The sequence below is a fragment of the Roseobacter sp. N2S genome (assembly GCF_031454055.1).
GTDB lineage: Bacteria > Pseudomonadota > Alphaproteobacteria > Rhodobacterales > Rhodobacteraceae > Amylibacter.
Genome location: NZ_JAVDQB010000005.1, coordinates 57,672 through 173,014 on the forward strand (window position 1 = coordinate 57,672; position 115,343 = coordinate 173,014).

The 115,343-nt window shown below is 55.5% G+C and carries 109 protein-coding genes (2 of these 109 cut by a window edge); 66 read left to right on the top strand and 43 right to left on the bottom strand.

Features of this window, described 5'->3' with window-relative positions:
• From GGE09_RS13110 to GGE09_RS13135, 6 genes are all read right to left on the bottom strand, one after another.
• Window positions 1–148, bottom strand: the start of a protein-coding gene (locus GGE09_RS13110) for an acyl-CoA dehydrogenase family protein (protein WP_309746593.1). 998 nt of this gene lie to the left of the window's left edge; the window shows 148 of its 1,146 coding nt (coding positions 1–148); its start codon is at window positions 146–148; its stop codon lies beyond the left edge, outside the window.
• Complete coding sequence (locus GGE09_RS13115) at window positions 145–2,142, bottom strand: biotin carboxylase N-terminal domain-containing protein (protein WP_309746594.1); 1,998 nt, start codon at window positions 2,140–2,142, stop codon at window positions 145–147. Before GGE09_RS13115 ends, GGE09_RS13110 begins: the two co-directional genes overlap by 4 nt.
• On the bottom strand, window positions 2,139–2,942 hold the full coding sequence (locus GGE09_RS13120) for an enoyl-CoA hydratase-related protein (protein ID WP_309746595.1): 804 nt from the start codon (window positions 2,940–2,942) through the stop codon (window positions 2,139–2,141). Before GGE09_RS13120 ends, GGE09_RS13115 begins: the two co-directional genes overlap by 4 nt.
• A 17-nt stretch (window positions 2,943–2,959) precedes the next feature.
• Window positions 2,960–4,561, bottom strand: coding sequence for a carboxyl transferase domain-containing protein (locus tag GGE09_RS13125; RefSeq protein ID WP_309746596.1), 1,602 nt, complete (start codon window positions 4,559–4,561; stop codon window positions 2,960–2,962).
• The gene (locus GGE09_RS13130) at window positions 4,561–5,190 is read right to left on the bottom strand and encodes a TetR/AcrR family transcriptional regulator (RefSeq protein ID WP_309746597.1); all 630 of its coding nucleotides are present in this window, start codon (window positions 5,188–5,190) and stop codon (window positions 4,561–4,563) included. Before GGE09_RS13130 ends, GGE09_RS13125 begins: the two co-directional genes overlap by 1 nt.
• Window positions 5,191–5,286: 96 nt before the next feature.
• A complete protein-coding gene (locus GGE09_RS13135) occupies window positions 5,287–6,057 on the bottom strand; it encodes an IclR family transcriptional regulator (RefSeq protein ID WP_309746598.1) in 771 nt (256 codons plus the stop codon).
• A 201-nt stretch (window positions 6,058–6,258) separates the two neighbouring features.
• Between GGE09_RS13135 and GGE09_RS13140 the strand changes: the two genes are divergently transcribed.
• From GGE09_RS13140 to kynU, 8 genes are all read left to right on the top strand, one after another.
• The gene (locus GGE09_RS13140) at window positions 6,259–7,752 is read left to right on the top strand and encodes an ABC transporter substrate-binding protein (protein WP_309746835.1); all 1,494 of its coding nucleotides are present in this window, start codon (window positions 6,259–6,261) and stop codon (window positions 7,750–7,752) included.
• Window positions 7,753–7,868: 116 nt separating this feature from the next.
• Entirely contained in the window at window positions 7,869–8,786 is a 918-nt protein-coding gene (locus tag GGE09_RS13145) for an ABC transporter permease (protein WP_309746599.1), read from the top strand.
• Window position 8,787: 1 nt separating this feature from the next.
• The gene (locus tag GGE09_RS13150) at window positions 8,788–9,699 is read left to right on the top strand and encodes an ABC transporter permease (RefSeq protein ID WP_309746600.1); all 912 of its coding nucleotides are present in this window, start codon (window positions 8,788–8,790) and stop codon (window positions 9,697–9,699) included.
• 4 nt (window positions 9,700–9,703) lie between these two features.
• Complete coding sequence (locus tag GGE09_RS13155; RefSeq protein ID WP_309746601.1) at window positions 9,704–10,699, top strand: ABC transporter ATP-binding protein; 996 nt, start codon at window positions 9,704–9,706, stop codon at window positions 10,697–10,699.
• The gene (locus tag GGE09_RS13160; RefSeq protein WP_309746602.1) at window positions 10,696–11,715 is read left to right on the top strand and encodes an ABC transporter ATP-binding protein; all 1,020 of its coding nucleotides are present in this window, start codon (window positions 10,696–10,698) and stop codon (window positions 11,713–11,715) included. Before GGE09_RS13155 ends, GGE09_RS13160 begins: the two co-directional genes overlap by 4 nt.
• Complete coding sequence (locus tag GGE09_RS13165) at window positions 11,712–13,292, top strand: gamma-glutamyltransferase (protein WP_309746603.1); 1,581 nt, start codon at window positions 11,712–11,714, stop codon at window positions 13,290–13,292. Before GGE09_RS13160 ends, GGE09_RS13165 begins: the two co-directional genes overlap by 4 nt.
• Window positions 13,289–14,692: a M20 family metallopeptidase gene (locus GGE09_RS13170; protein WP_309746604.1), complete on the top strand. Its 1,404-nt coding sequence runs from the start codon at window positions 13,289–13,291 to the stop codon at window positions 14,690–14,692. Before GGE09_RS13165 ends, GGE09_RS13170 begins: the two co-directional genes overlap by 4 nt.
• A 165-nt stretch (window positions 14,693–14,857) precedes the next feature.
• Window positions 14,858–16,108, top strand: coding sequence for a kynureninase (gene kynU / locus GGE09_RS13175; protein ID WP_309746605.1), 1,251 nt, complete (start codon window positions 14,858–14,860; stop codon window positions 16,106–16,108).
• Window positions 16,109–16,144: 36 nt separating this feature from the next.
• Here kynU and GGE09_RS13180 read toward each other — a convergent pair whose 3' ends face one another.
• The 6 genes from GGE09_RS13180 to GGE09_RS13205 all read right to left on the bottom strand — a co-directional run bounded on the left by GGE09_RS13180 (window position 16,145) and on the right by GGE09_RS13205 (window position 23,648).
• Window positions 16,145–16,852, bottom strand: coding sequence for a GntR family transcriptional regulator (locus tag GGE09_RS13180; RefSeq protein ID WP_309746606.1), 708 nt, complete (start codon window positions 16,850–16,852; stop codon window positions 16,145–16,147).
• A 78-nt stretch (window positions 16,853–16,930) separates the two neighbouring features.
• Complete coding sequence (locus GGE09_RS13185; RefSeq protein WP_309746607.1) at window positions 16,931–18,052, bottom strand: CaiB/BaiF CoA-transferase family protein; 1,122 nt, start codon at window positions 18,050–18,052, stop codon at window positions 16,931–16,933.
• A 140-nt stretch (window positions 18,053–18,192) separates the two neighbouring features.
• The gene (locus GGE09_RS13190; RefSeq protein ID WP_309746608.1) at window positions 18,193–19,128 is read right to left on the bottom strand and encodes a LysR substrate-binding domain-containing protein; all 936 of its coding nucleotides are present in this window, start codon (window positions 19,126–19,128) and stop codon (window positions 18,193–18,195) included.
• 296 nt (window positions 19,129–19,424) lie between these two features.
• Window positions 19,425–20,582 (bottom strand): acyl-CoA dehydrogenase family protein, encoded by a 1,158-nt coding sequence (locus tag GGE09_RS13195; RefSeq protein WP_309746609.1) that lies wholly within the window; start codon window positions 20,580–20,582, stop codon window positions 19,425–19,427.
• A 277-nt stretch (window positions 20,583–20,859) separates the two neighbouring features.
• On the bottom strand, window positions 20,860–21,987 hold the full coding sequence (locus tag GGE09_RS13200) for a zinc-dependent alcohol dehydrogenase family protein (RefSeq protein WP_309746610.1): 1,128 nt from the start codon (window positions 21,985–21,987) through the stop codon (window positions 20,860–20,862).
• A gap of 419 nt (window positions 21,988–22,406) precedes the next feature.
• Window positions 22,407–23,648 carry an MFS transporter gene (locus GGE09_RS13205; protein WP_309746611.1) on the bottom strand — a complete coding sequence of 414 codons (1,242 nt, stop codon included), beginning with the start codon at window positions 23,646–23,648 and terminating at the stop codon, window positions 22,407–22,409.
• 137 nt (window positions 23,649–23,785) lie between these two features.
• On the opposite strand from GGE09_RS13205, the gene GGE09_RS13210 reads away from it, so the two are divergent.
• The 6 genes from GGE09_RS13210 to GGE09_RS13235 all read left to right on the top strand — a co-directional run bounded on the left by GGE09_RS13210 (window position 23,786) and on the right by GGE09_RS13235 (window position 28,457).
• Window positions 23,786–24,625 (top strand): transporter substrate-binding domain-containing protein, encoded by an 840-nt coding sequence (locus tag GGE09_RS13210; RefSeq protein WP_309746612.1) that lies wholly within the window; start codon window positions 23,786–23,788, stop codon window positions 24,623–24,625.
• Between the two features lie 62 nt (window positions 24,626–24,687).
• On the top strand, window positions 24,688–25,368 hold the full coding sequence (locus GGE09_RS13215) for an amino acid ABC transporter permease (protein ID WP_309746613.1): 681 nt from the start codon (window positions 24,688–24,690) through the stop codon (window positions 25,366–25,368).
• An 8-nt stretch (window positions 25,369–25,376) separates the two neighbouring features.
• Entirely contained in the window at window positions 25,377–26,042 is a 666-nt protein-coding gene (locus GGE09_RS13220) for an amino acid ABC transporter permease (RefSeq protein ID WP_309746614.1), read from the top strand.
• Window positions 26,043–26,045: 3 nt separating this feature from the next.
• On the top strand, window positions 26,046–26,831 hold the full coding sequence (locus GGE09_RS13225; RefSeq protein ID WP_309746615.1) for an amino acid ABC transporter ATP-binding protein: 786 nt from the start codon (window positions 26,046–26,048) through the stop codon (window positions 26,829–26,831).
• 1 nt (window position 26,832) lies between these two features.
• The gene (locus GGE09_RS13230; RefSeq protein WP_309746616.1) at window positions 26,833–27,780 is read left to right on the top strand and encodes an aminotransferase class IV; all 948 of its coding nucleotides are present in this window, start codon (window positions 26,833–26,835) and stop codon (window positions 27,778–27,780) included.
• On the top strand, window positions 27,777–28,457 hold the full coding sequence (locus GGE09_RS13235) for a GntR family transcriptional regulator (RefSeq protein ID WP_309746617.1): 681 nt from the start codon (window positions 27,777–27,779) through the stop codon (window positions 28,455–28,457). The genes GGE09_RS13230 and GGE09_RS13235 overlap by 4 nt, the downstream gene beginning before the upstream one ends.
• Before the next feature lie 57 nt (window positions 28,458–28,514).
• On the opposite strand, the gene GGE09_RS13240 is transcribed toward GGE09_RS13235, so the two are convergent.
• Window positions 28,515–29,417, bottom strand: a complete 903-nt coding sequence (locus tag GGE09_RS13240) for a LysR family transcriptional regulator (RefSeq protein ID WP_309746618.1) — start codon at window positions 29,415–29,417, stop codon at window positions 28,515–28,517.
• 288 nt (window positions 29,418–29,705) lie between these two features.
• On the opposite strand from GGE09_RS13240, the gene GGE09_RS13245 reads away from it, so the two are divergent.
• On the top strand, window positions 29,706–31,301 hold the full coding sequence (locus GGE09_RS13245; RefSeq protein ID WP_309746619.1) for a xanthine/uracil/vitamin C permease: 1,596 nt from the start codon (window positions 29,706–29,708) through the stop codon (window positions 31,299–31,301).
• A 58-nt stretch (window positions 31,302–31,359) separates the two neighbouring features.
• Window positions 31,360–32,649, top strand: a complete 1,290-nt coding sequence (gene guaD, locus GGE09_RS13250) for a guanine deaminase (protein WP_309746620.1) — start codon at window positions 31,360–31,362, stop codon at window positions 32,647–32,649.
• A 46-nt stretch (window positions 32,650–32,695) separates the two neighbouring features.
• Here guaD and GGE09_RS13255 read toward each other — a convergent pair whose 3' ends face one another.
• From GGE09_RS13255 to GGE09_RS13290, 8 genes are all read right to left on the bottom strand, one after another.
• A complete protein-coding gene (locus tag GGE09_RS13255) occupies window positions 32,696–34,048 on the bottom strand; it encodes a PepSY domain-containing protein (protein WP_309746621.1) in 1,353 nt (450 codons plus the stop codon).
• 70 nt (window positions 34,049–34,118) lie between these two features.
• Window positions 34,119–34,568: a DUF2946 family protein gene (locus GGE09_RS13260; RefSeq protein ID WP_405048553.1), complete on the bottom strand. Its 450-nt coding sequence runs from the start codon at window positions 34,566–34,568 to the stop codon at window positions 34,119–34,121.
• A gap of 47 nt (window positions 34,569–34,615) precedes the next feature.
• Window positions 34,616–35,212: an SCO family protein gene (locus tag GGE09_RS13265; RefSeq protein ID WP_309746623.1), complete on the bottom strand. Its 597-nt coding sequence runs from the start codon at window positions 35,210–35,212 to the stop codon at window positions 34,616–34,618.
• Between the two features lie 13 nt (window positions 35,213–35,225).
• Window positions 35,226–36,215 carry a DUF1775 domain-containing protein gene (locus GGE09_RS13270; protein WP_309746624.1) on the bottom strand — a complete coding sequence of 330 codons (990 nt, stop codon included), beginning with the start codon at window positions 36,213–36,215 and terminating at the stop codon, window positions 35,226–35,228.
• A gap of 111 nt (window positions 36,216–36,326) precedes the next feature.
• Window positions 36,327–36,680, bottom strand: a complete 354-nt coding sequence (locus GGE09_RS13275) for a hypothetical protein (protein ID WP_309746625.1) — start codon at window positions 36,678–36,680, stop codon at window positions 36,327–36,329.
• 86 nt (window positions 36,681–36,766) lie between these two features.
• The gene (locus GGE09_RS13280) at window positions 36,767–37,393 is read right to left on the bottom strand and encodes a methyltransferase domain-containing protein (protein ID WP_309746626.1); all 627 of its coding nucleotides are present in this window, start codon (window positions 37,391–37,393) and stop codon (window positions 36,767–36,769) included.
• Between the two features lie 4 nt (window positions 37,394–37,397).
• Window positions 37,398–38,159, bottom strand: coding sequence for a CDP-diacylglycerol--serine O-phosphatidyltransferase (gene pssA, locus GGE09_RS13285; RefSeq protein WP_309746627.1), 762 nt, complete (start codon window positions 38,157–38,159; stop codon window positions 37,398–37,400).
• Between the two features lie 3 nt (window positions 38,160–38,162).
• Complete coding sequence (locus GGE09_RS13290) at window positions 38,163–38,855, bottom strand: phosphatidylserine decarboxylase (RefSeq protein ID WP_309746628.1); 693 nt, start codon at window positions 38,853–38,855, stop codon at window positions 38,163–38,165.
• Between the two features lie 183 nt (window positions 38,856–39,038).
• Here GGE09_RS13290 and GGE09_RS13295 point away from each other — a divergent pair, with 183 nt between their 5' ends.
• The 5 genes from GGE09_RS13295 to GGE09_RS13315 all read left to right on the top strand — a co-directional run bounded on the left by GGE09_RS13295 (window position 39,039) and on the right by GGE09_RS13315 (window position 45,274).
• Window positions 39,039–39,593: a HutD family protein gene (locus GGE09_RS13295; RefSeq protein WP_309746629.1), complete on the top strand. Its 555-nt coding sequence runs from the start codon at window positions 39,039–39,041 to the stop codon at window positions 39,591–39,593.
• A 118-nt stretch (window positions 39,594–39,711) separates the two neighbouring features.
• Window positions 39,712–40,923 carry an imidazolonepropionase gene (hutI, locus tag GGE09_RS13300; protein WP_309746630.1) on the top strand — a complete coding sequence of 404 codons (1,212 nt, stop codon included), beginning with the start codon at window positions 39,712–39,714 and terminating at the stop codon, window positions 40,921–40,923.
• Window positions 40,920–42,458, top strand: coding sequence for a histidine ammonia-lyase (gene hutH / locus GGE09_RS13305; protein WP_309746631.1), 1,539 nt, complete (start codon window positions 40,920–40,922; stop codon window positions 42,456–42,458). Before hutI ends, hutH begins: the two co-directional genes overlap by 4 nt.
• A gap of 57 nt (window positions 42,459–42,515) precedes the next feature.
• Window positions 42,516–44,183, top strand: a complete 1,668-nt coding sequence (hutU, locus tag GGE09_RS13310; RefSeq protein WP_309746632.1) for a urocanate hydratase — start codon at window positions 42,516–42,518, stop codon at window positions 44,181–44,183.
• A gap of 125 nt (window positions 44,184–44,308) precedes the next feature.
• Entirely contained in the window at window positions 44,309–45,274 is a 966-nt protein-coding gene (locus tag GGE09_RS13315; protein ID WP_309746633.1) for a magnesium transporter CorA family protein, read from the top strand.
• 37 nt (window positions 45,275–45,311) lie between these two features.
• Here GGE09_RS13315 and GGE09_RS13320 read toward each other — a convergent pair whose 3' ends face one another.
• From GGE09_RS13320 to GGE09_RS13335, 4 genes are all read right to left on the bottom strand, one after another.
• Window positions 45,312–46,001: a GntR family transcriptional regulator gene (locus GGE09_RS13320; protein WP_309746634.1), complete on the bottom strand. Its 690-nt coding sequence runs from the start codon at window positions 45,999–46,001 to the stop codon at window positions 45,312–45,314.
• Between the two features lie 207 nt (window positions 46,002–46,208).
• On the bottom strand, window positions 46,209–47,018 hold the full coding sequence (locus tag GGE09_RS13325; RefSeq protein WP_309746635.1) for a carbohydrate ABC transporter permease: 810 nt from the start codon (window positions 47,016–47,018) through the stop codon (window positions 46,209–46,211).
• Window positions 47,015–47,881: a sugar ABC transporter permease gene (locus GGE09_RS13330; protein WP_309746636.1), complete on the bottom strand. Its 867-nt coding sequence runs from the start codon at window positions 47,879–47,881 to the stop codon at window positions 47,015–47,017. The genes GGE09_RS13325 and GGE09_RS13330 overlap by 4 nt, the downstream gene beginning before the upstream one ends.
• Complete coding sequence (locus GGE09_RS13335; protein WP_309746836.1) at window positions 47,878–48,675, bottom strand: DeoR/GlpR family DNA-binding transcription regulator; 798 nt, start codon at window positions 48,673–48,675, stop codon at window positions 47,878–47,880. Before GGE09_RS13335 ends, GGE09_RS13330 begins: the two co-directional genes overlap by 4 nt.
• Before the next feature lie 270 nt (window positions 48,676–48,945).
• Between GGE09_RS13335 and glpD the strand changes: the two genes are divergently transcribed.
• The 9 genes from glpD to GGE09_RS13380 all read left to right on the top strand — a co-directional run bounded on the left by glpD (window position 48,946) and on the right by GGE09_RS13380 (window position 59,320).
• The gene (glpD, locus tag GGE09_RS13340) at window positions 48,946–50,547 is read left to right on the top strand and encodes a glycerol-3-phosphate dehydrogenase (protein WP_309746637.1); all 1,602 of its coding nucleotides are present in this window, start codon (window positions 48,946–48,948) and stop codon (window positions 50,545–50,547) included.
• A gap of 20 nt (window positions 50,548–50,567) precedes the next feature.
• Window positions 50,568–51,653 carry an ABC transporter ATP-binding protein gene (locus GGE09_RS13345; RefSeq protein ID WP_309746638.1) on the top strand — a complete coding sequence of 362 codons (1,086 nt, stop codon included), beginning with the start codon at window positions 50,568–50,570 and terminating at the stop codon, window positions 51,651–51,653.
• 10 nt (window positions 51,654–51,663) lie between these two features.
• A complete protein-coding gene (locus tag GGE09_RS13350; protein ID WP_309746639.1) occupies window positions 51,664–52,749 on the top strand; it encodes an ABC transporter ATP-binding protein in 1,086 nt (361 codons plus the stop codon).
• Window positions 52,746–53,618 (top strand): sugar ABC transporter permease, encoded by an 873-nt coding sequence (locus GGE09_RS13355; RefSeq protein WP_309746640.1) that lies wholly within the window; start codon window positions 52,746–52,748, stop codon window positions 53,616–53,618. The genes GGE09_RS13350 and GGE09_RS13355 overlap by 4 nt, the downstream gene beginning before the upstream one ends.
• A complete protein-coding gene (locus GGE09_RS13360) occupies window positions 53,618–54,451 on the top strand; it encodes a carbohydrate ABC transporter permease (protein WP_309746641.1) in 834 nt (277 codons plus the stop codon). Before GGE09_RS13355 ends, GGE09_RS13360 begins: the two co-directional genes overlap by 1 nt.
• A 21-nt stretch (window positions 54,452–54,472) precedes the next feature.
• Entirely contained in the window at window positions 54,473–54,745 is a 273-nt protein-coding gene (locus tag GGE09_RS13365) for a DUF2160 domain-containing protein (protein ID WP_309746642.1), read from the top strand.
• Window positions 54,746–54,812: 67 nt separating this feature from the next.
• Entirely contained in the window at window positions 54,813–56,534 is a 1,722-nt protein-coding gene (locus GGE09_RS13370) for an ABC transporter substrate-binding protein (RefSeq protein WP_309746643.1), read from the top strand.
• A gap of 132 nt (window positions 56,535–56,666) precedes the next feature.
• Window positions 56,667–58,154 carry a glycerol kinase GlpK gene (glpK, locus tag GGE09_RS13375; RefSeq protein ID WP_309746644.1) on the top strand — a complete coding sequence of 496 codons (1,488 nt, stop codon included), beginning with the start codon at window positions 56,667–56,669 and terminating at the stop codon, window positions 58,152–58,154.
• Window positions 58,155–58,162: 8 nt separating this feature from the next.
• Entirely contained in the window at window positions 58,163–59,320 is a 1,158-nt protein-coding gene (locus GGE09_RS13380; RefSeq protein ID WP_309746837.1) for an iron-containing alcohol dehydrogenase, read from the top strand.
• A 27-nt stretch (window positions 59,321–59,347) separates the two neighbouring features.
• Here GGE09_RS13380 and glnT read toward each other — a convergent pair whose 3' ends face one another.
• The 6 genes from glnT to GGE09_RS13410 form a co-directional block, all read right to left on the bottom strand.
• On the bottom strand, window positions 59,348–60,655 hold the full coding sequence (glnT, locus tag GGE09_RS13385; RefSeq protein WP_309746645.1) for a type III glutamate--ammonia ligase: 1,308 nt from the start codon (window positions 60,653–60,655) through the stop codon (window positions 59,348–59,350).
• A 66-nt stretch (window positions 60,656–60,721) separates the two neighbouring features.
• Window positions 60,722–62,053, bottom strand: a complete 1,332-nt coding sequence (locus GGE09_RS13390) for an FMN-binding glutamate synthase family protein (protein WP_309746646.1) — start codon at window positions 62,051–62,053, stop codon at window positions 60,722–60,724.
• A gap of 9 nt (window positions 62,054–62,062) precedes the next feature.
• A complete protein-coding gene (locus tag GGE09_RS13395; protein ID WP_309746647.1) occupies window positions 62,063–62,746 on the bottom strand; it encodes a GXGXG domain-containing protein in 684 nt (227 codons plus the stop codon).
• A gap of 1 nt (window position 62,747) precedes the next feature.
• Complete coding sequence (locus GGE09_RS13400; RefSeq protein WP_309746648.1) at window positions 62,748–63,635, bottom strand: glutamine amidotransferase family protein; 888 nt, start codon at window positions 63,633–63,635, stop codon at window positions 62,748–62,750.
• Window positions 63,636–63,826: 191 nt separating this feature from the next.
• Complete coding sequence (locus GGE09_RS13405) at window positions 63,827–64,477, bottom strand: XRE family transcriptional regulator (RefSeq protein ID WP_309746649.1); 651 nt, start codon at window positions 64,475–64,477, stop codon at window positions 63,827–63,829.
• 255 nt (window positions 64,478–64,732) lie between these two features.
• Window positions 64,733–65,431 carry a DnaA N-terminal domain-containing protein gene (locus tag GGE09_RS13410; RefSeq protein ID WP_309746650.1) on the bottom strand — a complete coding sequence of 233 codons (699 nt, stop codon included), beginning with the start codon at window positions 65,429–65,431 and terminating at the stop codon, window positions 64,733–64,735.
• A 395-nt stretch (window positions 65,432–65,826) separates the two neighbouring features.
• On the opposite strand from GGE09_RS13410, the gene GGE09_RS13415 reads away from it, so the two are divergent.
• Together GGE09_RS13415 and GGE09_RS13420 are read left to right on the top strand one after the other, a co-directional pair.
• On the top strand, window positions 65,827–67,134 hold the full coding sequence (locus tag GGE09_RS13415) for an AAA family ATPase (RefSeq protein ID WP_309746651.1): 1,308 nt from the start codon (window positions 65,827–65,829) through the stop codon (window positions 67,132–67,134).
• The gene (locus GGE09_RS13420) at window positions 67,134–68,186 is read left to right on the top strand and encodes a ParB N-terminal domain-containing protein (RefSeq protein WP_309746652.1); all 1,053 of its coding nucleotides are present in this window, start codon (window positions 67,134–67,136) and stop codon (window positions 68,184–68,186) included. Before GGE09_RS13415 ends, GGE09_RS13420 begins: the two co-directional genes overlap by 1 nt.
• 45 nt (window positions 68,187–68,231) lie before the next feature.
• Here the strand turns inward: GGE09_RS13420 and GGE09_RS13425 are convergent, their stop codons facing one another.
• Window positions 68,232–68,930: an FCD domain-containing protein gene (locus GGE09_RS13425; RefSeq protein WP_309746653.1), complete on the bottom strand. Its 699-nt coding sequence runs from the start codon at window positions 68,928–68,930 to the stop codon at window positions 68,232–68,234.
• A gap of 144 nt (window positions 68,931–69,074) precedes the next feature.
• On the opposite strand from GGE09_RS13425, the gene GGE09_RS13430 reads away from it, so the two are divergent.
• The 9 genes from GGE09_RS13430 to GGE09_RS13470 are packed head-to-tail and all read left to right on the top strand — an operon-like array spanning window position 69,075 to window position 77,505.
• A complete protein-coding gene (locus GGE09_RS13430) occupies window positions 69,075–69,635 on the top strand; it encodes a TRAP transporter small permease subunit (protein WP_309746654.1) in 561 nt (186 codons plus the stop codon).
• On the top strand, window positions 69,632–70,903 hold the full coding sequence (locus GGE09_RS13435) for a TRAP transporter large permease (RefSeq protein ID WP_309746655.1): 1,272 nt from the start codon (window positions 69,632–69,634) through the stop codon (window positions 70,901–70,903). The genes GGE09_RS13430 and GGE09_RS13435 overlap by 4 nt, the downstream gene beginning before the upstream one ends.
• A complete protein-coding gene (locus tag GGE09_RS13440; RefSeq protein WP_309746656.1) occupies window positions 70,903–71,844 on the top strand; it encodes a 3-hydroxyacyl-CoA dehydrogenase NAD-binding domain-containing protein in 942 nt (313 codons plus the stop codon). The genes GGE09_RS13435 and GGE09_RS13440 overlap by 1 nt, the downstream gene beginning before the upstream one ends.
• Window positions 71,841–72,803, top strand: coding sequence for a TRAP transporter substrate-binding protein (locus GGE09_RS13445; RefSeq protein WP_309746657.1), 963 nt, complete (start codon window positions 71,841–71,843; stop codon window positions 72,801–72,803). The genes GGE09_RS13440 and GGE09_RS13445 overlap by 4 nt, the downstream gene beginning before the upstream one ends.
• Before the next feature lie 49 nt (window positions 72,804–72,852).
• Entirely contained in the window at window positions 72,853–73,710 is an 858-nt protein-coding gene (locus GGE09_RS13450) for a VOC family protein (RefSeq protein WP_309746658.1), read from the top strand.
• Window positions 73,707–74,564 carry a VOC family protein gene (locus tag GGE09_RS13455; RefSeq protein WP_309746659.1) on the top strand — a complete coding sequence of 286 codons (858 nt, stop codon included), beginning with the start codon at window positions 73,707–73,709 and terminating at the stop codon, window positions 74,562–74,564. The genes GGE09_RS13450 and GGE09_RS13455 overlap by 4 nt, the downstream gene beginning before the upstream one ends.
• 5 nt (window positions 74,565–74,569) lie before the next feature.
• On the top strand, window positions 74,570–75,247 hold the full coding sequence (locus tag GGE09_RS13460) for a class II aldolase/adducin family protein (protein ID WP_309746660.1): 678 nt from the start codon (window positions 74,570–74,572) through the stop codon (window positions 75,245–75,247).
• An 11-nt stretch (window positions 75,248–75,258) separates the two neighbouring features.
• Entirely contained in the window at window positions 75,259–76,713 is a 1,455-nt protein-coding gene (locus tag GGE09_RS13465) for a 2-hydroxymuconic semialdehyde dehydrogenase (protein WP_309746661.1), read from the top strand.
• 9 nt (window positions 76,714–76,722) lie between these two features.
• A complete protein-coding gene (locus GGE09_RS13470; RefSeq protein WP_309746662.1) occupies window positions 76,723–77,505 on the top strand; it encodes a 2-oxo-hepta-3-ene-1,7-dioic acid hydratase in 783 nt (260 codons plus the stop codon).
• 55 nt (window positions 77,506–77,560) lie between these two features.
• Here GGE09_RS13470 and GGE09_RS13475 read toward each other — a convergent pair whose 3' ends face one another.
• On the bottom strand, window positions 77,561–78,136 hold the full coding sequence (locus GGE09_RS13475; RefSeq protein ID WP_309746663.1) for a MarR family winged helix-turn-helix transcriptional regulator: 576 nt from the start codon (window positions 78,134–78,136) through the stop codon (window positions 77,561–77,563).
• Window positions 78,137–78,262: 126 nt separating this feature from the next.
• Here GGE09_RS13475 and GGE09_RS13480 point away from each other — a divergent pair, with 126 nt between their 5' ends.
• Window positions 78,263–79,777: an MDR family MFS transporter gene (locus tag GGE09_RS13480; protein ID WP_309746664.1), complete on the top strand. Its 1,515-nt coding sequence runs from the start codon at window positions 78,263–78,265 to the stop codon at window positions 79,775–79,777.
• A 21-nt stretch (window positions 79,778–79,798) separates the two neighbouring features.
• On the opposite strand, the gene GGE09_RS13485 is transcribed toward GGE09_RS13480, so the two are convergent.
• Entirely contained in the window at window positions 79,799–80,230 is a 432-nt protein-coding gene (locus GGE09_RS13485; RefSeq protein WP_309746666.1) for a MarR family transcriptional regulator, read from the bottom strand.
• Between the two features lie 217 nt (window positions 80,231–80,447).
• On the opposite strand from GGE09_RS13485, the gene GGE09_RS13490 reads away from it, so the two are divergent.
• From GGE09_RS13490 to GGE09_RS13525, 8 genes are all read left to right on the top strand, one after another.
• Window positions 80,448–81,488: a substrate-binding domain-containing protein gene (locus GGE09_RS13490; protein WP_309746667.1), complete on the top strand. Its 1,041-nt coding sequence runs from the start codon at window positions 80,448–80,450 to the stop codon at window positions 81,486–81,488.
• Window positions 81,489–81,610: 122 nt separating this feature from the next.
• Entirely contained in the window at window positions 81,611–83,206 is a 1,596-nt protein-coding gene (locus GGE09_RS13495) for a flotillin domain-containing protein (RefSeq protein ID WP_309746668.1), read from the top strand.
• 37 nt (window positions 83,207–83,243) lie between these two features.
• Window positions 83,244–84,464 carry an ABC transporter substrate-binding protein gene (locus GGE09_RS13500; RefSeq protein WP_309746669.1) on the top strand — a complete coding sequence of 407 codons (1,221 nt, stop codon included), beginning with the start codon at window positions 83,244–83,246 and terminating at the stop codon, window positions 84,462–84,464.
• A gap of 93 nt (window positions 84,465–84,557) precedes the next feature.
• On the top strand, window positions 84,558–85,424 hold the full coding sequence (locus GGE09_RS13505) for an ABC transporter permease subunit (RefSeq protein WP_309746670.1): 867 nt from the start codon (window positions 84,558–84,560) through the stop codon (window positions 85,422–85,424).
• A complete protein-coding gene (locus tag GGE09_RS13510; RefSeq protein ID WP_309746671.1) occupies window positions 85,424–86,491 on the top strand; it encodes a branched-chain amino acid ABC transporter permease in 1,068 nt (355 codons plus the stop codon). Before GGE09_RS13505 ends, GGE09_RS13510 begins: the two co-directional genes overlap by 1 nt.
• On the top strand, window positions 86,484–87,200 hold the full coding sequence (locus tag GGE09_RS13515; protein ID WP_309746672.1) for an ABC transporter ATP-binding protein: 717 nt from the start codon (window positions 86,484–86,486) through the stop codon (window positions 87,198–87,200). Before GGE09_RS13510 ends, GGE09_RS13515 begins: the two co-directional genes overlap by 8 nt.
• On the top strand, window positions 87,201–89,555 hold the full coding sequence (locus GGE09_RS13520) for an amidase (RefSeq protein WP_309746673.1): 2,355 nt from the start codon (window positions 87,201–87,203) through the stop codon (window positions 89,553–89,555).
• 14 nt (window positions 89,556–89,569) lie between these two features.
• Window positions 89,570–91,336 carry an AMP-binding protein gene (locus GGE09_RS13525; RefSeq protein WP_309746674.1) on the top strand — a complete coding sequence of 589 codons (1,767 nt, stop codon included), beginning with the start codon at window positions 89,570–89,572 and terminating at the stop codon, window positions 91,334–91,336.
• 9 nt (window positions 91,337–91,345) lie between these two features.
• Here the strand turns inward: GGE09_RS13525 and GGE09_RS13530 are convergent, their stop codons facing one another.
• Both GGE09_RS13530 and GGE09_RS13535 read right to left on the bottom strand, forming a co-directional pair.
• Window positions 91,346–92,779 (bottom strand): FAD-binding oxidoreductase, encoded by a 1,434-nt coding sequence (locus tag GGE09_RS13530; protein WP_309746675.1) that lies wholly within the window; start codon window positions 92,777–92,779, stop codon window positions 91,346–91,348.
• 99 nt (window positions 92,780–92,878) lie between these two features.
• Window positions 92,879–93,772, bottom strand: a complete 894-nt coding sequence (locus GGE09_RS13535) for a LysR family transcriptional regulator (RefSeq protein ID WP_309746676.1) — start codon at window positions 93,770–93,772, stop codon at window positions 92,879–92,881.
• 134 nt (window positions 93,773–93,906) lie between these two features.
• Here GGE09_RS13535 and comD point away from each other — a divergent pair, with 134 nt between their 5' ends.
• From comD to GGE09_RS13570, 7 genes are read left to right on the top strand one after another with little or no spacing between them, the layout of a single operon-like run.
• On the top strand, window positions 93,907–94,413 hold the full coding sequence (gene comD, locus GGE09_RS13540; protein ID WP_309746677.1) for a sulfopyruvate decarboxylase subunit alpha: 507 nt from the start codon (window positions 93,907–93,909) through the stop codon (window positions 94,411–94,413).
• The gene (gene comE, locus GGE09_RS13545; protein ID WP_309746678.1) at window positions 94,410–94,973 is read left to right on the top strand and encodes a sulfopyruvate decarboxylase subunit beta; all 564 of its coding nucleotides are present in this window, start codon (window positions 94,410–94,412) and stop codon (window positions 94,971–94,973) included. The genes comD and comE overlap by 4 nt, the downstream gene beginning before the upstream one ends.
• Window positions 94,974–95,018: 45 nt before the next feature.
• Window positions 95,019–95,972, top strand: coding sequence for a tripartite tricarboxylate transporter substrate binding protein (locus tag GGE09_RS13550; RefSeq protein WP_309746679.1), 954 nt, complete (start codon window positions 95,019–95,021; stop codon window positions 95,970–95,972).
• 29 nt (window positions 95,973–96,001) lie between these two features.
• A complete protein-coding gene (locus tag GGE09_RS13555; RefSeq protein ID WP_309746680.1) occupies window positions 96,002–97,507 on the top strand; it encodes a tripartite tricarboxylate transporter permease in 1,506 nt (501 codons plus the stop codon).
• Window positions 97,504–97,962, top strand: coding sequence for a tripartite tricarboxylate transporter TctB family protein (locus GGE09_RS13560; RefSeq protein WP_309746681.1), 459 nt, complete (start codon window positions 97,504–97,506; stop codon window positions 97,960–97,962). Before GGE09_RS13555 ends, GGE09_RS13560 begins: the two co-directional genes overlap by 4 nt.
• A 27-nt stretch (window positions 97,963–97,989) precedes the next feature.
• Window positions 97,990–99,105, top strand: a complete 1,116-nt coding sequence (locus GGE09_RS13565) for an alpha-hydroxy acid oxidase (RefSeq protein WP_309746682.1) — start codon at window positions 97,990–97,992, stop codon at window positions 99,103–99,105.
• 28 nt (window positions 99,106–99,133) lie between these two features.
• On the top strand, window positions 99,134–100,060 hold the full coding sequence (locus tag GGE09_RS13570) for a 2-dehydropantoate 2-reductase (RefSeq protein ID WP_309746683.1): 927 nt from the start codon (window positions 99,134–99,136) through the stop codon (window positions 100,058–100,060).
• 12 nt (window positions 100,061–100,072) lie between these two features.
• Here GGE09_RS13570 and GGE09_RS13575 read toward each other — a convergent pair whose 3' ends face one another.
• A complete protein-coding gene (locus tag GGE09_RS13575) occupies window positions 100,073–101,524 on the bottom strand; it encodes an NAD-dependent succinate-semialdehyde dehydrogenase (protein ID WP_405048555.1) in 1,452 nt (483 codons plus the stop codon).
• Between the two features lie 173 nt (window positions 101,525–101,697).
• Window positions 101,698–102,174 carry an Lrp/AsnC family transcriptional regulator gene (locus tag GGE09_RS13580; RefSeq protein ID WP_309746838.1) on the bottom strand — a complete coding sequence of 159 codons (477 nt, stop codon included), beginning with the start codon at window positions 102,172–102,174 and terminating at the stop codon, window positions 101,698–101,700.
• Window positions 102,175–102,248: 74 nt separating this feature from the next.
• Here GGE09_RS13580 and GGE09_RS13585 point away from each other — a divergent pair, with 74 nt between their 5' ends.
• The 9 genes from GGE09_RS13585 to GGE09_RS13625 all read left to right on the top strand — a co-directional run bounded on the left by GGE09_RS13585 (window position 102,249) and on the right by GGE09_RS13625 (window position 111,077).
• Complete coding sequence (locus tag GGE09_RS13585; protein ID WP_309746685.1) at window positions 102,249–103,616, top strand: PLP-dependent aminotransferase family protein; 1,368 nt, start codon at window positions 102,249–102,251, stop codon at window positions 103,614–103,616.
• A 148-nt stretch (window positions 103,617–103,764) separates the two neighbouring features.
• Window positions 103,765–104,781, top strand: coding sequence for a TRAP transporter substrate-binding protein DctP (gene dctP / locus GGE09_RS13590; protein WP_309746686.1), 1,017 nt, complete (start codon window positions 103,765–103,767; stop codon window positions 104,779–104,781).
• A 73-nt stretch (window positions 104,782–104,854) separates the two neighbouring features.
• Window positions 104,855–105,502: a TRAP transporter small permease gene (locus GGE09_RS13595; protein WP_309746687.1), complete on the top strand. Its 648-nt coding sequence runs from the start codon at window positions 104,855–104,857 to the stop codon at window positions 105,500–105,502.
• Window positions 105,503–105,505: 3 nt separating this feature from the next.
• Window positions 105,506–106,792, top strand: a complete 1,287-nt coding sequence (locus GGE09_RS13600) for a TRAP transporter large permease (RefSeq protein ID WP_309746688.1) — start codon at window positions 105,506–105,508, stop codon at window positions 106,790–106,792.
• A gap of 19 nt (window positions 106,793–106,811) precedes the next feature.
• Window positions 106,812–107,252, top strand: a complete 441-nt coding sequence (locus GGE09_RS13605; RefSeq protein WP_309746689.1) for a universal stress protein — start codon at window positions 106,812–106,814, stop codon at window positions 107,250–107,252.
• Between the two features lie 164 nt (window positions 107,253–107,416).
• Window positions 107,417–108,598, top strand: coding sequence for an ectoine hydrolase DoeA (gene doeA, locus GGE09_RS13610; RefSeq protein WP_309746690.1), 1,182 nt, complete (start codon window positions 107,417–107,419; stop codon window positions 108,596–108,598).
• A gap of 75 nt (window positions 108,599–108,673) precedes the next feature.
• Window positions 108,674–109,606 carry a DUF1403 family protein gene (locus tag GGE09_RS13615; protein WP_309746691.1) on the top strand — a complete coding sequence of 311 codons (933 nt, stop codon included), beginning with the start codon at window positions 108,674–108,676 and terminating at the stop codon, window positions 109,604–109,606.
• Window positions 109,606–110,223 (top strand): SMC-Scp complex subunit ScpB, encoded by a 618-nt coding sequence (locus tag GGE09_RS13620; RefSeq protein WP_309746692.1) that lies wholly within the window; start codon window positions 109,606–109,608, stop codon window positions 110,221–110,223. The genes GGE09_RS13615 and GGE09_RS13620 overlap by 1 nt, the downstream gene beginning before the upstream one ends.
• A 68-nt stretch (window positions 110,224–110,291) precedes the next feature.
• Window positions 110,292–111,077: an alpha/beta hydrolase gene (locus GGE09_RS13625; protein WP_309746693.1), complete on the top strand. Its 786-nt coding sequence runs from the start codon at window positions 110,292–110,294 to the stop codon at window positions 111,075–111,077.
• An 85-nt stretch (window positions 111,078–111,162) separates the two neighbouring features.
• Here GGE09_RS13625 and GGE09_RS13630 read toward each other — a convergent pair whose 3' ends face one another.
• The 5 genes in view from GGE09_RS13630 to GGE09_RS13650 are tightly spaced (at most 37 nt apart) and all read right to left on the bottom strand, a layout consistent with a single transcriptional unit that may run on beyond the window.
• A complete protein-coding gene (locus GGE09_RS13630; protein ID WP_309746695.1) occupies window positions 111,163–112,440 on the bottom strand; it encodes a TRAP transporter large permease in 1,278 nt (425 codons plus the stop codon).
• Window positions 112,437–113,042, bottom strand: coding sequence for a TRAP transporter small permease (locus GGE09_RS13635; RefSeq protein WP_309746696.1), 606 nt, complete (start codon window positions 113,040–113,042; stop codon window positions 112,437–112,439). The genes GGE09_RS13630 and GGE09_RS13635 overlap by 4 nt, the downstream gene beginning before the upstream one ends.
• A 7-nt stretch (window positions 113,043–113,049) precedes the next feature.
• Window positions 113,050–114,054, bottom strand: coding sequence for a TRAP transporter substrate-binding protein DctP (dctP, locus tag GGE09_RS13640; RefSeq protein WP_309746697.1), 1,005 nt, complete (start codon window positions 114,052–114,054; stop codon window positions 113,050–113,052).
• Window positions 114,055–114,091: 37 nt separating this feature from the next.
• Complete coding sequence (locus tag GGE09_RS13645; protein ID WP_309746698.1) at window positions 114,092–115,039, bottom strand: hydroxymethylglutaryl-CoA lyase; 948 nt, start codon at window positions 115,037–115,039, stop codon at window positions 114,092–114,094.
• Window positions 115,036–115,343 carry the 3' end of a CaiB/BaiF CoA-transferase family protein gene (locus GGE09_RS13650; RefSeq protein WP_309746699.1) on the bottom strand. Its footprint extends 874 nt past the window's final position, so 308 of the gene's 1,182 nt are visible here — the last part of the coding sequence; the start codon falls outside the window, past its right edge — the gene reads right to left on this strand; the stop codon is at window positions 115,036–115,038. The genes GGE09_RS13645 and GGE09_RS13650 overlap by 4 nt, the downstream gene beginning before the upstream one ends.

A 115,343-nucleotide genomic window follows, 5' to 3' on the forward strand; every position in this document is an offset into this window, starting at 1 on the left:
GCCCACCCATTTTGGCAAAAACGTCGCGTGGAACTTTGCCCGCGTCCTCCCAAGCTTCACCATTGGGTGTGATTTCGGTTTCCACAAAGCGGCGGATTTGGTCGCGCAGCAGGGTCAGGTCTTCATCAAAATAGGGGGAATGGGTCATAGGGTTTCCTCGGCTTTCGGGTCAATTTCCAACAGTACAGCGCCTGCATTCAGGCTGTCTCCGGCATCAAAATGGATGTGGCTGACAATGCCATTGCAAGGCGCTGTCAGGGTTTGCATAAGTTTCATGGCTTCGATCACGGCAACGGGTGCGCCCGCTGTGATCGGGTCGCCGATCTGAACCAGCATTTCGGACAGGCGCCCGGGCATCGGGGCAAGGACCTGATTGCCTACGTTTTTCTGCGCCCCGCTTTGCGCATTGATTTCAGCTTGGGTCAGAACCGCAAAAACCTGTCGCCCACCCTGCCCGTGCAGCGTCACGGCGCTGCCAGTCACTGACGCAGTTACAGTGTGGCGCAGATTACTGCTCTCATAACACAGGGTATTTTCAGCAAAATTCGCATGCTCCACCGTGATGACCGGATGATCTGGCTGCGTGATTTCAAAGCGGCCAGCGCGCCCCGCAATATGGATGTCACCCTTTTCAAGCTGATAGATCGCAGCCCCCAACCGCCCCGCAGGTTCGGTAATGCGCCACGCGCCAAGGGCCGTCCACGGGTTTTGATCCACTGGTTTCGTATCATTCAGAAACCGCGCCAAAACCGCCTCGGCCCTTTGCTGCGGTGTGGGGATCGCGGCCTGCCATCCGTCCGGATATGTGTCAGCCAAGGTTGCAGTTCCATGAGTGGCGCTTGCAAAATCAGGCAAGGCCAGCAAATCGCGCAGAAAGGCAATGTTGGTCCCCAGCCCTGCGATATGAAACCCCTGCAAGCCGCGATCCAACAATCGTAAGGCCGAGGATCTGTCCGGCGCATTGGCAATTAGTTTAGCCAGCATAGAGTCGTAATAATGGCTAACCGTGCTGCCCATAGCGACACCGCTATCAATCCGCAGCCCCGGCAATTCTGGCGTGTTATAGGCTGTTATCTGACCGATTTCGGGGCGATATCCCTGCGACGGGTCTTCTGCTGCAATACGGGCCTCGATCGCCCAGCCGTTACATGGGATGTCGTTTTGCGCAAAGGGCAGCCGCTCTCCGTTTGCGATGCGCAATTGCCATTGGGCGATGTCGATGCCCGTCACGGCCTCGGTCACGGGGTGTTCCACCTGCAAGCGTGTGTTCATTTCCAGAAAGTAGAAATCTCCGCTTTCTGCATCAAAAAGATATTCAATCGTGCCCGCGCTGTCATAGCCGATGCGGGCTGACAATCGCACAGCACTATCCAAAAGTGCGCCGCGGATTTCAGGCACAAGGTTCGGAGCGGGTGCCTCTTCGATAAGTTTCTGGTGGTTGCGCTGAAGCGAGCAATCCCGTTCAAACAAATGGCGCACCGTGCCGTGACGGTCAGCCAGAATTTGCACTTCAATGTGGCGTGCGGTGCCCACATAGCGTTCCAGCAGGACTTTGCTGTCGCCAAAAGCAGCTTCTGCTTCCGCCCGCGCTGCGGCCAGTTCGGCTGCAAAATGGCTAAGATCCGTGACAAGCCGCATCCCGCGCCCGCCACCCCCTGCGCTGGCCTTAATCAACAGCGGTGTGCCAATTTTCCGTGCTTCAGCCAATAAAACCAACTCTGACTGATCAACACCGTAATAGCCTGGTACAACTGGAACATCTGCGGCGACAGCAGCGGCTTTGGCGGCGATTTTTGACCCCATCAAATCGATATTTTTCGGCGAGGGCCCGACAAACACCAATCCCGCATTAGCGCAAGCCTGTGCGAAAGCCGCATTTTCCGCCAGAAACCCGTAGCCCGGGTGGATTGCACCCGCCCCCGCCTGTTGTGCCGCGGCGATTATTTTTGCACCATTCAGATAGCTTTGCGCTGCCTCGGACGGACCAATGTAAACCGCACTGTCAGCCGCTGCCACATGGGGGGCTGTGCGATCTGCGTCGGAATAAATTGCAACGCTGCGCAACCCCAATCCTTTGCACGCAGCAATCAGGCGGCAGGCAATTTCACCGCGATTGGCGATCAGGACAGTGTCAAAACTCATCGCTTCGACCTCCACGGTGGGGTAGTTTTGCCAAGGAAGGCGGCAATGCCCGCAGCGCCTTCGTCTGTTTCCCACGCATCCGCCAGCCGATCCCCTGTATAAAGCAGATTATCCGCAATCGAATGGGTGGACACATAGGCGATCAGCTCTTTGGTCATGGCCACAGCACCGGGCGCGGCTTGCAGGTGGTTTTCAACGATTTCGTCAATCCGTCCGTCCAGATCGGCAGGGTCAACCGTCTCGGTTAAAAGGCCGATCTTTGCGGCGTGATTGGCATCAAACAGCGCGCCTGACAGCATCACAGCCCGCGCATTCGCCTCGCCCATGCGTTTGATAACAAAGGGGGAAATATTGGCAGGGATCAATCCAAGGCGCACTTCGGTCAGCCCAAAACGGGCACTGGTGACGCCCACGGTATAATCACATACGGAAATCATCCCCGTGCCACCCCCATAAGCCGCGCCGTTGATCCGCCCGATCAGCGGTTTTGGCAGGCTGTTCAAGTCACCCAGCATACGGGCCAGCTCTCGGCTGCCTTTACTGCGTGTCTGGCGATCCGACGCCGCCATGGATTTGAACCAGTTGAAATCCCCGCCCGAACAAAACGCGCCTGCCCCTGCGCCGGTTAACACGACAATCCGAACCCCGTCGTCTGCCCCCAGAACCGCCGCCGCGTGGCGCAGGTCAGCGATCATCACGTCGTTTAAGGCGTTGTGTTTTTCTGGCCGGTTCAGGGTCAACCGCGCCACACCGCGATCATCCGTGGTGACGGAAATAGTCTCTAAGGTAAGCTGTGTCATAGGGGTATTTCCTTGGGCTACATACGAAAGACAGGAGCGTGGTGATCGGTTTTTTCCGGCGTTGTAGCGATCAACCACAGGCAAAGGCCCAGAACGTCGCGGGTCTGCGTCGGTTCGATGATCCCGTCATCCCACAGGCGCGATGTGGCGTAATAAGGATCGGATTGCTCCGTATATTGCGCCCGCACACGGGTTTCGATTTCATCCAGTTCAGCCTGGCTCGGGGGTGCGGCCTTTAGATTGGTGCGGCGCAATTCCAGCATCACATTGCTGGCAATATCGGCTGACATGGTGGCCAGAACCGCGCTTGGCCATGCGAACATAAAGTCGGGCCAAAAGCCCCGCCCGCACATACCATAGTTGCCTGCCCCATAAGACCCGCCAACAATCACCGACAGTTTCGGCACCCGCGCCACGGATTGGGCATAGACCATTTTGGCGCTGTTTTTGGCGATCCCGCCCCGTTCTGCGTCGACCCCCACCATAAAGCCTGGCACATTATGCAGGAACAACAGCGGAATGTTACGCTGGTCGCACATAGAAATGAAATGCGCCCCTTTGAGCGATGATTCAGACAACAAAGCCCCGTTATTTCCCAAGATTCCGATCGGCAACCCGTGGATGTAAGCCGTGCCACAGACCAGCGTTTCCCCCCACTCAGGTTTGAATTCACTAAAGGCGCTGTCATCGACCATACGCGCGATAAGTTCGCGCACGTCATAGGGCATTTTGGTGTCAGCACTGACGATACCGTTAATTTCTGACGGGTCCAAGCGGGGCGGGGCAATCTGGGCCGGCGTGATTTCAATGCGCTTCATATTGGCTTCACCCATCAATTTTCGGGCCAGCGCCAAGCCTTCATCTTCATCCGCAACCGCGTGGTCACAAACCCCTGAAACGCGGGTGTGCATGTCTGTACCGCCCAGCGTTTCTCCGTCGATTTCCTCGTTGATGGCCATTTTCACAATGGAAGGACCACCCAAATGGATGCGTGCGTTGCCCTGAACCATAATCACCTGATCGGACAGCGCAGGGATATAGGCCCCCCCCGCCGTGCAGCCGCCAAACACCACGGAAATCTGCGGCAAGCCGGAAGCAGACATGCGGCACTGACGGTGGAAGGTGTTGCCAAAGTGATCGCGATCGGGAAACACCCGATCCTGTTCAGGCAAATAGGCCCCGCCGCAATCCACCAGATATAGACAGGGCAGTCGGTATTGCGCTGCTAGTTCCTGCGCGCGGATGTGTTTTTTCACGGTTTCATGGAAAAAACTGCCGCCCTTTACGGTGGCATCATTGGCGATGAACATGACCGGATTGCCCTGTACCATGCCAATGCCCGTACAAATCCCCGCAGCTGGCACATCATTGCCGTATTGTCCCCAAGCCGCCAAAGGCGAAAGTTCCAGAAAGGCCGTGCCCGGATCAACCACGCGGTCGATCCGGTCGCGCACCAGATGTTTGCCCCGTTCCAAATGGCGCAGGCGCAGGCGTTCTGGGCCGCCTGTTGTAGCTGCTGCGATCCGTTCCCGCAGGGTTTCCAGAATTTCAGCGCTATGACGGCTGTTCTGGTCAAACGTAGGGGAGCGGGGGTCAATTTTGGTGGCGAACTGGCGCATCAGCGTGCTCCGTTTTGGGCCAACAGGCCGTTTAGCAGAATGTCGGCGTAGTCATCCGCAAGCGCATCCACCCCGCCTTTTGCAGGATCAAACCATTCCAGCGTTGCGTTCAACGCGCCGATCAACATCAATCGAATGCGGCTGATTTGGATGTCACCGCGCAGACCGCCCTCGGCCTGTAGCGCGCTCAAAAGTCCGTCTAAATAGGTTTCATAACTGCGCCGCGCGGATAGGTTGGCATCACGCACGGCCTCGGGGACTTGCCCGAATATCCGCACATTGGCCGAAGTATAATCTCCGTGTTCCAGCAAGCTGCGCAGATGGCCGCGCAGGGCTGCGTGGATCACGGTCGCCGCAGGGGCGGTGTCTGGCAAAGCATCTACGGCGGCAATTACCTCGGTATGAACTGCAAGGATTCCCGCGTTCAGGATTTCGGTCACGATCTCGTCTTTTGAGGCAAAGTGGTAATAGATGCTGCCAGCCTTGATCCCAGCCCCCTGCGCAACTGCACGCAAAGAAACGCCGCTGTATCCGTGCTGGCGAAACAGCAGCGCAGCGGCGTTCAGGATGCCCTGACGTCCGACCTCGGATTTTTCGGAATTTACAGACTCTGCTGCGCGATCTGTCATAAATACGTGTCCATTTTGCCTACCTAACATTTGTTAGGTAATTCAAACACGCCTGTCAACAGCCCTGCGCTAAGGTTTTAAAATGGAAAGAACCTGTTAACGCGAGACTGGGCCCATAGCGTTGGCAGTATCCAGAAGCAGAGGTACAATCTTTTTCTGGATGTCTTCTTCGCTCCATTGAAAAGACGAAACCGAACACTGAATCGCAGCGTGGGATATGCCGTCAGGGCCGGGAATCGGCGCAGCCACCCCGATTTCGTTCAGAATCATCTGGTTGCGCGAAATGGCAAACCCGTCGAGCCGTGCCTTTTCCACACTGCGCCCGATGTCTTCGCGATCAAGTGTGGTGCTGGGGGTAAACCTGCGCAGGCTCCATTCTGCTACGGCCTGTTCGCGCACGTCATCAGGCCGCGTCGCCAGCATCGCCCGCCCTGATGACGTGCTAAGAACAGGCAACCGCCGCCCGATCACTGTGGCCGCGAAATAGGTCCGCTGGCAGGGCAAACGGCTGACATAAATGATGTGATCCCCTGAAATTTCCGCCAGATTGATGGTCTCTCCCAGTTCTTGGGACAGGTCGATCAGCTTGGGCATCGCCACGGGAATCAGCGGATCGGACCAATAGTAGGAATAGGCCAGATTCAACCAGGCATGCGACGGCCTAAACCGCCGCGTGGCCGGGTCTTTGTCCAACATACCTTCAAGATGCAGCGTGTTTGCCAAACGCTGAACCGCACTTTTTTCCAGACCCGTGCGTTCGGCCAATTCAGGCAATGACAGGTCAGTATGGGTTTCATCAAATGCCCTTAAAAGACGCAAACCTTTCGCCAATGAGGCAACATATAAAGTATTCTGCTTAATATTCATTCACCCGTCCAATGCGTGTTGGGTTTTGCAATCGCATCCTGCAAACCTTCAAGTTTCATCTTGACGACTCGCTGCGGTGCTTGATAGCGTTAATTACAATTCGATGCTACATATTATAATGTAATATGCAACAGGGAAGCCGAGACAATCGGCACGGATAACAAGGGAACCAAGATGACGTATAAAGTAAGAACACTTGGCATGGCTGTTGCCACCGCTGCAGTTTTTGCAGCAGGCGCAGTTTATGCTAATAAAGCAGACGGCGTGTTGAACGCAGCCTTCACAAAAGAGCTGGAAAACGTAGACAGCTACTTCAACTCTTCGCGTGAAGGTGTTGTGATGCAACGCGCGATTTGGGACGGTCTGATCTACCGCGATCCGGCCACAAACGAATATACAGGCAATCTGGCGACATCCTGGGAGTGGATCGACGACACAACGCTGGAATTCAAACTGCGCGAAGGTGTGACCTTTCACAACGGCGAGGTTTTCAACGCGGATGATGTTGTTTTCACTGTGAACTTTGTCGCTGACGAAGCCAATGGCGTGAAAACTCAGCGTAATGTGAACTGGATGAAATCCGCCGAGAAAATCGACGATTACACCGTACGCATCCACCTGAAAGAAGCCTTCCCCGCAGCGATTGAATTCCTGTCCGGTCCGGTGTCCATGTACCCCAACGAATATTACGCCGAAGTCGGTCCATCCGGCATGGGCCTGAAACCTGTTGGCACTGGTCCTTACAAAGTGACTGACGTTGTTCCAGGGTCCCATTTCGTTCTGGAAAAGAACGAAAACTACCATGACAGCCCAAAGGGCCAGCCTGAAATCGCCAAAATCGACATTCGCACCATTCCGGATGTGAACACACAGATTGCGGAATTGTTTTCCGGCTCGCTTGATTTGATCTGGCAAACCCCTGCGGATCAGGCAGAAAAACTGTCGACGATGGACCAGTTCACTGTCGCCAACGAAAGCACCATGCGGATCGGTTATCTGACACTGGATGCGGCAGGCCGCACTGGGGATGACAACCCGTTCACCAAACTGAAAGTGCGTCAGGCTGTGGCCCACGCAATTGACCGCAACGCGCTGGTCAGTGCCTTGCTGAAAGGCAAAAGTAAGGTTGTGTCCTCCGCTTGTTTCCCAAGCCAGTTCGGCTGTGAACAAGACGTAACCAGCTATGACTACGATCCTGAAAAAGCCAAGGCGCTGTTGGCGGAAGCTGGCTATCCGGACGGGTTCTCGACCGATTTCTACGCCTACCGTGACCGGGCCTATGCCGAAGCGATTTCGTCTTTCCTGAACGCAGTTGGCATCAAAACCAACTTCAACATGCTGCAATATTCCGCCCTGCGCGAATTGCGGATGAAAGAAGGCACACCGGTTTCGTTCCAGACTTGGGGGTCTTACTCCATCAACGATACGTCTGCCATCACCAGCCAGTTCTTTAAGTTCGGTTCTTTGGATGATGCACGCGACGAAGAAGTCAAAGACTGGCTGACCATCGCTGACAGCTCTACCGATCCAGCCAAACGCAAGGAATTCTATTCCAAAGCGCTGAAAAAGATCGCGGATGAGGCTTATTGGGTTCCGATGTTCTCGTACAACACAAACTATGTGTACTCAAAAGAGATCGACTACACCCCAACACCTGACGAAGTTCTGCGTTTCACAACAATGCACTGGAACTAAGGTAACCACCTTATTGGCGGGGGCTGTCATGGCCCCCGCTTTTGGTTTTCGATTAAGGGACAGGCCGCGCGTCAAATCCCCATCCCCCCGCACATAGCTGAGAGGTAGTCCCGCCAGTGCTGAACTTTATCTTAAAACGTTTAGGCCTTGCCATTCTGGTCGCCTTCACCGTGTCACTCATCAGCTTTTCGCTGATGTTTTTGTCCGGTGATCCGGCGGCTGCATTGGCTGGCGAAACAGCCTCGGATCAGGACGTGGAAGCGATCCGGATTCTTTACGGCTTTGACCGTCCGATGATGGTGCAATATTGGGAATGGCTTTCCAATGCGCTGATGGGCGATCTGGGGGAAAGCTATTATTTCAAACTGCCGGTTTCCAGCCTGATTGCAGACCGTTTGCAGATCACAATGTTACTGGGCTTGTGCGGAATTTCATTTGCCTTGCTGACGGCTGTGCCATTGGGCGTAGCCGCAGCCATCCGCCCCAATTCGATCATCGACCGTGTGGCGCTGTTCCTGTCTGTTGCAGGCCAAGCCATGCCGTCTTTCTGGTTCGGCCTGATCCTGATTGTGGTGTTTTCCATCCAACTGGGCTGGTTGCCACCGTCAGGCACTGCCACATGGCGGCACTTTATCATGCCGACGATTGTACTGGGCTATTACGCTATGCCTGCCATCATGCGCCTGACCCGTGCGGGCATGTTGGAAGTGCTGTCGTCTGAATATATCCGCACGGCGCGGGCCAAAGGAGCGTCCGAATTCACGGTCCTGTTCAAGCACGCTTTGCGCAATGCAATCATTCCTGTGGTCAGCTTGGCAGCCGTTCAAATGGGCTTCATGCTGGGCGGTTCCATTGTGGTGGAAAGCATCTTTGCGCTGCATGGTGCCGGCTATCTGGCTTGGGAAAGCATCGCGCGGAATGACCTGCCAACAGTGCAGGCGCTTATTCTGGTGTTTTCGTTGTTTTACATCATCTTTACCTTCCTGTCGGATGTGCTGAACGCCTGGCTGGACCCCCGTATGAGGACCGGTTGACATGAGCGATCTGACAACGACTATGAAACCCGACCCGATGCTGGAAGCCATTGTTGGTCCGACGCCCGGACAAATGCTGCGCAAGCGTATCTTTGGCCACCAAGGCCTGATGATCGGCGTTGTGGTTCTGGCCATTCTGGTACTGGTTGCGATTTTTGCACCGCTGCTGGCCCCACATGACCCCTATGCCCAAAGCCTGATGGCACGGATGAAACCGCCAGTGTTTCTGGGTGGCACATGGGAATATCCCCTTGGCACCGACCACCTTGGGCGCGATTACCTGTCGCGGCTGATTTACGGCGCACGGGTGTCCTTGCTGATTGGCGCGGTCGCCGCGACGATTTCGGGGGTTATCGGCACAGCCATGGGCGTGGCGGCAGGTTACTTCGGCGGCAAAGTTGATGCGGTTGTGACCTATCTGATCAACGTGCGTCTGGCGATGCCTGTGGTTCTGGTGGCACTGGCTGTTGTGGCAATCCTTGGTGGATCGTTGCAGGTGGTCATTGTGGTTCTGGGCCTTCTGTTGTGGGATCGCTTCGCCGTGGTGATGCGATCGAGCACATTACAGGTTCGCGGACGGGAATATGTGGCGGCCGCCAAAGCGGTTGGCTGTTCCACACCTCGTATTCTGATGTCTGAAATCATGCCCAATATCGCCAACAACCTGATCGTTGTGATGACCCTTGAAATGGCCCATGCGATCCTGTTGGAAGCAGCCCTTTCGTTTCTGGGTCTGGGTGTACAACCGCCCACCCCAAGCTGGGGTTTGATGGTGTCTGAAGGCAAGAACATGATGCTGTTCGAACCGTGGATGGTGCTGATCCCCGGTGCCGTTTTGTTTGTGTTGGTTCTGGCGATCAACTTGATGGGCGATGGTCTGCGTGACGTCACTGCCCCCGAAAACCGGAGCTGATCAAATGAGCACACCCCTTTTAAGTGTAAAAGACCTGACCATCGACATCCCTGTCGGTGGGGGCACCCTGAACGCCGTGCGCGGTATTGATTTTGACCTGAACCGTGGCGAAACCCTGTGTATTGTGGGCGAAAGCGGATCAGGGAAATCCCTGACCTCGCTGGCCCTGATGGGGTTGCTGGGCGGTAAGATCAAACCCACCGCCACCAAGATGGAATTTGACGGGATCGACCTGACCAAAGCCAACAACCGCACCATGCGCACCCTGCGCGGGGATCGGATGGCGATGATTTTTCAGGAACCGATGACCTCGCTTAATCCGGCCTTTACCATCGGCAACCAGTTGATGGAGGCTCTGCTGCTGCACCGCAATGTGGGCAAAGAGGCCGCCCGTGCCCGCGCCATTGAACTGCTGGAAAAAGTCGGCATCACTGCCGCCGCCAGCCGCCTTTCACAATATCCTCACCAACTGTCTGGCGGTCTGCGCCAGCGGGTGATGATTGCCATGGCCCTGATGTGCGAACCCGAATTGATCATCGCGGATGAACCCACCACCGCGCTCGATGTGACCATTCAGGCGCAAATCCTGCGCCTGTTGGTGGATCTGGGCCGTGAAATGAACATGGCGATGATCCTGATTACCCATGATCTGGGCGTTGTAGCCCGCGTCGCCGATAAAGTCGCGGTGATGTACGCTGGTGAACTGGTGGAAACAGGGTCCGCAACAGAGGTGTTCAACGCCCCGATGCACCCCTACACCCGTGGCCTGCTGCGCTGCATCCCGCAGCCGGGTAAAACCGAACGGGGCGCCCGTCTTGGCACCATCCCCGGCATTGTTCCAAACCTTGTGGGCGGCATCACCGGCTGCCCGTTCCGCACCCGCTGCGATCAAGCGGTAGAGGCCTGTCGCACCGACATCCCCCACCGTAATCCTATCGAAAATCACCGGTTCCGCTGCGTCCATGAAACCGGCCACCGCACAGCGGAGACCACAGTATGAGCACTACCGAACCCTCAAAGCCAGTCCTAGAACTCCGCTCTGTTTCAAAAACCTACACCGTGAAGCAAGGCATGTTTGGCAAGCCCAAACCCCTGACGGCGGTCAACGATGTGTCCCTGTCGCTTAATCGCGGTGAAGTCCTTGGGCTGGTCGGTGAATCGGGCTGTGGCAAATCAACCATGGCCAAAATCCTGTTGGGCCTTGAACAGCCCACCAGCGGCGAAGTCCTTGTGGACGGAGAAGTTATCGGTGCAACGGATCGCCGCACATTGGCCCGCCGCATCCAGCCGATTTTCCAAGACCCTTATTCATCGCTTAATCCGCGCAAGTCCATTCAGGATATTATTTCGCTGCCCCTGCGTGTGCATGGGATCGGCGACAGCGCTTCACAGGATAAAGCGGTGCGTGAAATTTTGGATATTGTCGGCCTGCCCCAAAGGGTGATGCGCACCTACCCAAGCCAGATGTCCGGTGGCCAGCGGCAGCGCGTGGCCATCGCACGGGCGTTGATTATGAAGCCTGAAATCGTGATCTGCGATGAACCCACATCCGCGCTGGATGTTTCGGTGCAAAGCCAGATCCTGAACCTGCTGAATGATCTGCGGGCGGAATTCAACCTGACCTATCTGTTCATCAGCCACGATCTGGCGGTGGTTGAACATCTCGCTACCCGCGTAGCTGTTATGTATCTGGGCCGGATTGTCGAAGAATCCAGCGTCGCGGGCCTGTTTGACCGTTCCGGCCACCCCTACACACAGGCGCTGTTGAAATCGGTATTGACGCCGGAAGCGGGCAAAGGTGTGCCCGATACTGAACTTGGTATGGAATATCCAAACCCGATTGCCCCGCCAACGGGCTGTCACTTTCACCCGCGCTGCCCCGTGGCCATGACCCATTGCGCCACACAATTTCCGCGCCCCGTTCAAACCCCGAACGGCCATGTGGAATGCCACCTTTTTGATACCGAAAACGGCCATAACAGTGGTGCACCGCTGGCCCGAAAGGACGCCCTATGATCCCCAACCTGTCCAACAGCCAGACGATCCAAAAAACGGTTATTGAAACCGAACACGGGGTGGTTGCTGCGCAACATTCCCGCGCCGCCCGTATCGGAGCCGAGGTGTTGGCCGCGGGCGGGGATGCCGTTGATGCGGCCACCGCCGTGTCCTTTGCCATTGGTGTGGTTGAACCCTGGATGTCCGGTCCGGCGGGTGGCGGTGCCATGATGCTGTGGCGCGCGGAAGAAGGCCGCGCCTATGCGCTGAACTACGGAATGCGGTCGCCCAAAGCCCTGAATATTGCCGATTATCCACTGTCAGGCGCGGGCAAGGCCGATGACCTGTTCCCTTGGGAAAAGGTGCAGGACGATCGAAACGTGCAAGGCGCGACATCCATTGCTGTTCCGGGTCTGGTGGATGGTGTCGGACAGGCCCACGGCCGCTTTGGCAAAATGCCTTGGCGCGATTTGGTACAACCCGCTGTCGATCTGGCCAATGAGGGTCTGTATGTGGATTGGTACGCGGCGCTGATCATTGCCTCCACCACCCGCGCACTGGCCCAAGACCCTGATGCTGCGGCCCTGTTCCTAGAAGACGGACAATGGCCGACTATCGCAGGCTGGACCAGTATCGCAGAAAAGCGGTTGGATATGACGGCGATGGGGCGATCCTTGTCCGAAATCGCCGATAAAGGCCCGCGCGAGATGTACGACGGTGATCTTGGCGCCGCAATGGCCGCAGATATACAAGCCAAAGGCGGCAGCCTCAGCCATGAAGACCTGCGCAGCTATCACGCCACATTCCACGATCCGCTGACATTCAATCACGGCAAAGCCCGCTTTGATGTGATGCCGGGGCTAACCGCTGGCCCCACGTTCCAGCAAATCTATGACCATCTGGGCAAAGCCGGTATGACAGGGGAATCCCCGAATGCTGACGCCTATTGCGCCTATGTTAACGGATTAAAAGCCGCATACGCCAAACGCTTAGGCGAAATGGGCCATGACGGCGAAAGCCCCGAGGCACCGGGCTGCACCACTCATTTCTCTGTTGTGGATCGCCATGGCAATATGGTTGCACAGACCCAAACCCTGCTATCGATTTTTGGCAGCCGTGTGGTGTCTCCATCCACAGGGTTCTTGATGAACAACGGTGTGATGTGGTTCGATCCAGTCCAAGGCCGCCCCAATTCGCTGGCCCCTGACAAACCATGCTTGATGAATGTCTGCCCCGTTCTGGGCGATACAGGCACAGGCACCCGCTTTGCCTTTGGCGCATCGGGCGGGCGTAAAATCGTTGGGGCTGTGGCGCAATTATCGTCCTTCATGTGCGATTACGGCATGTCCCTGTCGGATGCTTTTCACCAACCCCGCGTTGATATTTCGGGCGGCGACACGGTTGTGGCAGATGACGCCCTGCCCGCCGATGTGATCGCGGCCTTAAGCGCGCAAAACCCTGTTCACACCACACGCCGCACCATTTTCCCCTACGCTTTTGCCTGTACAGCCGGTGTGATGCGCCGCGACGGGAAAAACGCAGGCTGCACCGAAATCATGTCGCCTTGGGGCGATGCAATATCCGAGGACCAAATATGACCCGCGACGCCGCAATAGACCGCATCAGCAGCTATTTTGATGCAGGCACATTTCAGACCGAACTGGGGGCTTTGGTTGCCCATGAAACCGAAAGCCAGAACTATGACCGTCAGCCCGACCTGCTGGTCTATCTGGAACAAGCCATGCTGCCCCGCCTGCAAGCCGCTGGTTTTAAGTGTGAAATCTTCCCCAACCCCGACCCTCGCGGCGGCCCGCTGCTAATTGGGGAGCGGATCGAAGACCCTGCCCTGACCACCGTTCTGACCTATGGCCACGGCGATGTGATCCGCGCCCAGACCGAACAATGGCGCGAAGGACTGCACCCGTTCAAACTGGTCGAGGAGGGTGATCGACTGTACGGCCGTGGCACGGCGGATAACAAAGGCCAGCACCTGATCAACATTGCCGCACTGGAAACAGTTCTGGCGGAACGCGGATCGCTTGGGTTCAATTCCAAAATCATCATCGAAATGAGCGAAGAAACCGGATCCGCTGGTTTGCGCGAATTCTTTGAGGCCCAGAAAGACCGCCTGTCAGCGGATGTGCTGATCGCATCAGACGGGCCTCGGCTGCAACCCGAAACGCCAACCATGTTTATGGGGTCACGCGGCGGGATGGGGTTTGATCTGACCCTTGATCTGCGCGAAGGGGCGCATCATTCAGGCAACTGGGGGGGATTACTGGCCGATCCCGCGATCATCCTGTCCCACGCATTGGCAACCATCACGGATCGTCGCGGCCAAATCCTGATTCCAGAATGGCGCCCGACAAGCCTGACCGATGACATCCGCGCAGCACTTCACGGTCTGCCAGTATCCGAAGGCGACGGCCCTGAAGTAAATGAGGACTGGGGCGAAGTTGATCTGACCCCCGCCGAGCGGGTGTACGGCTGGAACAGTTTTGCGGTTCTGGCCATGACATCGGGCGTGCCTGATGCGCCGGTAAATGCGATTTCCGCCTCGGCGCGGGCCACCTGCCAGTTGCGCTATGTGGTTGGCACAGACACGGATGATATCCTGCCCTCCTTGCGCCGCCATCTGGATGCCAACGGGTTTGAGGCTGTGAAAATCACCCCCCAGGATCGAGGCTTCTTTGCCGCCACACGGCTTGATCCGTCCCATCCGTGGGTCGGCTATGTCAAAGACAGCCTGACCCGCACCGCTGGGAAACCGCCCCATGTGCTGCCAAACCTTGCGGGATCGCTGCCCAACGACAGCTTTAGCGACATCTTGGGCCTGCCCACGGTTTGGGTGCCCCACAGCTATCGCGGTTGTTCGCAACATGCACCCGATGAACATGTTCTAAAACCACTATGCCGTGACGCCCTACGGGTTATGGCGGGACTTTTCTGGGACATTGGCGCGGATAAAGACGCACTGCCCGCGAAAAAATCTGCCTAAATCCGCTGCAAAGCAAGTATTTGCCAAAGGCTGCGACCCATCCGGTCGTGGCCTTTTTTGTGGCCCAGTAATATTATATATAATATTTGCATTTGTGTATGTAGATATATAAAATAGTCCTCACCAACAGCCCACTCCCATCCCTTGCATACCGGAGCATCAAACATGACCGCACAGACCCACACTTTTCAAACCGTGCAACAGATGGACGCAAACGACCCACTGGCCCATCTGCGCGATCGTTTTGATCTGCCCGCAGACACCATCTATCTTGACGGTAACTCACTGGGCGCATTGCCAAAAGGTGTGATGGAGCGGCTGCAAAAAGCGGTTGTACAGGAATGGGGTCAGGGTCTGATCCGCAGTTGGAACACGGCTGACTGGTATCCAGCACCCCAACGTACAGGGTCGGCCATCGCCCGTTTGATCGGCGCAAATAATGATGAAGTTGTGGTCTGCGATTCCACTTCTGTTAACCTTTATAAGGTTATGGTGGGCGCGCTGCGTATGCGCCCGGATCGTAAAATTATCGTTTCAGAACAGGGGAATTTCCCGACCGACGTCTATATCAACGCCGAAGTTGCCCAGATGATGGGCTATGAATTGCGCTGTGTCGCGCCCGAAGACGTGGAAAAAGCCATTGAAGAAGCTGGCACCGACTTGGCCGCCGTTCAACTGACCCACGTGCATTACAAAACGGGGCGCATCTATGACATGGCTGGCATCACAGCCAAAGCCCAAGAATTGGGCGGCTTGGTGGTCTGGGATCTGGCCCATTCTGCTGGCGCACTGCCTGTTGACCTGAATGGCTGTAACGCCGATTTTGCCATCGGGTGCGGTTATAAATACCTTAACGGGGGACCGGGCGCGCCTGCGTTTGTCTTTGTAGCCTCGCGCCATTTGGCCGATATGCACCAACCATTGACAGGCTGGCACGGCCACGCGAAACCCTTTGAATTCACGCAAGGATTTGAACCCCACGCCAAGATTGACAAGATGCTGACAGGTACAGCCTCGCAGCTTGGGTTGATCACATTGGAAAGCGCACTTGGCGTGTTCGCGGATGTGGATATGACAGCGCTGCGAACGAAAAACATGCAGCTTGGCGATCTGTTCATTGCCTTGGTGGAACAGGAACTGGCGGGCATGAATTTCGATCTTGCCAGCCCGCGCAACAGCGAAAATCGCGGCAGCCAAGTGTCCCTAACCCACGCCGACGGATATCCGATCATGCAGGCATTAATCGCCCGCGGGGTCATTGGCGATTTCCGTACGCCTGACATCCTGCGCTTTGGTTTTGCCGCCCCATATGTGCAATTTATCGACATCTGGAATGCGGTAAGACATCTGCGCGAGATTATGGAAACCGGCGAATGGGACCAGCCCAAATTCAAAACCCGTCAGGCTGTAACCTAAGCGGAATCCCCAAAACGCCGCCCTTTACAGGGCGGTTTAAACCTTTGGTTTTGCTACGGAAAACACTTTACGAGTCAATTGGATATGCGCCGTTAACAGCTCTGTGGCTAAGGTGACATCTCGATCAGTCACAGCATTCATAATCGCAGTGTGCCCGTCAAGGGCCACAGCATTCTCCAAACTTCGCAGCACATTTTCCCTATCCTGCGCCCCATCTCGCGCGGCTTTAATGGCAGGACTTATGGCCAGAAATTTGCGATGCCGCAGCAGTTGCGCATTCACGTGATCGTAGAAATAATGCAACGTTTTTGAAGGGCAGGCCGCCAACACAGCGCGGTGAAACCCGTCGTGTAGCACCTCCCACGCGTCAAAATCCGCATCCGTCAGTTTGCGCGCATCCACCTTGGATCGGCTCAGACGAAAATGTGTGGTGACGATCTTTTCCTCCCAAGCCTCATCGCCAAATTCTATGGCTTCGCGCAGCATGGCCAGCTCAACTGTCAGCCGCGCTTTGGTCAGGTCTTTAAGATCCGCTTCGGATACAGAGGCCACTGTGAACCCCCGATTTTCACGAGATTGCACCAGTTGTTCGGATTCCAGCCGCGCCAAAGCCTCGCGCATGGGGGTCCAGCCAAAACCATAAGTGTCACAGAGTTTTTTCAGGTTCAGCGGCGTATCCGGCAACAATCGCGTAAACAGGATGTCATGGCGCAGCTTTTGATAGGCCTGCTCGGTTTTGGACACTGCGCGGGGCTCCTTAGGGATTGTCAGTATATTTTAAATGGTCGTGCTCCCCGAACTATATATAGATTTACACCCGCTCTAAACAGAAAATTCCTTGCGGATATTCTGTCCATCCGCATCCAAGGCTGGAACCTTACCATAGGATTTCGCCTCCCCCCGCACAGCACTGCCCGGGGCCAGTAACTCGATCCCCCCTGCCGGGGTGTCCAATGTGATAAATCGGTTCTGCGGATGGGCAGCCAGATCATCTAAATCAGACAAGCGTCCAAACGCAATTTGCGCTTTTTCCAGCAACGCAATGTTTTCCGCGCGGCTGCGTTTTTTGAATTGCGCAGCACACCATCCGTCAACTTCGGGCCGATTGGCAACCCGTTCCGAATTACTGGAAAACCCTTCTTTGGCAACCGCTTCTGGCGATTCAAATGCCACTTCACACAGGTTCTTCCACTCCCGCTCATTCTGAATTGAAATCAACAGAACCTTACCATCCGCACAGTCAAACGCCCCGTAAGGCGCGATAGAGGGGTGCTGCAACCCATTACGCTGTGGGGTAAATCCGCCATAGCGGTGTTGCAGATAGGGGACGTTCATCCAATCTGCCATCGCGTGATACAAAGACACATCAATCACGCGGCCTTTTCCGGTTTTCAACCGGCCGATATAGGCCTCTAGTATGGCTTGGTAGGCGGTCATTCCCGCTGCAATATCACACACAGAAACACCCACGCGGGCGGCCCCTTCAGGCGTGCCATTAATCGCACAAAGTCCGCTTTCAGCCTGTATCAGCAAGTCATACGCCTTTTGTTTCGCCCGCGGTCCTTCGTTCCCGTAGCCCGAAATATTGCAGATGATCAGCGCAGGGTTTTGCGAGGTCAGACCCGCTGCCCCAAGCCCCAAACGATCCATCACACCCGGCCCCAGATTCTGGATCAGCACATCCGCCTGTTTCACCATAGACAACACAATATCGCGGTCCTCTGGCTTTTTAAGATCGAGACAAACGGATTCCTTTCCCCGATTCAGCCACACAAAATAGGCACTTTCTCCCTCGACCAGCGCGTCATATTTGCGGGCAAAATCCCCTTCGGGCCGTTCGACCTTGATCACCCGCGCGCCCGCATCCGCCAACTTACCCGAGGCATAGGGCGCGGCCACTGCGTGCTCGATTGCGACAACCAACACTCCGTCTAACTCGCCCATAGTATCCTCCTGATTTGTTCGTATTTCGCTAGTTTAGCGGGTCTGATCCGTCTGGCGAAAGCCTCGTTTCCCAGCCATAGAGTTGGCCTATACCCCCCATCCGCAAGCCTATCAACAGACCTAGGCCATAGGTATTTCCTTTAGCCGCCCACCAAATGGGCCTTCCACAGGTCACGACGCACAAGATCGCGGATCACTTCAAGGCAATAAGTTTCAGTGGCCCGACTGGCTGCAGTGACATGACGGGTTGAGCGGGCTAAATAGACCGGACGTTCGATCTCGGGCTCAATAATTTGGCTGCCGATCAATGCCCCCGTGCTGACCATGTCGTGCACCGCAGCTGGTGACAAAATAGTGTACCCGCTACCCCGCGCGACCAACCCTTTTATTTGTTGCAAAGAGTCCATTTCAATCCGCGCCTTCAATTCAACCCCGACCTTGCGCGTGACCCGGTCCACCAGAATACGCAAACCGTGTCGTTTTGAAGGTAGAACCATATCAAGATCCGCGATTTTAGACAGGGCAACCGGCACGCCAGGGGCTGTGTCAAAAGGCCAGTCGTCCGCAGCAGCATAGAACCAAAGATCCTCGCGCAGCAACAACTGCGAGGTACATTCCCCTAATTCTTCAACGTCATAGAGCAATGCCAAATCTATTTCACGGGTTCGGATCAGGTCTTTGATATGGCCGCTCATCGCTTCTACCGCGCAGAATTGTACGTCCGGCATTTCAAGGCGAATGGTTTCGGCCAAGGGGATCGACAGCGCCATTGATACTGATGCGGGCATACCAAAACTGACCCGTCCCACGGGTTTTGATCCTGTACTATGCACTGCGTCTTCGGCGGATTTCATTAAATCGGTGACCTGCACCGCATAGTCATACAACACACGCCCTGCCTCGGTTGGCACCACACCCCGCGCAGTTCTAAGCAGCAGTTCAGTGGCTAGAAACTGTTCCAGATTACGTACATGTTGGGACAAAGAAGGCTGGGCGATACCCAATTGCCGCGCCGCTGCCGTCAGCGAGCCGCTGTCAATAATCTGGCGAAAATATCCAAGTTGACGTGAGTCCATAGTCCCCCTGTGGGCCAACCATTGCCCGCCTAACCCACAGTTTAGACGCAAGGATTTGACCCGATAGGAATAGGTTATCCCTATGGCCACCCGCAGGGCAAGGCAGAAACGCCCGACACCGGTTTATCCTGCCAACAGCCCCGACAACCCGCGAAGATCCTCTGCTTTGGCAAGCCCCGCAACCGCTTGCCAAAGCTGGCTTGACCCGTTGTCGTCCGCTGCATGTCTTCACTTGCGCAAACGGGACCAGTCGCAAAGGCCGCGAGGTCTTGGGGATCGTCATAACATTCCGCCGCTCAATAGCTGCGCGGCATACCGAGCACATGTTCGGCAAGATAAGACAGGATCAGATTGGTGGAAATCGGGGCCACTTGATAAAGACGGGTTTCGCGGAATTTGCGCTCTACGTCATATTCCTCGGCAAAACCAAAGCCGCCGTGGGTTTGAACACAGGCTTCGGCGGCTTCCCAACTGGCCTCTGCGGCTAACATTTTTGCCATATTGGCCTCGGCACCGGGGTTTTCGCCAGCTTCATACAGACGGATAGCTTCGTGAAGCATCAACTCGGCTGCGCGCATACGGGCATAGGCTTTGGCAATGGGGAATTGCACGCCTTGGTTCTGGCCGATCGGGCGGCCAAACACCACGCGTTCGCCAGCATAGGTCGCAGCTTTTTCGATAAACCATTTCGCATCGCCAATACATTCCGCCGCGATCAAGATGCGTTCGGCGTTCATCCCGGACAGGATATAGCTAAAACCTTTGCCTTCCACTCCGATCAGATTTTTAGCGGGCACTGGCACATCGTCAAAAAACAACTCTGTGGTGGCGTGATTCATCATGGTGCGGATCGGGCGGATGGTCATGCCGTTTTCCATAGCCTCGCGCATATCCACGATCAGAACCGATAGCCCATGGGTACGTTTGGCGACTTGATCTTGGGGTGTGGTGCGGCACAAAAGGATCATCAAATCAGAATGTTCCGTGCGCGAAATCCAGATCTTCTGGCCGTTCACAATGTAGTTTTCCCCGTCCAATCGCGCCACTGTGCGCAAGGCACTGGTGTCTGTGCCGCTGGTGGGTTCTGTCACCCCAAAGGCCTGCAATCGCAGGGAGCCGGCGGCGATTTTTGGCAAATACGTCTGTTTTTGGGCGTCTGATCCGTGCCGCAGCAGGGTTCCCATAGTGTACATCTGGGCATGGCATGCCCCTGCATTACAGCCCTGACGGTGAATCTCCTCAAGGATAACCGCCGCGGCAGACATGGGCAGGCCAGAGCCGCCGAATTCTTCGGGGATCAATGCAGACAGAAAGCCAGCCTCGGTCAGGGCCGTGACAAATTCCGTTGGGTAGGCGCGGTCTTCATCCAGCTTGCGCCAGTATTCGCCCGGGAACTTTTGACATAGTTTGCCAACCGCCTCGCGGATTTCATCATGTGTTTCAATCACTGGCATTGTCTTTCCTTCCGAGCGGTCTTTGGCGGTTTATAAGCTGGGTTGCTCAGAACAGGCAGAGCAAACTTCCAATAGCAGCTATAGGTTTGTTCTATGGCTAGGCCCGAAAAACTAGCCCTCACGCCCCCGTCCATTTAACGACATCAACCGGTTCCAACAGGTCTTTCTTGCACAATTGGCATGCCGATAAGACCAGCTTTCCCCCCAAAGGAAACACTAAACAGGTTTCGGTCCGATAGCGCGATGCTAAGGTCGAGTATGACCTTGGAATGCTGCTTTAGCTGAAGTCGATAATCTGGCGGATGGCGGTGCCGTCATGCAGTTTGTCAAAACCTTCGTTGATGTCTTCCAGATTCAGGCGATGGGTCATCAGCCGTTCCACAGGAAGTTTGCCCCGATTGTGCAGCGCAAGAAATTTGGGAATATCCCGTGAGGGGACGCCAGACCCGAGATAGCTGCCTTTCAATGTGCGTTCTTCGGCGGTGAAAGTCACGGCGGGCAAATCCAAACGGGCCGCAGGGTTTGGAAGGCCTGCCGTCACCGTAGTGCCGCCGCGCCGTGTGATCCCAAAGCTGAATTCCAAAGCCCGCGCGCTGCCCGTGAAATCAAGCGCGGAATCCACGCCGCCTTTGGTGGTTTCACGAATGTTTTCCAGCGCATCCGCGTCATCCGCATTCACCGCATGGGTCGCGCCCAATTCCAATGCCAGCGCCAGTTTTTCGGGTATCCGGTCCACGGCTACAATGGTTTCTGCACCCGTTGCCACAGCGCCCATGACAGCTGCCAGACCCACACCGCCCAGACCCACAATCGCCGTGGTGCTGGCAGGATCAACAGCGCCAGCGTTAAACACGGCCCCCGTTCCTGTTAGCACCGCGCACCCCATCAGAGCAGCAATATGTAGCGGGGTTTCCTTATCAATTTTCACCAGCGAATACCGCGACATGGTGGCATATTCAGCGAAACAAGACACGCCACAGTGATGCAAAACAGGCGACCCGTTGCGGCTTAGCCGAATACCGCCGCCCAACAAAGTACCCGCCCCGTTTGACGCTGCACCTGGTTCACACAGGGCCGGACGTCCGCTTTTGCAGGGGGCGCAATGGCCACAGCCCGGCACAAAAACACAGACAACATGATCCCCCGCCACCAGATCGGTGACACCCGCGCCAACTTCTTCGACGATGCCCGCGGCCTCATGACCCAGAACCATTGGCACGGGTCGGGGGCGGTCGCCGTTGATGGTGGACAGATCGGAATGACACAGACCAGCCGCCACAATACGCACCAGAACCTCGCCGTGCTGGGGGCCGTCCAGATCAATTTCCTGCACCACCAAAGGTTGGGTTGTCCCATAGGGCATATCGCGCCCGATTTCTTCTAGTACGGCTGCTTTAATTTTCATGTTCGTCTTTCCCGTCTTGGCGGCCGTCAGTACACGGCTGCATACATTGTTTTTCTTCGGTCGTTTCACCCATTAACAATTCTTCTACTACCCGACCCCGCCGCGACACAAGTATGCGGTCCGACGGATTCAGAATTTCGGGCCAATAGGGGATTATTCGCTACGGCCCTGCCCTGATCCACGTTCAGCATCCCAAGTAGAAATTTTCATCCCCCATTCCTTGCGATCTTCGGTGACATAGGCGATGCCGCCTTTCGCGCTACACGGTAGCGCACGGGTCGCCCCTGCTATCGGAAATGATATGGGATAAGTCTATGCGACGATGGTCTTTAAAAATTGTAGTTAAAACTACCTGGCCAAAAACACACGTCATTAAACCAGCTTCGGCAAAAGGCTTTGTGAGGCCAATACACTAGTTTTTAACGGTTTTTCCGGTTTATTCTAGCCAGAAGTACCGTCAATAAAACCAGCATCAAAGCCACCCCGGCAAGCACCAGTAGCGCTTGATAGAACTCTGCGTAGCGATCAAAAAACACACCCAACGTGACAGGCCCAAGAACGCCACCCAGTTCTGCTGCAACGAAAAACAGGCCGCCTGCCAACCCCAATTGCGCACGCGGCACGCCGGGTGTTTCCATCAACGCCTGCATGGCCAACGCCATCATGGATCCGCGCGCTATGCCCAGCAGAACCAGCCCGAAAATCAGCACTGCGCCGCTTTGGGCTTGCAGCAAAAGGCTCGCGATCAGAACGGAACCAAAAATCGACGCCATGACGGCCAAGCGACGACTGGGCACTGCAAAGCGGGGGACAATCAACGAACTGGCGATCCCCACCATCGTCGGCATCGACGCCCAAAACCCCGCATCCGCAGCGGTGAAGCCTTTGGCGCGCAAAACCTCGGGTAGCCAGTTGTTCAGGCCGTGGTTGATAAAGAAAATACACACCGCCATAGCCAGCAATGCCTGCACTGCGGGAAGCTTCAGGATTTGGGGTATGCTGGACAGGGTAAACCCAGCTGCGGACTCCGTTCGGGATGTGATGTCACTGGCTAAAGGATGGCTTGCGATCAGAAACCATATCAGTGCGGTTAACAGGGTCAGCGCGGCAAAGGCTTGCATCACCAAGCGCCAGTCATCCCCCGCCCAAGGCAATAAAATCGCATTGGTCAGCGCCAGCGCGCTGGCCGTGCCAAGGGCAGGCCCCGTGATATAAATCCCCATCGCAAGCCCGCGATTAGGGCCGTCGAACCAAAGGGTTATCAGTTTAGGCGCGCCGATGGAAATCAACGGACCGCCAAGCCCAAACAGGGCCACAGATATAAACATACCAGTGCCATCAAAGGCCCAAGCCCGCCCCAGACACGAGACCGCGATCAGCACGCCCCCGATAAACATAGCCAAACGCGGTTGAAGGCGGTCCAGCAGGATTCCACAGGGGATCGCCGCGAAGATATACATCAACGGCCAAGCCCCCATGATCGCGCCCATGGTGGCGAAATCTATGGCCAAATCTTGCGAAATCCGACTAACCAAAGGCGCCATAGACCCCGCAACCACGCCAAAGCTGTAATAGATCAGCCAGATGCCGCCTAGCATGGCCCAACGGTAGCGGGCAAATCCTGCGTCGTGATGCCCGCCTTGGGCCGTGTGTTCGCTCATGGGGGCAGACTAGGGGAAAACCAGCGCCGAGGGCCATGGGTTTTTGGCTGGTTTTTATAAAATGAGCATACTTGTAAGATTGTTGACAATCCTACAAGTTCCACCTCAATTTACTGCATCCACAACAGGAGAGAAAAATGATTCGAACCCTTCAAACCAAGCTGGTGGCTTTGCTGGTGGTCTTATCCACATTGTTCGCCATCACCACACCCTCAACCGCACAAGACACATCCACCTGGGACGCCATCCAAGAGCGCGGCACCCTGCGCATCGGCGTCACACAAGCCCCGCCATGGTTTTTCAAAAACCCCGCCACCAATTCCTGGAGCGGCCTTGGCACTTCTATCGGGGCGGCGATGGCTGAAACTTTGGGCGTAGAACTGGAACCGGTTGAGGTCACCTGGGGCACCGCCGTTTCCGCCCTGCAAGCCAATCAAATCGACATTATGTTCGTGCTGGACGCCACCCCTGCCCGCGCCATGGCCATTGATTTCCCAGCCCAGCCTTTGCTGTATTACGCATTGGCGGTTCTGGCTGACGACGAGTTGAACATCAAAACATGGGACGATCTGGACAAACCCGATCTGAAAATTGCCGTCACACAAGGCACCACCATGGATCGCTATGTTTCGGCCCGCCTGACCAACGCAGAAATCCTGCGCTTTCCGTCCAATGGTGAATCTGTTGCGGCCTTCCAGTCCAAACGTGTGAATGCCGTGTCCCTGTTCCACCCGCCCCTGATTGCCATGCGCAAGAAAATCGGTCGGGGCCAGATCGTTCTGCCCGCCCCTTTGCGCCAGTCTGCGTCATCTGCCGGTGTGCGGCGAGAGTCCGACACCCGTTTCCGCGATTGGGTAAACACCGCGATTTCCTATTACTATGAAACCGGTCAAACACAGGTTTGGTACGAAGAATTCCTGACCGAATTCGGAGTAGACCCTGACAGCGTTCCGGCCATTCGCCGCGAAGAATGGTGAACACTGCCTTTCCCGAAGCAGGGGTTTTCCCTTGCTTCGGGTCCTAAGAAAAGGATTACGCTATGGGCTATGAATGGGATTTCGGCATCGTCTTTCGCGATTTCGATCTGCTGCTATTGGGGCTGGTCAATACGCTGAAAGTCACGGGATTGTCGTTGCTGTTTGGCGTGCCACTGGGGTTAATGCTGGCCTTGGCGCGGCTTTACGGCAGTTGGCCGATCCGCCTGCCTGTGGGATTTGTGATTGAATTCCTGCGCACCACCCCCCCGATCGCACAATTATTCTGGTTTTTCTTCGCCCTGCCAATCCTGATCGGCGTTGAAATAGACCCGTTCCGCGCCTCGGTGCTGACCTTTTCACTGCAAAGCTCTGCCTTTTTCGCCGAAGTCTTTCGCGGCGGTATCCAATCCATTGATAAAGGCCAATGGGAGGCGTCAAAGGCCATTGGCATGAACCGCAACGCCACGCTGCGCCGGATCATCCTGCCCCAAGCCGTCACCCGCATGATCCCCGCCTTTCTGGAACGGGCCATCGAACTGATGAAAACCACCACGCTGGTCAGCACGATTTCTTATGCCGACCTGCTGTATCAGGCCAATAACATCGCCCAATCCACCTATCGCACCATCGAGGTGTTCAGCGTAGCCGCCGCTATGTATTTCACCGTTATCTTCGCCTGTTCGCTTGCGGTGCGGCGCCTTGAAAAACGCCTCGCCCGCAGCGGCGAAACACTTGTGAATTAGGGGGAAGCATGGGCTATCAATGGGATTTCTCAAGCGTATTTGCGAACAAACAACTTCTGTGGATCGGTCTGCAAAACACGCTGGTTCTGGGCAGTGTCTGTCTGGTGCTGGGGTTATTTTTCGGCCTGTTTGTCGGGGCCGCACGTTTTTCGGGAAAGCCGTGGCTTTACTACCCCGCCACCGTCTTTGTCGAAATCTTTCGCAACACCCCCGTGTTGGTACAGATCATGTGGTTCTTCTTTGCCTTCCCGATCATTTCGCCCTTTCGGATCGACGCCTTCACCGCGGCATCCTTGGGGCTGACCCTGAACACCATCGCGTTTTCGTCAGAAATCTATCGCGGCGGGTTGCAATCCATTTCCAAAGGCCAATGGGAAGCGGGCAAGGCCTTGGGCATGTCCTACAACGAACAGATGCGCCGCGTGATCCTGCCCCAAGTGGTGCGCCGCATGTTGCCTGCCTTTATGAACCGCGCGGTTGAGCTGTTTAAAATGACCTCGCTGGCCTCGGTCATTGCTTACGGGGAACTGATGTATCAGGCAAAAGTGGTTTCAACCATAGATTTCAATCCCATTGAAATGTACACAACAGTTGCGCTGATCTTCTTTGCCGTGCTGTTTCCATTCACCATTCTGGTTCGACGTTTCGAAACCAACAGCTCTGCAGGGAGATAACCGATGAACCAGGTTCTGCGCATTGAAAACCTACAAAAATCCTTTGGCGATCTGGATGTCCTGAAGGGCATCGACCTGACAGTTGAAAAGGGCCAGACCATTGTGGTGCTCGGGGCGTCCGGCTCGGGCAAATCCACCATGCTGCGCTGCGTGAATTTCATGGAAGTGCCCACGGGCGGACAGATATTTCTGGACGGCAAGCTGGTCGGAACCGACACAAACGGGCGGATGGACTATGCCGAACGGGATCTGACCAAGCTGCGTGCCAAGGTCGGAATGGTGTTCCAGCATTTCAACCTGTTCCCCCATATGACGGTGCTGGAAAACGTGATGGAAGGGCCGCGCACGGTTCTGAAATGCCACAAGGCCGAATGTGAGCGGCGCGGAAAAACCTATCTGGATAAGGTGGGACTTGGCTGGAAAGCCGATGCCTATCCTGCGCAGCTGTCAGGGGGCCAGCAACAACGGGTCGCCATTGCACGGGCCTTGGCCATGGAACCCGACATCATGCTGTTTGACGAGGCGACTTCGGCGCTCGACCCTGAACTGGTTGGAGAAGTGCTTGAAACCATGAAAGAATTAGCCGAAGAGGGTATGACCATGCTGATCGTCACCCATGAACTCGGTTTTGCCTATACCGTGGCGGATAAAGTCCTGTTCCTGTCGGAAGGGCGCATCCTTGAACAAGGCACCCCCGCCGAAGTGCTGACCTATCCCCAACAGGACGGCACCAAAAACTTCTTGCGCGGACATGGTACATTCCGCCTTCCAGAACCCCAAATAGATTGAGATGACCATGAAGACCCAAGCCCCCGCCGCCAGCCACACCACTCATGATTCAGACGAAGATATCCGAAACCGCGACATTAAGATTTATGTGAACGGCGAAATTGTCCATCGGGATGACGCCAAGGTTTCAGTCTATGACAGCGGCTTTATGCTGGGGGACGGCATGTGGGAAGGCATGCGGCTGTATGACGGGGTCTGGTCGTTTTTTGACGAACATATGGACCGGTTTTTCGGGTCTTGTAAGGCGGTTTCGCTGGATGTGGGTATGGACCGCGCGGGGATTCTGGACGCGCTGACCCGCACGGCGGCCGCCAACAACATGACCACTGATGTGCACTGCCGCCTGATGCTGACGCGCGGTGTGAAAGTGAAACCGTTCCAGCACCCCTCGCTCAGCCGGTCGGGTCCGACGCTGGTGATCATCATGGAACATTCCAAACCCGTAGACAGCCTGCACGCCAGCGGCATCCGTCTGGCCACCGTGCCCCAAGTGCGCGGATTGCCGATGAGTCAGGACGCAAAATACAACAGCCATTCCAAACTGAACTGCGTGATTGCCTGCCTGCAAGCAGAACAGGCTGGCGCGGATGAAGGTCTGATGCTGGACCCCCATGGATTTGTGAACACCACCAACGCCTGCAACTTTTTCATCGTGCGCAACGGTGCGGTTTGGACATCAACAGGGGATTATTGTATGAACGGCGTCACCCGTCAAAAGGTGATTGATCTGTGCCGCGCCAATGATATTCCCGTTTTTGAACGTAACTATTCGCTTTACGAAGCCTATAGCGCGGATGAGGCATTTTTGACTGGAACTTTTGGCGCCCAAACCCCCGTGGCGGAAATCGACGGCAAGCCGATTGGCACCGGAGATAGACCCGTCATGGCGCGCATTCAAAAGCTGTACAAAGAGCTGATCCGCACCTCTGTCGCAGGGCAAAAAGGGTGACAGAACTCAGCGCGCTCAAGCCTCTGACAGACACCACTTTGCGCGGTCGCACGGTTGACCAGTTGCGCCGCCTGATTGTGACAGGGGAATTGCCCGCAGGCACCCGCCTGACCGAGACCGAACTGGCCGCCGCCCTTGGCATCAGCCGCGGCCCCTTGCGCGAAGCGATCCGCGAAGTGGTGGACATCGGCCTGCTGGTATCAAAACCCTATAAAGGCTTGTTTGTGCGGGAAATCACCCGCAAGGATCTGGAAGAAATCTATTCCCTGCGCACCATGCTTGAAAAATTCGCCTTTCAGGAAGCATGGGCCAAACGCACCCCCGCTGCCTTGCAGGATCTATCCGAGCGAAACACCCGATTGATCAAAACGATCGAAGCCGCAACCGATGCCTTGGGGCCGATCGAGGACGAGTTGCACCTTCACAGTTGGTGTTATGAATTGTCGGGGCATCAGTTGTTACTACAAAGCTGGAATCGTCTGAAACCGAACCTGCAATTTTACTTTGCCATGCACCAACAGGCCCATGCCCGCAAAGGCCCCAAGCGCCGGTCTCATGATCTTTATATCAAACTGGCGGGGGGCGATGATCTGGATGCCATGCTTGGCCACCTAGAGGATCACATGCGGCAAGGGCTGGAAACCACCATCAGTTTTATCGCGCCTGCCAAGGGGTAAAACCACGCAGCGATTACACCCAATATATTGAAAGTATTAGATTAAAACTGTCTGATCCTACCCAAGCTGTTTGCGAGCGGCATCAATCATGAAATCAATAAAACTGCGCACTTTTGGGTCTTGCAAGCGACGGTGGGGATAAAGACAACCCATCACCGCAGCCACGGGCGGTGTGTCGGGCAGAATTTCAACCAAACCGCCCGCCGCAAGATGGGACTCCACGTCAAAGCGCGGTTTGTTAACTATCCCCCGCCCGTCCAAGGCCCAGCCTGTCAAAACATCCCCGTCATCTGAATCATACTTGCCCGAAACCTCGCATTTTTGCGGCCCGTCGGGCGTGTCCAAGGTCCAGAAATACTCAGGCGACCTTGGATAGCGCAGCAATAGACAATTGTGATCGGCTTTAGTCAAATCGGCTGGCGTTCGGGGTGTGCCATGTTTTTGAAGATAGGACGGAGCAGCGCATAAAACCCTTGGGCAATCAATGATCTTGCGCAGTTTAAGCGTTGAATCTGGCGGACGGCCCACAAAAAACGCCACGTCCAGACCATCCTCTAGGATATCCACCTTGCGATCTGACAAGCGCAAGCGCACTGAAATTTCAGGGTAGAGATCTACAAATTCAGGCACCAAAGGGGCAACAATCCGTTTACCCATACCAAGGGGGGCAGTCACATGGATGGTCCCCCGTGGGTTGCCCGCAAACCCTGCAATGACCGACTCTGCGTTTTCCAGGTTTTCGATCACCAAACGGGCATGGTCATAAAAACTGATCCCCGCATCAGTGGGCGAGAGTTTGCGCGTGGTCCGGTTAAAAAGACGCACAGAAAGACGGGTTTCCAATTCCTTGATCCGATTGCTTGCCACCGCAGGGGTCAGACGCAAATCACGCCCGCCTGCCGTGATACTGCCCAGTTCCACAACCCGCACAAAGACCCGCAAACTTTCCAAATATGGCATTTCCTGAACCCTTTTCGTTGTAACGCGCCATTGTGTACCAGACTCAGACCTTCCGATTATCAATGAAACGTTGAAAAAGCTTACCATCCAGCCGTGTATTTTCGAAACGGTTTTTCAGGCAAGACAGTCTGTGAACCAACGTCGAAAGGAAACGACGATGCCCCCATGCCCAGACGTTCAGTTCATGGGTGGCAGCTAAAACACGTCTAACATCCAATACCCTGATCGCCGCACCGTGGGAGGATTTGGCGGGGAATCGGGGCAATTTATTCGGGGAGGAACCCAAAAATGGCTCAACCAAAGTATAGTTACAGGCTGTTCGCACGCAGCGATTACAGTGCGTTCTGGGCACTGTTTACCGATAATCTCGTCAATCTGATGGTGCTTTCGGCAGTCTGTCAGTTCGTCTTTCAGATGCCTGCCGAAATCGTCTATGGCCGTATTGTTCCAGGTGCTGCAATCGCCATTCTTGCAGGCGTTCTGGTCTATACATTGATGGCAAAATGGACGGCAAACCGCACGGGGCGAAACGTCACTGCCCTGCCTTACGGTATTTCGACACCTGTTATGTTTGTTTATTTGTTCGGTGTGATTGGCCCGATCTATTGGGTCACCCAAGATGCGGTTCTAGCCTGGCAAGTCGGCATCGGTGCGGGGTTTATGGGCGGCATCGTTGCTGCATTTGGCGCGATTATCGGGCCGTTTTTAAAACGTGTCACACCGCGCGCGGGTATGCTGGGCACGCTCTGTGGCATTGCGCTAGTTTTTATCGGTTCCGTCCCGTTGGCACAGATTTTTGAAAACCCAGTGATCGGTTTTGCGTCACTGGCGATTATCCTTTGGGGTCTGATCGGGCGGTTTCGCCTGCCGTTCAACATCCCCGCAGGCCTGTTGGCCATAGGGATCGGCACGGTGGCGGCTTTACTGATGGGGCAATCCTCTTTGCAGGTGGACGGGATCGGGTTTTATCCGCCCCTGCCCTATGTGGGCGATATGATTGCAGGGATTAAGTATCTGTTTGCAAATCCGGAATTGTTTCTGGTTCTGGTGCCTGTGCAAATCTACAACTTCATCGAAACCATGAACAACGTCGAAAGTGCCGAAGCCGCTGGCGACGCCTATCCGGTCGGATTTTGTCAGGTGACGGACGGGCTTGGCACCATGATCGGGGCTGTGTTCGGGTCGCCTTTCCCCACAACGGTTTACATCGGCCACCCCGCCTATAAACAGATGGAGGCCCATGCGGGCTACATCATTGGCGTCGGTGTTGTCATTGCCTGCGCTGCCTTTTTCGGGCTGCTGGCCTGTATCAATGGCTTGATCCCGATTGCCGCTGCCGCCCCTGTTTTGGTGTTTGTGTCTGTCAGCCTGATCACCAACACCGCCTATTCGGTGAAACCCGCCCATATGGGGGCTGTGGCCATCGCGATCATGCCCCATGTGTCGAACTTTCTGGTCACAAAATGGGGATCTTTGACCAACGCGCTGCGCAGCTCAGGGGTTGAGGGCCTGCCCCAGCTTGGCGATCCCGCATTGACTGCCGCCCTGTTGCAAGAAGGCGCCCATTACGAGGGGCATTTGGCATTGGCCCAAGGCGCGATTATCACAGGGCTGGTCTGGGGCGCGATCTTTGCAGGCGTGATCGACGGCAAGTTTCGCAACGCTGCGGGTTTTGCGCTGGCGGCAACGGTGATGTCATCTGTCGGGATCATCCATGCCCCCGCTTTGCAGATGCCCCAGTTGGACAGCATCACCATCGGTTATCTGATCACCGGCGTGTTCCTGCTGGTCTATCCGAAGATTGCCTCGAAAGAGGATCTCACCTCTCGCGTTATTGTTCCGGATGAACCTGATCTGCTGGATACACAAATGCCTGCCGAATAACCAAATCCCGGGCGGGGATGCAATGCCCTGCCCGACCCAATCAGTAAAGAGACAGTCCATGAGCGATACACTTCTGCGCGGCCGCACCCTGACATTTCACAAATCCCCAGAAGGGGTGGATGACACGGCAGCCTATACTTATGAGGAAGACGGCGCCCTGTTGATGCGCGACGGCAAGATCATCGCTGCGGGGAATTTTGACAGCGTAAAGGCAAAAGCAGGCGCTGCGCAGATCATCGATCACCGCCCCCATCTGATCACCGCTGGCTTCATCGACACCCATGTGCACTTCCCCCAAGTGCAGGTGATTGCCTCTTGGGGCAGCCAGCTGCTTGACTGGCTGAACGGTTATGTTTTCCCCGAAGAAGCGCGGTTTTCAGACCCTGCCCATGCAAACCCGATGGCGGACAGGTTTTTGACCCTGCTGACCGATCACGGCACCACCACGGCTGTGGCCTTTTGCTCGGTCCATTCCCCATCGGTTGAGGCCTATTTCACCGCCGCCAAAACCCGCAACATGCGGATGATTGGTGGCAAAGTGATGATGGATCGCAATGCACCCGATACCCTGCAAGACACCGCGCAATCGGGGTATGATGACACCAAAGACTTGATCGAAAAATGGCATGGGGTCGGGCGCGCAGGCTATGTTATTTCCCCGCGCTTTGCGATTACTTCTAGCCCCGCGCAAATGGAAATGACGGGCGTTCTGGCGCAGGAACACAGCGACTGTCACATACAGACCCATCTGTCTGAAAACCGCGATGAAATTGCCTTTGCGACTGCGCTTTACCCAAGCGCAAAAGACTATTTGGATATTTATGAAAGCTATGGTTTGCTGAGTGATAAAATGCTGCTCGGCCACGCTATTCACCTGAACGACCGAGAGGTCGCCAGCCTTGCCAGCACGGGGGCGCATCCGGTGTTTTGTCCCACATCGAACCTGTTTTTGGGCAGTGGGTTATTCAATGACGCCCGCTTGCGCGACGCCGGAATTACCAATGGTATTGCCAGCGATATCGGTGCGGGCACCAGCTATTCCATGCTGCAAACCCTGAACGAGGGGTACAAAGTCCTGCAACTGCAAAACCAAAGCCTGCATGCGCTGCGCGCCTTTGACTGGATCACGCGGGGCAATGCAGACGTATTGGGTCTGGCGGATAAAATCGGCACGCTTGATGTGGGAACCGAGGCTGATGTGGTTGTATTGAACGCCCGCGCGACCCCTGCCATGTCCCTGCGAATGGAGCGGGTTGAAACGCTGGCAGATGAGTTGTTCTTACTGCAAATGTTGGGCGATGACCGCGCCATTGTGCAGACCTATGTGGCTGGGGCCGCACAGAAATAAAACTGCTCGGGCAAGTCAAAAACCTGCCCGAGCGTTCCTACGTACCTTAAGCGTGTTTCGGTCTGGCCATCAGATAAAGCCCAAGTTCGATCACTGCAAAGACCAGCATGGACAGCCCCACCAGCGGGAACAGGATACCCGCCACAATCGCCATAGCAAAAACCGTGCGCGGAATGCGTAAGTGTTGTGGATATTCCGGCGCACCAATACGTCCAGACGGTCTGCGCTTCCACCACATCACAGCAGCGGAAACAGCCATCAAAACCATTGCTGCACAGGCCAACAACAGGACGATCTGGTTCACCAGTCCAAATGCCTGCCCCATGTGAATACTGACACCCCATTCGGCCATCCAGCCGAGTGTGCCCAGATCAGACAGCCCCATATCAAACAGCACTTCGCCAGTGTATTGATCCAGATGCACCACCCGTTCTTGTGAAATATCGTCCGGATAGACCGAAGCCGTGAAAACACCCGTTGGCCCGCTTGGCATGTTCAGCGCATAGCCCGCCGCCACGCCCAGATTTTCCACTGTCTGCACAACCTGATCCAACCCCGCAGGAATCCCTGACGCGGCGCCCGATTGGGGCATGGGTTGGTGTTCCAAAATCCACGGCGTACGGTCCAAAACTTCGCCTGTCGGAACAGTGGACACAGGGTAAGACGACCAATACCCGTCGGGCATACCAAGGCCTGTTTTATAGGATAAATCATAGAATTGTTTGCCCCAGACACCAGACCACGGTAGCCCCGTCATCGCTAGAAACACAATGAAACCAGCAGTGTAAATGCCCGTCACCGCATGAACATCGCGCCACCACGGGCGGCCCTTGGACGCTTTCACCTTCATCACACCAAGCTTTTTGCCGCGCGGCCACCACAGATAGACACCCGTCGCCACCAACAGAACCATCCAGCCCGCGACAGCTTCGATGATACGATTGCCAATCCAGCCGATATATTCCAGTGAATGCAGCTTGCGCACCAGCCACATGACAGGGCTGCCCGAGGGTCCACTATCCCATTGACTGCCCAGCACTTCGGCCGTGTATGGGTTCACAAAAATCGTATCTTTCAGGCCATCCTCACCCAGAATTTTCACCTCGGCGGCGCGATCCGGGGCGGCAGCGGGCATATAGGCTTTCAAGGTGCCGTTGTGATAGTCCAGCGCATTTGCGGTAATATGGGAGGGCGCGGCAAAACCCGTTTGCAGCGGTTCAACCACGCGCAAACTGGCATAGGCCTTGGTGTTGATTTCATCCTTGAACAGATAAATCCCGCCCGTCACGGCAAGCAGGATGATAAACGGCAAAACGATCAGGCCAGCGTAAAAATGCCAGCGCCAGACCGCGCGGTAAAGCCCGCTCGACGGCGGGGTAATAGGGGTGGTTTGTGTCATTGTCTGTGTTCCATAAATGGTCGGGCCACCGTGAAATCACGTAGCCTCGGGTCAGTGTTTGGGGAAGGTTTCAGACAGGCACAGGGGGGCCGCGGGCAAAAGGGACGGGAAAATGACGGGTGTAAGCTGCCTTTGTAATAAGGTTAGAAAATGGTTCAATTGACTGCGTTACTGGCAGCGCCAAAACAAGCGGTGCAGCAATGACGATTGCCTGATGGGCGTGAAAAGCCCAAGCACAGGATACATCCTGTTGGGGTGTGTGTCCCGTTGGATCTGCGGGGATAAAACTGCCGTCCGGCCCAACCTGCATTTCCAGCGGGCCGGAGCCAGTACAAATCACAATCCGCAGCGTGCCGTTGTCGGACACAACAGGCATGGTGCCCGCAGAAAACGCAGACATCAAAAGGAACGGCACCAACATGGCCGCACAGAGATGCTGCTTCAGAGCAGCTAAGGTTTCCCCGCTGCTCTGATTTTTTCGAGGCCAAAGGGCCATTAAAAATCTGCGCACACTTGGCATCAGTTATGTGTCAGCAATCAGACGAGGATCCCGCCCGACAGCCGCAATCAGCCCCGTTGCATGCGGCGGATTTTGGCCAGCGCACGGTCATAGGCTTCTTGATAGCCGACAGGCTCAAAAAACCGCCCGTCCGCATCAAACAACAGCACATTCGCGGAATGGTCCATGGTGTAATCTCCATCCTCTAGCGACACTTTGCGCGCGTAAATTTTGAAGGCCTTGATCGCTTTGGCAATTTCCTCGGGTGAACCGGACACCCCCACGGTATCAGGCACCCAAGACACGTAATCGCGCAGCTGATCGACCGTATCCCGCTCTGGATCAACGGTCACAAAGAACACCCGCAGATGATTATCTTCGCCCAATTCTTCTTGCCATGTCGCAATATCCCCAAGACTTGTGGGGCACACTTCGGGACAATGGGTAAAGCCGAAAAACACTGCCGAAGGCGTGCCCTTTAAAGTGTCTTCGGTAAAAGGTGCACCGTCGGTGGTGGTCAGTTTATAATCCCCGGGGCCGATCATATCGACCAACACGTTTTGATAGGCAGGCGTGGCTAGACGCGCCCAGACATAGCCGCCAACGGCCAGCAGTGCGACAAGCCAAAGACCACCAATAACAATGTGTTTGCGTTTGAAGTTCATGTTATTTTCCTGACTAATGAGAGTCGTGGTTCATCGGCGCATCTGCCGCTTTTGCATTGGGCGCGCCGATAGACAGAGGCACATCAATTGAACCTGCTTTTTCAAAAGTCAGAGTCACGTGAAGGGTCTCCCCTTTGATCAAAGGCTCTTGCAGCTTCATGAACATCAAGTGGAATCCACCGGGTTTCAGGTTAACGGTTTCACCCGCTGGGATCACCAGACCCTCGGTCAATTCGCGCATTTTCATGACTTGATCGGTCATGCTCATTTCATGGATTTCCGATTTCATCGCAACCGGGGTTTCCACGGCGATCAGGCGATCATCTGTAGAACCTGTGTTGGTAATCGTCATAAACCCGCCCCCTACAGGCGCATTTGGCAGGGTCGCCCGTGAAAACGGATTGGTGATGGTGATGTCTCCGCTAGTGATCGGTGCAGGCGCGGCCATATCATGGGTGCTGTCATGACCTTGGCCGTGACCACCGCTATGCCCGTGACCCGCGTCCCCAGCCACAATTTTCAGACTTGGCGCGGGGTTTGGAACATCGTGGGATCCGGACGTATCCGTCCAGTCCACCATTCCGGTTTCGCAATTCTGAACGGATGGAAAATATAAAACGCTGCCCGGTTCGACATCGCCACCAACAACACCGCGCACGGTGAATTCGTCGTACCACGCATCTGCAAGATGACCGCCAGTCCAGACAACCTCGCGCAGCCCCTCGGTCATTTCTGTTCCGTGATTATCATAGGGTTTGGCGTAGGCCCCTGTTTTAGTTTCCAAGGTCCAGCCCGCTTTGGGCATGGGTTTGGCCGCATAAAACCCGTCTGGCAGGCTGATGCGTACCGTGTCTGTTGCTGCGCCGTCACAGCCATGTGGCACGCGCAGGGTAATCTTGGTTGTGGCGCCTGCCTTGGCCTCTTTTTGTTCAAGCGAGGCATGGGCGAATGCGGAACCGGCAAGGGCGGCCATCACGCAAGACACAAGAATTGATTTATACATAAGGTATCTCCGAAGGATCACGCATGTGGGCGCACCACGACCTGCGCATGTCACTTTGCGGCCCTGTTCTGGACCGCTGCTTAAATCTGCAAACCCTTTAAAGGGTCAGGTTCAAGCCTGCGCCGGGGGCGCGCGTGCTGCGTGATAGAGATTGCGAGACTGGGCGCGTCTGGTCAGATCGGCAAGCCGTTGCCATCCGTCATGGGGCAGCAAAAGGGATGCGGTCTGAACCGGATGGATGGTCGGGGTATCGGACAACAAACGACAGTAGGGGCAGTCGTGAATATGCGGCTCGCCATCCTCGCCGCAAATATCCTCGGCTGACAGGCCAAAGGCCAAAGCTGCTATCAGCTTTTCACTTTCCCCTCGTTCGGGGGACATCAGGCTCGCAGATGTAATGCTCGCCAAAGCGATCATCACTGCAGCGCAGGATACCAAAAGGTAATATGTCAAACGACGAGCCATGGTTCCCCATACCGCCAATCCCACGCCTTCGGGATGCGCCCGCGTGTCGCGCCTGTGTTTGGCTGACACGACATTAGGCACGGGGATCAGTTGTTGATTACTTTTTGCAAGGCCAGAAAGGTCATCATTTTAATCGGTGGCAAGGCGCGTTTTTCCACGATCGCCAGATCGGGTGCGCCCAGAACCTTGCTCATTTCAAAATCCGAGTGCCATCCCAACAGGTTGGCAAAAGGGGCAGACATGCGTTCGATCATGGCCAGGGCACCGGATTCCCGTGCGAAGTGGTTGGTGATAACAACTTTCCCCCCCGGCTTGCAGACCCGCGCCATTTCAGCCACCACCCGCTCGGGTTCAGGCACGACAGACACGATATGCATCGCTGTGACCGTATCAAAACAATTGTCCGGGAAATCCAGATCCCGCGCATCCATCTGGCGCAGGTCTTTGACGTGATGCAGGCCCATTTTTGCGACTTTTGTCCGCGCTTTGCCCAGCATTTCCTTGCTGAAATCAATGCCGGTCACTTCCAAATCGTCCCGATAGTATGGCAGGGCCAAACCCGTGCCAACGCCGACTTCCAGCACATGATTGCCGGATTGCTGATTGATGTACTCTACCGCAGCCCGTCGCCCGACATTGGTAATCGCGCCAAAGGTCTTGTCATAGACAGGGGCCCACCGCGCATAAGAGGTTTTAACCGCCTCTATTTCCATCTTTTCATCCTTCAGTTTTTCTTGATTTACGATCCAGTTGGAATGCCCGCGCCAGCCCAACAAGGTAAACCAGCGAGAACAACACAAGCGTTGCCCAAAGATACGTCAGCAAAGCCGCTGCCATAAGAACCGCCCCGAGTAGTAGGTATGTCGCGTATTTGCGGGCAATCGAAACGTTCTTGAAAGAGTAGGTAGGAAGCCGACTGATCATCAACAACCCAATCACACCAATATAAGTGGCAATCACCGCAGGGGGGGCAATCGGCAGGTCTGAAAACAGGAAAGACACAAACATCGGCAGCATTACCAGCACCGCGCCCGCAGGGGAGGGAACGCCAATGAAATAGCCGCTGTCAGAGGCGGGCTTGTCTGTCTTGTCCAAACGGCTGTTCACGTTAAACCGCGCCAGCCGCAACACGCAGCAGATGGTATAACACAGCACCGCAATCCACCCTGCGCTGCGAAAGTCCTGCAACGCCCAATGGTGCAGGATCAGAACCGGCGCGACCCCGAAGTTCAGGAAATCCGCAAGGGAATCCAGCTCCGCCCCCACAGGACTGTCACACCCCAACATCCGCGCCAGTCGCCCGTCGATACCATCCAACACACAAGCCAGCAGGATCAGCCGCACCGCAGTTTCAAAATCCCCCTGATAGCCAAAGCGGATCGCTGTCAGACCGGCACAAATCGCACAGATCGTCAGAACATTCGGCAACAGATGGATAACACTGATGTCCGACTTTGTATCAACAGTGGGCAGCGGCATGGATTAATCCGTTCGTCCCAGTCGGGTCGGCTCGGTTGTGGTCAGGTCGGCCAGTACGGTTTCACCGGCCACCATGTTTTGCCCAAGACAAACCATCGGGTCCACGCCGTCCGGCAGATACACATCCAGCCGAGAGCCAAACCGGATCAGACCAAAGCGCGCGCCTGTTTGAATCCCATCACCCACTTTGGAAAAACACACAATCCGCCGCGCCACAAGACCGGCAATCTGCACCACTGCCAACTGACGGCCATCGGCCATTTCGATGCACAGGCTGTTGCGTTCATTATCCGAACTGGCCTTATCCAGCGAGGCGTTGAAAAACTTGCCGGGGCGATAGGCAATCGCCGTGATTTTACCGCCAATCGGGGCGCGGTTCACGTGGCAGTTAAACACACTCATGAACACACTGACGCGGGTTAGCGCGTGATCGGCCATGCCGAGTTCAGCGGGTGGGACGGCTTTTTCGATCAAGGACACAACCCCGTCGGCAGGGCTGACGATCAACCCTTCGCGTATTGGGGTGACCCGTTTGGGATCGCGAAAAAAGTAATAGCACCAGACCGTCAGCCCGACCCCGATCCAGCCCAGAACCGAATGAATAAGGAATAGCCCAACCGTTATCGCAGCAAAGATTGCAACGAACTTGCGACCCTCTGGGTGCATCGGCTTAATGAATGTGTCGCGCATTTTCACGGGGATGTCGCCTTTCCAGCAAGGATTGTCGCTTTCTATCCCGAAGTTTGCACGCACTACAACGCGAAATATTCCAGCCCTGCGCGTTTTGGCGAAATCCCGTCAGGGGGTGAAAATAACTGTGTCTATTTACGTTAAGTCCAGACATAATATTGCAAACGGATTAAACACAGCAGGGCAAAGATGCAGATTATCAGACAAGCGGATTTGGTGGAAAAACCGTGGAAGAACGGCGGTGGCATCACACGGGACATAGCGGCGCACTATAACGGGGAAACCCTGTTGTGGCGGTTGAGCATGGCGGATGTGGATCAAGACGGGCCGTTTTCCGCCTTTGCGGGTCTTACGCGGGTTTTAACGGTGATACGGGGCAGCGGCATGGTTCTGCACAGCCCCGAGTCTGATGCGCCAGCAGATTACGCACAACCTGTCACTTTTGACGGTGCAACCCCGATTACGGCCAGCCTAACCAACGGTTCTATAAGGGATTTCAACCTGATGTATGCCACAGCACATGTGAATGGCACGGCAGAAACCCTGCACGGGTCGGCCCAAAAATCCATTGGTGCGGCAGATCAGACTGTCGTGGTCCATTGCATCACAGGCCAGATTGATCTGGCAGCCAGCGGGCAACTCAGATCCGGAGATACGGCGATTTCTACGAAGGAAGCTGTGGAAATCTCGCTCACGTCTGAAAGCATCGCGCTGTGTATCTCTTTGACCCTGCCATCTGAATAAACCGCCTGTGATCGAACCAGCAGAACAATTGCGCCCGAGCGTCCTCATATTTTATGTATAGACATAAAGCGCAAAAATTTATACGACAAAGAGAGATTCTTGTAGGAGGCACCGCCAAATGGCCAATACGACACAATTGCTGACCAATTTGCACGCCGCGACGATGGTCAGCTCGGACACAGCCTATGGCATGATAAAAGACGCCGCGATTGCCCTGAAGGACGGGAAAATCCACTGGATTGGCCCCCGCGCCGACCTACCCGCCGCCTATCAGGATTATGATGTTACTTCTTTGAACGGGCGGCTGGTTACGCCTGCATTAATCGACTGCCACACCCATATCGTGCACGGCGGCGATCGCGCTGTTGAATTTGAAATGCGCCTGAACGGAGCTTCGTATGAAGAAGTCGCGCGGGCGGGTGGGGGGATTGTCTCTACTGTTTCGGCCACCCGCGCCGCCAGTGAATCCGAACTTCTGACAGACGCCCTGCGCCGCGTTGATGTTCTGATCGCAGAAGGCGTCACCACAATCGAAATCAAATCCGGCTACGGGCTGGACGTAGACACCGAACTTAGAATGCTGCGCGTGGCCCGTGCCATTGGCAAACACCGCCCGATCCGCGTTTTGACCAGTTTTCTGGGCGCACATGCCACCCCTGCCGAATACAAAGACCGTGACGACGCCTATATTGACGACATTTGCATTCCTGCCCTGCGCGCGGCCCACGCCGAGGGTCTGGTGGATGCCGTTGACGGATTTTGCGAAGGCATCGCCTTTTCCCCCACCCAAATCGCCCGCGTGTTTGATGTGGCCAAAGACCTTGGCCTACCCGTCAAATTGCACGCCGAACAACTGTCAAATCTGGGCGGCGCAAAACTGGCGGCACACTATGGCGCACTGTCTGCCGATCACATTGAATATCTGGACGAGGACGGCGTTAAAGCGCTGGCCGATGCTGGAACCGTTGCCGTGATCCTGCCCGGTGCGTTTTATACATTGCGCGAAACCCAAAGCCCGCCGATTGCCGCCCTACGCAAACACAATGTTCCCATGGCACTCGCCACCGATATCAACCCCGGCTCTTCGCCGTTGAATTCCCTGTTGTTAACCATGAACATGGGCTGCACCCTGTTCCGCATGACCCCCGAAGAATCCCTGCGCGGCGTGACCCAAAACGCAGCCCGTGCACTGGGTCTGACCGATGTGGGCACCATAGCCGCAGGCCAGCGCGCCGAACTGGCAGTCTGGGACGTGAAACATCCCGCCGAACTGGCCTATCGTATCGGTTTCAATCCGCTTTACACCCGCATTTTCGGAGCCCTAGCATGACCACACTGACCCTTATTCCCGGTTCTGTCACGCTAGACGATCTGGCGACTGTGTTTTGGGATGGAGCGGGCGTAAAGCTCGACCCCATCTGCCATCCCGCCATGATCGAGGCTCAGGCCCGCATCGCCGCCGCAGCCAATGGCAGCAAGGCGGTTTACGGCGTGAACACGGGTTTTGGCAAACTGGCCAGCGTCAAAATTGAATCCAAAGACACCGCCACCTTGCAGCGCAATCTAATCCTGTCCCATTGTTGCGGCGTGGGCGACCCGATTTCCACAGGCCATGCCCGCCTGATGATGGCGCTCAAACTGCTCAGCCTTGGGCGGGGCGCATCGGGTGTGCGGCTGGAAATTATAGCCCTGATCGAAGCCATGCTGGAAAAAGGCGTCACGCCAATTATTCCCGTGCAAGGGTCTGTTGGCGCATCGGGCGATCTGGCCCCGCTGGCCCATATGGCCGCCGTGATGATGGGCCATGCAGAAGCTGAATATCAGGGTGAAACCCTGCCCGGCGCCGAGGCTTTAAATCGCGCCGGTCTGACCCCAGTTGTGCTGGGCGCCAAAGAAGGTTTGGCCCTGATCAACGGCACCCAATTCAGCACCGCCTTTGCTTTGGCGGGGCTGTTTGGCGCTTGGCGGGCGATGAATTCCGCTTTGATCACATCCTCTTTGTCCACCGATGCCATCATGGGGTCCACCGCACCGCTGCAACCTGAAATCCACGAATTGCGCGGCCATGCAGGGCAAATCCAAGCCGCCTCTGCAATGCGCGATCTGCTGGACGGATCGGTTATTCGCGAAAGCCACCGCGAGGGGGACACCCGCGTGCAAGACCCCTATTGCATCCGCTGCCAGCCCCAAGTGACAGGCGCTGCTATGGATGTTCTGCGCATGGCTGCCCGTACCCTTGAAATCGAAGCAAACGCCGCAACCGACAATCCACTGGTGCTGGTGGGGGCCGATCTGATCGTGTCTGGCGGGAATTTCCACGCGGAACCCGTAGGCTTTGCCGCCGATATGATCGCGCTGGCCGTGGCTGAAATCGGCGCAATTGCACAGCGCCGCATCGCATTGATTGTTGATCCCGTGCTTAGCCATGATCTGCCGCCTTTCCTGACGCCAAACCCTGGCTTGAATTCCGGCCTGATGATCGCCGAGGTCACAACCGCCGCATTGATGAGTGAAAACAAACATCTGGCGAATCCCTGCGTGACCGACAGCACCCCCACAAGTGCCAATCAGGAAGACCACGTCAGCATGGCCGCCCACGGCGCTGTGCGCTTGGGACGGATGGTGGCCAATCTGGAACGTATCCTTGGGGTCGAACTGTTGTGTGCCGCCCAAGGCATCGAATTTCGCGCGCCCCTGACCACCAGTGCGCCGCTGGCGCAGGTCGTGGCCGAACTGCGCAAATCGGTCAAAACCATCACGGATGACCGCTATCTTGCCCCCGATCTGGAACAGGCCGCCACGCTGGTGCGCCGTGGCGTGATCCTCAACGCCGCCGCCGTCACCCTGCCGGATTTACGCGCCTGACCCTTCTTTAACTGCTGACAGAACAGGCCATCAGGCCGAGACACCGAAAGGCTTATTATGACCAACCCTCGCAAAAATACCCGCGACGTTTTCCCAGCCACTGGCACCGAAATCACCGCCAAAAGCTGGCTGACCGAGGCCCCGATGCGTATGTTGATGAACAACCTGCACCCTGATGTGGCCGAAAACCCCCATGAACTGGTGGTCTACGGCGGCATCGGTCGTGCGGCACGCACTTGGGCAGATTTCGACAAAATCGTTGAAAGCCTGAAGGCGCTGAACGACGACGAAACCCTGCTGGTGCAATCGGGCAAACCTGTGGGCGTGTTTCAAACCCACAAAGACGCGCCGCGCGTGCTGATCGCTAACTCTAACCTTGTACCCCATTGGGCCAATTGGGATCACTTTAACGAGCTGGATAAAAAAGGTCTGGCCATGTACGGCCAGATGACTGCAGGGTCGTGGATCTACATCGGCTCGCAGGGCATTGTTCAAGGCACCTACGAAACCTTCGTCGAGGCGGGCCGCCAGCATTACAATGGCGATCTGAAAGGCAAATGGATCCTGACCGGCGGCCTTGGCGGCATGGGTGGCGCGCAGCCTTTGGCGGCTGTGATGGCGGGGGCCTGCTGTCTGGCCGTGGAATGTAATCCGGATTCCATCGACTTTCGCCTGCGCACAAAATACGTGGACGAAAAAGCCGAAACACTGGACGAAGCACTTGAGATGATCGAACGCTGGACCGCTGCGGGCGAGGCCAAATCCGTCGGCCTGCTGGGCAACGCGGCTGACATCTTTCCAGAGTTGGTCAAACGGGGCGTGCGCCCTGATATTGTAACCGACCAAACATCCGCCCACGATCCGATCAACGGCTATCTGCCCCAAGGCTGGACCATGGGCGAATGGCGTGAAAAACGTGAAAGCGATCCAAAAGCGGTGGAAAAAGCCGCGCGGGCCAGCATGAAAGTGCAGGTCAAGGCAATGTGCGAGTTCCACGCGATGGGCGTGCCCACCGTCGATTACGGCAATAACATCCGTCAAATGGCACTGGAAGAGGGTCTTGAAAACGCCTTTGATTTCCCCGGTTTTGTGCCTGCTTATATCCGCCCGCTGTTCTGTCGCGGTGTCGGCCCGTTCCGCTGGGCGGCGTTGTCTGGCGATCCAGAGGACATTTATAAAACAGACGCCAAGGTTAAGGAAATCCTGTCCGAAGACACCCACCTGCACAACTGGCTGGATATGGCCCGTGAACGGATTGCCTTTCAGGGCCTGCCAGCGCGGATTTGTTGGGTTGGTCTGGGCGTGCGTCACAAGCTGGGGCTGGCTTTCAACGAAATGGTGCGCAACGGCGAATTGAAAGCCCCGATTGTGATTGGGCGCGACCATCTGGATAGTGGCTCGGTTGCATCGCCAAACCGTGAAACCGAAGCGATGATGGACGGCTCTGATGCTGTGTCGGACTGGCCGCTGCTGAACGCACTGCTGAACACCGCATCCGGCGCGACTTGGGTCTCGCTGCATCACGGTGGCGGCGTTGGCATGGGTTTTTCCCAGCATTCCGGCATGGTGATCTGTTGTGATGGCTCCGAAGACGCCGACCGCCGTATCGCTCGCGTTCTGTGGAACGACCCCGCAACAGGCGTCATGCGCCACGCAGATGCGGGCTATGATATTGCCAAAGACTGCGCCCGTGAAAACGGCTTGAACCTGCCCGGTATTTTGTAAACAAACCTTGCCGCTGCTCCAATGGGGCGGCGGCGCTTTGGGGGGCATGGCCATTGAAACAAGGCTCTGTTCCCGCTACCACCGTCTGGTCAGCCCCTTTCTGACCATGACACAGGTGCCCCACGATGATCCGCAGTTTCATACTTGACGGGACACGGCTTACCAGCCTTTCCGATTTACCCGACACCGACCGGCTGGCCTGCTGGTTTGATCTGTTGAACCCGTCCGACCATGATATCGCCACACTGGAACAGCGCCTTGGCATCACCCTGCCCACCCGCGAGGATATGGATGAAATCGAGGTATCTTCGCGCCTGTATTCCGACGGAGACTGCGAATTCATGACCGCAATGCTGCCCTCACAGGCAGACGGACATGATTACCTGCTGGCGCCCGTCACCTTTATTCTGGCCCAACACCACCTGATCACCATGCGCTTTCATGACCCTCGGGCTTTTGGAACGTTCGAACAACGTGCAGGGAAATCCGGACCAGGGTTTAAAGAGGGCGAAAGTGCCATGTTGGCGCTGTTAGAAACTATCATCGACCGTCTTGCCGATATTCTTGAGCGGGCCGGGCGGGACATAGACACTATTTCCCGCAGCATCTTTAGCCAGACTGGAGCGGGCGCCCTTCGTGGGGCGGACATGAAGACCACCTTGCAAGGCATTGGCAGGGTTGGGGATTTAACATCTAACATCAAAGATAGTTTGGTAACACTGGAACGGCTGGTAGTCTATTTGCACCCGAAACTGAAATCAGACAAGGCAGACCGTCGCGGGCAGATCAAAGCGGTGACGATGGACATTAAATCGCTACAGGATCAGTCGAATTTCCTGTCCCAGAAGACTACATTTCTGCTGGATGCCACTTTGGGGCTGATCAACATCGAACAGGCTGCGATCATCAAAATATTCTCGGTTGTGTCGGTGATATTTCTGCCGCCTACACTGGTGGCGTCGATCTACGGGATGAACTTTCGGCTGATGCCTGAACTGGATTGGTCCCTCGGCTATCCGCTGGCAATAGGCGCGATGGTGGTGTCTGCGATCCTACCATTTGCCTATTTCAAACGGCGCGGCTGGCTGTAAAACGCCGTCTATTGACCGCTGGCCCGTTCAATATTGCTCAATATTGCGTTGTCATCCTGTGGCCCCGCCGGAACGTTAGCCGCACAAAGGTGACCGCGTTGTTTTCCCACCATGTTGACCGCTCTGTCTGGAACAAGGCATCACCGGGGGCACAGCCAAGATGCTCTGCGTGTTCAGTGGTGGCCTGAACCGCCAAAAAGCTGATTTCCGCATTGGAAAACGGGATCGCAGACACCAGCCATTCGTTGGGCCCCACATCGGAAAAATCCGCATCTGCGGCCTTTGGAGCCACCTCTAGATTGATCCAGCGGTCTTCGAATTGATAGGGGTTTCCGTCGGCATAATGCATGCAGGTCAGGTGCAAAACCTGCCTGTCTTGTTTCAGTTTCAGCCGCGCACGCAGCCAGTCAGGTGCGGACACACGGGTTTTCTGCACAAGCGCATAGCGGTAAATCGCGCCTTGGTCTTCGATTTCCTTGCGCACAATCGGGATGCCGAACCGCGCCTGACGCACAGGTGCCATACGCACCCGCGTGCCTGCTTTGCGTCGGCGCTCAATGATGCCATCCTCGGCCAATTCCCGCATGGCACGGTTTACCGTGGCGCGCGCGCAATCATACTCTACGGCCAAATCTACCTCGTTCTGGATCAGACTGCCCGGCGCAAGAACACCTTGGGTGATCTTGTCCAAAATATCGGCCTTAATGTCCCGATAGGTCGCGGTCATTGGCATTTCCTCCCCTTTCGTCCTTGCGCAACACATCAACTGTGCAGCGCAAAGGCTTTGTTTTAAAAGATCTTATGCAGCGCAGGGCTTGTGCCACCGCAGTGCAAGACCGGTCATCCTTATAAATATAGACATATGGCAGGATTTCCATACAAAACGACAGGCGGGATCAGACTTGCAATGAAACCTGAAAGCAAACCCTTTGGGTTAAACCTGTCCGATCTTGAACCCCCGCGACAGGTGGTTGCGCATGGCAAACACCAAAACCGCACCCGGCGCCATAGAAGCAAGGGTGACAGCCATCACCAGACCGATATCTGTTTGAAAGCCGAATAAGGCGTTGATGGCCATGCTGATCGGCTTGCCGTTTGTGGTGGTTAGAATGCGCGCAAAGACCACTTCGACCCATGAAAACATAAAACAGAAAAACGCGGTAACGGCGATGCCGGGCATGATTTGGGGCACCAGAACCGACCAGATAAACCGTGGACGGGAATAGCCGTCGATAAATGCGGTTTCATCCATTTCTTTGGGGATTGCGGAAATGAACCCCTGCAGTATCCAGATGGAAATCGGCAAGTTGAACAGACAATGGGCCAAGGCGATACCAAAGACGGAATTCACGATGCCAAGGGCCGAAAACAGTTGGAAAATCGGCAGGGTCAGCACCACGGGTGGGGTAATCCGAAAGGCGATGAAGGCCAGAAACAGGTGTTTGTCACCCAGAAAAGACAGACGCGAAAACCCGTAGGCAGCAGGCAGGGCCACAGGGATGGTGATGCAAATATTGATCAGCACATAGGCAATCGAATTGCCAAAAGCAGAGCGTAATTGCGGGTCCGTCAGGATGGTGGCAAAGTTGCGTAGGGTCAGGCTACCAACCTCTTGATCCGGTTTGGGCAGGGTGGCGGTAAAACTGACAAGGGTCATTTGCACCAGCGGCAGGGTTACAAAAATCACGAAAGCAAACAGCGCCAAACCTTTGATAAAAGTCAGGTTTCGATAGATCAACGTCATGTTGGCGCCCCGTTGTCCAGCTTGCCTTGGGCTTTGGTGAACATCCAAGCCACCATCAGAACGATCAGGAAATACAGCACCGAGCGCGCGGCGGAGGGGCCGTAGTTAAACGCCTTTATGTCTTCGCCCAGATCAACCGCAAGGAACATGGTCGCCCCATCTGGCCCGCCTGCATTGATTGGAAAAGCCTCGGTGTAGATCATAAAGGAATCCATGAACCGCAGCAGAACCGCCATCAACAGAACATGCTGCAATTTGGGCAATTGGATAAAACGGAACACATCCCAAGGGGTTGCGCCATCAATGGCAGCAGCTTGATAAAACGAACGCGGGATTGTGGTTAACGCGGAATAAGTCAGGATGATCACAAGGCTGGTCCAGTGCCAGACATCCATGATGACAATCACCGCCCAAGTGTGCGGGATCGAGTCTTTCCAATCCGCAGGCCAGCCGATCACCGCCCCGAACCGCCCCAGCAAACCAGTTTCAGGGTTCAGCAAACTCAGCCAGAGCGACGGGATCATGTTCCACGGCACCAAAAGCGGCAGCGCGACCACGGCCAGTGCCAGCCCGACCCAAACGCGGTTTCTGGGAATGCACAGTGCGATGGCGATGCCAAGCGGGATTTGTATCGTCAGGATCAGCATGGAAAACAGAGCACTGCGCTCGAAGCTGGCCCAAAAGCGGCCAGAGCCGATGATTTCTGCGTACCATTCCAGCCCGACCCAAAACCGGGAGTCCAGAATGAAAATTTCAAAGAAGGAATAGTTGATCACCGTAACAAGCGGCACCAATCCGACCAGCCCCAGCAAGGCCACTGCGGGCAGAACGAACAGCCAGCCCGCGTTACTGCGATCCTTCACGACGCGGATCCCTTTCGGGATCGGGCGGATCGGGTCAGCGCCACCTGCACCTCGGTTCCCCATCCGTCACAATTCGCCAACAGCGGTTTGGGCAGTTTGCCATCGGTATAAAGCACATCCACGTCTTTCAGCGAACAGATGGTCAACGGGGCCTTGCGTTGGAATTTCAGATGATCTGCCACAACCATCACCTTGCGCGAGCGTTGAATGGCAGTGCTGCTGACCATGACCTCTTGCCCGTCAAAATCCAGCAAATCCCCGTCCGCATCAATGGCAGAACAGCCCAGAACCGAATAATCGAACTTGAACTGTTTGACCATTTCAACCGTCAATCCGCCCACAATCCCGCCATCCGCACGGCGCAACACGCCCCCAGCCAGAATGATTTCACAGCTTTGATTTGCGGCCAGAATATTGGCGATGTTCAGATTGTTGGTCACCACCAGCAGGTTTTCGTGATCCAGTAATTCACGGGCCACAGCTTCGGTGCTGGTGCCAATATTCATAAACACAGAGGCCCCGTCAGGGATCGAATTGGCACAGCGTAGGCCGATGGCTTTCTTGCCGGATTCATTCAAACGGCGGCGTTCTTCGTAGATGATATTCACCACGCCCGAGGGCACAACCGCCCCGCCGTGGACCCTTTCCAGCCGTCCGCTTTCGGATAGTTCGGCCAGATCGCGGCGGATGGTCTGCACCGTCACGTCGTACATTTCGGCCAGCCCGTCGACCGTCACCTTGCCTTCTTCGCGTGCGATCTCGAGGATCTCTCTTTGCCTGAAATTTGACACCATCGCCCCCCGTTGTCCTCCGGCTCTTTGGTGCACATCAATCAATGCGGCGCGGCGAACGTCAAGAGCCCGAATCGGCAAAACTACAATTCGCACGGGTATTTCCGTCTAAACGAACAAAATAAATCTTATAAATCAGCAGTTAACATCAAAAAGAAAGAAAACGAACATTCGTTATTGCAAGGTCATCGGAAATGCTGTTGGTTGATCCTGTGTCGCAAGCTGGGAGGCTGGGCCAATTCTGGACGCCCGTTGTGACCGTGGAGGACTTCTTTGAGCAAACGTGAAAACAGCAACGTGATTGATCTGTTTGTCATCGGCGGTGGCATCAACGGATGCGGCATTGCCCGAGATGCGGTGGGTCGCGGGTTAAGCGTTGAACTGGCGGAAATGAACGATCTGGCATCGGCCACGTCGTCGGCATCCACCAAACTGTTTCACGGCGGGCTGCGCTATCTGGAATACTGGGAAGTGCGCCTGGTGCGCGAAGCTTTGATCGAACGGGAAACCCTGCTGAAAGCCATGCCGCATATTTCATGGCCCATGCGGTTTGTACTGCCCTACCACAAAGACATGCGGTTTGAAGGCGACACGCCTACGTCGAAACTGCTGAATATTTTCATGCCATGGATGAAAGGCCGCCGTCCCGCGTGGCTGGTGCGCCTTGGCTTGTTTTTATATGACAATCTAGGCGGGCGCGAGATTTTGGGCAAGACCACTTCGGTTGATCTGTCCCATTCGCCAGAAGGCACCCCGCTGAACGACCGTTTCAAAAAAGCCTATGAATATTCCGATTGCTGGATCGAAGACAGCCGCTTGGTGGTGCTGAATGCACGCGACGCACAGGCGCGCGGGGCCAAGATTAACGTGCGCACCAAGGTGGTGTCGGCAGAGCAGATCGACGGTCATTGGCAGATTGTACTGGAAGATAAAGACAGCGGCACCCAACGCAGGGTTCATGCGCGGATGCTGGTGAATGCGGGCGGGCCTTGGGTCGAAGATGTGATCCGCAATACCGTTCGGATCAATTCTACCGAGGGCGTGCGTCTGGTGCGCGGCAGTCATATTGTGACCCGCAAGCTGTATGACCATGACAAATGTTATTTTTTTCAGGGCGAAGACGGGCGGATCATTTTCACCATTCCTTACGAGGGCGATTTCACCCTGATCGGCACCACAGATGCGGATCATACGGATGTGACGCAAAAGCCGGAATGCACCCCGCAGGAACGGGATTATCTGCTGAAATTCGCTTCAAACTATCTGAAACGGCCCGTCACCAAAGATGATATCGTCTGGACCTACTCTGGCGTGCGACCCCTTTATAATGACGGGGCCAGTTCGGCCACCGCCGCCACGCGGGATTATGTGCTAAAGGTAGATACCTCTGCGGGGGCGCCGATCCTGAATGTGTTTGGCGGTAAGATCACTACGTATCGTCGGCTGGCCGAAAGCGCGTTGGAAAAGATTGCGCCTTACTTTGACGAACTGCCAGCCAAATGGACCGCTGGTGTGCCAATGCCAGGGGGGGATTTCCCCGTGGATGGTGTTGGCGATCTGACCGCGAAACTGGCGGCGGCCTATCCGTTTTTGACCCAGAAATGGGCTACACGGCTGGTGAAAGCCTATGGGACCGAGTCCTTTGACGTGCTGGGTGATGCCCCAGCCGAATCTGATCTGGGACAGGCATTCGGCGCCACGCTGACAGAACGCGAAGTCACTTGGCTGATGCAAAAAGAATTCGCCCGAACCGCGCAAGATGTGGTCTGGCGTCGCTCAAAACTGGGACTGCGCCTTAGCGCAGATGAAATTGAAGTGCTGGACGGATGGATGGCGGCGCAATCCGCACAATCCCACCAGCAACGCGCCATCTAAGCGCGAAAAGGGAGGAAGACATGGCACTTGTGCTAGAGGGTGTATCAAAGGTCGTGAACGGCCAGACGCATATTTACCCGACCGATCTGGAACTCCGGTCAGGGACGATGAACGTTCTGTTGGGGCCGACGTCATCGGGGAAAACGTCCTTGATGCGTCTGATGGCAGGTTTGGATGTGCCAAACAGCGGCAAGGTGTTCTGGGACGGTAAAGACGTGACGGGTATGCGGGTGCAGGATCGTGGCATCGCCATGGTTTACCAGCAGTTTATTAATTATCCTTCAATGACGGTCTATGAAAACATCGCCAGCCCGATGCGGTTGCTGGGACAGACGGCGGCGCAAATTGACGGGGCAGTGAAAAAAGCCGCCGATCTGATGAAACTGTCCGATATGCTGGATCGCAAACCGCTGGAACTGTCTGGCGGGCAACAGCAACGCTGCGCTTTGGCGCGGGCTTTAGTCAAGGACGCGGGGCTGGTGTTGCTGGATGAACCGCTGGCAAATCTTGATTACAAACTGCGCGAAGAATTGCGCGCAGAAATCCCCAAAATCTTTGAAGAAGCCGGGTCGATTTTTGTCTATGCCACCACCGAACCCGAAGAGGCGCTTTTGCTGGGCGGCAACACCGCAACCCTGTGGGAAGGCCGCATCACCCAGTTTGACAAAACGCCACTGGTGTATCGCCAACCCGTCAACGCCACGACCGCGCGGGTGTTTTCCGACCCACCGATGAACTTTCTGAATATCCGCAAATCGGGCGACCGTCTGGAATTTGGCGATGGTCAAATCGCAGCGTCAGACAGTTTCGCAAATCTAGATGACGGCGACTATCTGGCAGGGTTTCGCCCGAACCATCTGGAATTGGACCGCCAAGACACCAACGCCTTGGAATTCAGCGGGAAACTGCAAGTGAAGGAGATCACAGGCTCTGAAACCTTTGTTCATCTGGATCACCACGGCGAAAACTGGGTCGGGTTGATCCACGGCGTCAAAGACTTGGAAATCGGCGCGGCGTTGAATGTCTATCTGGATCCCCGCCACGTTTATATTTTTGCGCAGGACGGCACATCTGTTGCCCCTGCCTCTTATGCAACCGCGAATTGAGGCAGCGACCATGGCAAAAATCACCCTTGATAATCTGGCCCATTCCTATCTGGCGAACCCGACACGCGACGATGATTACGCGCTGAAAGAGTTGAACCACGACTGGGTTGACGGCGAGGCTTATGCCCTGCTTGGGTCCTCGGGCTGTGGGAAATCTACGCTGTTGAACATCATTTCGGGTCTGCTGCATCCCAGTCAGGGCCGCATTCTGTTTAATGATCGCGATGTGACGATGGAACCCACAACCCAGCGCAATATCGCGCAGGTGTTCCAGTTTCCGGTGGTCTATGACACTATGTCGGTGCGCGATAATCTGGCGTTTCCACTGCGCAATCGGGGCGCGGACCCTGCCTATATCAAAGACCGCGTGCAACAGATCGCCCATATGATCGGTATGGAAGACATGCTGAACCGCAAGGCGCGCGGGTTGACGGCGGATGCAAAGCAGAAAATCTCGCTCGGACGGGGGATGGTGCGCGAGGACGTAAATGCGCTGTTGTTTGACGAACCCCTGACGGTGATCGACCCCCATATGAAATGGGAATTGCGCACGCAGTTGAAATCGCTTCACCATGAATTCGGCCACACAATGATCTATGTGACCCATGACCAGACCGAGGCCCTGACCTTTGCCGATAAGGTTGTGGTAATGTACGATGGGCGCGTGGTGCAAATGGGCACACCGCAGCAATTGTTCGAAACGCCCGAACATACCTTTGTGGGGTATTTCATCGGCTCGCCTGGAATGAATGTGCTGGACGCCACGGTAACGGGCGACAAGGCGGTTCTGGCGGGGACGGAAATCTCCCTTGGCAAGGCTTTTGGCACACCAAGCGGTAAGGTCGAACTGGGCGTGCGCCCTGAATTCACCTCCCTTGGGGTTGACGGGGCGGGCCTGCCTGTGACGATCAAACGGGTCGAGGATGTAGGCCGCCACAAAATCGTGCGCGCCGATTTCCAAGGAACAGAAATCAACGTCATCGCCGAAGAAGGCGCATCCATTTCGCCCGATGTGAACCGCGTTGTTTTTGATCCTGCGGGGGTCAATGTCTATGCCGACAGCTGGCGCGTTGCACCCGTGGAGGGGACGTTATGAACAAAACCGTCAATCAAAAAGCATGGTTCCTGATCCTGCCCGTCCTGCTGCTGGTAGCGTTTTCTGCGGTGATCCCGTTGATGACGGTGGTAAATTATTCGGTGCAAGACACTTTCGGCAACAACCAGTTCTTCTGGGCCGGCATCGACTGGTTCCGCGAGATGATGGCATCTGAACGGATGTGGGATGCCCTTGGCCGACAGATCGCCTTTTCCGCAATTATTCTGGCCATCGAAATCCCGCTGGGTATTTTTGTCGCCCTGAACATGCCTAAAAAGGGCTTTTGGGCGTCGTTTTGTCTGGTGATGATGTCCCTGCCCCTGCTGATCCCCTGGAATGTGGTGGGCACCATCTGGCAGATTTTCGGGCGCGTGGATATTGGCCTGCTGGGCTATACGCTAGATGCGATCGGGATCAATTATAACTATACCCAGAATTTCTATGCCGCGTGGATTACCGTGATTGTGATGGACGTCTGGCACTGGACTTCCCTTGTGGCGCTGCTGGCCTATGCGGGTCTGCAATCCATTCCTGATGCCTATTATCAGGCGGCAAAGATTGACCAAGCCAGCCGTTGGAGTGTCTTTCGCTTTATTGAACTGCCCAAGATCACCGGCGTCTTGATGATTGCGATCCTGTTGCGGTTTATGGACAGTTTCATGATTTACACCGAACCTTTTGTGGTCACAGGCGGCGGGCCGGGCAATTCGACCACCTTCCTGTCGATTGATCTGGTGAAAATGGCGCTTGGACAGTTTGACCTTGGCCCTGCGGCGGCGTTCTCGATCATGTATTACCTTGTGATCTTGCTGATCTCCTATGTGTTTTACACCGTAATGACGAACCTTGATAAACGGGATGGCCACTGATGTCTGATATCGTACAAAAACGAGGTCTGTTCCGCTTTAACGGCAGCGCGGTGGTTATGGGGCTGTATCTGCTGTTCCTGTTGCTGCCGATCTATTGGCTGCTGACCATGAGCCTGAAAACCAATACGGAAATCCTCAACAGCTTTACCCTGTGGCCCCGTGACCTGACCTTTGACAATTACCTGACCATCCTGACCGATGCGTCTTGGTACACGGGTTATCTGAATTCCATGGCCTATGTCGTGATGAATATGGTGATCAGCCTCGCCGTGGCTTTGCCTGCCGCCTATGCGTTCAGCCGCTATACGTTTTTGGGGGATAAACACCTGTTCTTCTGGCTGCTGACCAACCGCATGGCGCCACCTGCCGTGTTTGCGCTGCCGTTTTTCCAACTGTATTCTTCGGTGGGATTGTTTGACACCCATATCGCGGTGGCGCTGGCCCATTGTCTTTTCAATGTGCCCCTGGCGGTCTGGATCCTTGAGGGTTTCATGCGCGGCGTTCCCAAGGAAATCGACGAGACAGCCTATATTGACGGTTACTCCTTCCCGCGGTTTTTCATCCGTATTTTCACCCCATTGGTGGCCTCTGGCATCGGGGTGACAGCGTTTTTCCTGTTTATGTTCAGCTGGGTGGAACTGCTGCTAAGCCGCACCCTGACCAGTGTGGATGCAAAACCCATCGCCGCCACAATGACCCGCACCGTGGGGGCGGCTGGTATTGACTGGGGCGTTCTGGCCGCAGCCGGTGTGCTCACCATCGTTCCGGGTGCGCTGGTGATCTATTTTGTCCGCAACTACATCGCCAAGGGTTTTGCCCTTGGCCGTGTGTAACACCAAAAAGGAGACTGCATCATGGCTTGGATGGCATGGACTTGGCCCACAGCACTATTCTTTGCAGTGATCGCGCTGACGCTGATCGTTTTCACGATCCTTGCGATTAAATACCCCGAAACCCCGCGTGTCGGGGTGCTGCGGATTGAAACCACGCGGGGGGATCGTCTGTTTATCACATTGCTCGGCTCGGCCTTTATCAATCTGGCCTGGCTTGGCACCACCAGCGCGCCGCAATGGGGCGCGCTGATTGTCTGTTTTTTTTACACCTTAGCCGTGTTTCGCTGGGTGTGATGAAAGTGGCGGTTCGGCACGCAAGACCCGAACCGCTTTAATTGTTCAAACTTTGGGAGGAACAAACATGACCTTGCGACTAAAAGGAACCACTGCGTTAAGCATAGCTGCCTGCTTGCTGACCGCACCTGCGTTCGCTGACATGGATGCCGGCAAGGCATTTCTGGACAGCGAAATCGGGGATCTGTCTGCCCTGACACGGGAAGAGCAAGAAGCCGAACTGCAATTCTTTGTGGATGCGGCCAAACCCTTTGCGGGGATGTCCATCAATGTTGTGTCCGAAACCATCGGCACGCATACATATGAATCCACCGTTCTGGCCCCTGCTTTTGAAGCCATCACAGGCATCAAAGTCACCCATGACCTGATCGGCGAAGGCGACGTTGTTGAAAAGCTGCAAACACAAATGCAGTCAGGCGAAAACATCTATGACGCCTATATCAACGACTCTGATCTGATCGGCACCCACTGGCGCTATCAACAGGCGCGCAACCTGACGGACTGGATGACCGGCGAAGGCGCATCCGTGACCAACCCGGGTCTGGACCTTGACGATTTCATCGGCCTGTCCTTTACAACTGGCCCCGATGGCAAAGTCTATCAGTTGCCTGACCAACAATTCGCGAACCTTTACTGGTTCCGGTATGACTGGTTCAACGACGAGCAAAACAAAGCCGATTTCAAAGAGAAATACGGCTATGATCTGGGCGTTCCGGTAAACTGGTCCGCATATGAAGACATTGCTGAATTCTTCACAGGCCGTGACCTGTCACGCTTGGGTGTTGAAGGCGAAGTCTTTGGCAACATGGATTACGGTAAAAAAGACCCCTCTTTGGGGTGGCGTTACACAGATGCGTGGCTGTCAATGGCTGGTGCGGGTGATGTGGGCGAACCGAACGGCCTGCCGGTTGACGAATGGGGTATTCGTGTAAACGAAAATTCACAACCCGTTGGGTCTTGTGTAGCCCGTGGCGGCGCAACCAACGGACCAGCCGCTGTTTATGCTGTGACCAAAGCGATCGAATGGCTGGGCAAATATTCCCCCCCTGCCGCCGCTGGTATGACGTTCTCTGAAGCGGGTCCAATCCCTGCGCAGGGTAATGTTGCCCAACAAATGTTCTGGTACACCGCCTTTACTGCGGCATCCGTAGAACCTGATCTGCCTGTGATGAACGAAGATGGCACACCGAAATGGCGCATGGCACCTTCGCCACACGGCGCATATTGGACTGAGGGCACAAAAATCGGCTATCAAGACGCTGGTTCTTGGACGCTGATGAAATCCACCCCTGTGGATCGCGCACAAGCGGCATGGCTCTATGCACAGTTCGTGACTTCAAAAACCGTAGACGTGAAGAAATCCCATGTTGGTCTGACATTCATCCGTGAATCTTCAATCCAGCACGAAAGCTTCACCGAGCGGGCGCCAAAACTGGGCGGTCTGGTAGAATTCTACCGCTCTCCGGCCCGTGTTCAGTGGTCGCCAACAGGGACAAACGTACCAGATTACCCAAAACTGGCCCAACTGTGGTGGCAGAACATCGGCGACGCTATGTCCGGTGCGAAAACCCCGCAAGAAGCATTGGATGCGCTTTGTGCTGATCAGGAAAAAGTCCTGATCCGTCTGGAACGTGCCGGTGTTCAAGGCGATATTGGCCCGAAAATGAACGAGGAACGGGATCCGGAATATTGGTTGTCTCAGCCTGGTTCGCCAAAAGCCAAACTTGCCAACGAAGACGAAGAGCCTAAAACAGTATCGTATGACGAGCTGATCAAATCCTGGCAGTAAGCCGGTGATGCGGGGTCGGGCAACCGTCCCCGCCTGAAAAAACCTTGATCGGCCAGACCATCTTTGGCCGATCATCCCCGCGCCCGCCCACGCTGGCCCGCGCAATGACATCCCTTTAGACGTGGACACCCCATGACCCATATTCTTGCAATTGATCAGGGCACGACCTCCACCCGCGCCATCCTGTTTGACGCCAAAATGGCCCCGATCGCCAGCGCACAGGAAGAATTTCACCAGCATTTCCCGAAATCCGGCTGGGTCGAACACGATCCCAAAGACCTTTGGGCCACCACCGCAGGCACTTGCCGCGCCGCCATTGAACGGGCAGGAATTTCATCCGCCGACGTGACTGCCATTGGCATCACCAACCAGCGCGAAACCACCGTTGTCTGGGACAGAAAAACCGGCGCGCCCGTCTATAACGCCATTGTCTGGCAAGATCGCCGCACTGCCGAATACTGCCGCGACCTGCGCAATGCAGGCCACGGGGAAATGATTTCAGACCGCACCGGCCTGCTGGTTGACCCCTATTTTTCCGGCACAAAACTGCGCTGGATTTTAGAAAATGTTGACGGCGCACGCGCACGCGCTGAAAACGGAGAGTTGCTGTTTGGCACGGTAGACAGCTATCTGATCTGGAAGCTGACAGGCGGCAAAGTTCACGCCACCGACGCCACAAACGCCGCCCGCACCATGTTATACGACATCCGCAAAGGCCGCTGGAGCAGTACAATCTGCGACCTGCTTGGCATCCCCATGGCGATGCTGCCAACAGTCAAAGACTGCGCCGCCGATTTTGGCACCACCCGCGCCGATCTTTTTGGCCGCGAAATTCCGATTTGTGGCGTTGCCGGCGATCAACAGGCCGCCACCGTGGGGCAGGCTTGCTTTAAACCCGGCATGTTGAAATCCACCTATGGCACGGGCTGTTTTGCCCTGCTGAACACAGGCGAAACCCCCGTTGTGTCAAAAAACCGCCTGCTGACCACCATCGCCTATCAACTGGACGGCAAACCGACCTATGCGCTGGAAGGGTCTATTTTTGTGGCAGGCGCCGTGGTGCAATGGCTGCGCGACGGGCTGCAAATCATCAAAGACGCCGCCGCCACCCAATCACTGGCAGAACAGGCCGACCCCCATCAAAATGTGATCCTTGTGCCGGCCTTTGTCGGCCTTGGCGCACCCTATTGGGATGCGGAATGCCGCGGTGCGGTGTTTGGTCTGACCCGTGGGTCAGGCCCTGCCGAAATGGCCATGGCCGCATTGGAAAGTGTGGGCTATCAAACCCGCGACCTGCTGGAAGCCATGTCTGCCGATTGGCAAGCCGACGGAGTACAACCAACCCTGCGGGTGGATGGCGGCATGTCGGCCAATGATTGGGCCATGCAATTCCTGTCAGACATTATCGCCGCCCCTGTGGACCGCCCCAAAGTACTGGAAACCACCGCGCTCGGCGCGGCATGGCTGGCGGGAATGCATGCTGGGATTTATCCGGATCAAGACACATTTGCTGAAAGCTGGGCGCTCGACAATCAGTTCACGCCCCAGATGGAAGAACCCAAACGCACTGAAAAATATTCCGCTTGGAAACGCGCTATCAAAGCCACCATGAGCGTCTGAGCAAGGCCATGATTTTCCCGCCCAGCTTTTCCTTCGCCAGCCCCGCAACGCTTCATTTCGGGCGCGGCCAACGCCACCAAACCGCAGCGCTGGCCGCTGGATATGGTGCCAGCGTTTTGCTGGTTCACGGGGCCACGGCGGCGCGCGCCGACTGGTTGCTATCAGATTTGATTACAGCGGGTCTACAAGTCAGCACCCTAAGCTGTTCCCACGAACCCGACCTGCCAGACCTAGACGCCGCTTTGACGCAGATCAAAGGGGTAAACCCCGATGTGGTTATCGCATTGGGCGGCGGCTCTGTGATGGATTTTGCCAAGGCACTGTCCGCGCTGATCCCCTGCAAAGGACCAGCCATTTCTTACCTAGAAATCGTCGGCGATGGCCGCCAGCTAGATCACCCCCCGCTGCCTATGATTGCCCTGCCAACCACAGCAGGCACAGGGGCCGAGGTCACGAAAAACGCAGTGATCACTGTGCCGGATCGTGCCATCAAGGTTAGTTTACGCGACCCACGTATGATCCCGTGCTGTGCCATTGTTGACGCAGACCTGATGCAGGGCGCGCCGAAATCCGTTGCCTTAGCTTCGGCTTTGGACGCAGTCACCCAAGTGATCGAACCCTATTTGTCCACAAAAGCCACCCCGATGACCGACGCGCTGTGCCACGCGGCCATTCCGGTCGGGCTGAACGCCCTGCGCAATCTGGTAGAACAGGACGCGCCCGAAGCATGGGATCAAATGGCATGGGTCAGCACCTGTGGCGGGCTAGCCTTGGCTAATTCTGGGCTGGGGGCCGTGCATGGTTTTGCAGGCGTGATTGGCGGCAGGACCAACGCCCCCCACGGTGAAATCTGCGGTACGCTGCTGCCTGCGGTTCTGAACTCTCATCTGGCTAAAGCACAGCCGCAAACAGACCTGTCTGATCGCTTGCACTGGGTAACGGCACAGATCGACACTGCCTTTGGCGGGGGCCGACAAAACACAGGAATTGCCGCCCTTACTGACTGGTCGCGCATTATGGGATTGCGCGGATTAGGTGCTCTTGGCCTCTCCCGTTCGGACTATACAAAGGTCGCCAGCCTGTCAGCAGATGCCTCTTCGATGAAGGGCAATCCGTTTGTTCTGTCCCAAAGCGAATTGGAGCAGATTTTAACGGCAGCAGACTAGGTTAGCTGCCGTTATTAAAGCGCGGCGTCAGATATCGAGCGTGTTTTCCCGTTCCCAGCTGGAAAAATGCGACACGAAAGACGTCCACTCCTGAAGTTTCATTTTCATGAAAGACTTTGAAAAATCATCCCCCATCATCGCCTTCAATTCGGGGTCGGCATCATAGGCACGAATGGCGTCCAGCAGGTTCAACGGCAGACGCGGCGCATCTTTGATCAGATGCCCATCGGCGTACATATCAATGTCATGGCGCGGGCCGGGGTCCGCTTTGGATTGAACGCCAGACAGGCCTGCTGCAATGATGACCGCTTGCAACAGATAGGGGTTCACCGCGCCATCTGGCAGACGCAGCTCAAACCGACCCGGCCCTGGCACCCGTACCATATGGGTGCGGTTGTTGCCCGTCCAAGTGACCGAATTTGGCGCCCAAGTGGCCCCTGATGTGGTGCGCGGTGCATTAATCCGTTTATAGCTGTTCACTGTGGGATTGGTGATCGCCGCCAAAGCCGAGGCGTGTTTCATGATGCCCCCCAGAAAACAACGCCCCTGATCGGACAGACCCAACTCCTTGTCCATATCAACAAAGGCGTTCACCTCACCTTTTGCATCCCAGACCGACACATGGGCATGGCAGCCGTTGCCTGTCAGCCCTTCTATGGGTTTGGGCATAAAGGTGGCGCGCAGACCGTGTTTTTCGGCCACGGATTTCACCATGAATTTGAAAAAGCTGTGGCGGTCGGCCGTGACCAAAGCATCTGCAAATTCCCAGTTCATTTCGAACTGACCGTTGGCATCTTCGTGATCGTTTTGATAGGGGCCCCAGCCCATATCCAGCATGTAATCGCAAATTTCCGCGATCACATCGTAACGGCGCATTACGGCTTGTTGGTCATAACAGGGCTTTTCCGCAGTGTCTGCGGCATCTGAAATGGCGTCCCCTTCTGGCGTCAACAGAAAAAATTCAGCCTCGATCCCGGTCTTAACCCGCAACCCTTCTTTAGCGGCAGCCGTAACCAGTTTGCGCAACACATTGCGGGGCGCTTGTTCTACATCCGTGCCTTCCATCACACAATCCGCAGCGACCCAAGCCACATCCGGTTTCCACGGCAGTTGGATCACCGTGTCAGGATCAGGAATGGCCAACATGTCAGGATGCGCCGGTGTCAGGTCAAGCCATGTGGCGAACCCTGCAAACCCTGCGCCGTCTTCTTGCATCTGGGCAATCGCTTGTGCAGGCACCAGTTTCGCACGCTGCCCGCCGAAAAGATCGGTGTAAGAAATCATGAAATATTTGACGCCCGTTTCCCGGGCAAAAGTTGCTAAGTCCACTGTCATCGTTTTAGTCCCTGTTGTTATTTTTGTGGTCTTGATGCGAAAGGGGGGCCATCAAGCCCCCCCGTGTTAAAAGCCCCCCTGCCCCGGAATCCAGTTTGTGCCCGCCAGCGGAACACCCGCCATTGCGGCCGCTTCCATGGTAAGTGCGCACAGATCCTCTGGTTCAAGATTATGCACATGATTGTGGCCACAGGCCCGCGCGATGGTTTGGGCTTCTAGGGTCAGAACGGACAGATAGTTGCGCAAACGGCGGCCTGCTTCCACCGGATCAAGACGTTGCATCAGCGCGGGGTCTTGGGTGGTGATGCCAGCCGGATCGCGGCCTTCGTGCCAGTCGTCATATGCTCCAGCGGTGGTGCCAAGCGCATTATACTCGGACTCCCATTTGGGATCATTGTCCCCCAGTGCAATCAGGGCAGCGGTGCCAATTGAAACCGCATCGGCCCCTAGCGCCAGCGCCTTGGCCACGTCTGCGCCAGTACGGATGCCGCCCGAAACAACCAGTTGAACTTCGCGGTGCATACCAAGGTCTTGTAGTGCTTTTACCGCCGGGCGAATACAGGCCAACGTCGGCAGGCCCACATGTTCGATAAACACGTTTTGCGTCGCCGCAGTGCCGCCTTGCATACCGTCCAGAACCACCACGTCAGCGCCCGCTTTTACCGCCAAGGCCGTGTCATAATAGGGACGCGCGCCGCCGATTTTCACGTAAATCGGTTTTTCCCAACCAGTGATTTCCCGCAGTTCCAGAATTTTGATTTCCAGATCATCAGGCCCCGTCCAATCAGGGTGCCGACAGGCCGAACGCTGGTCGATCCCCACAGGAAGGTCGCGCATGCCAGCCACCCGTTCGGTGATTTTCTGCCCCAGCAACATGCCCCCGCCACCGGGTTTGGCGCCCTGCCCGACGACAATTTCAATAGCATCGGCGCGGCGCAGATCGTCAGGATTCATCCCATAGCGGGATGGCAGATATTGATAGACCAGCTTGCTGGAATGACCGCGTTCTTCTTCGGTCATGCCCCCGTCGCCAGTAGTTGTGGATGTACCCGCGGCAGATGCGCCGCGGCCCAAAGCCTCTTTTGCGGGGCCGGACAAAGACCCGAAACTCATACCCGCGATGGTGATCGGGATGTCCAATTCAATCGGTTTCTTGGCAAAACGTGTGCCCAAAGTAACCTTGGTTTCACATTTCTCGCGGTAGCCTTCCAAAGGGTAGCGCGACACAGACGCCCCTAAAAACAGCAGGTCGTCGAAATGGGGCACAGGGCGTTTTGCGCCACCACCGCGAATATCATAGATGCCCGTGGCAGCTGCGCGGCGGATTTCGGAATTCACGTCATTGCTGAACGTGGCTGACTGGCGGGGTAGCGTTTGGGGAATGGATTTATCGCTCATGTCAAAGCCTTAATAAGCCGACGCATTGTCGACGTGGAAATGATACAACTCGCGGGCTGACCCGTAGCGTTTGAACTCTTCGGGTTTGGCATCAGCCTCGGCGCGGGTCAGCAGGTCCGTCAAAATCGCCAGATGTTCGGGCCGCATTTCTTTTTCAACGCAATCCGCGCCCAGTGATTTGACCGATCCGCGCACGAACAAACAGGCTTCGTACAAAGAATCCCCAAGCGCGTCGCCAGCATCGCCCAGCACCACAAGATTGCCCTTCTGCGCCATGAAAGCCGACATATGGCCGATGTTGCCATGCACCACGATGTCGATGCCTTTCATGGAAATACCGCAGCGCGAACTGGCATTGCCTTTGATCACCAACAATCCGCCGTGGGCCGTGGCGCCTGCGTATTGGCTGGCATCCCCGTCGATCACCACGGTGCCGGACATCATGTTTTCCGCAACCCCCGGCCCGACCGAGCCTTTGACCTTGATCGTCGCTTGCTTGTTCATACCGCCGCAATAATAGCCCGTCGGACCATTGATCTGCACCTCTATCGGCGCATCCAGACCGACGGCCAGCGCATGGGCCCCGCGCGGGTTCAACACCTGCCAAGCGGTTTCATTTGTCTGTTGCGACTGGGATTGCAATGTCGCATTCAGCGCGCGCAACTCGGTTGTTGCCATGTCGATGGTCTGCATCTTATCGCTCCCAAAAATAGACGGTTGCGGGTTCTGGCTCCCAGACCCGTGCGGTTTCAATATCGGGCAGATTCACCAAAGCACGGTATTCGCTGCCAAAGGCCACATAGTCGTCGGTTTCGGCCAGAACGGCGGGTTTGCAGGCGATGGGATCACGCACCACGCCAAAGCCGTTTTTCGTCCCCACAACAAAGGTGTAAAACCCGTCGAGATCGTTCAGGCCTGCTTCTAGCGCCTGCCCCAGATTAGCACCCTCACGCATTTTCCAAGTCAGATAGGCCGCCGCGACCTCGCTGTCATTCTGGCTGGATACGGTTACGTTTTCACGGGCCAGTTTACGCCGCAGGGAATTATGGTTGGACAGTGATCCGTTATGTACAAGACACTGATCTGCGCCGGTTGAAAACGGATGCGCCCCGTCTGTTGTGACGGCACTTTCAGTCGCCATACGGGTGTGGCCGATGCCGTGACTACCATCCATGGCGCGGATGCCAAAGCGGTCGGCCACATCTTTGGGCAGACCGACTTCTTTGAAAATCTCCATCGACGTACCGCCACCCATAATGCGAAGCGTTGGAAATTGGGCGGCTAAAGCGGTGGGAACAGTTTCGCTTAATGTGTCAGGCAGTGAAATCACCGCATGTGTATCAATAGCCCGCAGGCTTGCGTCCTTGGCGTGCTCCTCCAGCCAGGTCGACACGGCCGGGAAAATCAAATCCGGCGTGTCACTTTGCACCGTCAGTTTGAACGCATCGCTATCCCCGTAAATTGCGATGCCAGCACTGTCAGGACCGCGATCCGTCATCGTGATCAACATATCCGTCAGGCAATTCCCCAATTGAGGGCGCAGCCTATCTGTCTTGAGGAACAAACCGACAATTCCGCACATTCCGTTTTCCACCTTATTTTTTAGCGACTCAGGGATTGAGTCGCGCCGCACTTAATGCCTAACAGGAAATAAAAATTCATTCTAGGAATTTAAATTCCGCTCAGGGTCTCGCCAACTTATTCCTTTTGCCTGCACAATCTTTAGGCGGCTTTGTCAGCGCTGCGTGCATTTCTGGCAGTTTCCAGATGGAGTTAGGAATTTTGCGGATAGCTGATGACAGACAGATATCGGATCGGCAGCGTCACCAAACCTTCTGGCCCATGCACCGCATCGGCATCAAAAAACAGACTGTCCCCCGGTTCCAATCGAAAAAGCTTATCGCCGTGACGATAATCCACCACCCCGTCTAGCATATAGATCGTCTCAATGCCTTCGTGCTGGAACGCAGGAAAAACGTCTGAATCCTCGCTCAGGGTAATAAGATAGGGTTCAACCACCACGCCACTGTTGTTTGCCCCGATGTGCCCTAGCAAATTATACTGGTGCCCGGCCCGAGTGCCTGATCGTTGTACTTCTGCACCCTCGCCCGCTTTCACATGCATCACACCGCGCGGTTCGTCATACCCCGCAAAAAAGGAAACCAGTGGCACGCCAAGTGCTTTGGTCAAAGTTTGCAGAGTGGTTAAGGACGGCGAGGTGACGCCGTTTTCAATTTTCGACAACATACCGGCTGAAATTCCGGTTTTCTCTGACAGGTCATTCACCGTCAAGCGTTGGCGTTTGCGCTGGGTGCGCACCTCATGGCCAATGGCCAGTTCCAGATTATTTTCCCGCCGCTCCCTTATTTTATGGGGGTTTTGTTTTAGTGGGATATTCGCCTTATCAGAGGAAGGGGTTGGCAAGGGATTTCCTTTCTAGGCGGAATAAGTTCGATGCTGTGGGTGTGGAGTGACACGGCGAACGGTTCGACAAAATGGCCACATTCCAGTTTAAATGCAAAGCCCGAAGAGTGAGCCACGCTTTTTCATGGGCTAGACTGGGGCTGTTAAGGTTAAGGCCGATTCTGAGCGTCATTTAGTAACGGCGGTTTGATGTACATTTTTCAACCAAAGCGCCCCACCTTACATCTTCCAATTACGTCCAATAAAACCAGTTTTTCAGGTTGTTATGCGGATCTCTTCAATTATCCCGAATTCTTGCTCCAAAGCACGGTGCAGTTCATCAAATAAATGGGTTTTTATGTAGTTTGCAACAAATCGGCTTGGGGCTAGAAGTTCCACCACTCCGCCTGTTTGCTTTGTGAGACTAAGACGGGCATACCAATTCTGGAAAACCGCTTCATCATTGGCCCGCAGATTGCGTTGTACCGCCCGCCACGTCCCTGGTTTGTCTGGCACCACGTCTTCAGGTTTGGATGCTGGAGTCGCTGCGAAATCAACCTTCACCACATTTGCAGTTTTGACGGGCGCATTCATTGCCATGCGCTCTTCAAAATCCGGGCCGACAGCTTTCCAAGATGGTTCAGACAGTTTCGCTACAATTGAAAGGTTAAGTGTATAGGCCCCTACCCTGCCCCGAACACCGGATCTTTTGCAAACAAGAATCTGCGCATCCGTCAGCCGCTTCATTTCCCGCTTTACTGTTCTTTCATTAACCGCCCACATTCTGGCGATGTCGCGCTGTCCCACGGTCAATTCATTCGCCCGCCAGTTATAGCGTGCTGTGATCAATGCGATAAGGCGCATCATCGAAGTTTGTTCGGTTGCGGTGCCGTGAAGTCCCAATAGGGTTAGGGCTGTAAGTATGTCATACTTCAGCGATCCGGCTTCCGGACCGGTTAGTCGCTTGGGTTCCATTTTGTGCCTGTCATTCTGTCTGCCTCGTAAGTGATCGACTTTTTAAGGGTGTCGATTCTGCTTGTGACTGATGAAGGCACGAATTCCCGTTTTTTGTCAATGACTTTGAAATATCGGGATATTCTGTAAATAATTTAAAAAGCAGGATTAGTTAAGGTTTAATGGTTAAGGGGGACACTCAGGCTGTCACCTTAATGGACATCCTGTGTCACCTATTAGGGCTTATGTGGTTGCTTTTGTGTCACCCTATTTTCTGAGTTGGCCAAGGAAACCCAGCCAATATCGCGTTATTTTTCCGAATCACAGGATAACGCGAAGTTTTTCAAAATTCCGTTTTGCTCTTTTCGTCAATTCCCGTTATTCAACAAGTATGTGTTAAAAACAAGAGTAGAACAATGCGCAATCATAAAGACCTACAACATATGAATGAACGTAGTCTCACGCAGCAGGCAGCGGTGAGACGGGCGACATTTTCCCCCGGCGAAGTAAAGGCACTGCGGCCCTTTTCAATCTGGGAGATTAGCCAGTTTATGTTCGATGTGTCAGCGGATACGCTGCGCAAGAAACTGATGGACGATCCTTCCCTGCCCCAAGGTGTCACAGAGGAAGACGGTCGGCAACGTTGGTTCTCGTTAGAAGAGATCAACGAGCTGCGCCGCCGTGTGAAATTTCGGGGTAAGACCCTTATGCCCAAACGCCCGAAGGGTCGCGCTATGCGGGTTGCAGTGTCTAATTTTAAAGGTGGGGTCGGTAAAACTGTGGTCGCCCAGCATTTGGCCAATGCGGCGGCTTTGGACGGGTATCGGGTTTTATGTGTTGATTTTGATCCGCAAGCCACGCTGACCCATTCCATGGGGATAACCGAGGTAAAGGAGTGGAATACGGTTTGGGGCATTATGTGCCGTGATCTGTGCCGGGAGGCTGACCGTATTATAGAGGGTTATGACGACCCCGATGATTGCCCCTACCCCTCTTCCGAAGAATTGCCCGATGATGTGCGCTCTATCGGATCACAACGGGTTCAGGATTTTATTCAGCCTACGTGCTGGCCAACAATCGACATCATTCCCTCTTGCGCCAACGCAGCATTTGTTGAATTTGCCTCGGCTCAATATCGTGCGCTGCACAAAGCCTGGAGCTTTTTTGGCTGCATGGCCCGCTACTTGGACGAGTTGCCAGAAGACCAATATGACATCATCATTTTCGATTGCCCGCCCGCCATCGGCTATCAATCCCTGAATGCGGCTTTTGCGGCGGATATTCTGTATATTCCGTCAGGCCCCGGTTATTGGGAGTATGACAGCACCACCAGTTACTTGGGCCAGTTGGGCGATGCGATGGCGGATATCTCGGATGGTTTCGGGGCCTTGGCGAAAGATGCTGGCATTACCTTGCCCAAAGAGTTTGCCGATATTCGGGTCTTGATGACGCGGTTTGAAACTACAAACCCGCTGCATTCCGCAATGATGGATGCGTTCAGAAATGTGTTTGGCGCGGATGTGTGCCAGAACCCTGTGGAAATGACGCGGGCTGTTGAACAGTCTGGCCGTTTTCAAATGTCCGTCTACGAACAGGATTATCGCCATATGACGCGCGAAACATGGAAGCGCGCGCGCCATAGTTTTGATCGTGCATACGGCGAGTTTCTGGAAACGGTTTTGGGCGCTTGGGACAAACACAACCAGACTGAGGGAGCAGAGTAATGACGTCGAAAAACAAATTCGGGTTTGGACCGCTGGACACCTCGGGGCCGATTGCGCGTCCATCGCGCAGTGTCGGGCCGATGGGTGCGGCTGTTCGTGAAGCGGCAGACAGCCTGCAAGAAACAACCGAAGCCAAGGTAGAGCAGCGCCGCCAGAACGCGCGTGATGCCAAAGACTACCGCGACGCAGCTGAACAAGGCCGCGTTTTACACGCCATTCCTTTGGCTGAAATTTCCACTGATGATCTTCCACGTGACCGGCTGGAACTGGACTCTGTTGCGGTTTCTGCCGAAATGGACGAACTCAAAGCCTCTATTCGGGAACGGGGCCAGAAGGAACCTGTTGAGGTTTTTTTGGGTGAGGATGGACGGTATCAGCTAAAGAAGGGCTGGCGTCGTTTCACTGCGTTGTCCCAACTTTTGGATGAAACCGGCGATCAGGCCTTTGGAACGATCTTGGCGCGGATTGATCGCGCACAAGATGATCGGATCACCCGGTACATTGATATGGTCGAAGAAAACGTTGTGCGTGAGGATCTGACTTTTGCCGAAATGGCCCAGGTTGTGATCGCCGCGGCACAGGACGATCAGGTGGATGGCAGCGATGCCGAAGCTTTGGTTGGCCGGCTTTTTGCTTCGCTTCATAAGATGAAACGCTCTTACATTCGCAGTTTCGTGTTCTTGCTCACTACGCTGGATGGGTCACTGCAATGGCCCAAAGATGTCTCGCGGAATTTGGGCGTGGATGTTGCGCGTGCTTTGAAGGCGGGTCAGGGGGATGCGGCTGATCTGCGTGCTAAGCTGTCCGAGTGCCAAAGCCGAGAGGATCAGGCGTTGGTTTTGGCGGCCTTTACTTCGTCGAGTAAGCCGGCCCAAACATCGTCTGCGTCGAAGCGGGAGCCGAAGGAAAAATTTGAGTTCCACGTGGGCGAAATGAAAGTCACCGCTCGCAATGGGGAATGCCGGATCGTCAGTCGCGTGGATTTTGCCAGTGTCCCTAAGGACAAGTTGGAACAAGCTATCCGTGCTTTTGAACTGGCCTTGCGCGGTTAAAGTAACCCGTGGGTTACGGGGGTAAGGTAATCCACGGGTTACGATCTAGGCGTTCGCCAGATTTTCAATGGCCAGAACAACCGCTTGCGTCGTGCTTTCAATGTGCAGACGAATAACCCGTTGGGCCATTTCCACATCTTTATCCAGTGCTGCATCCAGCAATTCACGATGTTCTGTGTGAATGTCGCGGGTTAAAACCGTGCGCACACGGCTAAGTCTGCGATAGCGTTCATGGTGTTTGAACATGCTGTCGCGGGTGCGTAATAACCAGACGGACGGGCAGGCGGCGACCAAAGCTTCGTGGAAGGCGTGATTCAACCGTTCCCATTCTGACAGGGCTTCGACCCCTTGGGCCGGGCCAGTTTCCTGCCGTTCAAGCCGATGAAAGGTGGTGATGACTCGCTCTTCCCAAGTTGAATCCCCAAGAGGGATTGACTGGCCTAATGCCTCGGCTTCGACCATCTTACGCAGGTCACCGATTTCGCGGGCGTCTTGCGCGGTGAAAGGGGCAACAAGGAACCCCCGTTGCCCTAGTATTTCTACCAGATGATCTCCTGCCAATCGGGACATTGCTTCGCGCAAAGGGCCGGATCCGATGTCATACCGACTGCGCAGCATTTCGATTTTCAGCTTTTGACCGGGTGCCAATGCACCAGACACAATGTCTTCGCGTAGCAATCTATAGGCCCGCTCCGCTGTTGTCTTTGCAGGGCCTGTGGTGGAATCGGCGGTTGTTGTTTTCATCTCGGCTCTCCTGACGGAAGGGGTTTAGCCTGTCCGTACGCGCTAGGCTAGAATTTTAAGGATACACTGAGAATTTTAAAAATGTAAATATTTTAGTTGACTATCACATAATATAGATATTTCTTGCGGCGTGAGGAGGACGCAATGCAAACACACATCCAAGCAGATTCGCATGGGGGCTGGTTAGCTCGTTGCAGCGCCGTTCTGGCAAAAGGCGAGTCCTTTGTGATCGGGGCTTTGATGGTTTCGATCTTCGGACTTTTGATGCTGAATGTGATTTCACGCGCGATGGGGCAGCCAGTGATCTGGGTGGATGAACTGGCGGTCTATCTGATGATTTGGGTGGCTTTGGTCGGCGCGTCCCTTGCTTTGGCAAAGCGGGAGCATCTGGCGGTGACTTTGGTGCCTGACCTGTTGCAACCCACAGGCAGACGGATGTTGTCCCGCATGGTTGATCTGTTGTTGTTTGTTTTTTTCCTAATCCTCAGCGCAATTCTATGGCGCTGGTTTGACCCGTTGACCTTGCTACGCGCAGGTTCTGTCACGGCGTTTACCCGTGAGACATTTAACTTTTTGTATCAGGAACCGACGGTCACGCTTGGTGTGTCTAAAATTTGGTTCTGGTTAATCCTTCCGATTTTCTGCCTGACAGGGCTGATCCACACAGCCGCGCATTTGATGCGGGCAGGGCAGGGGGCGTCATGATTGCTGCGGGTAGTTTCTTTGCATTTCTGGCGGCGGGTGTCCCGATTTCTTTCGCGCTGATCCTGTTGGCGTTGGTCTACATCGCGGTCACGGGCAACTGGATTTTACTTCAATCCCTCCCCCAGCAATTTTTCGGCGGGATGGAAAATTACGGTCTGTTGGCCCTGCCGCTGTTTATCTTGCTGGGGGAATTCATGAACGCTGGCGGGATTGGGCGGCGTTTGATGACGCTGGCTTTGGCGATGCTGGGGCAAATGCGCGGCGGGTTGGCTTATGTCAATCTGGTGGCCAATATGATGATGGCCTCGATCCTTGGGTCCACGGTGGCGCAGATCACTATCATGTCCCGTATCGCGGTCCCTGAAATGGAGCGGGCAGGCTATCCAAAAGATGTCAGCGTGGCGATCACCGCGGCCGGCGGGTTACTGGCCCCGATCATTCCGCCGTCGATGATGTTTATTATCTTTGGCGTGATTGCGCAGTTGCCGATTGGCGATTTGTTCATCGCAGGCATTGTGCCGGGGGTGATGATGTTCACGGGGTTCATTCTGGTTGTGATGTATCTGGGGCGCAAGCACAGTTTCCCCGCAACACCGCCCATGGCGCTGCGGGAACGGGGGCGCGCGGTTTGGAATGCGCTGCCTGCTGCCCTTATCCCGATTGTGATCGTTGGTACCATTCTGGGCGGCATCGCCACCCCGACCGAGGCTGCCGCAATTGCCGCCGCCGCTGCCGCCTTTATCGGGTTGTTTATCTACCGCGAAATGACATGGCGCCAGATTTTGCCTGCCTTTGTGAGTGCAGGTAAAGGATCAGCAGTGGTTCTGTTCCTGATCGCTGCGGCGCAAGTGTTCAGTTGGGTGATCACATTTGAAAACCTGCCGGCGATGGTGGCGGCTTGGATGCAGTCGTTAACCACTTCACCTGTGGTGTTCTTGCTGATGCTGAATGTGCTGTTGCTTTTGCTGGGCATGGTGGTTGATCCGATCCCTGCGATCATTCTGATTGTTCCTGTGTTCCTGCCTGTGGCGCAGGGGGTTTACGGGATTGACCCGTTCCAATTCGGCGTCATCATTTGTTTGAACCTGACCCTTGGTCTGTTGACGCCACCCGTAGGCACCGGACTGTTCACCGCCGCCTTAATGAGCGGCGTGCGGGCTGAACGAATCGCACGTCTGATTATGCCGTTCCTGCTGTCGATTGCACTGGTGCTGATCCTGCTGGCGTTTTTCCCGTCCTTATCTATTGCCCTTAAGGATGCTTTGTGATGGCGCGGATATTAGTCCTTGGCGGTGGTTTGATCGGATGTGGTTGGGCTGCGGCCTTTGCCGGGGCAGGGCATGCAGTTTATGTGGCTGATCCAGACCCGAAAACGGCTGATCGACTGGCTGAAACATGGGCGGCGGCGCAACCCGTTCTGACGGCACTTGGCGTTTTGCATGCCGATGCAAAAACGCCGTGCCATGTGATGGACGTTGCCGAGGCACCAAGCCCTGATCTGGTACAAGAGTCTTTGCCAGAGAATTTAACGCTTAAACACAGGGCCTTACAAGCCTTAGAGAAAGTGATCGCAGCGGATACACCGATTGCGTCTTCTTCTTCGGGTTTCACGCCAGATCAGATAGCGCAAGGCATGGCGCATCCGGATCGTCTGTTTATCGCCCATCCCTGCAACCCGCCGTATTTGATGCCAACTGTTGAACTGGTCGGGCAGGCGGGTACCCCCGCTGCACTGCTGGATCAGGCGGATGCGCTTTATACGGCCATGGGTAAAACCGTTTTACGGATGGCCAAACCCATGCCCGGACATCTGGTCAACCGTTTGCAATTTGCCCTGTGGCGTGAAGCTGTGCATCTGGTGTCGACCGGCGCGGCATCGCTGGCAGATGTGGAACGTGCGGTAAGTGAAGGGCTTGCGCCGCGCTGGTGTTTGATGGGGCCTGCGGGTGTTTTCCATCTATCTGGCGGCGATGCTGGTATGGCGGGTTATCTGGATGCGCTTGGCCCTGCGACCTCCGCCATGTGGAACGATCTGGGCACGCCGGATTTGGACCCTGAAACCGCAAATGCGCTGATTGAAGGCATGAAAAACACCGATCCCCGCAGTCCACAGAACTTGGCACAGGCGCGGGACAGGGCTTTGCCCGTTGTCATGAAGGCTTTGAAACCGATTAAAACTGATTACCACCAAAAGGGAGAGAAACCATGAAACGACTACACAAATTGGCCTTGGGGCTGGCTGCACTTGCCTTGCCGCACAGTGCTATGGCCGAAGAATACCGCCTTGGCCTGATCACCCCGCCGCCCCATCAATGGACCGTATCCGCAACCGAGGCCGCTGCCGAGATCAAGGAAAAGACCGAAGGACGTGTGGACATCTTGATTTTTCCGTCAGGGCAGTTGGGCAACGAGGCACAAATGCTACAACAGTTGCAGACTGGCGCAATGGATTTCGCGTTTTTCACCTTGGGTGAATTCGCCAACCGCAACCCCAACTACGGCATCTTTCTAGCGCCGTATCTGGTAGATGATGTGGCAGGCGCGCGCACCCTGCTGAAAGGTGAAACCGCCACCAAACTGCTGGATGATATGGCCGATTTCGGGCTGGTTGGTTTTGGCTGGGGTATGGCGGGTATGCGGATGATCGTTACCGGTCCCGAGGTGAAAACCGTAGACGACCTGAAAGGCAAAAAAATCCGCACCATTCCGTTTGCACCGGAGCTGGCCTTTTGGCAAAGCCTAGGGGCTGCCCCGACGCCAATGCCGCTGCCCGCACTTTATGACGCCTTTGCCAATGGTCAGGTGGACGGGATGCAGATCGACGTGGAAGGCACGTGGAACACCAAATATTATGAACACGCCAAGTCGATCATCATTTCCAACCACATGATGTTTCCCATGGCGGCTATCGGTTCTGGGCGCAAATGGCAGGGCATTGCCGAAGCAGACCGCGCCATCATAGACGAGGTTTTTGCCCGTAAACTGGACGATATGGTTGGCCAATACGGTGAAATCGACGCGAAATACAAAGCCGAGTTGGAAGCCACAGATGTGCCTGTCACAACCGTGGGGCGCGATTGGTTCGGGCCTGCGATTGATGCATGGTACGAAGAATGGCGCGTCAAAGCACCGATGTTGATCGAGCTTGAAGCTGAAGCAAACCAATAAACCCGATCGGGCCGGAGCAGTGTTCCGGCCCACCCGAGAGGAGTACTTTATGTCTGCCCCCTACCGCGATCTGCGCTACTTGCGCCTGCCTGTGCCCAACCTTGATGCCGCCGCTGAATTTGGCAGTGATATTCTGGGGTTAAAGCTGGAAGACCGCAATGACACCGCCGTTTATTTCCGATCCGATGCCCGCAACCATGCGCTGTGCTATGCGCTGAACGGCGCGGCGTCTGTCGGGATTACAGTTGGCGAACGGGCGGAACTGGACGCTGCTTTTGAGCGTCTGACAGGGGCAGGGTTTGCGCCGCAGTGGTTGAGCGATGAACAGGCCAGCGCGCGTCAGGTTAAAACGGGTTTAACGGTTGCCGCCCCGAACGGTGTGATGGTCGATGTCATCTGGCGGCCTTTGACCTCAGGCTGGCCATTTCACGGGCCGCGCCCCACGGGGATTACCGAACTACAAGCGGTTCAACTGGCCTGCCGCGATGTTCAGGCGGATGAGGCTTTCTGGGTTGATGGCATCGGGGGCACTGTGTCCGATTGGGCAGGACAGGCGGTCTTTGTCAATATTGACGGCGCCCATCATCGGATTGCGCTCTATCCGTCCGATCTGGACGGGGTTTTGGGGATCACCTTTGGTGTGGGCGACGTGGATCACGTCATGCGGAACTGGTATTTCATGCAGGCCCGCCAATTGCCTGTGGCCCACGGACCGGGGCACCAGCCCACATCGGGGTCGCGGTTTGTCAGCACCAAGGGGCTTGGCGATATTCTCTACACTTACGCCACGCCGATGGAACCTGTCGCACCAAACGGACCGCGCCAGTTTCCAGATGAATCCCTAAGCCATTGCGCATGGGGATCGCCCAGCACCATGGCCGAATTCAACGGAGGGTCAAAATCATGATTGAACTGAAAGATGTGGTCTATTGCCGTCTGGGCACCCGCGATCTGGAAGGTGCGGAATGGTATGCGGTCAATATCCTCGGGCTAGAGGTTTCGGGCCGCCGTCCGGGCGCTGTGTATTTCAAATCGGATGCCCGCCAGCATACACTGTGTTATTTCGATGGCGATCCAGCCGATCAAACCACGGCGTTTGAAATCGGTTCGGCTGCGGATTTGAACAGGGCAGGGGCCACGCTCGACGGTTTGGGGCATAGCATCCATTATGGCACCCGCGAGGAATGCGAATTGCGCCATGTGGCCGCATTTATCGGGTTCAACGATCCGATGGGCAACCGGATCGAATTTGTGCTGCGCCCTGATACCACCGCGCGGGCCTATCACGGCACGCGGGATGCGGGGATCACGGGGTTCAGCCATGTGGGCCTGTGTTCGGATAATCTGGAACGGGATGAATTGTTCTGGACCCAAGTGTGCAACGCGCGGGTTTCAGACCGGATCGGCGATGCGCCTTTGATGCGACTTGGCACCATCCACCATTCCATCGCGCTGTTCCCCTATCACAAACCGGGTATCCAGCACATCAACCACCAGGTCGGCGGCACCGATGACATCCAGCGCAGTTTTAACTTTGTGGTGGAAAATCAGGTGAATGTGACCTTCGGACCGGGCCGTCACCCCACGTCTTCGGCAGAGTTTCTGTATTTCACCGGCCCCGAGGGCATGACCTTTGAATATTCCAGCGGCGTTGTGGAAATTCACGACGAACCCCTATGGCGCAATCGTCAGTTTCACTTTGAACCCAAAGGGTTCTGCAAATGGGGGTCCGCCCCCAATATTGCCGCGTTTAAGGATTGATGCAGATGCAAGATCTTTCGCGTATTACCCGTATCGCTGCCCGCGCCCTTGGCCGTGCGGGGTTGGTGCATGCCTATGGCCATTGTTCGGCCCGCGTCGATGCGGATCAGTTTCTGGTCTGCCCTTCTGTGCCGATGGAACATGTGCAAATCGGTCAAACCTGCCCAAACGTTCCCGTGACTGGCCCCCTTCCCGAAGGTGTGCTGGGCGAGGTGCGTTTACACCAGCAAATCTATGCCCGCCGCCCCGAAGCTGGCGGTGTGGTCCGTTTTATGGGGCCAAATATGATGGCACTGGCCGCCTTGGGGTTGGTGCCTGAAATCCGCCACGGATTTGGTACGTATTTCGCACCGCGTGTGGGGCTGTGGGATGATGTCCAATTGGTCCGCGATGACGACCGCGCGATTGGGGTGATTGATGCCATGGGTGACAGCGCAGGGGTGATGATGCGGGGCAATGGCGCAGTGGTCGCGGGCGCAACCCTACCCGAGGCCGTGGGGCTGGCGTGGTATCTCGAAGACATGTGCCGTGTTGAACTGGCGGCGCTGAACGCGGGGCAAACCAATGCCCCTATTATCAACCGCGCGGATGCGGCGGCGCGCGCCACCAAACAAGGGCGCATTTTCGAACGTATGTGGGACTATCTAAGCTATGGCGATCCCGAATTGTCGCAGCAGAACTAAAGGACAAATCAGTGCAAAAGATACTTAACTTTATCGACGGTGAATTCACCGCCGGATCAGGCGGCACGTTCGCCAACCACTTCCCCACAACGGGCGAAGTTTTTGGCGAAACCTCGGCTGCGGGGCGCGATGATGTGGATGCGGCGGTCGGCGCGGCGCGGGCGGCCTTGAAAGGCCCTTGGGGGCGGATGAGCGTGCCTGAACGTGTGGCATTGCTGCGCAAACTGGCCGACGGGATCAACGCGCGGTTTGATGAATTCCTTGCGGCGGAAATCCGTGACACGGGCAAACCGCGTAGCATTGCCAGTCACATCGACATTCCGCGTGGGGCTGCAAATTTCAACGTTTTTGCGGATCAGATCCTGACGTCGAGCACCGAGACTTTTGAAATGGCCACGCCTGATGGTGGCGGCGCATTGAACTATGCGTTGCGCGGCCCGCGCGGTGTAATCGGCGTGGTCTGCCCGTGGAACCTGCCGCTGTTGCTGATGACATGGAAAGTCGCACCAGCGCTGGCGTGCGGCAATACGGTTGTGGTGAAACCATCCGAGGAAACCCCCGCCACCGCCACATTGCTGGGCGAAGTGATGAACGCCGTCGGCATCCCGCGCGGGGTTTATAATGTGGTACACGGCTTTGGGCCGGATGCGGCGGGTGAATTCCTGACCAGTCACCCGGGCGTGGACGGGATCACCTTTACGGGCGAAACCCGCACGGGTGAGGCAATCATGAAGGCAGCGGCCAACGGTGTGCGGCCTGTTTCGCTGGAACTGGGCGGAAAAAACGCAGGTATCATCTTTGATGATGCCGATCTTGCCGCCACAATTGAGGGCATCGGGCGCGCTTGTTTTGCCAATACGGGGCAGGTCTGTCTGGGCACCGAACGCCTGTATGTGCAGCGCGGGATTTATGATCAGGTTTGCGCGGGTCTGGCCGAACAAGCGCGCAGCTATAAACTGGGCGATCCGTTTGATGCTGCTACTACGATGGGCACGGTAATTTCTGCGGAACACCGCGATAAAGTGCTGTCATATTATGACAAAGCCCGCGCTGGTGGCGCTGAAATTCTGGCAGGTGGCGGCGTGCCTGACATGCCAAAACATAAGGGCGGGTATTGGGTGGAGCCCACCGTCTGGACCGGCCTGCCCGAAGACCATCCTGTTGTTACCGAGGAAATCTTCGGCCCTTGCACCCATATCTGCCCTTTTGACACCGAAGAAGAAGGCGTCGCGCTGGCCAATAATTCGCCCTACGGGCTGGCCACTACAATCTGGACCCAGAACCTTGGCACCGCCCACCGCGTTGCCAGCCAGATTGAGGTCGGGATTACTTGGGTAAATTGCTGGTTCCTGCGCGATCTGCGCACGCCTTTTGGCGGATCGAAAGCCAGCGGGATCGGCCGCGAGGGCGGGGTGCATTCGCTCGAATTTTATTCAGAACTGCGTAACGTGTGCATCAAGCTGTAAGGACAAACTATGCTAAGTGAAAAAGACCGCCAAATCGCCGTCGATGGGTTGTTGGAAAGCCACCGTACCAAGGTGCAGGGCCGCCGCCCGTCTGAAATGTTTCCAGACATCGAAATCGCCGACAGCTATGCTATTTCCAGCGCCGTTGCGGCGGCAAAGGTGGCTGAGGGGGCTAAAATAGTTGGCCATAAAATTGGCCTGACATCAAAAGCAATGCAGGCCGCATCAAAGATTGATGAGCCGGATTACGGTTATTTGTTCGATGATCTGGTGCTGCAAGACGGCGCGAAAGTGCAGTTTGACGATTTCTGCGTGCCGCGTGTGGAACCCGAACTGACCTTCATTCTGAAGGAACCGTTGCAGGGGCCGAATATTGGCCTGATCGACGTGATGCGGGCCACTGAATGGGTGATCCCGTCGATTGAAATCATCGACGCCCGCGTGACCGAGCCGCGCAAGATTTTTGATACTGTGGCGGATAACGGCGCGGCTGCTGGCATCGTCTTGGGGGGGCGGCCAGTGCGCCCTGAAGACGTGGATTTACGCTGGGTCGGGGCTGCATTTTATCGCAACAGCCAGATCGAAGAAACCGGTCTGGCCTGCGGTGTGCTGGGGCATCCCGCTATGGCGATTGCTTGGCTGGCCAATAAACTGGCGCCCTTTGGCACCGTACTGGAACCGGGGCACATGATGCTGTCTGGCAGTTTTACCCGTCCGGTTTGGGCCGAAAAAGGCGACACGCTGCACGCGGATTTTGGCCCGCTTGGGTCTGTAGCGGTGCAGTTCGTTTGAATTGACTTCAGGCGTGGGCTGGCAATGGCCCGCGCTTTTCTGCCTTAAGGGATGGTCACCTATTGGTTTCCTGCCAGTCCGTGCAATAGCGGTTAAACAAGCGGCTGAAGGTCAGGATGTCATCGTGTTCCCACTGTGAAAACACGTCTATGTATTTTGACCATTTAATATCTTTGAATTTTGCAAAAACACTATGGGCGCTAGGGGTGAACACCATGACCGATTTGCGCCCGTCATCCTGTGCGGCTTCGCGGCGCAAGTATCCTTTGGTCACCAGATCGGTTGTCACCCGACTGGCGCGCGACGGGTCGATGTTCAACTCTTCTGCCAGTAACCCGATGGTTGCCTGCGCGGCAGACCTGCGGCCAAGCCCCGATTGAATCCGCCAGATTGCGGTCAGGCAGTGGAAGTGTTGCAACTCCAGATCCAAACCCAACGATGCGATCACCTGCTTTGGCAGGTCGCCTTTCATCAACGCATGTTTCAGAACAAAACTAGCGGCGTCAAAGGCCACCATCGCCTCTGCCACGTCTTGGGGGAACCCGTGCTCGACCAATTGTTCCGGAACCGCCGCACCAAGCCTTTTCGATGCGGGAAATCCTGAGGGTGCATTTGTATCGTTCACGGTCATTTCTGATATGTTTCTTCCTGGAAACTAATTGTGAAGCGCATTTATATGACATTGACATATAAATCAAGCACCCTTAATCACCACCTCGTCCTTTGACTCGTTGTGATGTCGTAAACCGGAGTCCCCATGACCGCTGCCAGCCCCACAGACCTACCAGACGCCCAACCGCAAAACCTGATGCTGATCGTTGCTTCGATCGGCTTGCTTTTGTTGCTGGCCTCGCTGGATCAAACGATTGTTTCAACTGCTTTGCCGACGATTGTGGCCGACCTTGGCGGGTTGGATCATCTGTCTTGGGTTGTGACCGCGTATATTCTGGCTTCAACCGTGGCCGCGCCGATTTATGGGAAACTTGGCGATCTTTACGGACGGCGGAACACGGTTTTTGTATCGGTCAGTATTTTCCTGCTCGGCTCGGCCCTATGCGGTTTGGCCAACTCCATGACGTTTTTGATCGGCGCGCGGGCTTTACAGGGGCTTGGCGGTGGCGGACTGTTTGTTCTGGCTCTGTCAGTGATCGGCGATGTGATTGCGCCCAAAGACCGTGGCAAAGTGCAAGGTGTCTTTGCGGCGGTGTTTTCGGTGTCTTCGGTTGTTGGCCCCCTGCTGGGCGGCTGGTTCGTTGAATCCTTTACGTGGCACTGGATTTTCTACATCAACATCCCACTGGGTCTGCTGGCGGTTATCGGTTTTGGCGTCAGCTTTCGCCCCACAGGGCGCCGCGTCAAACGCAAGATCGACTGGACGGGTGCGGCCTCGCTTTCGGTCACGCTGGCCTCGTTGACGCTGTTGACCAGCTTGGGCGGGCGCACATTCGCCTGGGATTCTGTCGAAGTCATCGGCATGGGCATCACAGCCGTTCTGGCCCTTGCCATATTTATCTGGGCAGAAAAACGCGCCGAAGAACCACTGCTGCCCCTGACCCTGTTTAAAGAGAACGTCTTTTGGGTCACCAGCATCATCGGTTTTGTGGCAGGTGCGGCCATGTTCGGGTCGCTGACTTTCCTTCCTATCTATTTGCAAATTGCCAAAGGGACGACGCCGACAGTGTCAGGCTTGATGCTGATCCCGATGACATTCGGCATCCTCACGGCCTCTACTTTGTCGGGGCGGTTTATGGGGCGCACGGGCAAATACCGCTGGTTGCCTATCATTGGCACAAGCTGTTTGATCATCGGCATGTTATTGCTAAGCCGCTTGCAAGTGGACACAACAACACCGGTATTTGCCATATCATTAGCTATGGTCGGCGCGGGCATGGGTTGTATTTTCCCGGTGGTGACCACTGCCGTACAAAACGCAGTGCCCCGCGAACAGCTTGGCACAGCCACTGCTGCGGGATTGATGTTCCGCCAAATTGGTGGGTCGTTGGCGGTGGCTGTGTTCGGGGCAATCTTTTCATCCCGCATGGCCGCACTGGTCGGCGATGCTGTGGAAACCGCGGGCGAAGGGCTACAGGTCAGCCCCGCAATGCTGGCACAAATGCCGGTTGAGGCCCGCGCACATCTGGCAGAATCCGTGGTGTCGTCGATCCACCCGATTTATCTGCTGGCTGCAGGGTTAGGGGCTGTCGGCCTGATCTTTGCGTGGTTCTTAAAAGAAATTCCTCTGACTTCGCGGATGGTTCCTAAAGGGGAATAATCCGCGAAGACCTATGGTCTTTCAAAGCTGTTGTTCAAGGATAACAAGGGCTTCGCGAATCAGTTTGGCCTTTTCCGGGCCAAGCTGCGCAATCACGGCGGCGTTTTGTTCGTCTACAGGCGCGCGCACGGCCTGAACCAGATCAAGTCCCATATCGGTCAGCACAAGGTTCACACGCCGTTGATCTCCGCTGTCCATCTGACGCTGAACCAGACCTTCGGCGACCATACGATCGACCATTTTCGTCAGGGCAGGAGGGTTCATCAAAACAATATCGGCCAATTCGCTCATGGTTAGGCCGTTTGTTTGATTCAATGTTTCCAGAACACGCCACACCTCGACCTGCACCCCATAAGCCCTCAGGCTTTTGTTAAGGCCAGTATGCAACCTGCGATGCGCAGAAGCGACCGCATAAGCGAAATATTTATCCAGTGGCATTGAATCTCGTGTCATTGTTTACCTCATTAAGCCCCCTGTATTATGTCCCTGTGTATTAAAGTAGTTGACTTGGAAAGCGAAATCAATTGCGATAGCGACATATCGCAAGGACGTTCTTTTGTCGCCTTTACTTTCAATTTGGAAACCCCCCGCTGTCTCGGTGCCCCAAACCGTGGCGTCCCCATATGATCAGGGACTGCTTGCGAATAACAAGGCCTTCAGGATTGCACTTTTGATTCCCATGTGCGGCTCGGCCGGGCTTTGGGCACCGTCCTGTATTGCCTGCGCGCAAGTGGCCGTGGACGAGCTGAACAAAGGCGAGGGCATTGCAGGGCGTCCGATCCAGTTAATCATGGTCGACACCGCAATAGAAACCAACGCACCGGTTGAGGACCTGATCAATTCGCTGATTGAAACTGGTTCCATCGACGCCATTGTCGGTATGCACATCAGTGCCATGCGCCAACGCCTAAGCAAGGTTGTGCAGGGGCGCGTGCCTTATATCTACACCCCGCTTTATGAAGGGGGCGAACACGGCAAAGGTATTTTCACCATTGGCGAGACCCCGTCCCAACAGCTTGGCCCCGCCATCGAACATCTTCAATCTGTATACCGCCCGAAAAAATGGGCGCTGATTGGCAATGATTACGTCTGGCCGCGCACGTCCCACGCCTATGCCAAATCCAAAGTCGCGGCTTTAGGGGCTAGTTTAAGCTATGAACGCTACCTGCCGTTCGGGCAGGCGGACTTTTATCAAGAGATCGAAGATATTGTTGCTGCTGGCAGTGAGGCGGTTCTAATTTCACTGGTCGGGCAGGACGCGGTGCAGTTCAACCGCAATTTCGGAGAGTTGGACGCCCATACCCATATGATCCGTCTGTCCTGCGCGATTGAGGAAAACAGCCTTTTGGCCAGTGGTGAGAAAGCCTTGAAACGGTTGTTTTCATCCTCGTCCTATTTTGCCGCGCTCAGCACCGAACGCAATGCAGCGTTTAAGGAAAAATACCACACATTGCACGGCGAACGGGCCCCGATGTTAAACGCTTTGGGGCAGTCTACCTATGAAGGTGTGCAGTTCCTTGCAGGGCTTTTGTCACGATCTACCGAGGGTTGGAATCAACCTGATTTCGCCGCACAAGGCCCCTTGCCCTACAAAAGTGTGCGCAGCTCGAATTTTGTATCCAACGACAGAAAATCATTGTCGATCTATCTGGCCCGTGCCGATGGTATGCTGTTTCACGTTGAGAAAAAGTTATTTAAATCAATAGACTAATTAAATTAATTGAAATAGAAAATAAAATACTTGAAATGGAAAGTTAATTAAGGAACCCTTGATCTCACGAGAGTCGAGGCCAGCAGAACTGTTCTGCGGTCTACAGTCCAAAGGAGATCGCAGTGGTGGTGTTTTTCGTATTTATCCTGGCCTTGGTCGTTCTGTTGATCGGCATCTGGTTTTTCCACCGCTATTTTGCCACTGCATCACGGGACGTGGCACTGGTGCGTACGGGGCTTGGCGGGCAGCGGGTCATTTTGGACGGGGGCTGTTTTTCCCTGCCGATCCTGCATAAAACCCAACGGGTTTCCATGGGGGCGATGACCCTGCGGCTGGATCGTAAAGGCAGCGCGTCCTTGATGACCGGCGACAGGCTGCGGGCCGATGTTGAAATGGCGTTTGAAATGCGGGTCTCTCCGACGCCAGACGGGGTTGCGTTGGCAGCCCAGTCGCTGGCAGGGCGGATTTCGCGCTCTGGCGCGGACATCGAGGACTTGGTGTCTGGCACCGTCATCAACGCCATGCAAAACGCCGCCGCGCGCCGCGATCTTAGCGAAATTCACACCGACCGCGCCGCCTTTACCGCCGAAGTGTCTGATACCGTTGGCATCCAACTGGCCAAACTGGGGCTGGAACTGATTTCAGGGGCGCTGTTGTCAGTGGATCAAAGTGATTTTGCGCAGTTGAACGAACAGAATGTGTTCAACGCCCAAGGCATGCGCCGCGTTGCCCAACTGGTGGCGGATCAGCGCAAGGAACGGGTTTTGATCGAAACCGAAACCGAAATCTCTGTGCGCGAAAGCCGTCTGGTGGAATCCCAACGCCGCCTTGATATTGATCGCGCCGAACGGGAAGCCGAAATTGCACAGCGCGAACATCTGACCCGCCTAGAGGCAGAGTCCCATGCGCTGTCAGAGGTGCGCAAGATAGAGGCCGAACGCTCGGCGGAAACTGCGCGAATTGTACAGCAACAGGATATTGCCGCTGCCAAAGTGAAAAACGACGAGTCGTTGCGCCGCGCGGAAATGGCAGCAATCCTTGCGCTGGAAGAAACAAAAATCGCCAATGATATGAAACTGGCGCGGCTTCGTTCCGAAGAGGCGGGGGTGAAAGCTGCCGAAGAAAACTCTCGTGCGCAGGTCTTGCTGGCGGCGGAATCCGTGCAATCCCAAAAGGAAAAAGCCATCGCCGAGCGGGAGCGGGAAGTGTCTTTGTTGCGGGTGGAGAAAGATCTGGCTGTGGAAACCGCAAAGGCCCGCAGCGCCACTGCGACCCAGTTGGAACAGGCCGAAGCGGATGCCAAAACCACCCAGACCAAAGCCAGCGCCGAACAACATCGGATGGAAGCCGAAGCCAAAGGCCGTGCCGCCCAGATTGCCGCTGAAAACGGCCTGAGTGCTGCGATCATCGCCATGCGTCTGGAAGAACACAAACTGGATCGTATGCCAGAAATCATGACCCAGATGATGAAACCCGTGGAAAAAATCGACTCGATCCGCATCAACCAGATCAGCGGAATGGGCGGATCGGGCGAGGGGGCCACAAGCGGTGTAGACGGGGCCTTCGGGGCGGCGATGGACCAGATCCTTGGCATGGCGGTACGTTTGCCTGCGATGAAACAGATGGGAGAGGAAATCGGGTTGGATTTCGATGCCAACCTTGCCGGGCGCACAGCGGATTATGCCAACCGGATCAAAACAAAACCCGAAGAAAAATAACAAAAAACCAACCACAAAACCAACAAGGGAGACTACCATGTCATTGAATAGAAGACAGTTTCTGGCCTCAACCACTGCATTGGCAGGGGCCGCAGCATTTCCGACGGTTGTACTGGCCGCTGACACGATCAAACTGGGATCGGTTCTTGATACGTCGGGCGGATTTGACGCCTATGGCAAGCCGATGGATATGGCCATGCGCCTTGCGGTGGATGAAATAAACGCAAGCGGCGGGTTGCTGGGCAAACAGGTCGAAGTGATCGCCTATGACACCCAATCAGACATGGCGCTTTATACCCAATACGGCCAACAACTGGTGCGGCAGGATAAAGTGGATGTGGTGCAGGGCGGTATTCTGTCTGCTTCGCGCGAAGCAATCCGCCAGACCATGCGCAAATCCAAAACCCTGTATTTCTATAACGCACTTTACGAAGGCGGGGTTTGTGATCGCAATATCTTTATCGACGGGGTCACACCCGCCCAACAAGCCGAGGCTTTGGTCCCCTACGCCATGGGGAAATCCGGCAAGAAGGTCTATATTCTGGCAGCCGATTACAACTATGGCCAGATCACTGCGGAATGGATCAAGAAATATGTGGCCGATAATGGCGGCGAAACTGTCGGGCTAGATTTCTTCCCGCTGGATGTGTCCGACTTTGGCTCTACCATCGCCAAAATCCAGTCGGTCGGTCCTGATCTGGTGATCGCGCCACTGGTTGGCGGGGCGCATCTGTCGTTCTTCCGCCAATGGGCAGCGGCTGGCATGAAAGACAAAATCGCGCTGGCCTCGACCACTTTGGGTGTGGGCAATGAACATAAAGTTCTGACCGCTGCCGAAGGGGACGGGATTATGGTGGCCTATAACTATTCCCAAGAGTTGGAAACGCCCGCGAATACCGCGTTCAAGGAAAAATGGGCGGCGGCCTATGGGGACAGCTCTGCAATCCACGAATTGGCTGTGTCACATTATCAGGGCGTTCTGACCTGGGCCGAGGGCGTGCGGGTTGCAGGCTCGGTTGAACGGGATGCGGTGATTGCAGCGCTGGAAACCGGCATTTCTATCGAAGGCCCGGCGGGGACCATTACCATTGATCCCAAAACCCACCACGCCATTCTGGATGTTCACATCATGGAGATGGAAAATCAGGGCATGAAGGTGATTGAAACCCTGTCCCAGCGCCAGCCGGTTGATACCCAAGCGGTTTGTGATCTGGCGGAAAATCCGGATGACAACACCCAATACGAAATCAAATTCTAAGATTTCTCCCCACTGGCGACAGGGCAGGGGTTCCGCCCTGTCGCCACTTTTGCCCTTACGGGCTGTCTGACCATTCCCAAACAAAGGGCTGTTATGGATTTCACCGTCGTTGTCATCGTTGAGGTGCTCTACGCCGTTGCCTCGCTTGTGCTGATCAGCGCGGGTCTGGCTGTGGTGTTTGGCATGATGAAAGTCATCAATCTGGCCCATGGTGAATTCATGATGCTGGGGGGCTATGCCACCATTACGGCGGTCAATCTTGGGGTGAATATTTTCATTGCCATGCTGATTGTCGCGCCGTTGATTGTGGGGCTGATCGGGCTGGTGGTCGAACGGCTGGTGATCCGGCACCTTTACGGGCGGCTGGTGGATACCATGCTGGCCACTTGGGGGTTAAGCCTGTTGTTCATCGGAGCCGCCACGATGATTTTTGGCAATACCACCACCGGAATTTCCGCCCCGATTTCGGGGTTTGCTGTCGGGGATTACCAGATCAACGGCTATAACTTTTTTATTATCATTGTGTCGATCGTGCTGATCCTTGGCATGTTGTTTGTGCTTAAAGCCACGCGGCTGGGGCTGATCGCGCGGGGCACTATGCAGCGCTCTGACATGGCGGCGGCTTTGGGGTATTCGCCCGATCGTATCTATATGGCCACGTTTTTTGCAGGCTCTGCCCTGTCTGGTCTGGCGGGAGCGGTGCTGGCGCCACTGGTCGGGTTGGTGCCCACATCGGGGGGCGCGTTTATCGCCAAGGCCTTTATCACCGTGATCGCTGGCGGGCCGTCCTTGATTGCAGGTTTGCTGTCGAGCGCGGGAATATTCGGGGTCATTGGTCAGGTGTTTTCCTTTTCCGTGTCGGCGGTCATGGGCGATGTGGCCATGCTGATCGCCGCGGTCATTTTGCTGCGTCTGCTGCCCCAAGGGGTCACAGCGCGATTTTTCAAAGGAAAACTGTGATGCAGAGCCCTTGGCAAAAAGAGCTGATAACAACCCTGCTGATCGGGCTGGCTGCGGTCTATCTGCTGCCCTTTGCGATCAATACTTTCACCCTGTCGATCCTGTTGATCTATGGCCTGCTGGGGCTAAGCCTTGGGTTGATCTGGGGTTTCGGGGGTATCTTGTGTTTTGGTCAGGCCGCGTTTTTCGGGCTTGGCGCTTACACTTATGCGATTGCAGCGGTGAATATCGGCGAGAGCACGCTGCCGATGATCCTGTCGATCCTTGTGCCCGCCCTGTTCGCGGCCTTGCTGGGGGCGATGATGTTTTACGGGCGGTTGGCAGATGTCTATCTGGGGGTAATTACGCTGGTGGTCACGCTGATCCTGTTCAAGTTTATCAATTCTACTGCGGGGCCGGAATATGTGATCGGCACGGCGCGGCTTGGGGGGTTCAACGGCATTCCGGGGTTTCAAACCTTGAATATTCCGGGGCGACCAGATGATTATATCTGGGGGGACAGTTTTTATTACGTCTGTTTTGGCGCGGTGCTGGGGGTCTATTTGTTGGTGACCTGGCTGCTGCGGTCCAGCTTTGGGCGGATCGCCATTGGCATCCGCGAAAACGACCAGCGTATGTCTTTGATGGGCTATGACACCCGCGCACGCAAAACGGTTCTGTTTGCCATTGGCGCTGCCATCGCAGGGCTGGCGGGCGGGCTTTATGCCAATTGGGCGGAAATCGTGACGCCGGGTCTGTTCAGCCTTGGGCAATCGGCGGAAATCATCATCTGGTGCATTGTTGGCGGGCTTGGCACGCGGCTGGGTCCGATCCTTGGGGCGGCGGGGCTGGCCTATCTAAAATTTCTGTTGGGACAGCAATCCGTGGTGGATAACACGATGATAACGGGTCTTATTCTGGTGCTGTTTGTGCTGTTCCTGCCCAAAGGTATTGTGCCTGCCGTGGTAAATCTGTGGGCGGCCAGTTTTGGGCGGCGGGTCAAACGTGGCGGGCGCAGGGCAGGGCGGGCCACGCGCGCGGCCACCCGTAATGCGGCCCGTCAGGAAAAGGCGGTGTCCCATGGTTGAGACCATTCTTGAAACCCAAAACCTGACCATGCGGTTTGGCGGGGTTGTGGCGTCGAACAATGTTAATTTCAAACTGAAAGCGCGCGAATTACGCTGCCTGATCGGGCCAAACGGCGCGGGTAAAAGTACATTTTTCAAATGTGTCACGGGGCTGCTGACCCCCACCAGTGGACAGGTGTTCATGCGCGGCGATGAGGTCACGGGCTGGGCGCCGCACCAGATTGCTGCTCTTGGGGTCGGGATCAAAACACAGGTGCCAAGCGTGCTGGACGGTTTATCGGCCTATGAAAATATCTGGTTGTCTGCGCGGCGGTTTCTGTCGGTGACCGAGGCAAACCGCAAAACAGACGAGGTGATCACCCGCCTGTCGCTGGGTCCAATTGCCAAGGCAGAGCTGGGGCGGCTGGCCCACGGTGAACGCCAGCGGGTGGAGCTGGGCATCGTGATGGCAGGCGACCCGTGGCTGGTACTGCTGGATGAACCCGCCGCTGGCATGACGGCCCAAGACGTGGATCGCATGGCCGAAATCATCCACGATATGTTGAAAACCACAGCGGTGGTTATCGTCGAACATGACATGCAATTCATCCGCTCTATCGCCACAACCGTTACCGTGTTTCACCAAGGTGCCGTGCTGATGGAAGATCACGTGGACCGCGTCATGGCAGACCCCACGGTGCGCAATGTCTATTTGGGAAAGAAGGCGTAAATGCAAGAAGATCGCGAAATATGCCTTGATGTGAACGGGCTGTCGGGGGGCTATGGCAAAGTGCCGGTGTTGCACGGGCTGTCGTTCTGTGTGGGTGAAAATGAAATTGTCGGCGTGCTGGGGCATAACGGGATGGGTAAATCTACCCTGTTGAAAACCCTGATGGGGTTTTTGCCGGCCACGGCGGGGAACGCGCGGTTTTATGACAGTGACCTGAACGGGTTAACCCCCAATGCGCGGGCCAATCTGGGGGTGGGCTATGTACCACAGGGGCGCGGAATCTTTCCCCAGCTTTCGGTGCATGACAACCTGCGTTTTGCCTATCAGGATCACGGGCAGGGCAGCGAAAGCGACACGCTGGCCGAAGTGCTGGCGGATTTCCCAAGGCTTGAGCCATTGTTAACCCGTGAAGGTGGCGCGCTGTCGGGGGGGGAACAACAGTTACTCGCCCTTGCGCGGTGTTTGATGGGTGCGCCCGAATTTCTGTTGCTGGATGAACCAACCGAAGGCATCCAACCCTCGATCATAGAAGAAATGGCCGAAACCTTGCTGGACCTGCGGGCCAAACGGGGGCTGTCCATTTTGCTGGTGGAACAGAACTTTGACTTCATCGCCGATCTGTCTGACCGCGTGCTGGTGCTGGAACGGGGGCGCATTTCGGGGGAACTGACCAAGGCCGATCTGGCGGATCAATCCAAAGTGGATCAGTTTTTGGGCTTTGGCACCGCCCGATCCACCCGCGGTGCTGCCCCCGTGCAAACCCGCCAAAACGGGCAGGGGCCAGCCAATGCCGCCAGCCCGTCCCAACCCATTCCCACCCTCAAACCTGCGGTGACATCCATGACCATCAAACGCCCGTCCCTGACACAAATGCGCGCTATGGCCGCAAAATTCGGCATGAATCTGACCGATGCCGAACTGTCCGAATATAATGAAATCATGGAGCCCTATATTCAGGCCTATGACCGTATCGACGCCACCCCCGATAACCTGCCCGAGGTCCGCTATCCCCGCGCCCCCGGTTATCGCCCGAACCCGTCCGACAACCGCCTGAACGCATGGTATTACAAAACTGAAATCAAAGGCGCGGTAGATGGCCCGCTGCGGGGCAAACGGATTGTTTTGAAAGACACGGTTTGTCTGGCGGGGGTTCCGATGATGAACGGGTCATCCATCATGGAGGGTTATACCCCCGAAGTGGACGCCACCATCGTCACCCGCATTCTGGACGCAGGCGGCACCATCGCAGGCAAAGCCCATTGCGAAAATTTCTGTCTGTCGGGCGGGTCGCACACCAACGCCACCGGCCCCGTCCACAATCCGTGGAAACACGGCTTTATGGCGGGCGGGTCTTCCAGCGGCTCTGCTGCGCTGGTGTCAGCGGGCGAAGTGGATATGGCGATTGCGGGGGATCAGGGCGGGTCAATCCGGATTCCGTCGTCGAACTGTGGGGTTTACGGGATGAAGGCGACCCACGGGCTGGTGCCTTATACGGGGGTTGCCCCTGTGGAACAGACCATTGATCACCTTGGCCCCGTCACCAAAACTGTCGCGGATAACGCGCTGTTCCTAGAAGTTCTGGCGGGCCAAGACGACCTGGACCCGCGCCAGTATAAACCCAAGGTCTATAAATACACCGAGGCCTTGGGCCGTGGCTGTCGGGGTCTGCGCATTGGCATTCTGAAAGAGGGGTTCAACCGCCCCGAAAGCGAACAGGACGTGGATCACAAAGTGCTGGCCGCCGCCGAACGGTTCCGCGAATTGGGCGCGGATGTGCGCGAGATCAGTATCGAAGATCATAACTTTGCCTCTGATCTATGGACCGCAATCACCGTTGAAGGGCTGCAAGATCACATGATGCATGGCAACAGTGGCGGCACCAATTATCGCGGGATGTTCCTGCCCTCGATGATGGATCAGGTGTCCCACTGGCGTAATCGGGCGGATGAGTTAAGCCATTCGCTTAAAACCTGTATGTTTCTGGGAGAGTATTTTCAGGAACAATATCGCGGGCGCTATTACGGCAAGGCGCAAAACCTGATGCGCAACGTCAAACAAAGCTATCTAACTGCACTGAACGAGGTGGATTTGCTGTTGATGCCAACCGTGCCAATGAAGCCGCAACAGATTCCGGCTGCGGATTGCTCGATCTCGCTTTACGTGCAGCGGGCGTTTGAAATGGTTGGCAATACAGCCCCTTTCAATGTTACGGGATTGCCAGCCATGTCGCTGCCCTGCGGTCTGTCCGAGGGGTTGCCGATTGGGATGACGCTGGTTGGGCGGTTTTATGACGAAATGCGGATTTACCAAGCCGCCCATAGTTTTGAACAATCCGGCGATTGGCGTGTGTTTTAGGAGGAGGAATTGTCATGTCCATATTGAACGAAAGTCTGGCGCAGACCCTTTCTGCCCCAATCACTGCTGCGCAAGCGCAGGTTGACGGGGGGAGCCTTTCGCCCAAAGACGGCAAGTCTTATGTGGTGGGGGACAGCGCTGAACCGTTGTTATTCCAGACCATCCCCCAAATGCTGCGCGATACCGTAGCACGCCACGGCCCGCGCGATGCTTTGGTGGTGCCGTTTCAAAACCGCCGCTTGACCTATTATGATTTTGACCGCGAGGTTGACGCCCTTGCTACGGGTCTGTTGGCGCTTGGGCTGAACAAAGGCGACCGCATCGGCATCTGGTCGCCCAACCGTTATGAATGGGTGCTGACCCAATTTGCCACCGCGCGGATCGGGCTGGTTCTGGTGAACATCAACCCTGCCTATCGCCTGTCTGAACTGGAATATGCGCTGAACAAAGTGTCGTGTAAGGCGATTGTCACGGCGCAGGCGTTTAAATCCTCGGACTATATGCAGATGCTGCGGGATCTGGCGCCGGAACTGGATGATTGCACACCGGGCCGGTTGCAATCCGCCCGTCTACCTCATCTGAAAATCGTTATCGCCATGGGCGCGGATGCGGGCAAAGGTGTCTTTACCTTTGACGAGGTGGCAAACCTTGGCGGGCCATCCCAGCAGTTGCGGCTTGCCTCCATTGACGCCAGTCTTGATCCGGATGATCCGATTAATATCCAGTTTACCTCTGGCACCACGGGTGCGCCCAAAGGGGCGACGCTGACCCATTATAATATCCTGAACAATGCGCGGTTTGTGACCGGGCGGATCAATCTGACAGAGATGGACAAACTGTGCATTCCGGTGCCGCTGTACCATTGTTTTGGCATGGTGATGGGCGCGCTTGGCTGTGTTACCAAAGGTGCGACGATGGTGTTCCCAACCGAGGGTTTTGAACCCGTCGCCACCCTGAAAGCGGTTGAAGCCGAACGTTGCACCGGACTTTACGGTGTGCCTACAATGTTTGTGTCCATGTTACAGGAACTGGACAACCAGCCCTGCGATCTATCGTCTTTGCGTACTGGTGTGATGGCGGGTGCACCCTGCCCGATGGAGGTGATGCAGCGCGTCATCGCGCGGATGCATATGTCCGAAGTCACAATCTGCTACGGCATGACCGAAACAGCGCCTGTATCGTTCCAAAGTTTCGGGGATGACCCGCTGGAAAAACGCTGTGGCACGGTGGGGCGGGTGCACCCCCACCTAGAGGTTAAAATCATCGACGACGCGGGCGCGATTGTGCCAGTTGGCACCCAAGGCCAACTGTGTACGCGGGGGTATTCGGTGATGAAGGGCTATTGGGATGAGGCCGAAAAAACGGCTGAGAGCATCAAAGACGGCTGGATGCTGACAGGCGATCTGGCGGTGCTGGATGAGGACGGTTTTTGTTCCATCGTGGGGCGTGTCAAAGACATGATCATACGGGGCGGCGAAAACATCTATCCCCGCGAAATTGAGGAATATCTGTTCCGTCATCCTGATGTGGCTGTAGTTCAAGTCTTTGGTATCCCCCATGAAAAACTGGGTGAAGAAGTTTGCGCTTGGGTGATCCCCAATCCTGGTGCGGATTTGACAGCCGAAAAGATCACCGCCTTTTGCGCGGGCCAGATTGCCCATTACAAAGTGCCGAAACACATCCGTATTGTGGATGAAATTCCGATGACGATCACCGGAAAACCGCAGAAATTTGTGATGCGGGATTGGATGATCAAAAACGCAGGGCGGGTGTCTGGCTAGGGGGGGCGTTTACTTCAGCAATACACCCGGATTCATAATGTTATTGGGATCCAACGCCGCTTTTATCACCCCAAGGGCGGCGTATTTTGTGGCGGTGGCATAGGTTTTCAGATCATCGGTTTTTAGCCTGCCGATGCCATGTTCGGCGCTGATCGAGCCCCCGTTTTGATGGGTCACTTCGTTGATCGCCATACGCACTGCGTCGATGATTTCAGGGTGGGCTTTCACAAAATCCGCCTTAGCAATGCCTTCGGGCGGGAAGACATTGTGATGGATATTCCCGTCCCCGATATGCCCGTAGCTGTTGATCCGCAGACCCGAATGAATAGCACACAGGGCGTCTTCGGTCTGGGTAACGAAATCGGCAATGCGGTTGATCGGGACCGAGGTGTCGCTGTTGCAAAACGCCCCCGTCAGGCGGTTGGTTTCAGGCGTGTTTTCACGCAGCGCCCACAGGTCTTCGCTTTGGCTTTGGGATTGTGCAACCACCGCATCCAACATCAAATCCTGTTCAAAAAATGAGGTCAGACCCTCTTCTACTTTTTGGGTCAGGCCAACGGGACCATCGAATTGCAACAGCAGGTGCCAAGGATATTTTTCGCTGAACGGAGCGGGCAGTTTGGGGAAATGATGGCGCACCAAATCTACGCCAAAGCCGCTCATCAATTCAAACGCAGACATGCAGTCGCCCAGAATTTTACGCAGTTGTTTGTAGACCTGCACCGCGTCGCTGTGGGACCGCAAAGCGCAAAAAGCGGTGACGGATTCAGGGTCCACAGGCTTTAGCACAAGGGTCGCTGCGGTGATAATGCCAAGGGTGCCTTCACTGCCGATCAGCAGGTGGCGCAGGTCGTAGCCGGTGTTGTTTTTGCGCAGGGGGCTTAATTCGTTTAATATTGAACCATCTGGCAGGACCGCTTCGATGCCAAGGCATAAATCTCGCGCATTGCCATAGCGTAATACCTGAATTCCCCCCGCATTTGTCGCCAGATTGCCGCCGATACAGCAACTGCCCTTGGATGCCATGCTAAGGGGGAACATCAAATCCTGATCCGTGGCTTTGTCGTGGATGTCTTGCAAAATGCAGCCCGCTTCGGCCACCATGACACCATCCTCAACCGAGATATCGCGCACGCGGTTCATCCGTTCCAAGGATACGATCACCGCACTGGGGCTGTCGATGGACAATTGCCCAGCCACGACGCCCGTGCCACCGCCATACGGAATGACGCCGATTTTTGCAGCGTTGCAATATGTTACGATTTCAGACACTTGCGCGGTGTTTTCGGGCAAAAGGATCAGCGCGGCCTGTCCTGTGAACCGCCCGCGCGGGTCGTCGAAATACCGTTCCATATCGGCGCCGGTCTTCCAGCCTGTGGCCCCGACAATAGCTTTAAGATCGGCGAAACCCTGTGCGTCGGGTGTGGTGAAACCTGATGTCATTGTGTCGTCTGATCCGTAAATTGTGGCATGCTCTGCCAATGCTAACTGAAAGATTTCCTTGCGCAAATCATATCAATTTTATTTCTTGTAAAGATAAATTTACAAAACCCGCCCCGGATGGTGGTCTTCGACGGTGGAACAAATCTGTTCAAACAGACGGTGGACCAACTGTATTTTAGAGCAATCCGAACGGGTTAATATCCCCAAGGTGCGCGCAGTTGTGGTCGGCCCAAGCGGGATTTTACGCAGGCCTTCAAAAATCGGATCAGGTACACAGATGTTCGGCCCGACAGAGACCCCAAGGTTATGGGCCACCATGCTTGACAGGTTTTCAAGCGAGCCCATTTCCATCGCGTCATGCACGGTAACTTTGTTATTTGACAACCATTCCTCGGCCAGCATCCCGACCGAGGCTTGGCGCGTGTGGCGGATATAGGGTTTGGTGGCGAGGATTTCGAAAGGATCGTTTTCCGTCACTTCAGGCGCGGTCAGCAGCACCAGTTCTTCCTCAACAAATGGCATCCAGTTCAGGTTGCGTGACAGGCGGGTTGGTTCGCTAAGCACGGCGGCATCCAGCGTACCGCGCTCCACTTGTTCCAGCAAGTTGGGTGACAATTCAGGCACCACGCGGATGTGCAGATCAGGGTAAAGTTCCATCAGCCGTTTGATGGATTTCGGGATCAGGCCGCGAATGGTTGACGGCACAGCGCCTAAAACCAACTCTCCGATCATGCGGGGATCGCCTGTTAAATCGTCAAGGATGGTTTCATATTCCGCGACCACGGCTTTGGCTTTTGGCACCAGTGCCTTGCCCAATTGGTTCAGACGCGGGGTCTTGGCAGAGCGGTCAAACAGGGTGACGTTCAACGAGTCTTCCAGCCGTTTCATCTGCTGCCCGACTGCCGCATGGGTCACAAAGATTTTTTCGGCGGCGGCGCTGAAGCTGCCGTGTTCGGAAATGGCGATCAGGGTTTTGAACAGGGATATGGTCATCTGTATGCTTTTGCAGTTTCGGGTTTGCTGCCCTTTAATAAATGATCGCTTTACATAAACGCAAATAATAATGATTTGATTTAAGCTATTTTTACATCAACGGTGGAAAGGGACATTATATTTAGGGTGGAATCGTGGGAATAGACAAAAAGATCGTCGCGGATTTTGTGAACAACGGGATCGAGCTGGTGACGACCGTGCCGTGTAAGCAACTAGCTGGTGTTATTGACGAAATTGATGCCTGCAAGGACATTTACCATATCCCCTCCAACAAAGAGGATGAGGGAATCGGCATCTGCGCGGGGGCCTTTATGGGGGGGAAACGCTCTGCGATCATCATGCAAAACACCGCCATCGGGGTCACCATCAACACGCTGGTAACGCTGACGCAATTCTACCGCATGCCGTTGCCTATGTTGATTTCCTACCGTGGGGAATTGAAAGAACCCGTCGCCTGTCAGGCGGAAATGGCGGTTCATACCAAGGCGTTGCTGAACCAGCTGCATATCCCAACCTATCATTTTCACCAGCAATCTGACGCGGATGAGCTGGATACAATCCTGAAATACACCTTCATGTGCAACAAACCGGTCGCAATCCTGACCGACGCAACCTTCTGGGGAGGCTATGGCGACCAATGATACGTTCTGAAGTTTTGAAGACCCTTATTCCTGTCATTTCCGACCAGTTTGTTGTGTGCAACATCGGACTGCCCAGTCAGGAGCTGCATATGATGGATGACCAGCCGACCAATTTTTACATGCTCGGGACCATGGGGTTGTCTTCGTCCATCGGGTTGGGGGTGGCGCTGGCGCAAAAGCAAAAAGTGATTTCCATTGACGGGGACGGTTCGGTTCTGACCAACTTTGGCACCCTGCCGACGATCGCCAATAATGTGGCGGATAACTTTATCCTGCTGATTATCGACAACGGCAGTTACGGCTCGACGGGGGATCAGCCGACCTATGCGGGGAAGAAAACCTCGTTGGCAGCGGTGGCCACCGCGTGTGGCTGTGAAACGGTGATTGAATGTCAGGCCGAAGACTGCGCGGATGTGATGCGGGACGCAATCGCTAGTGACAAGATGACAATCATCGTGTGTAAATGCGAGAGTGGAAATATTAAGGTGCCCGTTATTACCAAAGATCCAGTTGTGATTAGAGACAGATTTATGACAGCACTAAAGGCGGCAAACACCTGATAAAACACTAACATAATCGACACAGCACAATAGGGAGGAACAATTATGCTGAGAAGATCCATTTTGAAGACCGGTGCAGCACTGGCCATGATCGCGAGCTTTGGGACAGCCGCGGCAGCAGACCTAAGCGGGCCGGTGAATTACATCATCCCATTTGGTCCTGGGGGGGAATCCGACATTTCAGCGCGGCTACAACAGCCGTTTTTCAAAGATAAATTCGGTCAGGACTTGGTTGTATCTTATCAACCGGGCGGCGGTGGCGCTGTGGGTTGGGCGTCTTTGAACACTCTGAACGGGGACGGCCAGACCATTATGGGCGTGAACCTGCCCCATATCGTGATCAAACCCGCGCAAAAAGATGTGGGCTTTACCACGGCTGATCTGAACACGTTTTACATGTTCCACTTTACGCCTGATGCATTGATTGTTCCGGCAGACAGCCCTTATCAATCCTTGGATGATTTGATTGCCGATGCCAAAGCCCACCCCGGTGAGGTGACGATTTCGGGTTCAGGCAAGGCCAGCGCAAACCATCTGGCGCAGATCAAGTTTGACAAAATGACAGGCGCGATCACCACCTATGTACCGTTCAAAGGCACGGGTGCGGCGGTGACGGCATTGCTGGGCAATCAGGTCAAAGCGGAATGGGGCTATACCACTGTTGGGGCCGCCCAAGGCGAAGCGGTGCGCATGTTGGCCGTCGCAATGGAAGAACGCCACCCGTTGTTTCCCGATGTCCCGACTTTCAAAGAGCTGGGTTTTGACATGATCGGTGGCGCATACCGCGGCATTGCTTTGCCAAACACAGCCAGTGCAGAAACCACTAAAATGTGGTCCGACATGATCGGCGCGATCAATGCGGATGACGCCTTCCGCCAAAAGATGCTGGACGCAGGGTTTGCCATGCTCGACGTGGATGCGGCCGGGATGCAAGACTTTATGGCGGCGCGGACAGATGAGTATCTGAAAGACGCCCGCGAAGCCGGTCTTATTAAGTAAGTAAGAGTGATCACGCCGGGGAGGCATATATGAACTGGGATCACTTTCTGACCGCTCTGTCACCATTGAATTTGGTGCTGGCGTTGTTCGGTGTCGCAGCAGGAACAATCGTAGGGTCAATCCCCGGCCTGACAGCCACAATGGCACTGGCGGTGCTGGTGCCTATCACCTTCAGCATGGATCCGGCTTCGGCTTTGATCCTGCTGGGGGCGATTTATACGGGCGCGCTTTATGGCGGGGCATATGCCGCCATTCTTTTGAACACGCCGGGCACGCCTTCGGCGATTGCAACAACCTTTGACGGTTATCCCATGGCCAAACGGGGGGATGGCGATCTGGCGGTTGCGCTGGCCTGTTTCGCTTCTGTTTGCGGTGGATTGGTCGGGGCGTTTGCCTTGCTGATGCTCGCCCCGCCTTTGTCAAAGGTCGCGCTGGCCTTTGGCCCCATCGAATATTTCTGGCTGTCCATTTTTGGGCTGTCGCTGATTGCTTCCCTGTCCACGGGCAACCTGATGAAGGGGCTTGCGGGCGGTGCATTCGGCATGATCCTGTCCACCGTTGGTGTGGCTGAAATTTCCGCCGACATCCGTCTGACCTTTGGCAGCCAAACTTTAATCAGCGGCTTTGGCGTGGTGGGCACTTTGATCGGTCTCTATTGTATTCCCGTGTTGATCGATCTTGTGGCCGTCCCTGACAGACATCTTAAAGTCGAAGATGACGTGAAAACAGTACGCATAGCCGAGGCTTTTCGCATCGCGATGCGATCAAAATTCAACCTGATCCGCTCCTCTGTGATCGGCACTTTGGTTGGCATTCTGCCGGGAGCAGGCGGGTCCGTTGCTGGGCTTGTTGCTTATTCCGAGGCGAAACGTGTCGCCAAACCCCACCAAAAATTCGGCGAGGGCGAAGCTGACGGCATTCTTGCCGTTGAATCCGCCAATAATGCCACGGTGGGCGGCGGTTTCATCCCGACTTTGGTGCTGGGTATCCCCGGAACCCCGCCAGACGCAATTGTTCTGGGCGCGCTGCTGGTGCAAGGCGTGCGCACGGGGCCGACCATGTTCCAGCAAAGCGGCTCTATCGTTTACACCTTTATCTATGGGTTGATTGTGGCGACGGTTCTGATGCTGCCCATTGGCCTGTTGATCGGGCGGTATGCCTATAAATCCATTGTCACCATTCCCAAAGCGGTGCTGGTGCCTGCTGTGGGTTTCATGACGATTATCGGGACGTTTGCGATCCGGAACAGTATTTCAGACGTGGTGATCATGCTGTGTCTTGGGGTGTTTGGCTGGGTTGTGGCGCGGTTCGGGTTTGCTGCATCTCCCATCGTTCTGGGCCTGATCCTTGGCCCCATTGCAGAACAAGGCTTTGTGCAGGGATGGACCATCGGGGCCGCCACACATAACCTGTTTGGCATGTTTTTCGGGCGACCGATTTCACAAGGCATCATCGCCTTTACCCTGATAACCTTGCTGCTGCCGATCTTTGTGGCCCGTAAAAACCGGAAATCCAAACAGGGGGCAACCACATGAGCCAACCATCTGCGGCCCGCTCTGAAGGGCAAATCGGGTCTTTGATTGTGTCTGCAATGTTTATGCTAGCGGGGGCTTTCACTTTGTATGATGCCGCCAGTTATACAGACCGAGACAGTCAGGTCTTTCCTCAAACGGTTGCGGTGATCCTGATCATCACGGCAGGGATTTCATTCATCACACGCTTGTTGAAACCCAATGATCGCGGCGGCATCGGACAGGGCAGTTGGTGGCGGCGTATTGTGCTGGTGCTCAGCATGTTGATCGCCTGTTTGTTGATGCCAAAAGTCGGTTTTCTGCCTGCGGGTGTGATTGCCTTTGCAGGTGGGTTGATCGCGGCGATGCATGATAAATGGACGCTGCGCACGGTTCTATTGTATTGGGGTAGCGGCGCGGTGGTGATGGTGTGTTTCTTTTCACTGTTTAAATATGTCCTGCATGTCCCGCTTCCCTGAAGCCTTTGCCCAAAAGCGCCCATTGTGATGTTCTTTGACACTACCATCCACTGCTACGACGATGCGCGACGGATCGCCAAGCGGCGGCTGCCTTGGATGGTGTTTGACTATATCGACGGTACGGCGGGCACAGGCGACGGGGCGCGGCGGAACAGGGATGCGATCCAATCCATCCAGTTGCAGCCACGGGTTTTGAACAACGTAGAAAACCGCACCATGGGGGCAAAGCTTTTCGACGCCCCAACAGGTCTGCCCTTTGGGATAGCCCCGATGGGCATGTGCAATCTGACCGCACCGACTGCCGATCGGCTTTTGGCGGGGTTGGCTGCAAAACACAAGATTCCTGTGGGTGTCAGCACCGTATCCTCCACCTCGTTAGAGGACATGTTTCGCCTGTCTGACGGCAACGCTTGGTTCCAACTGTACATCAGCCGCTCTATGGAAACCGCCGAGCGGTTGATCGCACGGGCCAAGGCGGTGGGCTATGAAACTCTTGTGCTAACTGTTGATGTGCCCGAGGTCGGACGCCGCCCGCGCGAATTGCGCCGTGGTTTTAAAATGCCGTTCCGCATTGGTCCCAGACAATTCATTGATTTCGCATGTCACCCCGGATGGGCGCTGCCGCAACTGATCAAAGGTAAACCTGAAATGGCCAATTTCGGTGGCACCTTCGGGGAATTTGACCGTGAGGAAAGCCGCGCAGGCGCGGATTGGGATCTGCTTGCAAAAATACGCGAAGGCTGGACGGGCAATCTGGTTCTGAAAGGCGTGTTAAGCGATCTGGACGCGTTAAAAGCGCAAAAACTTGGCGTGGATGCGGTTCAGGTTTCCAGCCACGGCAGCCGCCAATTGGACAGCGCCCCCCCTGCCATCCACGCGCTTTCAGCAATCCGGCAAGCCGTCGGTCCGGATTTCCCCCTGTTCTATGACAGCGGTATTCGCAGCGGTGAAGACATTGTAAAAGCCTACGCAAAAGGCGCGGATTTTGTCTTTGCAGGCCGCCCGTTTTCATTTGCCATTGCAGCGGGGGGCGCAACAGGGTTACGTCAGATGAGCGATGTTCTGGCCCAAGAGGTCAGCATCACATTGGCCCAATTGGGGCTGCGCAAACTGGATGAAATCACATCAAGCGTTTTTGCCTAAACCCCTGACCATACTAAAGGATTCTACAATGGAAGTGCTTATTCTCGGGGCGGGCGGTATTGGCGGCTATCTGGCTGCACGTCTGTCAGAAGCTGGTATCCCCCCGAGATTGCTGGTGCGCCCTGCACGGGCGGCGCGGCTGAAAGCGAATGGGTTGCGCCTGACCAGCCCGCTTGGAGATTGGTCTGGCACACCAGTGATTGAAACCGATGCGCACAACTGCCCGCCAACTGATATTGTGATCATTGCGTGTAAATCCTATGATCTGAATTCGGCCCTTGATGCGGTGGCCCCTGCTATGGGCGCCAAGACTATTCTGATCCCGTTGTTGAACGGCGTGCGCCATATGGATCAAATTAAAGCACGTTTCCCCGACAATATCATTTGGGGCGGCGTGGCCCAAATCGGCGTGCGGGTCGACCCTGACGACACGATCTGCCACTTTAACGCATCCAACCATTTTTTGATGGGACCGCTAGACCAAGCAACCCCTGATCCTCGTGTGGTCGACATGGTTGCGCGACTGGTTACAGGCCCGACACAGGCCAGAATTTGCGCCGATATTCAGCAAGATCTTTGGGAAAAGCTGGTGTTTCTGGCGACGCTCGCAGGGATGACCTGTCTGATGCGGGCCTCGGTCGGGACCATCCTTGCCACCGAATATGGCGAGTCTCTGGCCCTGCAATTATATGGAGAGTGCGCCTCTGTCGCCAGCGCTGCGGGTCATCCGCCAGGCGCGGCTGTGCAAGAAAAACACCGTGCCGCTTTGACGGACCGCAGCTCCAATTCAACTGCCTCGATGTTGCGCGATATTCTGGCAGGATCACAAACCGAAGGCGCACATATTTTGGGCGATCTGGCCACCCGCGCCGCAGCGGCCAATCTGCCTGTGCCGCTGCTTCAAACCTGCGTGACACATCTGCAAGCCTATGAAATAGATCGTCAAAATACCTGATCCGAAAGGGCGCTAGGCCCAGTCGCGGCAGACGTATTTAACATCTGTAAAAGCTTCCAGCCCAAGCCGAGACCCCTCGCGGCCCAAGCCCGATTGTTTCACCCCGCCAAAGGGGATCGGTGCGCCTGTAACTTTGGTGCGGTTGACCGCAACCATACCGAATTGCAAGGCGCGGCTGGCACGGTAGATGCGGCGCGGGTCTTGGCTGTGCAGATAGGCGACCAGCCCGTATTCGGTGTCATTGGCCCGCTGGATAGACTCTTCTTCGGTATCAAAAGCCGCGATGGCGGCAACAGGGCCGAAGGTTTCTTCGTGCATGATTTTTGCATCAGGGGGCACGTCGGCCAAAACCGTTGGTTCAAAAAACAATGCCCCCGCCTTGTGTCGTTTGCCACCGCACAACAGCCGCGCGCCCCGCTCAAGCGCGTCGCGCACATGTTCTTCTTGTTTGGCAACCGCGCTTTCGTTCATTAACGGACCGATATCAGGGTCATCCGCCCCTGCGCCAACGCTTAGGGCGGCGGTGGCTTTGGCAAAGCCTTCGCAGAACCGATCATAACATGCCCTTTGCACAAAAAACCGGTTCGCGCCCAGACAGTCTTGCCCCGATGTTGCAAATTTGGCTTTGATCGCCTCGGTGATCGCGCGCTCCATATCCGCATCGTCAAACACGATAAACGGGGCGTGGCCACCCAGTTCCAACACCAAACGTTTGATGGTGTCAGCCCCTTGGGAATACAGCAATCTGCCGATTTCGGTCGAGCCAGTGAAGGAAACGGCGCGTACCCGCGAGTCTTTCATCCACGCCCCGACTATTTCAGCCGCATCGCCTGTGACCACGTTGAACACCCCTTTTGGCAGGCCGGCGCGGGCGCCAAGTTCTGCCAGTGCCAGCGCGGAAAACGGTGTTTCAGCAGAGGGATGGGCCACAACTGTACAACCCGCAGCCAAGGCCGCGCCAGCCTTGCGCGTTAACATGGCTGACGGAAAATTCCACGGAGTGATTAAGGCCGCCACCCCGACGGGTTCACGCCAAACTTCAACTTCGGCGTCGGGCAGATGTGATGTGACGCCTTCAATATTCGGGCGGCGGGCTTCTTCGGCGTAAAATTCAAAAAAAGACGCGGCATAGTCGATTTCACCGCGGGATTCAGAAATCGGCTTGCCCTGTTCCGCCGTCATAATCCGCGCCAGATCCTCGCGGTGTTCCAACATTAATTCATACCAACGGCGCAAAATTTGCGAACGGTCTTGGGGCAGTAACCCTGCCCAATCCGGCCAAGCTGCGCTGGCTGCGGTCACTGCATCGCGGCTGTCATTCGCATCAAGCCGCGCAACACTCCCCAAAAGCTGCCCATCCGCAGGATCGGTGACGGGAAAGCTGGCATTCGCATAGCCCCCGATCCATGTGCCGTTCACATAGGCAAGGTTGCGGCACAGTTCTGGAGTATCCAGTTCGGGCATGGCGGTAGAGTGTTTCGGGGAGAAATTGATCATTGCGCGGGGTCCTTGCAGGGAAAGGTCACTTTCAAAGCAGGCTATCGCAAGGCGGGGGGAGGGTGTCTCGGTTCTTTGGGGGGAATTCCGAACAGTTCGCCGCAGAATTAACGATTTTCCGAGGAATCCTCGGCGGCGCGCTACCCGTCGGCGAACAACAGATCGAACGGCGGCGCGGAAGATTTAACCGCTTTGGTCACTACATAGGTAAAGTACCGTGCCAGCCCGGCATCTTGGTCCAGCACTCTGTCCATCAGTTGCTGATAGCTGTCGATGTCACGACAGATCACCTGCAAAAGATAATCGAACCCGCCACCTAACGCCCAACATCCTGTGATGTGATCATGCTGGTTAACGATTCCCTCAAAGGCGGAAAACGCCTCGGCGTTGTGGTTGGCCAGTTCGGCCAGGACAAACACGGTCACATGAGGGGTCAGGTGTTTTAGCGCCACATCGGCGTGATAGCCTTTGATGATGCCTGCGGTTTCCAGCCGTTGCAACCTGTCCCAACATGCTGTCGCGCTTAGGTTGACCCGTTCCGCAAGGGCGGTTTTGGAAATTCTGCCCTCTGTGGAAAGGACTTTAAGAATGGCGAAATCGCGCTTGTCGAGTTTTATAAAGCTCATGGTCTAGTGATGCGCGTCGGGCGAGGGCTTGTCAATTGTACTGATTAAAGCGAGTATAAAATATCATGACAAACTGGCCCCCAGATCCCGAGACCATCACACGCCCTGCGTATCGTTCGCTTATTCAGGCGATCGAAGCGGCCATTCAAAGCAATGCGCTGAAACCGGGCGATCAACTGCCGCCCCATCGCAAACTGGCCTTTGATCTGAACCTAAGCGTTCAAACGGTCAGCCGTGCCTATGACAAGCTGACCGAGGCTGGCAAAATCGTCGGCGAAGTGGGGCGCGGTACCTTTGTGCGGGCGGCAAGCGACGATGTTTCGGTGCCCTTTGTCAGCCGCAAAACGGCGGGGCAGGTTCTGGATATGTCGATCCTGAAACCGGTAATCGACCATGCCCATGAAGTAGCAATGCAAAAGGTGCTGCGGGCGATGGCGCGGTCTGTTTCAGGGACGGTTCTGGGCGGGTCCAGACCGGATCATCTGCTGGACGGAGAAATCAGCGCAGAGCAGCGTTGGCTGGGGCTGTGCGGGTTAGATGTGCCGCATTCGAATGTGATCGTGACCAACGGCAGCACCAGTGCGATGACGGTCGCTTTGATGACCGCAGCACAATCCGGTGACCTGATCGTGGCCGAGGATGTGGGGCATCACACATTGCGTTCTTTGGCACAGTTTTTAGGGATGCGGTTGCGCGGGGTGGCCGTGGATCAGAACGGGATTTGCCCCGATACACTAGAGGATTTATGCCAAAAAGATCAGGTGAAAGTGTTGTATTTGATGCCAAGCGGGACCAATCCGCTGGGGTTCACCATGTCAGAACAGCGCCGCGCCAAAGTGGTGGATATCGCCCGACGCTATGATCTGCTGATTGTTGAAAACCACGCTTGGGGGCCATTGTTGGACGGCCCGCCGCCAATGGCCAGCCTTGCGCCAGAGCGGGTCTTGTTTTTCACCAGTTTGACCAAATGTATCCTGCCGGGGCTGCGTGTGGGCTATCTTGTGGTGCCCGATCATCTGGCCTTGGCGGCTGCCAGCCGTCATCTGGTGACCAACTGGATGGCGACCAATCTGATGACAGAAATTGCCATTCGCTGGATCGAAGATGGCACGGCTGAAATGTTATTGAACCGCCAAAGGCTGGCGCTTGCGGATCGTGCCGAATTTGCGCGCAATCTGCTTAAGGGGTTGGACTATCGGCTCGGCCCGAACGGCTTTCACATTTGGCTTTATTGCCGCGATGCCGAGGAAGAACGAAAGTTGGTGAATTCAGCCCGCCAAATGGGTGTGGCCGTTGCCCCAGGAGCCAGCTTTTCTATCGGTCCCCATGACCGTCACACGGGGATTCGCATTGCCCTTGGCGGGCTCAGTTTTCCGGATTTTGCCCAAGGTTTGCGGGTAATCGACCGTTTGGCGCGGTCTGGAAAATACTAATTCCCCCTGATCTGCCTCACTGAAATTGTCATGGTTCAATATTCACATTGACTTGATTGTCTCGGTTCGAAATGTTCGCCTAATCATGACAATTTGCACGCGATGGCCTTTGAAGGCCGCTCGCGGCGATAAAATATAGGAGGACGTAATGTCTATTTTCAGAACACTTCTTGCCGGGGGAATTATCGCCTCTGTCTCTACCGTAAGTGCAATGACCGCCGCGCAGGCCGATACGTGGCGCTATGCATTCGAAGAGGCGATGGACGAGGTTCAGGGTAAATACGCCCAGAAATTCAAAGAGGAAATCGAAGCGAATTCCGATCATGAAATCCAGCTTTTCCCCTATGGCACCCTTGGGGAAAGCGCGGATATTATGGAACAGGCCCAAGCGGGTATTCTGCAATTCGTTGACCAGTCCCCGGGCTTTACCGGCGCTCTGATCCCGGAAGCGCAGGTGTTTTTTGTACCCTACCTGCTGCCGGATGACGAAGAGCAGCTGTTCGAATTTTTCCGCACCTCGAAAGCTGTGAATGAGATGTTCCCAGAGCTTTATGCCAAGCAGGGGCTGGAATTGTTAACCATGTTCCCAGAGGGAGAAGTGGGGATTACAACGAAAGAACCTGTTAACGCGCCTGAAGATTTTGATCAGGTCAAAGTTCGTGTGATGACAAATCCTCTGCTTGTCGAAAGCTATAAAGCTTTTGGCGCGACGCCAACGCCGCTGCCTTGGGGTGAGGTTTACGGCGCGCTGCAAACAGGGATCATTCAAGGGCAGGAAAACCCGACCTTTTATATTCTGTCCAACAAGCTTTATGAGGTCAGCGACTATCTGACCTATATCGGCCACAACAATTTCACCACTGCTGTAATGGCCAATCAGGACTTTTACGCAGGTCTGTCAGATGCGGATAAAGAGGTTGTTCAAAACGCCACCGATGCGGCGTTTGAATATATCCTTGAATATCAGAAAGGCCAGACGGCCGAAGCCATTGAAGGCATCAAAGCCGCCAAGCCCGACTATACGATCACTGTGTTAAGCGACGAGCAACGCCAACCCTTCCGCGATGCGGCAGGTCAGGTGGAAGAAGCTTTCATCGGCATGACAGGAGATAGCGGCAAAGCCCTGCTAGAGCAGTTCAAAGCCGATCTTGAAGCGGTGAAATAACGTCCAAGTTTGAAAACACGGTCCTCCGGCCCTGCGTCGGGGGACCGCCATTCTTAAAAATTTCTTTCATGTGATGCGAAGGGCTACGCAGGTGACAGAAGCAAACCACAGTTCGCAAGAACAATCCAATAGCGACACAACCAGCGTCGATGATGCCCCGCTTGAAGCCTATCAATCAAGTTTGCCGGGTTTTCTGGGTACGATTGACACCGGGATCAGCCGCGTTGAATCCCTGATGCTGGCGGCAGGTGTTTTGCTGATGGCGGCCAATACCATGTCCAATGTGGTGGGGCGTTTTGTGTTTCAAAGCTCGATCTTCTTTTCTGAAGAATTGAACCGCATCCTGATTATTCTGATTACTTTTGCCGGTATTTCCTATGCGGCCCGCCATGGGCGTCACATTCGGATGTCGGCGATTTTTGATGCCCTGCCGCCCAAGTTGCGCAAGCCGCTGATGATCCTGATTTCGCTGGTCACGGCAGTCTTTATGTTCGGGCTGGCGTGGTATGCGACGCAATATATCCTGACCCAAGCAGGGCGCGGGCGGGTGCTGCCTGCGCTGCAAATTCCGGTGTGGATGCCGCTGGTCTGGGTGCCGATTGGCTTCTTCATGACGGGGCTGCAATATTTGCTGACCGCCATTAAAAACTTGATCGAAAAAGACATCTATCTGTCGACCAATGTGCTGGAAGGTTACGACGACAACGAGCAGGAGATTTAGGTCATGGCTGTTACCATATTTTCAATCATGATTGTGCTGCTGTTGCTGGGCTTTCCCATGATGATCCCGCTGATAGTGGGGGCGTTTGTGGGGTTTTTCATGCTGTTTGACGGCATGGCGCAGATGGAAACCATGATCCAGCAGATGATGGCGGGCATTCGGCCAGCGTCCCTGATCGCGGTGCCCATGTTCATTTTTGCCGCTGATATTATGACCCGTGGCCAATCTGCGGGGCGGTTGATTGATATGGTTATGGCCTTTGTCGGCCACCTGAAAGGCGGGCTTGCGGTGTCTACTGCGGCGGCTTGTACCATGTTTGGCGCGGTATCGGGATCGACGCAGGCCACCGTTGTGGCGATTGGTTCCCCCTTGCGCCCGCGCATGTTGAAAGCAGGGTATAAAGACAGCTTTATTCTGGCGCTGATCGTGAATTCATCGGACATTGCCTTTCTGATCCCGCCCTCTATCGGGATGATTATTTACGGCGTGGTGTCCAACACATCTATTGCAGAACTGTTCATCGCAGGGATCGGGCCGGGCTTGTTAATCCTTGTGCTTTTCTCAATCTATTCCGTGATTTACGCGATCCGTAACAACGTCCCGACCGAGGAAAAAACCACCTGGCCAGAGCGGTTGCGCGCTGTGCGTCAGGCGCTTTGGCCCATGGGGTTTCCGGCCATTATCATCGGTGGCATTTACGGGGGCATCTTTTCCCCAACCGAGGCTGCCGCCGCCTGTGTGCTTTATGCTTTGCTGCTGGAAACCGTGGTCTTCCGCTCGCTTGATTTTACTGGTGTTTATGAAACCGCAAAATCCACCGGCCTGATCACGGCTGTTGTCTTTATCCTTGTGGGGGCAGGGGCTGCGTTTTCTTGGGTGATTTCATTTGCGCAAATCCCGCAGGCAATCCTTGGGTCCATTGGCATTGACGAAATGGGCGCTATTGGCGTGTTGTTTGTGATTTCCATCGCGTTTTTCATCGGCTGTATGTTTGTGGACCCGATTGTGGTGATCCTTGTGCTGGTGCCGATCTTTGCCCCTGTGGTGAAATCTGTCGGGCTGGACCCTGTTTTGGTGGGCACGGTGATCACGTTGCAGGTGGCGATTGGTTCTGCGACACCGCCGTTTGGCTGCGATATTTTCACCGCCATCGCCGTGTTTAAACGCCCCTATATCGACGTCGTGCGCGGTACACCGCCCTTTATTCTGATGCTGCTGAGTGTTTCAGTCGCGTTGATTTTCTTTCCGCAGATTGCGCTGTTCTTGCGTGATCTGGCTTTCGCAAAATAACCAGAACAGGAGACAGGCCATGTTTACCCATATCCTTGCCCCCTACGACGGCTCGATCACTGCCAACCGCGCGTTGTTAAAGGCGGCGGAAATGGCCAATCTGACGGGGGCGAAAGTGACGCTGCTGACCGTCTATCGCCATCATTCCATGCTCGAGGCGTCCCTGTCCATGGTGCGGGTCAGTGACCCTGGAAATCTGGATGATGCCATGCGGGATCATGCGACTGAAATCATTAACCACGGCAAAGTTGTGATGGCCGAGGCCGGGGTGACTAACCTGCGCGCCTTTGTGCGCTCTGGCCGTCCTGCGCGGGCGATTTCCGAATTCGCCGAACGGCATGAGATTGATTTGATCGTGCTGAGCAGCCGCGGGCTTGGGTCTTCGGGTGACAGCTACCTTTTGGGCAGTGTGTCACACAAGGTGATCGGACTGGCGAAAATGCCGGTTCTGGTGATCTGAGCGGCGCAAAAACACGCAATTCCCGATCCATCCCTGCTATTCGTTGAAAGGATGATTGACACGGGCCAATTCCATGATGTCATTACCCTATTCCATGCCGCTATTTGTTCCGTACGGGCCAAAGCTGGAATAAAACTGGCCAGTTCAAAACAGGGAGTCGCGTCATGACAACGTTTCAGGCAAATTTCACCACGACAGAGTATATCCGACGGATCGAAAAGACCCGTAAAGCGATGGCCGCCAAAGGGTTGGATGCAATTGTGGTCAGTGACCCATCCAATATTTCATGGCTGTCTGGCTATGACGGCTGGTCGTTTTACACCTATCAGGCGGTCATCCTGACCCATGAAGGGGAACCGGTTTGGTGGGGGCGGGGGATGGATGCGCTTGGCGCGCGGCGCACCGTGTTTATGGAAGACGATTGCATCCGTGGCTATGACGATATTTTTGTGCAAAACCCCGAAAAACACCCGATGGAAGACCTGTCCAAACTGCTGAAAGAAATGAAGTTGGACACGTCAGTTATCGGCGTTGAGATGGACAATTATTACTATGCGGCGGCGGCCCATGTCACGTTGTTGCGCGAATTGCCCAAGGTCAAGTTTCAGGACGCCACCGCGTTGGTGAACTGGCAACGTGCGGTGAAATCTGAGCGGGAAATCGAATATATGCAACGGGCGGCGCGGATTGTTGAGTCTATGCATGAACACATCCTGAATGTGGCTGAACCCGGTATGCGTAAGAATGATCTGGTGGCGGAAATCTATGCGGCGGGTATTCGCGGGGCCGACGGTTTTTGGGGGGATTACCCTGCGATCGTGCCTATGGCACCCTCGGGTATGGATGCGACAGCGCCCCACCTGACGTGGGACGACCGCCCGATGGAAACAGGCGAGGCGACGTTTTTTGAAATCGCAGGTGCCCATCGCCGCTATCAATGCCCGCAATCGCGCACCCTGTTTTTTGGCGAAGTCCCGCAAAAATACCGCGATGCGGAATCTGCGGTTCTGGATGCGATTGAAGCCGGGCTTGAACAGGCCAAACCGGGCAATAAAGCCGAGGACATCGCCAACGCCTTTAACGCAACGTTGAACAAGGCGGGATTTGAAAAGGACAGCCGCTGTGGCTATGCCATCGGCATCAGTTATCCGCCTGACTGGGGCGAACGGACCATTTCGTTCCGCCGTGGGGATACGACAATTCTGGAACCGGATATGACCTTTCACTTCATGCCCGCCCTTTGGCTAGATGACGGCGGGTTGGAAATCACCGAACCGTTGCGGATTACGGAAACAGGCTATGAATGTTTCTGCACTACGCCGCGTGAGTTGTTTGTGAAGGCATAAGTCGACTAGTGAAAGTCTGCGGCGGTTTTGGTGTTTGACGTAGCATAAACCGCCGCTTCCTGTTATTTTCAACCTATGAAACAGAAAAAACCGTCCTCATCCCCACCCGAACATCGCTTTGCCGCGTTACCTGGTTGGGCTGTGAATGGACGGGTTGAAGATCTGGAAACCTGCGCCTTTGCGGCTGGCGCGTCGCTTGCAATTCTGCACGGTTTGGTGATGGACCAAAGCGATAATGTGCCGGTTGATCTGTTGCGCAATCGTCTGGCCTTACGATCAAGCGAGTTGTGTTTGGGGATTGAGGGGCGCAGCGATTCAATCGGGGATATCCGCGATGCGGTGCATCTGGCGCGGGCGGGTGAAGCTCTTGGACCTGCGGGCGACATGTTTATGCGCTGGCGCAGCGGGGCTTTGATCGGTTTGCGACAAAAAGATTGGCAGGCTCAATTGGCGGCTTGTTTGCCCGAAGTAGTTGGGGATGTGTTGCCCGATTGGGTGGATCGGGCTTGTGAATTGGGCAGTCCCGTGGCGCAGGCCGCGACCATGTTGCGGCTGGTGCTTGATAGGTTCCCGCGCGAAGAAGCCAGCGCATTGATCTGCGCCGATGCAGTTTTGGCCCGTGGTTTTGGCTGGCCCAAACCGGTTCCCCTGATGGCGCTGCATCTAAAACGCAGCGCCCTGCGCGATCTTACCCCCGAGACCTGCCACCGCGCCATCGGTTTAGCCGCCCAAACCGCCGTGCGTATGGCCGAAGACCTGACCCGCAGGGCTGCGGAGTTACAAAAGGTGGCTCCGAAATTACGCTCCAAAGGCTCGGATTACGCAGTTGCCTTGTTTCTGCGTGAAGACGCGATTTCCCCCAGCACCATGTTATCCCCCGTGATCAAAGGCACAAAAATCCAGATGACAGACCGGTCGGCCCGCCGTTTGTGTGACCGCCTTGTCAGCCTTGGGGTGGTCAAAGAACTGACAGGCCGCGCCAGCTTTCGTTTGTACGGGTTGGCGTGATGAGCGGCGAAAAAGAACCGCTGTTTGACGCAGACTTGCCCGACCTGCCGCCCGAATTGCGCTGGCGCGAATGGATGGGGCGGGTCGAGGCAGTGCTGTTCGCCAGCCCCGATCCCGTCCCGCGCGAGGTTTTGGCTAAACTGGTCGGGCAGGGCACGCAGATTGATCTGCTGATTGACGACATACGCGCAGAACTGGCCCAACGCCCCTATGAGCTGGTCTCAGTGGCGGGCGGTTGGATGCTGCGCACCCGTACCCAGTTCAGCGCGGCAATCCACAAAGCCACCCAAAGTGACGATCAAGGCGTGACCCTAAGCGAGGCAGAGCTGGGGGTTCTGGCCACCATCGCCTATCAACAACCGATCAGCCGTGCAGAGTTGAAGGATGTTTTCGGCAAAGAGGTTAACCGCGACCTGATCGCCCGACTGCAATATAAAAAGCTGATCGCGAATGGCCCGCGCACCCCAAGGGCAGGCGCGCCCCATACTTTTGTCACCACGCAGGAGTTCTTGGTGACCTTCGATCTGGAAAGCCTGCGCGACCTGCCAGAGATGGATTTTCCCCTACGCGTCCCCCAGAAAGCCCGGTCAGCCGGGATGAAAAAAAATCTCTCGTAGCCCTGTAAATAACCTTGTTGCAAGGCCGGTCCATATCCACTTACAAAGATAGGTATTGGAGGATCGTAATGGTCAAAATTGGTAAAAACGAGATTTTTATTCAAGATACAGGCGGTGATAAACCCGCGTTGCTGATGCTGCATGGCATCATGATGGATCACACGGTTTGGCAGCATCAGGTAGAGACATTTTCACCCTATTACCGTGTGGTCTGTATGGATCTGCGCGGGCATGGAAAATCCACTTCTGACAGCGCGGATATTTCCTTTGAAGATCATGCAGGGGATATTCTGGCGCTGGTTGAACAGCTTGCATTGCGGGATATAACCCTTGTGGGTTGGTCCATGGGCGGGTCTATTGCGCTGTTATTGGCGGCCAATCACGCGGATAGATTTTCGCGTCTGGTTCTGGTGTCAACGACGCCGCAATTGCTGGCGGGCGCTGATTTCAAACACGCTTTGCCTGTGGAACAAGCCGAGCAGTTGGGGAAACTACTGTTTGACGATTTCCAAATGGCCTGCGCGGCATTCTGTGAACTGGTCTCATCAGAAAGCGATTTTGTTGCAGAGAAACTGTGCCGCATCGCCCGAAAAACTCGTACAGATGTGGCGATGTCTACATTCCAAAGTTCAGGCGCGCGCAATTTGCATGCCGAACTTAAACGGATCACCTTGCCGACCCATATCATAGTCGGTGCGATAGATTTCATCTGCACACCCGCCGCCAGTGACTACATGGCAGAAGTCATTCCGGGGTGCACGACGGAGGCCATCCACATTCAAAACGCTGGCCATGCTCCGTTCATGACCCAGACCGAGGTTTTTAACAAAGTGTTTGCCAAAGCATTGGCCTAGCACAGGTTTCGCCTCTTCCGTGGAGCGGTTTGATACATTAATGGCCCGCCAGAATTACCTGACGGGCCATTTTCGATTTAACAGATCACATTAATCGCGAAGGCAGCCAAAGCACGATTTGCGGGAAGGCGATCAACAGGATCATCACCACCAGCATCAGCACCACATAAGGCGCGGACCCCGCCACGATCCGCCCCATTGGGGCCGCGGTTATGGCCTTGATGGTGAACAGATTCATGCCAACTGGCGGGGTGATCATCGCCATTTCCAAGTTCACCACCAACAAAACGCCGTACCAGACTGGATCAATGCCAAGATGGATCATTGCGGGCAGGATCACGGGCGCGGTGATCAGAATAATCGCGACAGATTCAAGGAACATGCCAAGGATCAGGATCATGACCATCATTACAATCACAAAACCGATGGTGCCAAGATCGGCTGCGACCAGCGATTCCACCAACTGTTGGGGCACGCGCATTTTGGTCAGCACATGGCTGAACACTGTGGCGCCAGCCAATATCATGAACAGCATTGCAGACATGCGGGCGGATTCTTGTGCGGAAAACCAGATGTCGCGCCAGCCAACGGTGCGGTAGATAAAGATGGTGATGATCAGGGCCAACCACGCCCCTGCGGCGGCGGCCTCGGTCGCGGTGAAAATGCCTGCGTACATACCGCCAAGCACAAAGACCGGCATCAGGATCGACCAAAATGATTTGCGCAAAGCGATGACCATTTCCCGCAGGCTCGCCATTTTTTCCCGCTGCATGTTACCCGATAGCGCGGATCGCACCACCGCCCACAGGATAAAAACCCCTGCGAGCACTGCACCCGGAATGATGCCGCCCATGAACAACCCGCCGATGGAGGTGTCGGTGGTCACCCCGTAAAGGATCATTGGCCCCGAAGGCGGGATCAAGATACCCAAAGTGCCGCCTGCCGCCACTACCCCGTAAGCCAGTCGCTCGTCATAGCCAAACCGCAGCATTTGCGGGATTGCGACCGCACCGATGGTCATGGCAGTGGCCACGCTGGACCCTGAAATGGCGGCAAAAACCGTGCAGGCAAGGATGGTTGCCACCGCCAACCCGCCGGGCAGATGGCGGGTGAACGTATAGGCCGTGTCGTAAAGGTCATCCACCACGCGGCCCCGGATCATGATGTTGGCCATGAAGCCGAACAGGGGGATGGCCACCAAAAGATAGCGGTTCACCTCGTGAAAGACGACGTCGGTGATTGGCCCGAAATTGCCTTGGGTCATCAACAGCAACGCGCCGCCAAACAGGGTTAAGCCCGCAAAAATCGGAACACCTGTGAACAGCAGGATCAGAAGGGTGATCAGGATTGCAAAGATAATCATGGGGCGTTGGACCCTTCGTCTGTGGTGTCAGGGGAAGCCGTTTTGGTAGAAGTTGTGCTGCGCCAAACAAACAGCGTCTGGGCAATTTGCAGCAGGATCACTGGCAGCAAAAGCATCCCGCCCAAGGGCAGTAAAAGCTGAAATATCCAAAGCGGCAGTTCCAGATACCCCTCGGTCAGCAGGCCGATCATCCGTGAAAACATCGCGGTAAACCAACCGTTAAAGATCAGCAGCAAAGCCACGGCCAATACCGCAAGCGAGGACCACAGCCGTATCACGATTGCTAGCGTGCCTTGGGCCTGCTCGGTCAGAATATCCACCTCGATATGACCCTTGTCCAGCAACACTTTGGGTGCGGCCAGCATGGTAATCGCCGTCAGGGAAAGCGCTACGATTTCATCGCTCCAGGTGATGGGGCGGGTGATCATATAGCGCGCGACAACTGACGCCCCGAGCAAAAACAGATCAACAAGAACACAGATTGTGGCCAGTCCGAAGGCCAGATTTACCAAAAGGGTCACCCCACGTTCAAAGTGGCGCAGTGGCTCCGGTAGGTCGGGGTGACCTACCGGAGAACGAGTGTCAGACAGCGGCGCGGACATCTGCGGCCTAGTTCTGGCTTAGAAGGTCTAGCAAAACCTTACCGTCATCGCCGGTCTGCTTCAGAAATGCTTCGGTTACAGCGGGTTGCATCACGTCGCGCAGGGCGGCGGATTGTTCATCGGTCAGCACCACTGCCTTCATGCCCACACCTGTCAGATTGTCGATGTCTTCGGGATTTATGCCTTCGTGGGTGATGATGGAACTGGCCACGGCTTTGTCCGCAGACCGTTGAATGGCAGCGCGAATATCTTCGGGCAGGCTGTCCCACCAAGCGGGGTTAACCACCAGATTGTCAAAGGCCAGAAACATCGGCGTTGCGGTGCCATAGTCCTGAACTTCATAGAATTTCCGGCTAAAGGCGGCGGCAACCCCTGTCACACCCGCATCAATCACACCGGTTTGCAGCGCCTGATAGGTTTCAGAGCCAGGCATGTTGACGGGCGTTGCCCCCAAGGCGATCAGACCCTCATTAAACAGCGGCGTCAGACCACGGATTTTAATCCCGTCAAAATCGGAAGGATCATCCAGCAACCCCTTGGCCGAAGTGAAGATCAGATCGTTTGTATCCACCATCCAGCCGATATTGCGAATGCCTTTTTGCAGCATTTTAGCGTCCAGCATTTCTGCGGCTTTGGACCCCATGAACGCCTTTTGTGCAGCAGGGGAAGCCATCAGATAGGGGATCAGCGTAACCGACATTTCAGGAATAGTGCCGCCCCATTGCAGGTTCAGGATCGCCGCGGATTCGATCTCGCCAGAGGCGACGGCAGCATGGTGTTGTTTTGGATTGTACAGTTGGGCCGCCCCAAAAACCTGTACGTCAACGGCCCCGTTGGTTTCTGCTTCTACATCCGCTTCAAACTGGGCAAAGCGTTTGGCGGAATGGTGGGTTGGCGGAAATTGATGGCTAAGGCGCATTGTGTAATCCTGCGCGACGGCCGTGCTGCTGGTGAATACCAGCGCCTGTGCCAGCGTGGCAGCACCCGCGATGAATGTAGTGAATGTGGTCATGGTTTCCTCCCTAAGTGACCCTGTGGTGTTTTATGGTTCAGACGGCCTCCAACGTCTTTGGTACCCCCGCGCGCGCCAATGCGCCATGGCGGGGTTCATCTGGCATGGAAGCCGCTAGAATAGCGCGGGGTGCGGCCAGTGCCGCCACGTCGATGCCTGTGGGTAAGCCCATGGTATCGCATAGGAAAACCATGTCTTCAAAGACTGTATTTCCCGTAGCCCCCGGTGCAAACGGGCAGCCGCCAAGCCCGGCAAGGCAGCCATCCAATACCCGTATTCCAGCGTCCAGTGCCGCTGCGCAATTGGCGATGGCCAAGCCGCGTGTATCGTGGAAATGCATGGCAATCGGGAAGGCATCCCCGAATATCCTGCGTAATTCGCGGCCCATATGGGCCACTTGCGCAGGGCCACCAAAGCCAACGGTATCAGCCACCGCAATGGTGTCAGCACCTGCGGCAACGGCAGCTTCGGCCATGCGCAATACCTCAATCGGGTTAACCGTACCTTCAAGGGAACAGCCAAAGGCCATAGCGATCCCTGCGGTCAAAACCGGGGGTGATTTATCCCCGCCTTTGCGCTGTTGATCCACACGTTCCAACATCGCCAGCGCATCAGCGCGGCTGCGGTTTGTATTGGCGCGGCTATGGGATTCAGTTGCGGATACGACAAAAATGATTTCATCAACCTGTGTGGTCAAAGCATCCTCAACACCCCGTTCGTTCAGGGTTAAAGCGGTCGAAAATGCCCCGTCCAAAGCGGCCACCGCGTCGATCATCTGACGTAGGTCAGCGAACTGCGGAAACCGCGTGGCGGGCAGAAAAGAGCCTACCTCGAAGTGGCGCACGCCTGCGGCGTATTCCGCGTGCAACCAGTCGATTTTTTGCGCGGTGCTTGGGAACTGCTTGGTCAGTTGCAATCCGTCCCGCAATCCCACCTCGCGCAGGATATAGCGGTCATCGGGGTATAGTGTTCCTGCGCGGTTCATGCGGCTTGCCCTGACTGGCCTGTGACGCGGGCCAATGTGGCGGCGTCTATATCCAACGCGGCGAGGATTTCTGCATTGTCGCGGCCAATTTCCGGAACGTCACCGCCGCCTGTCAGCATGACACCGTCAACTTCAAAAGGCAGGGCAGGGGCGCGGAATGTGGTGTCCTCATATGCCGAGGTGGACATGCCGCCCTTACGCATCACATGGGGGTTGTCGTACATGTCGCTGGGTTTGGCGATTGGGGAAAACGGCAGTCCGGCTGCTTCAAACTCCGGGGCGAGGTCTTCTTCCGTGCGGGCTG

Excerpts from the sequence above, each read along its gene's own strand:
- GGE09_RS13325 (WP_309746635.1), bottom strand. The coding sequence starts at position 47,018 with ATGACGTTGATCTATCGAAACCTGACTTTTATCAAAGGTTTGGCGCTG.
- GGE09_RS13320 (WP_309746634.1), bottom strand. The coding sequence starts at position 46,001 with ATGACCGCGACCTATCGGGACATTAAGGCCGATATTTTGGACAAGATC.
- GGE09_RS13360 (WP_309746641.1), top strand. The coding sequence starts at position 53,618 with ATGTCTGATATCGTACAAAAACGAGGTCTGTTCCGCTTTAACGGCAGC.
- GGE09_RS13475 (WP_309746663.1), bottom strand. The coding sequence starts at position 78,136 with ATGACCGTGAACGATACAAATGCACCCTCAGGATTTCCCGCATCGAAA.
- GGE09_RS13615 (WP_309746691.1), top strand. The coding sequence starts at position 108,674 with ATGAAACAGAAAAAACCGTCCTCATCCCCACCCGAACATCGCTTTGCC.
- GGE09_RS13440 (WP_309746656.1), top strand. The coding sequence starts at position 70,903 with ATGGCGCGGATATTAGTCCTTGGCGGTGGTTTGATCGGATGTGGTTGG.
- GGE09_RS13350 (WP_309746639.1), top strand. The coding sequence starts at position 51,664 with ATGGCAAAAATCACCCTTGATAATCTGGCCCATTCCTATCTGGCGAAC.
- GGE09_RS13420 (WP_309746652.1), top strand. The coding sequence starts at position 67,134 with ATGACGTCGAAAAACAAATTCGGGTTTGGACCGCTGGACACCTCGGGG.
- guaD (WP_309746620.1), top strand. The coding sequence starts at position 31,360 with ATGAGCGATACACTTCTGCGCGGCCGCACCCTGACATTTCACAAATCC.
- GGE09_RS13525 (WP_309746674.1), top strand. The coding sequence starts at position 89,570 with ATGTCCATATTGAACGAAAGTCTGGCGCAGACCCTTTCTGCCCCAATC.
- GGE09_RS13365 (WP_309746642.1), top strand. The coding sequence starts at position 54,473 with ATGGCTTGGATGGCATGGACTTGGCCCACAGCACTATTCTTTGCAGTG.
- GGE09_RS13605 (WP_309746689.1), top strand. The coding sequence starts at position 106,812 with ATGTTTACCCATATCCTTGCCCCCTACGACGGCTCGATCACTGCCAAC.
- GGE09_RS13600 (WP_309746688.1), top strand. The coding sequence starts at position 105,506 with ATGGCTGTTACCATATTTTCAATCATGATTGTGCTGCTGTTGCTGGGC.
- GGE09_RS13535 (WP_309746676.1), bottom strand. The coding sequence starts at position 93,772 with ATGACCATATCCCTGTTCAAAACCCTGATCGCCATTTCCGAACACGGC.
- GGE09_RS13315 (WP_309746633.1), top strand. The coding sequence starts at position 44,309 with ATGATCCGCAGTTTCATACTTGACGGGACACGGCTTACCAGCCTTTCC.
- GGE09_RS13575 (WP_405048555.1), bottom strand. The coding sequence starts at position 101,524 with ATGCCCGAACTGGATACTCCAGAACTGTGCCGCAACCTTGCCTATGTG.
- GGE09_RS13645 (WP_309746698.1), bottom strand. The coding sequence starts at position 115,039 with ATGAACCGCGCAGGAACACTATACCCCGATGACCGCTATATCCTGCGC.
- GGE09_RS13520 (WP_309746673.1), top strand. The coding sequence starts at position 87,201 with ATGCAAGAAGATCGCGAAATATGCCTTGATGTGAACGGGCTGTCGGGG.
- GGE09_RS13500 (WP_309746669.1), top strand. The coding sequence starts at position 83,244 with ATGTCATTGAATAGAAGACAGTTTCTGGCCTCAACCACTGCATTGGCA.
- GGE09_RS13335 (WP_309746836.1), bottom strand. The coding sequence starts at position 48,675 with ATGGTGTCAAATTTCAGGCAAAGAGAGATCCTCGAGATCGCACGCGAA.
- GGE09_RS13275 (WP_309746625.1), bottom strand. The coding sequence starts at position 36,680 with ATGGCTCGTCGTTTGACATATTACCTTTTGGTATCCTGCGCTGCAGTG.
- GGE09_RS13630 (WP_309746695.1), bottom strand. The coding sequence starts at position 112,440 with ATGATTATCTTTGCAATCCTGATCACCCTTCTGATCCTGCTGTTCACA.
- GGE09_RS13190 (WP_309746608.1), bottom strand. The coding sequence starts at position 19,128 with ATGGACTCACGTCAACTTGGATATTTTCGCCAGATTATTGACAGCGGC.
- GGE09_RS13485 (WP_309746666.1), bottom strand. The coding sequence starts at position 80,230 with ATGACACGAGATTCAATGCCACTGGATAAATATTTCGCTTATGCGGTC.
- GGE09_RS13150 (WP_309746600.1), top strand. The coding sequence starts at position 8,788 with ATGAGCGATCTGACAACGACTATGAAACCCGACCCGATGCTGGAAGCC.
- GGE09_RS13390 (WP_309746646.1), bottom strand. The coding sequence starts at position 62,053 with ATGAGCGATAAATCCATTCCCCAAACGCTACCCCGCCAGTCAGCCACG.
- dctP (WP_309746697.1), bottom strand. The coding sequence starts at position 114,054 with ATGACCACATTCACTACATTCATCGCGGGTGCTGCCACGCTGGCACAG.
- GGE09_RS13200 (WP_309746610.1), bottom strand. The coding sequence starts at position 21,987 with ATGAAAATTAAAGCAGCCGTACTAGAAGAAATCGGGCGCGATATGCCC.
- GGE09_RS13510 (WP_309746671.1), top strand. The coding sequence starts at position 85,424 with ATGCAGAGCCCTTGGCAAAAAGAGCTGATAACAACCCTGCTGATCGGG.
- GGE09_RS13555 (WP_309746680.1), top strand. The coding sequence starts at position 96,002 with ATGAACTGGGATCACTTTCTGACCGCTCTGTCACCATTGAATTTGGTG.
- kynU (WP_309746605.1), top strand. The coding sequence starts at position 14,858 with ATGACCGCACAGACCCACACTTTTCAAACCGTGCAACAGATGGACGCA.
- GGE09_RS13370 (WP_309746643.1), top strand. The coding sequence starts at position 54,813 with ATGACCTTGCGACTAAAAGGAACCACTGCGTTAAGCATAGCTGCCTGC.
- GGE09_RS13255 (WP_309746621.1), bottom strand. The coding sequence starts at position 34,048 with ATGACACAAACCACCCCTATTACCCCGCCGTCGAGCGGGCTTTACCGC.
- GGE09_RS13425 (WP_309746653.1), bottom strand. The coding sequence starts at position 68,930 with ATGAAAACAACAACCGCCGATTCCACCACAGGCCCTGCAAAGACAACA.
- GGE09_RS13435 (WP_309746655.1), top strand. The coding sequence starts at position 69,632 with ATGATTGCTGCGGGTAGTTTCTTTGCATTTCTGGCGGCGGGTGTCCCG.
- GGE09_RS13170 (WP_309746604.1), top strand. The coding sequence starts at position 13,289 with ATGACCCGCGACGCCGCAATAGACCGCATCAGCAGCTATTTTGATGCA.
- GGE09_RS13245 (WP_309746619.1), top strand. The coding sequence starts at position 29,706 with ATGGCTCAACCAAAGTATAGTTACAGGCTGTTCGCACGCAGCGATTAC.
- GGE09_RS13450 (WP_309746658.1), top strand. The coding sequence starts at position 72,853 with ATGTCTGCCCCCTACCGCGATCTGCGCTACTTGCGCCTGCCTGTGCCC.
- GGE09_RS13470 (WP_309746662.1), top strand. The coding sequence starts at position 76,723 with ATGCTAAGTGAAAAAGACCGCCAAATCGCCGTCGATGGGTTGTTGGAA.
- doeA (WP_309746690.1), top strand. The coding sequence starts at position 107,417 with ATGACAACGTTTCAGGCAAATTTCACCACGACAGAGTATATCCGACGG.
- comE (WP_309746678.1), top strand. The coding sequence starts at position 94,410 with ATGATACGTTCTGAAGTTTTGAAGACCCTTATTCCTGTCATTTCCGAC.
- GGE09_RS13135 (WP_309746598.1), bottom strand. The coding sequence starts at position 6,057 with ATGAATATTAAGCAGAATACTTTATATGTTGCCTCATTGGCGAAAGGT.
- GGE09_RS13215 (WP_309746613.1), top strand. The coding sequence starts at position 24,688 with ATGGGCTATGAATGGGATTTCGGCATCGTCTTTCGCGATTTCGATCTG.
- GGE09_RS13570 (WP_309746683.1), top strand. The coding sequence starts at position 99,134 with ATGGAAGTGCTTATTCTCGGGGCGGGCGGTATTGGCGGCTATCTGGCT.
- GGE09_RS13125 (WP_309746596.1), bottom strand. The coding sequence starts at position 4,561 with ATGCGCCAGTTCGCCACCAAAATTGACCCCCGCTCCCCTACGTTTGAC.
- GGE09_RS13280 (WP_309746626.1), bottom strand. The coding sequence starts at position 37,393 with ATGGAAATAGAGGCGGTTAAAACCTCTTATGCGCGGTGGGCCCCTGTC.
- hutI (WP_309746630.1), top strand. The coding sequence starts at position 39,712 with ATGGCCAATACGACACAATTGCTGACCAATTTGCACGCCGCGACGATG.
- GGE09_RS13160 (WP_309746602.1), top strand. The coding sequence starts at position 10,696 with ATGAGCACTACCGAACCCTCAAAGCCAGTCCTAGAACTCCGCTCTGTT.
- GGE09_RS13530 (WP_309746675.1), bottom strand. The coding sequence starts at position 92,779 with ATGACATCAGGTTTCACCACACCCGACGCACAGGGTTTCGCCGATCTT.
- GGE09_RS13415 (WP_309746651.1), top strand. The coding sequence starts at position 65,827 with ATGCGCAATCATAAAGACCTACAACATATGAATGAACGTAGTCTCACG.
- GGE09_RS13620 (WP_309746692.1), top strand. The coding sequence starts at position 109,606 with ATGAGCGGCGAAAAAGAACCGCTGTTTGACGCAGACTTGCCCGACCTG.
- GGE09_RS13635 (WP_309746696.1), bottom strand. The coding sequence starts at position 113,042 with ATGTCCGCGCCGCTGTCTGACACTCGTTCTCCGGTAGGTCACCCCGAC.
- GGE09_RS13445 (WP_309746657.1), top strand. The coding sequence starts at position 71,841 with ATGAAACGACTACACAAATTGGCCTTGGGGCTGGCTGCACTTGCCTTG.
- GGE09_RS13220 (WP_309746614.1), top strand. The coding sequence starts at position 25,377 with ATGGGCTATCAATGGGATTTCTCAAGCGTATTTGCGAACAAACAACTT.
- GGE09_RS13505 (WP_309746670.1), top strand. The coding sequence starts at position 84,558 with ATGGATTTCACCGTCGTTGTCATCGTTGAGGTGCTCTACGCCGTTGCC.
- GGE09_RS13550 (WP_309746679.1), top strand. The coding sequence starts at position 95,019 with ATGCTGAGAAGATCCATTTTGAAGACCGGTGCAGCACTGGCCATGATC.
- GGE09_RS13130 (WP_309746597.1), bottom strand. The coding sequence starts at position 5,190 with ATGACAGATCGCGCAGCAGAGTCTGTAAATTCCGAAAAATCCGAGGTC.
- GGE09_RS13155 (WP_309746601.1), top strand. The coding sequence starts at position 9,704 with ATGAGCACACCCCTTTTAAGTGTAAAAGACCTGACCATCGACATCCCT.
- GGE09_RS13225 (WP_309746615.1), top strand. The coding sequence starts at position 26,046 with ATGAACCAGGTTCTGCGCATTGAAAACCTACAAAAATCCTTTGGCGAT.
- GGE09_RS13240 (WP_309746618.1), bottom strand. The coding sequence starts at position 29,417 with ATGCCATATTTGGAAAGTTTGCGGGTCTTTGTGCGGGTTGTGGAACTG.
- hutH (WP_309746631.1), top strand. The coding sequence starts at position 40,920 with ATGACCACACTGACCCTTATTCCCGGTTCTGTCACGCTAGACGATCTG.
- GGE09_RS13400 (WP_309746648.1), bottom strand. The coding sequence starts at position 63,635 with ATGTGCGGAATTGTCGGTTTGTTCCTCAAGACAGATAGGCTGCGCCCT.
- GGE09_RS13120 (WP_309746595.1), bottom strand. The coding sequence starts at position 2,942 with ATGACACAGCTTACCTTAGAGACTATTTCCGTCACCACGGATGATCGC.
- GGE09_RS13560 (WP_309746681.1), top strand. The coding sequence starts at position 97,504 with ATGAGCCAACCATCTGCGGCCCGCTCTGAAGGGCAAATCGGGTCTTTG.
- GGE09_RS13595 (WP_309746687.1), top strand. The coding sequence starts at position 104,855 with ATGCGAAGGGCTACGCAGGTGACAGAAGCAAACCACAGTTCGCAAGAA.
- hutU (WP_309746632.1), top strand. The coding sequence starts at position 42,516 with ATGACCAACCCTCGCAAAAATACCCGCGACGTTTTCCCAGCCACTGGC.
- GGE09_RS13395 (WP_309746647.1), bottom strand. The coding sequence starts at position 62,746 with ATGCAGACCATCGACATGGCAACAACCGAGTTGCGCGCGCTGAATGCG.
- GGE09_RS13380 (WP_309746837.1), top strand. The coding sequence starts at position 58,163 with ATGATTTTCCCGCCCAGCTTTTCCTTCGCCAGCCCCGCAACGCTTCAT.
- GGE09_RS13230 (WP_309746616.1), top strand. The coding sequence starts at position 26,833 with ATGACCATGAAGACCCAAGCCCCCGCCGCCAGCCACACCACTCATGAT.
- GGE09_RS13270 (WP_309746624.1), bottom strand. The coding sequence starts at position 36,215 with ATGTATAAATCAATTCTTGTGTCTTGCGTGATGGCCGCCCTTGCCGGT.
- GGE09_RS13410 (WP_309746650.1), bottom strand. The coding sequence starts at position 65,431 with ATGGAACCCAAGCGACTAACCGGTCCGGAAGCCGGATCGCTGAAGTAT.
- pssA (WP_309746627.1), bottom strand. The coding sequence starts at position 38,159 with ATGCCGCTGCCCACTGTTGATACAAAGTCGGACATCAGTGTTATCCAT.
- GGE09_RS13345 (WP_309746638.1), top strand. The coding sequence starts at position 50,568 with ATGGCACTTGTGCTAGAGGGTGTATCAAAGGTCGTGAACGGCCAGACG.
- GGE09_RS13185 (WP_309746607.1), bottom strand. The coding sequence starts at position 18,052 with ATGGGCGAGTTAGACGGAGTGTTGGTTGTCGCAATCGAGCACGCAGTG.
- GGE09_RS13205 (WP_309746611.1), bottom strand. The coding sequence starts at position 23,648 with ATGAGCGAACACACGGCCCAAGGCGGGCATCACGACGCAGGATTTGCC.
- GGE09_RS13140 (WP_309746835.1), top strand. The coding sequence starts at position 6,259 with ATGGCTGTTGCCACCGCTGCAGTTTTTGCAGCAGGCGCAGTTTATGCT.
- GGE09_RS13430 (WP_309746654.1), top strand. The coding sequence starts at position 69,075 with ATGCAAACACACATCCAAGCAGATTCGCATGGGGGCTGGTTAGCTCGT.
- glnT (WP_309746645.1), bottom strand. The coding sequence starts at position 60,655 with ATGACAGTGGACTTAGCAACTTTTGCCCGGGAAACGGGCGTCAAATAT.
- GGE09_RS13625 (WP_309746693.1), top strand. The coding sequence starts at position 110,292 with ATGGTCAAAATTGGTAAAAACGAGATTTTTATTCAAGATACAGGCGGT.
- GGE09_RS13295 (WP_309746629.1), top strand. The coding sequence starts at position 39,039 with ATGCAGATTATCAGACAAGCGGATTTGGTGGAAAAACCGTGGAAGAAC.
- GGE09_RS13480 (WP_309746664.1), top strand. The coding sequence starts at position 78,263 with ATGACCGCTGCCAGCCCCACAGACCTACCAGACGCCCAACCGCAAAAC.
- glpK (WP_309746644.1), top strand. The coding sequence starts at position 56,667 with ATGACCCATATTCTTGCAATTGATCAGGGCACGACCTCCACCCGCGCC.
- GGE09_RS13455 (WP_309746659.1), top strand. The coding sequence starts at position 73,707 with ATGATTGAACTGAAAGATGTGGTCTATTGCCGTCTGGGCACCCGCGAT.
- GGE09_RS13210 (WP_309746612.1), top strand. The coding sequence starts at position 23,786 with ATGATTCGAACCCTTCAAACCAAGCTGGTGGCTTTGCTGGTGGTCTTA.
- GGE09_RS13165 (WP_309746603.1), top strand. The coding sequence starts at position 11,712 with ATGATCCCCAACCTGTCCAACAGCCAGACGATCCAAAAAACGGTTATT.
- GGE09_RS13460 (WP_309746660.1), top strand. The coding sequence starts at position 74,570 with ATGCAAGATCTTTCGCGTATTACCCGTATCGCTGCCCGCGCCCTTGGC.
- GGE09_RS13265 (WP_309746623.1), bottom strand. The coding sequence starts at position 35,212 with ATGAACTTCAAACGCAAACACATTGTTATTGGTGGTCTTTGGCTTGTC.
- GGE09_RS13260 (WP_405048553.1), bottom strand. The coding sequence starts at position 34,568 with ATGCCAAGTGTGCGCAGATTTTTAATGGCCCTTTGGCCTCGAAAAAAT.
- GGE09_RS13115 (WP_309746594.1), bottom strand. The coding sequence starts at position 2,142 with ATGAGTTTTGACACTGTCCTGATCGCCAATCGCGGTGAAATTGCCTGC.
- dctP (WP_309746686.1), top strand. The coding sequence starts at position 103,765 with ATGTCTATTTTCAGAACACTTCTTGCCGGGGGAATTATCGCCTCTGTC.
- GGE09_RS13195 (WP_309746609.1), bottom strand. The coding sequence starts at position 20,582 with ATGCCAGTGATTGAAACACATGATGAAATCCGCGAGGCGGTTGGCAAA.
- GGE09_RS13565 (WP_309746682.1), top strand. The coding sequence starts at position 97,990 with ATGTTCTTTGACACTACCATCCACTGCTACGACGATGCGCGACGGATC.
- GGE09_RS13585 (WP_309746685.1), top strand. The coding sequence starts at position 102,249 with ATGACAAACTGGCCCCCAGATCCCGAGACCATCACACGCCCTGCGTAT.
- GGE09_RS13355 (WP_309746640.1), top strand. The coding sequence starts at position 52,746 with ATGAACAAAACCGTCAATCAAAAAGCATGGTTCCTGATCCTGCCCGTC.
- GGE09_RS13515 (WP_309746672.1), top strand. The coding sequence starts at position 86,484 with ATGGTTGAGACCATTCTTGAAACCCAAAACCTGACCATGCGGTTTGGC.